The organism is Streptomyces sp. NPDC048584 (assembly GCF_043199595.1).
Taxonomy (GTDB): Bacteria; Actinomycetota; Actinomycetes; order Streptomycetales; family Streptomycetaceae; genus Streptomyces; species Streptomyces edwardsiae.
On sequence record NZ_JBICWF010000011.1, the window covers coordinates 1 to 109706 of the forward strand.

General features: G+C 72.5%; 113 protein-coding genes, 1 rRNA gene, 1 pseudogene and 2 riboswitches. Of the genes and pseudogenes, 66 read left to right on the forward strand and 49 right to left on the reverse strand.

Annotation, left to right across the window (positions count from 1 at the left end; translation table 11 throughout):
* From rrf to ACGFR9_RS23605, 11 genes are all read left to right on the forward strand, one after another.
* Positions 1 to 87 (forward strand): 5S ribosomal RNA (gene rrf / locus ACGFR9_RS23555); the annotation flags it as partial.
* 113 nt (positions 88 to 200) lie between these two features.
* Complete coding sequence (locus ACGFR9_RS23560) at positions 201 to 809, forward strand: CDP-alcohol phosphatidyltransferase family protein (protein ID WP_393211850.1); 609 nt, start codon at positions 201 to 203, stop codon at positions 807 to 809.
* A 115-nt stretch (positions 810 to 924) separates the two neighbouring features.
* Entirely contained in the window at positions 925 to 3420 is a 2496-nt protein-coding gene (locus ACGFR9_RS23565; RefSeq protein ID WP_393211852.1) for a sugar phosphate nucleotidyltransferase, read from the forward strand.
* 115 nt (positions 3421 to 3535) lie between these two features.
* A complete protein-coding gene (locus ACGFR9_RS23570; protein ID WP_393211854.1) occupies positions 3536 to 4441 on the forward strand; it encodes a DUF881 domain-containing protein in 906 nt (301 codons plus the stop codon).
* The gene (locus ACGFR9_RS23575) at positions 4438 to 4770 is read left to right on the forward strand and encodes a small basic family protein (RefSeq protein WP_003988855.1); all 333 of its coding nucleotides are present in this window, start codon (positions 4438 to 4440) and stop codon (positions 4768 to 4770) included. The genes ACGFR9_RS23570 and ACGFR9_RS23575 overlap by 4 nt, the downstream gene beginning before the upstream one ends.
* Before the next feature lie 5 nt (positions 4771 to 4775).
* Entirely contained in the window at positions 4776 to 5675 is a 900-nt protein-coding gene (locus ACGFR9_RS23580) for a DUF881 domain-containing protein (protein WP_393211856.1), read from the forward strand.
* 61 nt (positions 5676 to 5736) lie between these two features.
* Positions 5737 to 6675 carry an FHA domain-containing protein gene (locus tag ACGFR9_RS23585; protein ID WP_393211858.1) on the forward strand — a complete coding sequence of 313 codons (939 nt, stop codon included), beginning with the start codon at positions 5737 to 5739 and terminating at the stop codon, positions 6673 to 6675.
* A 38-nt stretch (positions 6676 to 6713) separates the two neighbouring features.
* Positions 6714 to 7457 carry a MerR family transcriptional regulator gene (locus ACGFR9_RS23590; RefSeq protein ID WP_393211860.1) on the forward strand — a complete coding sequence of 248 codons (744 nt, stop codon included), beginning with the start codon at positions 6714 to 6716 and terminating at the stop codon, positions 7455 to 7457.
* Positions 7458 to 7541: 84 nt separating this feature from the next.
* Positions 7542 to 8015 carry a bifunctional nuclease family protein gene (locus tag ACGFR9_RS23595; protein ID WP_004934251.1) on the forward strand — a complete coding sequence of 158 codons (474 nt, stop codon included), beginning with the start codon at positions 7542 to 7544 and terminating at the stop codon, positions 8013 to 8015.
* A gap of 190 nt (positions 8016 to 8205) precedes the next feature.
* A complete protein-coding gene (locus tag ACGFR9_RS23600; RefSeq protein ID WP_393211862.1) occupies positions 8206 to 8889 on the forward strand; it encodes a MerR family transcriptional regulator in 684 nt (227 codons plus the stop codon).
* 58 nt (positions 8890 to 8947) lie between these two features.
* Entirely contained in the window at positions 8948 to 10345 is a 1398-nt protein-coding gene (locus tag ACGFR9_RS23605) for a DNA polymerase IV (RefSeq protein ID WP_393211864.1), read from the forward strand.
* A gap of 10 nt (positions 10346 to 10355) precedes the next feature.
* On the opposite strand, the gene ACGFR9_RS23610 is transcribed toward ACGFR9_RS23605, so the two are convergent.
* Entirely contained in the window at positions 10356 to 10730 is a 375-nt protein-coding gene (locus tag ACGFR9_RS23610; protein ID WP_030213243.1) for a PRC-barrel domain-containing protein, read from the reverse strand.
* Between the two features lie 113 nt (positions 10731 to 10843).
* A riboswitch (glycine riboswitch) is annotated at positions 10844 to 10939 on the forward strand.
* Positions 10940 to 11113: 174 nt separating this feature from the next.
* Between ACGFR9_RS23610 and gcvP the strand changes: the two genes are divergently transcribed.
* Positions 11114 to 13999 (forward strand): aminomethyl-transferring glycine dehydrogenase, encoded by a 2886-nt coding sequence (gene gcvP, locus ACGFR9_RS23615; RefSeq protein ID WP_030213245.1) that lies wholly within the window; start codon positions 11114 to 11116, stop codon positions 13997 to 13999.
* 138 nt (positions 14000 to 14137) lie between these two features.
* Here the strand turns inward: gcvP and ACGFR9_RS23620 are convergent, their stop codons facing one another.
* From ACGFR9_RS23620 to ACGFR9_RS23635, 4 genes are all read right to left on the reverse strand, one after another.
* Positions 14138 to 14533: a molybdopterin-binding protein gene (locus ACGFR9_RS23620; protein ID WP_030213246.1), complete on the reverse strand. Its 396-nt coding sequence runs from the start codon at positions 14531 to 14533 to the stop codon at positions 14138 to 14140.
* 5 nt (positions 14534 to 14538) lie between these two features.
* The gene (locus tag ACGFR9_RS23625; protein WP_030213247.1) at positions 14539 to 15579 is read right to left on the reverse strand and encodes a substrate-binding domain-containing protein; all 1041 of its coding nucleotides are present in this window, start codon (positions 15577 to 15579) and stop codon (positions 14539 to 14541) included.
* 210 nt (positions 15580 to 15789) lie between these two features.
* Entirely contained in the window at positions 15790 to 15990 is a 201-nt protein-coding gene (locus tag ACGFR9_RS23630) for a DUF5999 family protein (protein ID WP_030213249.1), read from the reverse strand.
* A gap of 311 nt (positions 15991 to 16301) precedes the next feature.
* Positions 16302 to 16886, reverse strand: a complete 585-nt coding sequence (locus ACGFR9_RS23635; protein ID WP_030213253.1) for a hypothetical protein — start codon at positions 16884 to 16886, stop codon at positions 16302 to 16304.
* A gap of 560 nt (positions 16887 to 17446) precedes the next feature.
* Here ACGFR9_RS23635 and ACGFR9_RS23640 point away from each other — a divergent pair.
* Positions 17447 to 18964 carry a glutamate-cysteine ligase family protein gene (locus ACGFR9_RS23640; RefSeq protein WP_030213257.1) on the forward strand — a complete coding sequence of 506 codons (1518 nt, stop codon included), beginning with the start codon at positions 17447 to 17449 and terminating at the stop codon, positions 18962 to 18964.
* A 76-nt stretch (positions 18965 to 19040) separates the two neighbouring features.
* The gene (locus tag ACGFR9_RS23645; RefSeq protein WP_393211868.1) at positions 19041 to 19841 is read left to right on the forward strand and encodes a CPBP family intramembrane glutamic endopeptidase; all 801 of its coding nucleotides are present in this window, start codon (positions 19041 to 19043) and stop codon (positions 19839 to 19841) included.
* A gap of 56 nt (positions 19842 to 19897) precedes the next feature.
* Here ACGFR9_RS23645 and ACGFR9_RS23650 read toward each other — a convergent pair whose 3' ends face one another.
* Entirely contained in the window at positions 19898 to 20707 is an 810-nt protein-coding gene (locus ACGFR9_RS23650) for a PhzF family phenazine biosynthesis protein (RefSeq protein WP_393211870.1), read from the reverse strand.
* 151 nt (positions 20708 to 20858) lie between these two features.
* Between ACGFR9_RS23650 and ACGFR9_RS23655 the strand changes: the two genes are divergently transcribed.
* The 4 genes from ACGFR9_RS23655 (at position 20859) to ACGFR9_RS23670 (ending at position 24418) form a co-directional block, all read left to right on the forward strand.
* The gene (locus tag ACGFR9_RS23655; RefSeq protein WP_393211872.1) at positions 20859 to 21491 is read left to right on the forward strand and encodes a PadR family transcriptional regulator; all 633 of its coding nucleotides are present in this window, start codon (positions 20859 to 20861) and stop codon (positions 21489 to 21491) included.
* 180 nt (positions 21492 to 21671) lie between these two features.
* Positions 21672 to 22205: a Clp protease N-terminal domain-containing protein gene (locus tag ACGFR9_RS23660; protein WP_030213266.1), complete on the forward strand. Its 534-nt coding sequence runs from the start codon at positions 21672 to 21674 to the stop codon at positions 22203 to 22205.
* A gap of 46 nt (positions 22206 to 22251) precedes the next feature.
* Positions 22252 to 23253, forward strand: a complete 1002-nt coding sequence (locus ACGFR9_RS23665; protein WP_030213269.1) for a DMT family transporter — start codon at positions 22252 to 22254, stop codon at positions 23251 to 23253.
* 208 nt (positions 23254 to 23461) lie between these two features.
* Complete coding sequence (locus ACGFR9_RS23670) at positions 23462 to 24418, forward strand: DMT family transporter (RefSeq protein WP_393211875.1); 957 nt, start codon at positions 23462 to 23464, stop codon at positions 24416 to 24418.
* 269 nt (positions 24419 to 24687) lie between these two features.
* Here ACGFR9_RS23670 and ACGFR9_RS23675 read toward each other — a convergent pair whose 3' ends face one another.
* On the reverse strand, positions 24688 to 24891 hold the full coding sequence (locus ACGFR9_RS23675) for a hypothetical protein (RefSeq protein ID WP_393211877.1): 204 nt from the start codon (positions 24889 to 24891) through the stop codon (positions 24688 to 24690).
* Complete coding sequence (locus tag ACGFR9_RS23680; RefSeq protein ID WP_393211879.1) at positions 24891 to 25565, reverse strand: pyridoxamine 5'-phosphate oxidase family protein; 675 nt, start codon at positions 25563 to 25565, stop codon at positions 24891 to 24893. Before ACGFR9_RS23680 ends, ACGFR9_RS23675 begins: the two co-directional genes overlap by 1 nt.
* Before the next feature lie 35 nt (positions 25566 to 25600).
* Between ACGFR9_RS23680 and ACGFR9_RS23685 the strand changes: the two genes are divergently transcribed.
* Positions 25601 to 26938 carry an aminotransferase class I/II-fold pyridoxal phosphate-dependent enzyme gene (locus tag ACGFR9_RS23685; protein ID WP_393211881.1) on the forward strand — a complete coding sequence of 446 codons (1338 nt, stop codon included), beginning with the start codon at positions 25601 to 25603 and terminating at the stop codon, positions 26936 to 26938.
* A 205-nt stretch (positions 26939 to 27143) separates the two neighbouring features.
* Here the strand turns inward: ACGFR9_RS23685 and ACGFR9_RS23690 are convergent, their stop codons facing one another.
* Positions 27144 to 28085, reverse strand: a complete 942-nt coding sequence (locus ACGFR9_RS23690; protein ID WP_393211883.1) for a DMT family transporter — start codon at positions 28083 to 28085, stop codon at positions 27144 to 27146.
* A gap of 75 nt (positions 28086 to 28160) precedes the next feature.
* Between ACGFR9_RS23690 and ACGFR9_RS23695 the strand changes: the two genes are divergently transcribed.
* Positions 28161 to 29102: a LysR family transcriptional regulator gene (locus ACGFR9_RS23695; RefSeq protein WP_393211885.1), complete on the forward strand. Its 942-nt coding sequence runs from the start codon at positions 28161 to 28163 to the stop codon at positions 29100 to 29102.
* On the opposite strand, the gene ACGFR9_RS23700 is transcribed toward ACGFR9_RS23695, so the two are convergent.
* Together ACGFR9_RS23700 and ACGFR9_RS23705 are read right to left on the reverse strand one after the other, a co-directional pair.
* Positions 29077 to 29547, reverse strand: coding sequence for a pyridoxamine 5'-phosphate oxidase family protein (locus ACGFR9_RS23700; RefSeq protein WP_393211887.1), 471 nt, complete (start codon positions 29545 to 29547; stop codon positions 29077 to 29079). The genes ACGFR9_RS23695 and ACGFR9_RS23700 overlap by 26 nt on opposite strands.
* A 40-nt stretch (positions 29548 to 29587) precedes the next feature.
* Positions 29588 to 30082: a Rieske (2Fe-2S) protein gene (locus tag ACGFR9_RS23705; RefSeq protein WP_393211889.1), complete on the reverse strand. Its 495-nt coding sequence runs from the start codon at positions 30080 to 30082 to the stop codon at positions 29588 to 29590.
* Positions 30083 to 30272: 190 nt separating this feature from the next.
* Here ACGFR9_RS23705 and ACGFR9_RS23710 point away from each other — a divergent pair, with 190 nt between their 5' ends.
* Together ACGFR9_RS23710 and ACGFR9_RS23715 are read left to right on the forward strand one after the other, a co-directional pair.
* A complete protein-coding gene (locus ACGFR9_RS23710) occupies positions 30273 to 31037 on the forward strand; it encodes a HipA family kinase (protein WP_393211891.1) in 765 nt (254 codons plus the stop codon).
* Positions 31034 to 31417, forward strand: coding sequence for a DUF3037 domain-containing protein (locus ACGFR9_RS23715; RefSeq protein WP_393211893.1), 384 nt, complete (start codon positions 31034 to 31036; stop codon positions 31415 to 31417). Before ACGFR9_RS23710 ends, ACGFR9_RS23715 begins: the two co-directional genes overlap by 4 nt.
* 85 nt (positions 31418 to 31502) lie before the next feature.
* On the opposite strand, the gene ACGFR9_RS23720 is transcribed toward ACGFR9_RS23715, so the two are convergent.
* Positions 31503 to 32027, reverse strand: coding sequence for an excalibur calcium-binding protein (locus ACGFR9_RS23720; RefSeq protein WP_393211895.1), 525 nt, complete (start codon positions 32025 to 32027; stop codon positions 31503 to 31505).
* A 378-nt stretch (positions 32028 to 32405) separates the two neighbouring features.
* Here ACGFR9_RS23720 and fabG point away from each other — a divergent pair, with 378 nt between their 5' ends.
* The 5 genes from fabG to ACGFR9_RS23745 all read left to right on the forward strand — a co-directional run bounded on the left by fabG (position 32406) and on the right by ACGFR9_RS23745 (position 37131).
* Entirely contained in the window at positions 32406 to 33167 is a 762-nt protein-coding gene (gene fabG / locus ACGFR9_RS23725; protein WP_393211897.1) for a 3-oxoacyl-ACP reductase FabG, read from the forward strand.
* A 14-nt stretch (positions 33168 to 33181) separates the two neighbouring features.
* Positions 33182 to 33940, forward strand: a complete 759-nt coding sequence (locus ACGFR9_RS23730) for an SDR family oxidoreductase (RefSeq protein WP_393211899.1) — start codon at positions 33182 to 33184, stop codon at positions 33938 to 33940.
* A 232-nt stretch (positions 33941 to 34172) separates the two neighbouring features.
* On the forward strand, positions 34173 to 35759 hold the full coding sequence (locus ACGFR9_RS23735) for an ABC transporter substrate-binding protein (protein WP_393211901.1): 1587 nt from the start codon (positions 34173 to 34175) through the stop codon (positions 35757 to 35759).
* Between the two features lie 91 nt (positions 35760 to 35850).
* Positions 35851 to 36534 (forward strand): uracil-DNA glycosylase, encoded by a 684-nt coding sequence (gene ung, locus ACGFR9_RS23740; RefSeq protein WP_393211903.1) that lies wholly within the window; start codon positions 35851 to 35853, stop codon positions 36532 to 36534.
* A gap of 120 nt (positions 36535 to 36654) precedes the next feature.
* A complete protein-coding gene (locus tag ACGFR9_RS23745; RefSeq protein WP_393211905.1) occupies positions 36655 to 37131 on the forward strand; it encodes a hypothetical protein in 477 nt (158 codons plus the stop codon).
* Between the two features lie 43 nt (positions 37132 to 37174).
* Here ACGFR9_RS23745 and ACGFR9_RS23750 read toward each other — a convergent pair whose 3' ends face one another.
* Positions 37175 to 37495 carry a hypothetical protein gene (locus ACGFR9_RS23750; RefSeq protein ID WP_393211907.1) on the reverse strand — a complete coding sequence of 107 codons (321 nt, stop codon included), beginning with the start codon at positions 37493 to 37495 and terminating at the stop codon, positions 37175 to 37177.
* Positions 37496 to 37858: 363 nt separating this feature from the next.
* Here ACGFR9_RS23750 and ACGFR9_RS23755 point away from each other — a divergent pair, with 363 nt between their 5' ends.
* A complete protein-coding gene (locus tag ACGFR9_RS23755; protein WP_393212304.1) occupies positions 37859 to 38764 on the forward strand; it encodes a Gfo/Idh/MocA family protein in 906 nt (301 codons plus the stop codon).
* On the opposite strand, the gene lnt is transcribed toward ACGFR9_RS23755, so the two are convergent.
* Both lnt and ACGFR9_RS23765 read right to left on the reverse strand, forming a co-directional pair.
* Positions 38688 to 40253, reverse strand: coding sequence for an apolipoprotein N-acyltransferase (gene lnt / locus ACGFR9_RS23760; protein WP_393211909.1), 1566 nt, complete (start codon positions 40251 to 40253; stop codon positions 38688 to 38690). The genes ACGFR9_RS23755 and lnt overlap by 77 nt on opposite strands.
* A gap of 69 nt (positions 40254 to 40322) precedes the next feature.
* The gene (locus ACGFR9_RS23765) at positions 40323 to 40808 is read right to left on the reverse strand and encodes a nuclear transport factor 2 family protein (protein ID WP_393211911.1); all 486 of its coding nucleotides are present in this window, start codon (positions 40806 to 40808) and stop codon (positions 40323 to 40325) included.
* Positions 40809 to 40902: 94 nt separating this feature from the next.
* On the opposite strand from ACGFR9_RS23765, the gene ACGFR9_RS23770 reads away from it, so the two are divergent.
* Together ACGFR9_RS23770 and ACGFR9_RS23775 are read left to right on the forward strand one after the other, a co-directional pair.
* The gene (locus ACGFR9_RS23770) at positions 40903 to 41502 is read left to right on the forward strand and encodes a DUF4291 domain-containing protein (RefSeq protein ID WP_393211913.1); all 600 of its coding nucleotides are present in this window, start codon (positions 40903 to 40905) and stop codon (positions 41500 to 41502) included.
* Positions 41503 to 41539: 37 nt separating this feature from the next.
* Entirely contained in the window at positions 41540 to 42280 is a 741-nt protein-coding gene (locus ACGFR9_RS23775; RefSeq protein ID WP_393211915.1) for an SDR family NAD(P)-dependent oxidoreductase, read from the forward strand.
* 12 nt (positions 42281 to 42292) lie between these two features.
* On the opposite strand, the gene ACGFR9_RS23780 is transcribed toward ACGFR9_RS23775, so the two are convergent.
* The 4 genes from ACGFR9_RS23780 to ACGFR9_RS23795 form a co-directional block, all read right to left on the reverse strand.
* A complete protein-coding gene (locus tag ACGFR9_RS23780) occupies positions 42293 to 42472 on the reverse strand; it encodes a hypothetical protein (RefSeq protein WP_030213335.1) in 180 nt (59 codons plus the stop codon).
* Positions 42473 to 42583: 111 nt separating this feature from the next.
* The gene (locus ACGFR9_RS23785) at positions 42584 to 43459 is read right to left on the reverse strand and encodes an undecaprenyl-diphosphate phosphatase (RefSeq protein ID WP_311709192.1); all 876 of its coding nucleotides are present in this window, start codon (positions 43457 to 43459) and stop codon (positions 42584 to 42586) included.
* A gap of 166 nt (positions 43460 to 43625) precedes the next feature.
* Entirely contained in the window at positions 43626 to 44096 is a 471-nt protein-coding gene (locus tag ACGFR9_RS23790) for a helix-turn-helix domain-containing protein (protein ID WP_030214177.1), read from the reverse strand.
* A gap of 87 nt (positions 44097 to 44183) precedes the next feature.
* Complete coding sequence (locus ACGFR9_RS23795; RefSeq protein WP_030214181.1) at positions 44184 to 44957, reverse strand: TVP38/TMEM64 family protein; 774 nt, start codon at positions 44955 to 44957, stop codon at positions 44184 to 44186.
* A 49-nt stretch (positions 44958 to 45006) separates the two neighbouring features.
* Between ACGFR9_RS23795 and ACGFR9_RS23800 the strand changes: the two genes are divergently transcribed.
* The 3 genes from ACGFR9_RS23800 to ACGFR9_RS23810 all read left to right on the forward strand — a co-directional run bounded on the left by ACGFR9_RS23800 (position 45007) and on the right by ACGFR9_RS23810 (position 48106).
* On the forward strand, positions 45007 to 45729 hold the full coding sequence (locus ACGFR9_RS23800) for a DNA alkylation repair protein (protein ID WP_030214184.1): 723 nt from the start codon (positions 45007 to 45009) through the stop codon (positions 45727 to 45729).
* 287 nt (positions 45730 to 46016) lie between these two features.
* The gene (tuf, locus tag ACGFR9_RS23805) at positions 46017 to 47186 is read left to right on the forward strand and encodes an elongation factor Tu (protein WP_393211918.1); all 1170 of its coding nucleotides are present in this window, start codon (positions 46017 to 46019) and stop codon (positions 47184 to 47186) included.
* Positions 47187 to 47260: 74 nt separating this feature from the next.
* Positions 47261 to 48106, forward strand: coding sequence for a spermidine synthase (locus ACGFR9_RS23810; protein WP_393211920.1), 846 nt, complete (start codon positions 47261 to 47263; stop codon positions 48104 to 48106).
* Between the two features lie 39 nt (positions 48107 to 48145).
* Here the strand turns inward: ACGFR9_RS23810 and ACGFR9_RS23815 are convergent, their stop codons facing one another.
* The gene (locus ACGFR9_RS23815) at positions 48146 to 49429 is read right to left on the reverse strand and encodes an MFS transporter (RefSeq protein WP_393211922.1); all 1284 of its coding nucleotides are present in this window, start codon (positions 49427 to 49429) and stop codon (positions 48146 to 48148) included.
* A gap of 60 nt (positions 49430 to 49489) precedes the next feature.
* Entirely contained in the window at positions 49490 to 50500 is a 1011-nt protein-coding gene (locus ACGFR9_RS23820) for a hypothetical protein (RefSeq protein WP_393212306.1), read from the reverse strand.
* Between the two features lie 119 nt (positions 50501 to 50619).
* On the opposite strand from ACGFR9_RS23820, the gene ACGFR9_RS23825 reads away from it, so the two are divergent.
* On the forward strand, positions 50620 to 51072 hold the full coding sequence (locus ACGFR9_RS23825) for a DUF4442 domain-containing protein (protein WP_393211924.1): 453 nt from the start codon (positions 50620 to 50622) through the stop codon (positions 51070 to 51072).
* An 84-nt stretch (positions 51073 to 51156) separates the two neighbouring features.
* Positions 51157 to 51786, forward strand: a complete 630-nt coding sequence (locus ACGFR9_RS23830; RefSeq protein ID WP_393211926.1) for a DedA family protein — start codon at positions 51157 to 51159, stop codon at positions 51784 to 51786.
* A 94-nt stretch (positions 51787 to 51880) separates the two neighbouring features.
* On the opposite strand, the gene ACGFR9_RS23835 is transcribed toward ACGFR9_RS23830, so the two are convergent.
* Entirely contained in the window at positions 51881 to 52411 is a 531-nt protein-coding gene (locus tag ACGFR9_RS23835; protein ID WP_393211928.1) for a gamma carbonic anhydrase family protein, read from the reverse strand.
* A 114-nt stretch (positions 52412 to 52525) separates the two neighbouring features.
* Between ACGFR9_RS23835 and ACGFR9_RS23840 the strand changes: the two genes are divergently transcribed.
* The 3 genes from ACGFR9_RS23840 to ACGFR9_RS23850 all read left to right on the forward strand — a co-directional run bounded on the left by ACGFR9_RS23840 (position 52526) and on the right by ACGFR9_RS23850 (position 54587).
* The gene (locus ACGFR9_RS23840) at positions 52526 to 53323 is read left to right on the forward strand and encodes an acyltransferase (protein ID WP_393211930.1); all 798 of its coding nucleotides are present in this window, start codon (positions 52526 to 52528) and stop codon (positions 53321 to 53323) included.
* 90 nt (positions 53324 to 53413) lie between these two features.
* Positions 53414 to 53986: a helix-turn-helix domain-containing protein gene (locus ACGFR9_RS23845; RefSeq protein ID WP_393211932.1), complete on the forward strand. Its 573-nt coding sequence runs from the start codon at positions 53414 to 53416 to the stop codon at positions 53984 to 53986.
* A gap of 43 nt (positions 53987 to 54029) precedes the next feature.
* Positions 54030 to 54587: a YbaK/EbsC family protein gene (locus ACGFR9_RS23850; RefSeq protein WP_311709193.1), complete on the forward strand. Its 558-nt coding sequence runs from the start codon at positions 54030 to 54032 to the stop codon at positions 54585 to 54587.
* Between the two features lie 4 nt (positions 54588 to 54591).
* Here the strand turns inward: ACGFR9_RS23850 and ACGFR9_RS23855 are convergent, their stop codons facing one another.
* Positions 54592 to 55644: a cation diffusion facilitator family transporter gene (locus ACGFR9_RS23855; protein WP_393211934.1), complete on the reverse strand. Its 1053-nt coding sequence runs from the start codon at positions 55642 to 55644 to the stop codon at positions 54592 to 54594.
* Positions 55645 to 55705: 61 nt separating this feature from the next.
* Between ACGFR9_RS23855 and ACGFR9_RS23860 the strand changes: the two genes are divergently transcribed.
* Positions 55706 to 56065, forward strand: coding sequence for an ArsR/SmtB family transcription factor (locus ACGFR9_RS23860; RefSeq protein WP_393211936.1), 360 nt, complete (start codon positions 55706 to 55708; stop codon positions 56063 to 56065).
* Positions 56066 to 56075: 10 nt separating this feature from the next.
* Here ACGFR9_RS23860 and ACGFR9_RS23865 read toward each other — a convergent pair whose 3' ends face one another.
* Positions 56076 to 57299, reverse strand: a complete 1224-nt coding sequence (locus tag ACGFR9_RS23865) for a 4-hydroxybenzoate 3-monooxygenase (protein ID WP_393211938.1) — start codon at positions 57297 to 57299, stop codon at positions 56076 to 56078.
* Between the two features lie 38 nt (positions 57300 to 57337).
* A complete protein-coding gene (locus ACGFR9_RS23870; protein ID WP_311709196.1) occupies positions 57338 to 57745 on the reverse strand; it encodes a CoA-binding protein in 408 nt (135 codons plus the stop codon).
* 207 nt (positions 57746 to 57952) lie between these two features.
* Between ACGFR9_RS23870 and ACGFR9_RS23875 the strand changes: the two genes are divergently transcribed.
* From ACGFR9_RS23875 to ACGFR9_RS23905, 7 genes and pseudogenes are all read left to right on the forward strand, one after another.
* Positions 57953 to 58666 (forward strand): hypothetical protein, encoded by a 714-nt coding sequence (locus tag ACGFR9_RS23875; protein ID WP_311709197.1) that lies wholly within the window; start codon positions 57953 to 57955, stop codon positions 58664 to 58666.
* Positions 58663 to 59223, forward strand: coding sequence for a histidine phosphatase family protein (locus ACGFR9_RS23880; protein WP_030214251.1), 561 nt, complete (start codon positions 58663 to 58665; stop codon positions 59221 to 59223). The genes ACGFR9_RS23875 and ACGFR9_RS23880 overlap by 4 nt, the downstream gene beginning before the upstream one ends.
* 9 nt (positions 59224 to 59232) lie before the next feature.
* Positions 59233 to 59859, forward strand: a complete 627-nt coding sequence (locus ACGFR9_RS23885; protein ID WP_030214254.1) for a YigZ family protein — start codon at positions 59233 to 59235, stop codon at positions 59857 to 59859.
* A 117-nt stretch (positions 59860 to 59976) separates the two neighbouring features.
* On the forward strand, positions 59977 to 61140 hold the full coding sequence (locus ACGFR9_RS23890) for an exonuclease SbcCD subunit D (RefSeq protein ID WP_030214257.1): 1164 nt from the start codon (positions 59977 to 59979) through the stop codon (positions 61138 to 61140).
* Complete coding sequence (locus ACGFR9_RS23895) at positions 61137 to 64133, forward strand: AAA family ATPase (RefSeq protein ID WP_030214260.1); 2997 nt, start codon at positions 61137 to 61139, stop codon at positions 64131 to 64133. Before ACGFR9_RS23890 ends, ACGFR9_RS23895 begins: the two co-directional genes overlap by 4 nt.
* A 125-nt stretch (positions 64134 to 64258) precedes the next feature.
* Positions 64259 to 64771, forward strand: a complete 513-nt coding sequence (locus ACGFR9_RS23900) for an immunity 21 family protein (RefSeq protein WP_393211941.1) — start codon at positions 64259 to 64261, stop codon at positions 64769 to 64771.
* Between the two features lie 131 nt (positions 64772 to 64902).
* Positions 64903 to 65025, forward strand: a pseudogene (locus ACGFR9_RS23905) (3-ketoacyl-ACP reductase); the annotation flags it as partial.
* 18 nt (positions 65026 to 65043) lie between these two features.
* Here the strand turns inward: ACGFR9_RS23905 and ACGFR9_RS23910 are convergent.
* A complete protein-coding gene (locus ACGFR9_RS23910) occupies positions 65044 to 66732 on the reverse strand; it encodes a DUF885 domain-containing protein (protein ID WP_393211943.1) in 1689 nt (562 codons plus the stop codon).
* A gap of 32 nt (positions 66733 to 66764) precedes the next feature.
* Positions 66765 to 67256: an Lrp/AsnC family transcriptional regulator gene (locus ACGFR9_RS23915; protein ID WP_393211945.1), complete on the reverse strand. Its 492-nt coding sequence runs from the start codon at positions 67254 to 67256 to the stop codon at positions 66765 to 66767.
* A gap of 72 nt (positions 67257 to 67328) precedes the next feature.
* On the opposite strand from ACGFR9_RS23915, the gene ACGFR9_RS23920 reads away from it, so the two are divergent.
* On the forward strand, positions 67329 to 68504 hold the full coding sequence (locus ACGFR9_RS23920; protein ID WP_393211947.1) for a trans-sulfuration enzyme family protein: 1176 nt from the start codon (positions 67329 to 67331) through the stop codon (positions 68502 to 68504).
* Between the two features lie 90 nt (positions 68505 to 68594).
* Here ACGFR9_RS23920 and ACGFR9_RS23925 read toward each other — a convergent pair whose 3' ends face one another.
* Positions 68595 to 69833, reverse strand: a complete 1239-nt coding sequence (locus ACGFR9_RS23925; protein ID WP_393211949.1) for a GNAT family N-acetyltransferase — start codon at positions 69831 to 69833, stop codon at positions 68595 to 68597.
* Between the two features lie 225 nt (positions 69834 to 70058).
* On the reverse strand, positions 70059 to 70889 hold the full coding sequence (locus tag ACGFR9_RS23930; protein WP_393211951.1) for an alpha/beta fold hydrolase: 831 nt from the start codon (positions 70887 to 70889) through the stop codon (positions 70059 to 70061).
* 165 nt (positions 70890 to 71054) lie between these two features.
* On the opposite strand from ACGFR9_RS23930, the gene ACGFR9_RS23935 reads away from it, so the two are divergent.
* The 8 genes from ACGFR9_RS23935 (at position 71055) to mug (ending at position 79178) form a co-directional block, all read left to right on the forward strand.
* Positions 71055 to 71942, forward strand: coding sequence for an RNA polymerase sigma-70 factor (locus ACGFR9_RS23935; RefSeq protein ID WP_393211953.1), 888 nt, complete (start codon positions 71055 to 71057; stop codon positions 71940 to 71942).
* Between the two features lie 142 nt (positions 71943 to 72084).
* Positions 72085 to 72846 carry a GntR family transcriptional regulator gene (locus ACGFR9_RS23940; RefSeq protein WP_393211955.1) on the forward strand — a complete coding sequence of 254 codons (762 nt, stop codon included), beginning with the start codon at positions 72085 to 72087 and terminating at the stop codon, positions 72844 to 72846.
* A 470-nt stretch (positions 72847 to 73316) separates the two neighbouring features.
* Positions 73317 to 73742 carry a GNAT family N-acetyltransferase gene (locus ACGFR9_RS23945; RefSeq protein ID WP_393211957.1) on the forward strand — a complete coding sequence of 142 codons (426 nt, stop codon included), beginning with the start codon at positions 73317 to 73319 and terminating at the stop codon, positions 73740 to 73742.
* A gap of 159 nt (positions 73743 to 73901) precedes the next feature.
* Positions 73902 to 75269, forward strand: a complete 1368-nt coding sequence (locus tag ACGFR9_RS23950; protein WP_393211959.1) for a hemolysin family protein — start codon at positions 73902 to 73904, stop codon at positions 75267 to 75269.
* Entirely contained in the window at positions 75266 to 76279 is a 1014-nt protein-coding gene (locus ACGFR9_RS23955) for a hemolysin family protein (protein WP_393211961.1), read from the forward strand. Before ACGFR9_RS23950 ends, ACGFR9_RS23955 begins: the two co-directional genes overlap by 4 nt.
* 58 nt (positions 76280 to 76337) lie before the next feature.
* On the forward strand, positions 76338 to 77114 hold the full coding sequence (locus tag ACGFR9_RS23960; RefSeq protein WP_393211963.1) for an SGNH/GDSL hydrolase family protein: 777 nt from the start codon (positions 76338 to 76340) through the stop codon (positions 77112 to 77114).
* 76 nt (positions 77115 to 77190) lie between these two features.
* Complete coding sequence (gene purB, locus ACGFR9_RS23965; RefSeq protein WP_393211965.1) at positions 77191 to 78633, forward strand: adenylosuccinate lyase; 1443 nt, start codon at positions 77191 to 77193, stop codon at positions 78631 to 78633.
* The gene (gene mug, locus ACGFR9_RS23970) at positions 78630 to 79178 is read left to right on the forward strand and encodes a G/U mismatch-specific DNA glycosylase (protein WP_393212308.1); all 549 of its coding nucleotides are present in this window, start codon (positions 78630 to 78632) and stop codon (positions 79176 to 79178) included. Before purB ends, mug begins: the two co-directional genes overlap by 4 nt.
* Positions 79179 to 79188: 10 nt before the next feature.
* On the opposite strand, the gene ACGFR9_RS23975 is transcribed toward mug, so the two are convergent.
* The 3 genes from ACGFR9_RS23975 to ACGFR9_RS23985 are packed head-to-tail and all read right to left on the reverse strand — an operon-like array spanning position 79189 to position 81332.
* Positions 79189 to 79626: a hypothetical protein gene (locus tag ACGFR9_RS23975; protein ID WP_393211967.1), complete on the reverse strand. Its 438-nt coding sequence runs from the start codon at positions 79624 to 79626 to the stop codon at positions 79189 to 79191.
* Between the two features lie 56 nt (positions 79627 to 79682).
* Entirely contained in the window at positions 79683 to 80408 is a 726-nt protein-coding gene (locus ACGFR9_RS23980) for an ABC transporter permease (RefSeq protein ID WP_393211969.1), read from the reverse strand.
* Between the two features lie 3 nt (positions 80409 to 80411).
* A complete protein-coding gene (locus ACGFR9_RS23985) occupies positions 80412 to 81332 on the reverse strand; it encodes an ABC transporter ATP-binding protein (RefSeq protein WP_393211971.1) in 921 nt (306 codons plus the stop codon).
* A gap of 108 nt (positions 81333 to 81440) precedes the next feature.
* Between ACGFR9_RS23985 and ACGFR9_RS23990 the strand changes: the two genes are divergently transcribed.
* The 3 genes from ACGFR9_RS23990 (at position 81441) to ACGFR9_RS24000 (ending at position 84542) form a co-directional block, all read left to right on the forward strand.
* On the forward strand, positions 81441 to 82610 hold the full coding sequence (locus tag ACGFR9_RS23990) for a sensor histidine kinase (RefSeq protein WP_393211973.1): 1170 nt from the start codon (positions 81441 to 81443) through the stop codon (positions 82608 to 82610).
* Between the two features lie 14 nt (positions 82611 to 82624).
* Positions 82625 to 83287: a response regulator gene (locus tag ACGFR9_RS23995; RefSeq protein ID WP_393211975.1), complete on the forward strand. Its 663-nt coding sequence runs from the start codon at positions 82625 to 82627 to the stop codon at positions 83285 to 83287.
* A gap of 97 nt (positions 83288 to 83384) precedes the next feature.
* Positions 83385 to 84542, forward strand: a complete 1158-nt coding sequence (locus tag ACGFR9_RS24000; RefSeq protein ID WP_030214293.1) for an ROK family transcriptional regulator — start codon at positions 83385 to 83387, stop codon at positions 84540 to 84542.
* A gap of 459 nt (positions 84543 to 85001) precedes the next feature.
* Here ACGFR9_RS24000 and ACGFR9_RS24005 read toward each other — a convergent pair whose 3' ends face one another.
* Positions 85002 to 87566, reverse strand: coding sequence for an ABC transporter permease (locus tag ACGFR9_RS24005; RefSeq protein ID WP_393211977.1), 2565 nt, complete (start codon positions 87564 to 87566; stop codon positions 85002 to 85004).
* Positions 87567 to 87570: 4 nt separating this feature from the next.
* Positions 87571 to 88413, reverse strand: a complete 843-nt coding sequence (locus ACGFR9_RS24010) for an ABC transporter ATP-binding protein (RefSeq protein WP_393211979.1) — start codon at positions 88411 to 88413, stop codon at positions 87571 to 87573.
* A 198-nt stretch (positions 88414 to 88611) separates the two neighbouring features.
* Between ACGFR9_RS24010 and ACGFR9_RS24015 the strand changes: the two genes are divergently transcribed.
* Complete coding sequence (locus tag ACGFR9_RS24015) at positions 88612 to 88851, forward strand: toxin-antitoxin system HicB family antitoxin (RefSeq protein ID WP_393211981.1); 240 nt, start codon at positions 88612 to 88614, stop codon at positions 88849 to 88851.
* 4 nt (positions 88852 to 88855) lie between these two features.
* Positions 88856 to 89230: a fic family toxin-antitoxin system, toxin component gene (locus tag ACGFR9_RS24020; RefSeq protein ID WP_393211983.1), complete on the forward strand. Its 375-nt coding sequence runs from the start codon at positions 88856 to 88858 to the stop codon at positions 89228 to 89230.
* On the opposite strand, the gene ACGFR9_RS24025 is transcribed toward ACGFR9_RS24020, so the two are convergent.
* The 4 genes from ACGFR9_RS24025 to bioB form a co-directional block, all read right to left on the reverse strand.
* Entirely contained in the window at positions 89231 to 89932 is a 702-nt protein-coding gene (locus ACGFR9_RS24025; protein ID WP_393211985.1) for a class I SAM-dependent methyltransferase, read from the reverse strand.
* Positions 89933 to 90001: 69 nt separating this feature from the next.
* Positions 90002 to 90718, reverse strand: coding sequence for a dethiobiotin synthase (gene bioD, locus ACGFR9_RS24030; RefSeq protein WP_393211987.1), 717 nt, complete (start codon positions 90716 to 90718; stop codon positions 90002 to 90004).
* 1 nt (position 90719) lies between these two features.
* Positions 90720 to 92000 carry an adenosylmethionine--8-amino-7-oxononanoate transaminase gene (locus ACGFR9_RS24035; protein WP_393211989.1) on the reverse strand — a complete coding sequence of 427 codons (1281 nt, stop codon included), beginning with the start codon at positions 91998 to 92000 and terminating at the stop codon, positions 90720 to 90722.
* The gene (bioB, locus tag ACGFR9_RS24040; RefSeq protein WP_393211991.1) at positions 91993 to 93144 is read right to left on the reverse strand and encodes a biotin synthase BioB; all 1152 of its coding nucleotides are present in this window, start codon (positions 93142 to 93144) and stop codon (positions 91993 to 91995) included. The genes ACGFR9_RS24035 and bioB overlap by 8 nt, the downstream gene beginning before the upstream one ends.
* A 147-nt stretch (positions 93145 to 93291) precedes the next feature.
* Here bioB and ACGFR9_RS24045 point away from each other — a divergent pair, with 147 nt between their 5' ends.
* Positions 93292 to 94419, forward strand: coding sequence for an 8-amino-7-oxononanoate synthase (locus ACGFR9_RS24045; protein WP_393211993.1), 1128 nt, complete (start codon positions 93292 to 93294; stop codon positions 94417 to 94419).
* A 65-nt stretch (positions 94420 to 94484) separates the two neighbouring features.
* On the opposite strand, the gene ACGFR9_RS24050 is transcribed toward ACGFR9_RS24045, so the two are convergent.
* Together ACGFR9_RS24050 and ACGFR9_RS24055 are read right to left on the reverse strand one after the other, a co-directional pair.
* A complete protein-coding gene (locus ACGFR9_RS24050) occupies positions 94485 to 94709 on the reverse strand; it encodes a DUF397 domain-containing protein (protein ID WP_393211995.1) in 225 nt (74 codons plus the stop codon).
* A gap of 9 nt (positions 94710 to 94718) precedes the next feature.
* The gene (locus tag ACGFR9_RS24055) at positions 94719 to 95579 is read right to left on the reverse strand and encodes a helix-turn-helix transcriptional regulator (RefSeq protein WP_311640852.1); all 861 of its coding nucleotides are present in this window, start codon (positions 95577 to 95579) and stop codon (positions 94719 to 94721) included.
* A 212-nt stretch (positions 95580 to 95791) separates the two neighbouring features.
* Here ACGFR9_RS24055 and ACGFR9_RS24060 point away from each other — a divergent pair, with 212 nt between their 5' ends.
* Positions 95792 to 96256, forward strand: a complete 465-nt coding sequence (locus tag ACGFR9_RS24060) for an ATP-binding protein (protein ID WP_393211998.1) — start codon at positions 95792 to 95794, stop codon at positions 96254 to 96256.
* Between the two features lie 50 nt (positions 96257 to 96306).
* On the opposite strand, the gene ACGFR9_RS24065 is transcribed toward ACGFR9_RS24060, so the two are convergent.
* The 3 genes from ACGFR9_RS24065 to ACGFR9_RS24075 form a co-directional block, all read right to left on the reverse strand.
* Positions 96307 to 96780 carry a C40 family peptidase gene (locus tag ACGFR9_RS24065; protein ID WP_393212000.1) on the reverse strand — a complete coding sequence of 158 codons (474 nt, stop codon included), beginning with the start codon at positions 96778 to 96780 and terminating at the stop codon, positions 96307 to 96309.
* 3 nt (positions 96781 to 96783) lie between these two features.
* Positions 96784 to 96986, reverse strand: a riboswitch (cyclic di-AMP (ydaO/yuaA leader).
* A gap of 335 nt (positions 96987 to 97321) precedes the next feature.
* Positions 97322 to 97630, reverse strand: a complete 309-nt coding sequence (locus ACGFR9_RS24070; protein ID WP_393212002.1) for a hypothetical protein — start codon at positions 97628 to 97630, stop codon at positions 97322 to 97324.
* 7 nt (positions 97631 to 97637) lie between these two features.
* Positions 97638 to 98282, reverse strand: a complete 645-nt coding sequence (locus ACGFR9_RS24075) for an ATP-dependent Clp protease proteolytic subunit (protein WP_393212004.1) — start codon at positions 98280 to 98282, stop codon at positions 97638 to 97640.
* 68 nt (positions 98283 to 98350) lie between these two features.
* Between ACGFR9_RS24075 and ACGFR9_RS24080 the strand changes: the two genes are divergently transcribed.
* The gene (locus ACGFR9_RS24080; protein WP_393212006.1) at positions 98351 to 98638 is read left to right on the forward strand and encodes a type II toxin-antitoxin system Phd/YefM family antitoxin; all 288 of its coding nucleotides are present in this window, start codon (positions 98351 to 98353) and stop codon (positions 98636 to 98638) included.
* 165 nt (positions 98639 to 98803) lie between these two features.
* Here the strand turns inward: ACGFR9_RS24080 and ACGFR9_RS24085 are convergent, their stop codons facing one another.
* Positions 98804 to 99805, reverse strand: coding sequence for an ABC transporter permease (locus tag ACGFR9_RS24085; protein ID WP_393212008.1), 1002 nt, complete (start codon positions 99803 to 99805; stop codon positions 98804 to 98806).
* Positions 99806 to 99912: 107 nt separating this feature from the next.
* On the opposite strand from ACGFR9_RS24085, the gene ACGFR9_RS24090 reads away from it, so the two are divergent.
* On the forward strand, positions 99913 to 100545 hold the full coding sequence (locus ACGFR9_RS24090) for a TetR/AcrR family transcriptional regulator (protein WP_393212010.1): 633 nt from the start codon (positions 99913 to 99915) through the stop codon (positions 100543 to 100545).
* 264 nt (positions 100546 to 100809) lie between these two features.
* The gene (locus ACGFR9_RS24095; RefSeq protein ID WP_393212012.1) at positions 100810 to 102393 is read left to right on the forward strand and encodes an alpha/beta hydrolase; all 1584 of its coding nucleotides are present in this window, start codon (positions 100810 to 100812) and stop codon (positions 102391 to 102393) included.
* 52 nt (positions 102394 to 102445) lie between these two features.
* Here the strand turns inward: ACGFR9_RS24095 and ACGFR9_RS24100 are convergent, their stop codons facing one another.
* A complete protein-coding gene (locus ACGFR9_RS24100; protein ID WP_393212014.1) occupies positions 102446 to 103171 on the reverse strand; it encodes a lysophospholipid acyltransferase family protein in 726 nt (241 codons plus the stop codon).
* A gap of 165 nt (positions 103172 to 103336) precedes the next feature.
* On the opposite strand from ACGFR9_RS24100, the gene ACGFR9_RS24105 reads away from it, so the two are divergent.
* Positions 103337 to 103777, forward strand: a complete 441-nt coding sequence (locus ACGFR9_RS24105) for an RpiB/LacA/LacB family sugar-phosphate isomerase (protein WP_393212016.1) — start codon at positions 103337 to 103339, stop codon at positions 103775 to 103777.
* Here the strand turns inward: ACGFR9_RS24105 and ACGFR9_RS24110 are convergent, their stop codons facing one another.
* From ACGFR9_RS24110 to ddaH, 4 genes are all read right to left on the reverse strand, one after another.
* Entirely contained in the window at positions 103778 to 105007 is a 1230-nt protein-coding gene (locus tag ACGFR9_RS24110) for a PP2C family protein-serine/threonine phosphatase (protein ID WP_393212017.1), read from the reverse strand.
* A 9-nt stretch (positions 105008 to 105016) separates the two neighbouring features.
* Positions 105017 to 107467 (reverse strand): SpoIIE family protein phosphatase, encoded by a 2451-nt coding sequence (locus tag ACGFR9_RS24115; protein WP_393212019.1) that lies wholly within the window; start codon positions 107465 to 107467, stop codon positions 105017 to 105019.
* 135 nt (positions 107468 to 107602) lie between these two features.
* Complete coding sequence (rocD, locus tag ACGFR9_RS24120; RefSeq protein ID WP_393212021.1) at positions 107603 to 108829, reverse strand: ornithine--oxo-acid transaminase; 1227 nt, start codon at positions 108827 to 108829, stop codon at positions 107603 to 107605.
* Positions 108826 to 109638, reverse strand: coding sequence for a dimethylargininase (ddaH, locus tag ACGFR9_RS24125; RefSeq protein WP_393212023.1), 813 nt, complete (start codon positions 109636 to 109638; stop codon positions 108826 to 108828). Before ddaH ends, rocD begins: the two co-directional genes overlap by 4 nt.
* Positions 109639 to 109706 lie beyond the last annotated feature (68 nt).

Genomic DNA, 109706 nt, shown 5'->3' on the forward strand with positions numbered 1-109706 from the left:
GGTTACATTCCGAACCCGGAAGCTAAGCCTTACAGCGCCGATGGTACTGCAGGGGGGACCCTGTGGGAGAGTAGGACGCCGCCGAACAATTCTTAATAGAGCTCTGGCTCTTGGGCGTACAGCCCAAGAGCCAGAGCTTTTTTTGCGTTGAGGTAGGGTCGGAGGGCATCATCGACACGTTCACCACAGGAGGATCCCGGGTGGAGGTCCAGGAGACGCGGGTCCAGACAGACCGCGTCCTCACCATCCCGAACATGCTCAGCATGGCGCGGCTCGTCGGCGTACCGCTGTTCCTGTGGTTGATCCTCAGACCCGAGTTCGGTGGCCCGAAGAGTGACGGCTGGGCACTCCTGGTGCTGGCCTTCAGCGGCGTCAGCGACTACCTGGACGGCAAGCTCGCACGACGGTGGAACCAGGTCAGCAGCCTCGGCCGGCTGCTCGACCCCGCCGCCGACCGGCTCTACATCCTCTCCACCCTCGTCGGCCTCACCTGGCGCGAGATCCTGCCGCTCTGGCTGACGGCCGTACTGGTGGCCCGTGAACTGGTCCTGCTCGTGATGGTGGGCATCCTCAGGCGGCACGGCTATCCGCCGCCGCAGGTGAACTTCCTGGGGAAGGCCGCCACCTTCAACCTGATGTATGCCTTCCCACTGCTCCTGCTCAGTGACGGAACTGGCTGGATCTCGTCACTCGCTGCTATTTTCGGCTGGGCGTTCGCCGGATGGGGTACAACCCTGTATTGGTGGGCAGGAGTGCTCTACGTGGTCCAAGTCCGCCGCCTGGTTCGTGCGGACGCCATGGCCGAATGAACTCGCTGATTGGCTCGCGCATGGACGCGCGATGACCCGCGGTGGAAAAGTGCGGGACAACCCAGGCGGGTGAAGTCGGTCAGACCGTCGTCTCTTCGAGGAGGACGCTTCCGACATGAAGGCCGTCGTGATGGCCGGAGGCGAAGGCACCCGCCTTCGCCCCATGACCTCAAGCATGCCCAAGCCGCTCCTGCCGGTGGCCAACAGGCCGATCATGGAGCATGTGCTGCGGCTGCTCAAAAGGCATGGGCTCAACGAAACCGTTGTGACTGTCCAGTTCCTCGCATCGCTCGTCAAGAACTACTTCGGTGACGGCGAAGAGCTCGGAATGGAGCTCAGCTACGCCAATGAGGAGAAGCCACTCGGAACCGCCGGTAGCGTCAAGAACGCCGAGGAGGCGCTCAAGGACGATGCCTTTCTCGTCATCTCGGGCGATGCGCTCACCGACTTCGACCTCACCGAGCTGATCAATTTCCACAAGGAAAAGGGTGCCCTGGTCACCGTCTGTCTGACCCGCGTCCCCAATCCGCTGGAATTCGGCATCACCATCGTGGACGAGGAAGGCAAGGTCGAGCGCTTCCTCGAGAAGCCGACCTGGGGGCAGGTCTTCTCCGACACGGTGAACACCGGCATCTACGTCATGGAGCCCGAGGTCTTCGACTACGTCGACCCCGATGTGCCCGTCGACTGGTCCGGTGACGTCTTCCCGCAGCTGATGAAGGAAGGCAAGCCCGTCTACGGCTATGTCGCCGAAGGCTACTGGGAGGATGTCGGCACCCACGAGAGCTATGTGAAGGCGCAGGCCGACGTCCTGGAGGGCAAGGTCGACGTCGACATCGACGGCTTCGAGATCTCCCCGGGCGTATGGGTCGCCGAGGGAGCCGAGGTACATCCCGACGCCGTACTGCGCGGACCGCTCTACATCGGTGACTACGCCAAGGTCGAAGCCGGCGCGGAGATCCGTGAGCACTCGGTCGTGGGATCCAACGTCGTCGTGAAGAGCGGAGCCTTCCTCCACAAGGCCGTCGTCCACGACAACGTGTACGTCGGACCGCACAGCAATCTGCGCGGCTGCGTCGTCGGCAAGAACACCGACATCATGCGCGCCGCACGCATCGAGGACGGCGCCGTCATCGGAGACGAATGCCTGATCGGTGAAGAATCGATCGTCCAGGGCAATGTGCGGGTCTACCCGTTCAAGACGATCGAGGCCGGCGCGTTCGTCAACACCTCGGTGATCTGGGAGTCCCGGGGACAGGCGCACCTCTTCGGAGCCCGGGGCGTCTCCGGGATCCTGAACGTCGAGATCACGCCGGAACTCGCCGTACGGCTGGCCGGCGCGTACGCGACGACGCTGAAGAAGGGCTCGACCGTCACCACGGCGCGCGACCACTCCCGCGGCGCCCGTGCGCTGAAGCGGGCGGTCATCTCCGCGCTGCAGGCCAGCGCCATCGACGTACGGGACCTGGAGAACGTACCGCTGCCCGTGGCGCGGCAGCAGACCGCGCGGGGTAGCGCGGGCGGCATCATGATCCGGACCACGACCGGAGTGCCGGACTCCGTCGACATCATGTTCTTCGACGGACAGGGCGCCGACCTCTCGCAGGGCAGCCAGCGCAAGCTGGACCGGGTGTTCGCGCGGCAGGAGTACCGGCGGGCGTTCCCCGGCGAGATCGGGGATCTGCACTTCCCGGCCAGCGTCTACGACTCGTACACGGGCTCGCTGCTGCGCAATGTCGATACCACCGGTATCGCCGAGTCCGGGCTCAAGGTGGTCGTCGACGCGTCGAACGGCAGCGCCGGCCTGGTGCTGCCCAGCCTGCTCGGCAAACTGGGCGTCGACTCGCTGACCATCAACCCCGGCCTCGACGAGTCCAGGCCGACCGAGACGGCCGACATGCGGCGTTCGGGACTGGTGCGGCTCGGGGAGATCGTGGCGTCCTCCGGTGCCGCGTTCGGCGTGCGGTTCGACCCCGTCGGTGAGCGGCTGTCCCTGGTCGACGAGAAGGGGCGGATCGTCGAGGACGACCGGTCCCTGCTGGTGATGCTCGACCTCATCGCCTCCGAGCGGCGCAGCGGCCGGGTGGCGCTCCCGGTGACCACCACCAGGATCGCCGAGCAGGTCGCGGCGTACCACGGGACGCAGGTCGAGTGGACGACCACCTCGCCCGACGACCTCACCCGCGTGGGCGGTGAGGAAGGGACGATCTTCGGCGGCGACGGGAAGGGCGGCTTCATCGTCCCGGAGTTCAGCAGCGTCTACGACGGCACCGCGGCCTTCGTCCGGCTCATCGGGCTGGTGGCGCGGACGCAGCTCACGCTCAGCCAGATCGACGCGCGTATTCCGCGCGCGCATGTGCTCAAGCGGGACCTGGCGACCCCGTGGGCCGTCAAGGGCCTTGTCATGCGGCGGGTCGTGGAGGCGGCCGGAGACCGCTTCGTGGACACCACCGACGGTGTGCGGGTGGTGGAGACCGACGGCCGCTGGGTGATGGTGCTGCCCGACCCGGCCGAGGCGGTCACCCATCTGTGGGCCGAGGGGCCCGACGACGCCTCCGCGCAGGCGCTGCTCGACGAGTGGGCGGCGATCGTGGACAGCGCGGGACGGTGATCGGCCCGCGCGGGCGGTAGAAGGAGCGCTACCGGCGTGCCGGACAAGTGTCCCGACGGGGCCCGTCCGGCGCGCCGGTAGGTCCGTTCGGAGGTAGTGGCCGCGGCGTGCGACGATGTGCGGCATGCCGCAGCAACCCCCCGTTCGGAGCACACCCGCGCGGCCCGCACGCCCGGACGCCTCCATGTCGTTGATCACCAACGTCATGGACCACAGCCTCGACGAGGGATACGCGGAGGCCGCCGCGCGCAGGAAGGCCGTCGGCGAGAGCGGCCTGCCGAAGACGCTCCGGGCGAAGCTGGGGCTCGCCGTCGGTTTGGTGTGCGCCGCCCTGGTCGTGACCGTGGGCGCCGCACAGGCCCGGGTCGAGGCCCCCGTCGTCGCCAAGGAGCGCGAGGAACTGATCGACCGGATCGATCAGGAGACCGACGCCGCGGACGAGCTCGAGGACAGTGTCGACACACTGCGCGCCGACGTGGGCGCCCGGCAGCGCGAGGCGCTCCGGGACAGCGGAGGCGACCGTTCCGCGCTGGTGGGCATGCTGTCCGGTGCCGTCGCGGTGCACGGGCCCGGTGTGCGGCTGGTGGTCAACGACGCCAAGGACGCGAGTGGGGGCGGCGCGGGCGACGGCCCGCGTTCGACCTCCGGGTTCTCCGACACCGGGCGGGTCCGCGACCGTGACATGCAGCGGGTGGTCAACGGTCTGTGGGAGTCCGGCGCCGAGGCCGTCTCCGTCAACGGGCAGCGGCTGACCGCCCTGTCGGCGATCAGGGCCGCGGGAGACGCGATACTGGTCGACAACAAGCCGCTGGTGCCGCCGTACACGGTGCTCGCGGTGGGGGACGGCGGGGAGCTGAGCGACCGGTTCCAGAACAGCGCGGACGGGCTCTATCTGCACGCGCTGCAGGAGAACTACGGCATCCGGACGGCCATCTCCGTGGAGGACGACGTCCGGCTGCCCGCCGCGCCGAGCGTGATCGTACGTACCGCACAGCCGATAACCGAGAAGGGCACATCGTGATCGCCGTACTGGGCCTCGTCGTGGGAGTCGTGGCCGGACTGTTGGTCCGGCCCGAGGTTCCGGCGGTCGTCGAGCCTTACCTGCCGATCGCCGTCGTCGCGGCGCTCGACGCGGTCTTCGGAGGGCTGCGGGCCATGCTCGACGGCATCTTCGACGACAAGGTCTTCGTGGTGTCGTTCCTGTCGAACGTCGTCGTCGCCGCGCTGATCGTGTTCCTCGGCGACAAGCTCGGCGTGGGGGCCCAGCTGTCCACGGGTGTCGTGGTGGTCCTCGGTATCCGTATCTTCTCCAACGCCGCGGCGATCCGCCGGCATGTGTTCCGGGCGTGAGGCCGATGAATGAGCGTGAACCCGAGAAGACGACGCGCCCGGCGGTGTCCCCGCCCCGGTCCGCACCGGACGCCGCGTCCGTGACCGGACTGCGCAGGGCACTGCCCGCGGAGGTGCCCGCCGAAGTGCCCGTCAGGCCGCCCACACCGGCGGAGGAGGACGTTCCGGAGCCCCCGGCCGGGCTGACGGGCCGGCAGCGGCTGGTGAACGGGCTGTGGCCGCCACGGTTGACCCGGGCCCAACTCATCGTCGCCATCCTGCTCTTCGGACTCGGATTCGGTCTGGCCGTCCAGGTGGCGTCGAACAGCGACGGCGACAGCGCGCTGCGCGGGGCACGTCAGGAAGATCTTGTGCGCATCCTCGATGAACTCGACGACCGCACAGAGCGTCTTGAGGACGAGAAGCAGGGACTCGAGAAGCAGCGCGACGAGCTGGAGAACAGCTCCGACCAGGCCGAAGAGGCCCGCAAGCAGACGATCGAGAAGGAACGGCAACTCGGCGTGCTGGCGGGCACCGTGGCCGCGCAGGGTCCCGGCATCACGATGACCATCGAGGACACGAAGGGGACGGTCGAGGCGGACATGCTGCTCGACGCCATCCAGGAGCTGCGCGCGGCCGGTGCCGAGGCGATCCAGGTCAACGGTGTGCGGGTGGTGGCGGGCACCTATCTGACCGATTCCGGCGACGGGGTCGGCGTGGACGGGAACAAGATCACCGCGCCCTATCGTTTCAAGGTCATCGGCAAGCCGCAGGATCTCGAGCCGGCGCTCAACATCCCCGGAGGTGTGGTGCAGACTCTCGAAAAGGAACAGGCCACGGTTACCGTGGAGCGGTCGACCAAGATCGTCGTGGATGCCTTGCGGACGGTGAAGCGGCCTGACTACGCTCGGTCGTCCTCCCAGTGAACCGGGGGTGCATGCGGGGCGTCCGGCAAGGGCAAGAGGTTGCGGGGGGTCGGCGCACCGAATGGGTGGTGCGTGGTGGAAACTGTCTGGCGGAGGCGGACGTTGTGAAGATGTCCGGGTCGGCCAATGTGTTCAGTCAGGGTTCGTCCTGCCCCACGGGCGGGTCTGTTTCGGTCAAGGGGAATCGCCCGTGAAGTTGTTTGGGAAGTTGTTCGGCAAGAGCGCGCGGCGAGAGGGCAGCGACAACGCGACCGCTCGTCATCGCGCACAGCCCGACGCGGAAGGCCAGCGTCCGCTGTTTCGGGACCAGGTCGGCGGCGGCCAGGGCGGCGCGTCCGTTGACCCCGCGCAGTCGGGCGGCATAGGTTTCGGGCAACCGTCGACCTCAGGTGCGGGTGGAGGGTTCTCCGACCCGTACGCGTCCCACGCCCCTGGGGGGCAGCCGCGGCAGGAGGATCCGTCCATGTCGGCCCTGGTGTGTACGAGGTGCGGCAACCGCAACGCGGAGAACAGCCGCTTCTGTTCCAACTGCGGCGCGCCGCTCAAGCCGGGAGTCACCCCGGAGCGCCCCTCCGAGACGACGTCCACGATCTCGATCTCCGGTCTCGAGGCCTACGACGCCGAGGCCACCGGGCAGACGCAGATGCCGACGCTGTCTCCCGAGGCGCAGGCGGCCGTCGACGCGCTGCCGATGGGCTCCGCGCTCCTCGTCGTGCGCCGCGGGCCGAACTCGGGCAGCCGCTTCCTGCTGGACGGCGACCTGACCACGGCCGGGCGTCACCCGCAGAGCGACATCTTCCTGGACGACGTGACGGTCTCCCGGCGGCACGTGGAGTTCCGGCGCAGCCCGGACGGCTCCTTCACGGTGGCCGACGTGGGCAGCCTGAACGGCACATACGTCAACCGGGAGCGGATCGACCAGGTCGCCCTTGCCAACGGTGACGAGGTGCAGATCGGCAAGTACCGGCTGGTCTTCTACGCGAGCCAGCGGGGCTACTGACCTCCCCGGATCCGTCCGGGGGACCCCAGGGAAGGTTCATGGTTCAGACACCGAGCGGCGGTGCCGGCGACGGCGCCGCCGCCGCGGGCACCGGACTGATGAGCATCGGCGCGGTGCTGAACGTGCTGCGTGAGGAGTTCCCCGAGGTCACCATCTCCAAGATCCGCTTCCTGGAGTCGGAGGGGCTGATCGAGCCGCAGCGGACCCCGTCGGGGTACCGCAAGTTCAGCGCCGGGGACGTACAGCGCCTCGGCCATGTGCTGCGTATGCAGCGCGATCACTATCTGCCGCTCAAGGTGATCCGGGAGCACCTGGAGGCCTTGGAGCGCGGAGAGGCCCCCCAGCTGCCGGTGCTGGGCCGGCAGCGTGACGGCGAGGCCACCGGGCAGGAGCTCCCCACCGAGGCGCCCACGGCGGCGCGCATCGGGCGCGGCGGGCTGCTGGCGGCCGCTGGCGTGGACGAGCGGGTGCTCGCCGAATGGGAGTCGTACGGTCTGCTCGCCCCGGTCGGGGACGCCATGTACGACGCGGAGGCGGTCACCGTGGCCGGGCTCATCACCGAGCTGGGGCGGTTCGGGATCGAGCCGCGCCATCTGCGGGCGATGAAGGCCGCCGCCGACCGTGAGGCCGGCCTGGTGGACCAGGTGGTCGCCCCGCTGAAGCGTCACCGCAACCCGCAGACCCGGGCCCACGCGGAGGCCCGTACGAAGGAGCTCGCGGGGCTCACGGTGAAACTGCACGCGGCACTGGTGCATGCGGCCCTCGGGATACGGCTGCCCTGAGACGACGGAGGCCGGAAGGCCGGATCGGGCACCCGTTCCCTGCCCGACTACCCAAACGTCCCGGGCACGGCCTAGGGTTGCTGTGTGAACGAGCTCGATGTCGTAGGTGTCCGGGTCGAGATGCCCTCCAACCAACCGATCGTGCTGTTGCGTGAGGTGGGCGGCGACCGCTACCTCCCCATCTGGATCGGACCGGGGGAGGCGACGGCCATCGCGTTCGCCCAGCAGGGCATGGCACCCGCACGGCCGCTGACCCACGACCTGTTCAAGGACGTGCTGGAAGCCGTCGGCCAGGAGCTCACGGAAGTGCGCATCACCGATCTGCGCGAGGGCGTCTTCTACGCGGAGCTGGTGTTCGCCAGCGGTGTCGAGGTGAGTGCCCGCCCCTCGGACGCCATAGCGCTGGCCCTGCGGACCGGTACGCCGATCTACGGCAGCGACACGGTGCTCGACGATGCCGGGATCGCCATCCCGGACGAGCAGGAGGACGAGGTGGAGAAGTTCCGCGAGTTCCTCGACCAGATCTCGCCGGAGGACTTCGGAACCAGCAATCAGTGAGGGCGGCGGCCGCCGCGCGGGCACGGGGCCGAGGCCCGTGCCGAGGGCATTCGGCTAGCCTTTCCCGGACTGAGGGTACGGGAAACCACTCTTAGGGTGATTATCACTCGGCGTGCCGAGTGTGGCGATCGTTGACGCACCCTTGGTGACTGCCTACCTTCGAGGAGGCAGGTCAAGGACGGAGGTCGGCGTGAGAAGCAGCGGCGACGGTACGGCTGGGGGTGCCCCGGAACGCGGTCTCGGGGCGGGCGGGCCGTACCCTCCCCAGAGCTCCCGGCTCCGTCCGGGCGGGGCGTATCCCGCGCGCGGCGGCGCGATCGACCAGGCTCCACAGCGGCCGACGGCCGTGCCGAGCAGCGGAGGGGCGGCGTCCATGGCGTCCGAGCAGATCGGCTACCGGGGGCCCACGGCCTGCGCCGCGGCCGGTATCACCTACCGGCAGCTCGACTACTGGGCCCGTACCGGGCTGGTCGAGCCGAGCGTGCGGCCGGCCCATGGATCGGGCACGCAGCGGCTGTACAGCTTCCGCGACGTCGTCGTGCTGAAGATCGTCAAGCGGTTCCTCGACACGGGTGTGTCCCTGCAGAACATCCGCGCCGCGGTCCAGCACCTCGGTGAGCAGGGCTTCAGCGACCTGGAGCGCATGACGCTGATGAGCGACGGGGCCACGGTCTACGAGTGCACCTCGCCCGACGAGGTCCACGCCCTGCTCCAGGGCGGCCAGGGCGTCTTCGGCATCGCCGTCGGCGTGGTGTGGCGGGACGTGGAGAGTGCGCTGTCGCAGCTGCACGGGGAGCGCGTCGACACCGGGGAGACCCTGGTCGGGCACAACCCGATGGACGAGTTGGCGGCCCGGCGCAACAAGGCGGTCTGAGACCCTGCGAGCCGTCCGCGGACGGCCGTTGTCAGTGGCGTAGGGCAGCATCGGAGTCGTGAGAACCGCGCCCACGATCCTGCATCTCGACATGGATGCCTTCTTCGCCTCGGTGGAGCAGGCGTCCAAACCGAGCCTGCGCGGGAAGGCGGTCGTCGTGGGCGGGCTCGGTCCCCGTGGTGTGGTGGCCACCGCCTCGTACGAGGCCCGGGTCTTCGGCGTCCACTCCGCGATGCCCATGGCACAGGCCCGGCGGCTCGCGCCGAACGCCGCCTATCTGGTCCCGCGGTTCGCCCTCTACCGGTCGATCAGCGACCAGGTGATGCGGCTGCTGCGGGCCCTGTCACCGCTCGTGGAGCCGCTGAGCCTGGACGAGGCGTTCGTGGACCTGGAGGCCGGTGGCACGGCCTGGGACGAGCGGTCGGCGCGCCTGGCCGGGGCGAAGCTGCGCGCGGACATACGGGCGGGCACCGCGCTCACCGGGTCGGTGGGTCTGGCTGCCTCCAAGATGGTGGCGAAGATCGCCTCGGAGCAGGCGAAGCCGGACGGACTGGTGCTGATCGAGCCGGGCACGGAGCGGGCCCTCCTGGCCCCGCTGTCCGTGCGCACCCTGCCGGGTGTCGGCCCGGCCACCGGTGACCATCTGCGCCGGGCGGGGATCCACACGGTCGAGGAGATCGCGGAGGCGGGGGAGGACGAGCTCGTACGGCTGCTGGGCAAGGCACACGGGCACGCGCTGTTCGCGATGGCGCTGGCCCGGGACGAGCGGCCCGTGGTGGCCGAGCGGGAGACCAAGTCGGTGTCGGTCGAGGACACCTACGACGTGGACATCCACGACCGGGTGCGGGTCGGTACGGAGGTGCGGCGGCTGGCCGACCGGTGCGTGCACAGGCTGCGGGCGGCGGGGCTGTCGGGCCGGACCATCGTGCTGAAGGTGCGCCGGTACGACTTCTCGACCCTCACCCGCTCCGAGACCCTGCGCGGCCCCACGGACGATCCGGCCGTGGTGCGGGAGGCGGCCGCGCGGCTGCTGGACTCGGTCGACACGACCGGCGGGGTGCGGTTGCTCGGGGTCGGGGTCAGCGGGCTGGCGGACTACACGCAGGAGGACCTGTTCGCGCAGGCGGCGGGGGCGGTCGCCGAGGAGTCCCCGCAGGAGGAGACGGACGCCGCTCCCGCACCGGAGCCGGAGGCGCCCGCCGAGCGGCGCTGGCCGGCCGGACATGACGTACGGCATGCCGGGCACGGGCACGGTTGGGTCCAGGGCAGCGGTCTCGGCCGGGTCACCGTGCGCTTCGAGACGCCCGGCTCGGAGCCGGGCCGGGTGAAGACCTTCCGCGTCGACGACCCGGCCCTGGAGCCGGCGGACCCGCTTCCGCTGGTGCCCCGCGCGCCCGGGGAGGACGAGGACGTGGGCGCGGCGGCCGGCGGAGGGAAGAGGTCGCGGAACCGGTGAACGGTTCGGGTCAGGCCGGCTTGTCGTTGCCCGCGAGCTTGCCGAAGTCGTGGTCAGGGAGGGGGGCGGGAGCGGCGATGTCCAGACCGTAGTGGTGGTACAGCTGGAGTTCCTGCTCCGGGGAGAGATGGCGGCCCACACCGAAGTCTGGGGCCTCCTTGATGAGGGCGCGCTCGAAGGGCACGTGGAGGGCGCCGTCGACGAGATCGCTGGGTTCCAGGGGGACGAATGCGTCCCTGCTGAACAGTCCGGTGCGTATCGCCGCCCATTCCGGTACGCCCGTGGCGTCGTCGAGGTAGATCTCGTCGATCGTGCCGATCCGGGTTCCGTTGCGGTCGAACGCCTTGCGGCCGATCAGGTGGCGCGGATCGATGTCGGTCTGCACGGGCCCTCCACTGGTCGCAAACTCATCCGTAAGCACTACAGAACGGCACAATCGGCTGGACGGCCACTCGAAAGTTCTGATGGGGTGCGCGCTGGTACGCTGACAGCGGCTGCTGACCCCGTGCGGGAGAGCCCTCCGGACGTCACCGGAGGCGCCGAAGGAGCAAATCCTCCCCGGAATCTCTCAGGCACACGTACCGCACGGACGAGGTCACTCTGGAAAGCAGGGCGGGTGTCGACGGCTTCCGCTCTCACCGACGGTGAAAGCCGGGTGCCCTCGGGTGACCCGGTGAAGCTCTCAGGTTGAGATGACAGAGGGGGAGGCCGTCCGGGCACCCGTGCCGTGGTGCCCCTCGAAGGTCGTCGGACCAGGAGGCCTCCTCAATGACCGCCCCTCGCACTCCGCTCTCCGAGCTCGAACAGGGAATTCCCTTCGAGCAGCGCCACATCGGCCCCGACCACGAGGCCCGGGCCAAGATGCTCGCCCAGGTCGGTTACGGCTCGCTGGACGAGCTCACCGCCGCCGCGGTACCGGATGTGATCAAGAACGCCGACGCGCTGGACCTGCCGGGTGCCCGCAGCGAGGCGGAGGTGCTGGCCGAGCTGCGTGGGCTGGCCGACCGCAACGAGGTGCTCGGCTCCATGATCGGGCTCGGGTACTACGGGACCTTCACCCCGCCCGTGATCCTGCGCAACGTGATGGAGAACCCCGCCTGGTACACGGCCTACACGCCCTACCAGCCGGAGATCTCCCAGGGTCGGCTCGAGGCGCTGCTCAACTTCCAGACCGTGGTCGCCGACCTCACCGGCCTGCCGACCTCCGGTGCCTCGCTGCTCGACGAGGGCACCGCCGCCGCCGAGGCCATGGCCCTGTCGCGGCGCATGGGCAAGAACAAGAAGGGCCTGTTCCTCGTCGACGCGGACGCCCTGCCGCAGACCGTCGCCGTGATCGAGACCCGCGCCGAGCCGACCGGCGTCGAGGTCGTCGTGGCCGACCTGAGCGACGGCATCCCCGCCGGGCTCGCCGAGCGCGAGATCAACGGGGTGCTGATCCAGTACCCGGGCGCCTCCGGTGCCGTACGCGACATCAAGCCACTGATCGACCAGGCGCACGAGCGGGGCGCGCTCGTCACCGTCGCCGCCGACCTGCTCGCCCTCACGCTGCTGAAGTCGCCCGGTGAGCTGGGCGCGGACATCGCGGTCGGCACCACCCAGCGCTTCGGTGTCCCGATGGGCTTCGGCGGGCCGCACGCCGGCTACATGGCCGTACAGGAGAAGATGGCGCGCAGTCTGCCCGGACGGCTCGTCGGCGTCTCCGTCGACGCCGACGGACACAAGGCCTACCGCCTCGCCCTGCAGACCCGTGAGCAGCACATCCGCCGCGAGAAGGCCACCAGCAACATCTGCACCGCCCAGGTGCTGCTCGCCGTCATGGCCGGCATGTACGCCGTCTACCACGGCGCGGAGGGGTTGCGGCTGATCGCCCGGCGCACCCACCGCTACGCCACCGTCCTCGCCGAGGGCCTGCGGTCCGGCGGGGCCGAGATCGTGCACGGCTCGTACTTCGACACGCTGACCGTACGGGTCGCGGGCCGGGCCGCCGAGATCGTCGCCGCCGCCCGGGGCAACGGCGTCAACCTGCGCCTCGTCGACGCCGACCACGTCTCCATCGCCTGCGACGAGACCACCACCCGCGCGCAGCTGACCGCCGTGTGGAGCGCCTTCGGCGTCGACGGCGACGCGGAGGCCCTGGACGCGGCCGCGCGGGACACCCTGCCGGACGCCCTGGTGCGCAACGACGAGTACCTGACGCACCCCGTCTTCCAGCAGCACCGCTCCGAGACCGCGATGCTGCGCTATCTGCGCCGGCTCTCCGACCGGGACTACGCGCTGGACCGCGGCATGATCCCGCTGGGCTCCTGCACCATGAAGCTCAACGCGACCACCGAGATGGAGCCGGTCACCTGGCCCGAGTTCGGCCAGCTGCACCCCTTCGTGCCCGCCGAGCAGGCCCGGGGCTACCTCACGCTCATCCACGAGCTGGAGGACCGTCTCGCCGAGGTCACCGGCTACGACAAGGTGTCCCTCCAGCCCAACGCCGGATCCCAGGGCGAGCTGGCCGGACTGCTCGCCGTACGCGGCTACCACCGTGCCAACGGCGACGAGCAGCGCACCATCTGCCTCATCCCGTCCTCCGCGCACGGCACCAACGCCGCCAGCGCCGTGATGGCCGGCATGAAGGTCGTCGTCGTCAAGACGTCCGACGACGGCGAGATCGACGTCGCCGACCTGCGCGCGAAGATCGCGCGGCACCGCGACGAGCTCGCCGTGCTGATGATCACGTACCCCTCGACGCACGGCGTGTTCGAGGAGCACGTCGCCGACATCTGTGCCGAGGTGCACGAGGCCGGCGGCCAGGTGTACGTGGACGGCGCCAACCTCAACGCCCTGGTGGGTCTGGCCAAGCCGGGCCACTTCGGCGGTGACGTCTCGCACCTGAACCTGCACAAGACCTTCTGCATCCCGCACGGCGGCGGCGGCCCCGGCGTCGGCCCGGTCGGCGTTCGGGCGCACCTGGCGCCGTATCTGCCGAACCACCCGCTCCAGCCGGAGGCCGGCCCGGAGACCGGCGTCGGCCCGATCTCGGCAGCGCCGTGGGGCTCCGCGGGCATCCTGCCCATCTCCTGGGCGTACGTCCGGCTCATGGGCGGAGAGGGTCTCAAGCGCGCCACGCAGGTGGCCGTGCTGAGCGCCAACTACATCGCCAAGCGCCTGGAGCCGCACTACCCGGTGCTCTACACCGGCCCCGGCGGGCTGGTCGCGCACGAGTGCATCATCGACCTGCGCCCGCTGACCAAGGCGACCGGCGTCAGCGTGGACGACGTGGCCAAGCGGCTGATCGACTACGGCTTCCACGCGCCGACGATGTCGTTCCCGGTGGCCGGCACCCTGATGATCGAGCCCACCGAGTCCGAGGACCTGACCGAGCTCGACCGGTTCTGCGAGGCGATGATCGCGATCCGCGCGGAGATCGAGAAGGTCGGCTCCGGCGAGTGGCCGGCGGACGACAACCCGCTGCGCAACGCCCCGCACACCGCCGCCGCGCTCGGCGGGGACTGGGAGCACGCGTACACGCGCGAGGACGCCGTCTTCCCGGCCGGGGTGAGCGCCGCCGACAAGTACTGGCCGCCGGTGCGCCGTATCGACCAGGCCTTCGGCGACCGCAACCTGGTCTGCTCCTGCCCGCCGCTGGACGCGTACGAGGACTGACACCGGGCGAAGGGCCCCGCTCCGACACCGGAGCGGGGCCCTTCGCCGTCGCGGCGGACGGCGCTCTCCGGCCGGTGAGGCGCGTCCGCATCGATGCCGGAGCGCTTCCTCCGTCGGCCGGACCGGGCCGGCCTCCCGTCACGTGCGGTCGATGTGGACGTTCGTCGACTTCACGCGGGCCGTCGCTTCCACGCCGACCTCCAGGCCCAGTTCCTCGACGGCCTCGCGCGTGAGGAGGGAGACGAGGCGGTGCGGTCCGGCCTGGATCTCGACCTGGGCGGCGACGTCGCCGAGCTTGATCGCGGTGACGATGCCGGGGAAGGCGTTGCGGGCGGAGGTGTACGGGGTGTCCTCCCCGGCGGTTCCGGCGCGGGCGAGTTCGACGGAGAACGCCGCCAGGTCCCGTCCGTCGACGAGCCGCCGTCCGCCGTCGTCGCGGTGGGTGGTGATACGTCCCGCGTCCGCCCAGCGGCGGGCGGTGTCCGGGCTCACGCCGAGCAGTTTCGCTGCCTGGCCGATGGTGTAGGACTGCATGCCGGTCACGATAGGCGGTGCCCGGCGGGGGCGGCCGTGCTCGCCCGGACGACCAGGTCCGTCCCCAGCTCCACGCGCGGGGAGTCCGGCTCTTCGTCGCGGGTGAGCCGGAGCACCGTACGGACGGCGAGCTTGCCCATGTCGGCCAGCGGCTGGCGGACGGTGGTCAGCGGCGGCGCCGACCAGCGGACCTCCGGGAGGTCGTCGAAACCGACCACGCTCATGTCCTGGGGAACCCTGAGCCCCCGGCCGCGCAGTGCCTCGATCGCGCCCAGGGCCATCCGGTCGCCGGCCGCGAACACCGCGGTCGGCGGATCCGGCAGCTCCAGCAGGGTGGTGCAGCCGGCGAGGCCGGACTCCGGGTGGAAGTCGCCCGGGACGACGAGGGACTCGTCGAGGGAAATGCCGGAGCCTTCGAGGGCCGCCCGGTACCCGTCGAGGCGGGCGCGGGAGCAGAGCAGCCGGGCGGGACCGGTGATCATGCCGATCCTGCGGTGTCCCAGGGACAGCAGATGTCCGGTCGCCGCCATCCCGCCCGACCAGTTGGCGGCGCCGATGGCCGGCACGTCCAGGGCGGGGGAGCCCGCCGGGTCCACGACCACCAGCGGCACCCCGAGGATGCGCAACTCCTCGTGCAGCGTGGGTTCCAGTGCCGAGGTCACCAGGACGACGCCGTCGGAGGCGCGCGCCCGCAGGTTGCGCATCCACTCCCGGGCGTCGCCGGAGCGCCCGTGGATCGCCGAGACCACCGTGCCCACCCCGGCGCCGTGGGCGGCCTCCTCGACACCGCGGATGATCTCCACCGCCCAGGGGCTGTCGAGGTCGTCGAAGACGAGGTCGATCAGGGCCGCCCGGGAGGGCGAGGCGGCGGGGCGCTTGCGGTAGCCGTGGCGGCGCAGCAGTTCCTCGACCCGGGCACGGGTCCCCGGGGACACGTCGGAGCGGCCGTTGACCACGCGGGAGACGGTCGGCACGGAGACGCCGGCCTGCCGGGCGATCTCCGTGATCGTGACTCTGCCCCCGGCGCCGCCCCCGTGTGCTGTCACTCGCCCCACCTCCGTGACGGAATCCCGCGAAACTTCCAGGAGTCTTCCGGAAGGCGGGCGCCGCTGGGAAGGGGCGGCCGGCCGGTCACCGGTCCCGAGTGACGCACCACGGTGAGTGACCGACCACGGACGCGCGTCGGGGCCGGTGCGCGGAGGTTCCGCGTCCGGCCCCGGATGTGCCCGGGCGGGCCCCGTGCCGCCCGGTCCTCCTCAGGCGGTGGTCAGGCTGGCGCCCCGGGGACGCTGCGGGGCGATGATCCTGCCGTCGGGCAGGAGTTCACCGGTGTCCTCGAAGAACACGACACCGTTGCACAGCAGGCTCCAGCCCTGCTCCGGGTGGTGCGCCACGAGACGGGCGGATTCCCGGTCGGCGGAGTCGGCTGAGGGGCACGGTGGCTTGTGCTGGCACATGGGTGGGATCTCTCGCTCTGTGGTGACCTGTGAGTCGGCTGGTGTGTCAGTTCCGCGGCGTGAAGCTTCGTTCATGGCCGCCCCCCGTTGTGATAAGTCGGTCGGAAACCAGTGTTGTCCCGTGGACGAGGATCCGCAGGCATTTCGCGGCACCGCTCCTCACAGGTTGATGACGCGTCACCCGCGCGGGCGGTTCATCGCAACTGCACTGTCACTTCGGGTGGTTCACCGTGGCCGGATGGGGCTAGTCATTCCAGGACACGCGTGTGCCCCGCCGCTCTCCTCGGGCGGCGGGGCACACGGTGGAACCGTCAGGCGGGCGAGCCGAGCAGGCGGGTCGGTGCCACGCGGTGGGTCAGGACCGGGAGCAGGTCGCCGAACCGGTGCGGACGGTGGGCCGCGATGCCGGGCGGCGCCGGGGCGAGCGGGACGAGCAGATCGGTGGCCGCAGGGTGGCCGGTGGCGCCGTCCGCCGTGGGGTCGCCGTGCAGCCACAGCGTCAGCATGTAGAGGCTCGGCACCGACAGGAGCCGGGGCTGGTACGGCTGCGGCATGGCCTCGGCCTGGCGCAGCGCGAGCTCGGTGGAGGCGATGTAGGGGCCTTCGAAGAAACGGGAGAACGTCCAGCCGTCGGCGGTGAGCACGGTGTCCGCGGCGGCCACCGAGCGGTCGCCGGTGCGGATCAGGAAACGCCAGCCGGCCAGCCGGGTCGCCGTCCCGGCGTCGGGGGTGGTCCGGTCCAGCACGTGGACGGGAAGGGGCAGCTCGGGTGAGGCGGGTCCCTGGGCGACGAGCAGGGAGGGAGTTCGGGCCTCACTGACCGCGGTCGGGGAGGAGAGCGCGGTCAGGACGGAACGCAGTGCGGGCGCGGGAGCCGGGGGGACATGCAGGGGCATGGTGGGTCGCCTCTCATTCGAAGGCACAGTGCGAGGGCGGGGCGTGGCGGTGCGGACGGCGCTGTCAGCTCGCGAAGGCCAGAGAGGCGGGGGCCAGGGGGCTGAGCCCGGGGAACGGGGGCGAGGACTGCCGCACGCCGCCTCCCGGCTGGATCACTCGCACCGTGGGCGCCAACCTTCTGCCTTGTGCGCAAAGTTTATACGACACGCGTTCAGACTATGTTTCGGCTAGCCGTTTTCGACCGCCGGAACAAGGGTACTTCTGGCCGGTGAAAAGCGAGAATAATCCCGATTCCGGACCGGGTGCACGTCGGTGACCTCGCGAAATGGCCGCGAAGCGGTCGGCCCATTCTCGTCGGCGTTTTTCACGAGTAAACCAACGGCTCGTAAGTCGCCTTCTGTGCCATGCCCCGTGAATGTGCCTCTGGTCACATCGACCAGACTAGCGGCCGACGGTCGCCTCCGTGGCGTTATCGATCGCATCGACGGGGCATCCTCCCCTGTGGACCGGGACCCCGGCGGCCGATCTTCGGTACGCCCCTGCGAGGAAGGACCCTTCGATGGGGGAAAAGGTCGTGGCAGGCCAGTTCGACCTGTCCGATCGCCAGCGCTACCGCGAGAAGCTCCGCAGCTGTCTGACGGGCTTGGAGCGACTCCTGGCGGAGAAGCGGTTCGACCGCCCCAAGAACCTCATGGGGCTGGAGATCGAATTGAATCTCGCGGGCGCCGACGGGATGCCGAAAATGTTGAATGCGCAAGTCCTCGAACGGATCGCCAGCAGGGACTTCCAAACAGAACTCGCCATGTTCAATCTGGAAGTGAACATCGCACCCCATCGATTGGGCGGGCGGGTTTTCGACCGGCTCGACGAGGAACTGCGCACTTCACTCTCGTACGCAGACCGTAAAGCCGGTGAGGTGGACGCGGGGATCGTGATGATCGGCATCCTGCCGACGCTGGACCGGGACGACCTGGTCTCCTCGAACCTCTCCGACGTGGACCGCTACGCCTTGCTCAACGACCAGATCGTGGCCGCGCGCGGTGAGGACTTCACCCTCGACATCGACGGTGTGGAACGACTGAGCTGTACGTCGAAGTCCATCGCCCCCGAGGCCGCGTGCACCTCGGTGCAGCTGCACCTCCAGGTCACCCCGGAGCGCTTCGCCAGTGTGTGGAACGCGGCGCAGGCGGTCGCCGCCGCGCAGATCGCCGTGGGCGCCAACTCGCCGTTCCTGTTCGGCCGGGAGCTGTGGCGCGAGTCCAGGCCCCCGCTGTTCACGCAGTCCACCGACACCCGCCCGCCCGAGCTCCAGGCCCAGGGGGTGCGGCCGCGCACCTGGTTCGGGGAGCGCTGGGTGACCTCGGCGTTCGACCTGTTCGAGGAGAACCTGCGCTACTACCCGGCCCTGCTGCCGATCTGCGACGACGAGGACCCGCTCGAGGTGCTGGACCGGGGCGGCGTCCCCAGCCTCGCCGAACTCGTCCTGCACAACGGCACCGTCTACCGCTGGAACCGCCCCGTCTACGGCATCGCCGACGGCGTCCCGCACCTGCGCGTGGAGAACCGCGTGCTGCCCGCCGGCCCCACCGTCACCGACGTCATCGCCAACGCGGCCTTCTACTACGGTGTGGTGCGCGCCCTGGCCGAGGACAGCCGGCCGGTGTGGAGCAGGCTGCCCTTCGAGGCGGCCGCCGCCAATTTCGACGCCGCGTGCAGGTACGGCATCGACGCCCGCCTGACCTGGCCCCGGCGCGGCCGTCTCGGCGGACTGGGCGAGGTGGACGCGGTCACCCTCGTACGGGACGAACTGCTGCCGCTCGCCGAGGCAGGGCTGGACGCGTGGGGGATCGAGCCCGCCGACCGGGATCTGTACCTCGGGGTGATCGAGGAGCGGTGCCGGCGCAGGGTGAACGGCGCGACCTGGCAGGCCGCCACCTTCCACCGGGCGCTGGACCTCGGTCTGAGCCGGGAGGAGGCCCTGGCCGCCACCACCCGCCGCTACCGCGAGCTGACGCGGCAGGGCGATCCGGTGCACAGCTGGCCGGTGGGACTGCCGGAGCCGGTGCCGACGGGCTGACCCGGACCGGCCCCCGGACCGGGCGCACAGCCGCTGCCCTCATACTGATCGGACCGATCGGTGATGTGGAGGCAGTGTGCAGGCGGAGGCGGGCCCGGGGGCCGATTCCCATCCTGAGCTGAGGCCCTCGCGGACGACGCTGCGCGACGAGACGCTTCTGGTGCTCGCGCTGTCGCTCGGCGCGAGCGGGGTCTCGGCCCTGATCAGCTTTGTCGGCTCGGTCACGGAACCGGGCGGCCTGAAGGACCAGGCGGCCACTCTCAACGCCTCGGCGGCGCCGGGCCGCCCCTGGCTGGACCTCGCCTGGCAGCTCTTCGGGATCACCACGGCGCTCGTCCCGGTCGCGCTCGTCGCACACTTCCTGCTGCGCGAGGGCGCGGGGCTGCGCACCCTCGGCTTCGACCGCACCCGGCCCTGGGCCGACCTCGGCCGCGGCGCGGCGGTGGCGGCGGTCATCGGCAGCAGCGGCATCGCGTTCTACCTGGCCGTCCGCGGCCTCGGCTTCAACCTCACCGTGGTGCCGGAGGCGCTGCCCGAGGTGTGGTGGAAGTACCCCGTACTGATCCTCTCGGCGCTGCAGAACTCGATCCTCGAAGAGGTCGTCGTCGTCGGCTATCTGCTGCGCAGGCTGGACCAGTTGGGCTGGAGCCCGGGGGCGTCGCTGGCGGGCAGCGCGGTGCTGCGCGGCTCGTACCACCTCTACCAGGGCATCGGCGGCTTCATCGGCAACATGGTGATGGGCGTGGTGTTCGTGTACCTGTACCGGCGCTGGGGCCGCGTCGGCCCGCTGGTGGTCGCGCACACACTGCTCGACGTCGGCGCGTTCGTGGGATACGCGCTGCTGGCCGGCAAGGTGGACTGGCTGCCGACGGCGTAGGGCTTCGGCGAAGGGGGCGTACGGCATCGTCGTACGCCCCCTTCGCCGTACCGGCTTCAGACCAGCAGGTCGCCCTCGATGACCGTCACCGCGCGTCCGCTCAGCAGGGTGCGCCCGCCCCGCAGTTCCGTGCGGACGCGGCCGGAGCGCGGTGAGGCCTGCAGGCCGGTGAGAGCGGTGCGGCCGAGGCGCTCGGACCAGTAGGGGGCCAGGGCGGTGTGCGCGCTGCCGGTGACCGGGTCCTCGTCGATGCCGACGTTCGGGAAGAAGCAGCGGGAGACGAAGTCGTAGCCCAGGGCGGGGTTCTCGGCGCGGGCGGTGGCGATGACACCGCGCTCCGAGTAGGCGGTCAGGGCCTTGAGGTCGGGCCGCAGGGCGTGCACGGTCCGCTCGTCGGCGACCTCCACCAGCAGGTCCCCGATGTCCGGGCCGGTGTCGAACGCCGTGAGCGGCCGGGTGCCCAGCGCCTTCGCGACGCCCTCCGGGACGTCGACCGCGGTGAGCGGGGCGGTGGGGAAGTCCAGGACGACAGCGCCGTCCTCGCCGGGCGTGGCGACGAGGACCCCGCTGCGCGTGGCGAACCGCACCGGGCCCTCGTGGGCGCCGGTGGTGTGCAGGACGTGCGCCGCGGCCAGCGTCGCGTGGCCGCACATCGCGACCTCGGTGACGGGGGTGAACCAGCGCAGCGCCCAGTCGGCGTCGCCGCCCGCGGGGAGCGGGTGGGCGAAGGCCGTCTCGGCGTGATTGACCTCCAGGGCGACGTTCTGCAGCCAGGGGTCGCCCGGGAAGGCATCGAGCAGCAGTACCCCGGCGGGGTTGCCGGCGAAGGGCCGGTCGGTGAAGGCGTCGACGATTCGGATCCGCATGCCCCGACGGTAGGCCCTGCGCGAAGCCGCAGGCCAAGGCCAATGTGCGGGCCGTGGACCGGACGCGGCGGGCGAGGGGGTTGTCGGCCGAGCTGTTCCGATATATCGTTGAGGCATCGCGACAGATCAACGACAGGATGGAGTGGTGGCGATGCGTACCCATGGTTTCGAGCATGGACAAGGTCACGGCGGCCCGCGCGGCGGACGTGGGGACTTCGAGCGGCTGCGCGCCGCCTTCGGGCCCTTCGGTCCGGGGGGCCCGGGTGGTCCCGGGGGCCCCTTCGGGCCGGGCTTCGGGCACGGCGGCCCCTGGGGCGGACGGGGGCGCGGCGGACCGAGGGGAAGGGCGCGGCGCGGTGATGTACGGGCCTCGATCCTCGCCCTGCTGAAGGACCGTCCGATGCACGGCTACGAGATGATCCAGGAGATCGCCGAGCGCAGCGGCGGGGCGTGGAAGCCCAGCCCCGGCTCGGTCTATCCCACCCTTCAGCTGCTGGAGGACGAGGGGCTGATCGTCAGCGAGTCCGAGGGCGGCAAGAAGCTGTTCTCGCTCACCGACGCCGGCCGCACGGCGGCCGGGGAAGGCCCCGAGGCACCCTGGGAGGAGGCCTCGCGCGGGGTCGACTGGGAGGCGCTGAGCGAGATCCGGCAGGCCGGATTCGGCCTGATGGAAGCCTTCGGGCAGGTCTGGAAGACGGGCAGCAAGGAACAGCGCGACAAGGCCCTCGCCGTCATCAACGAGGCCCGCAAGAAGCTGTACCTGATCCTCGCCGACGAGGACTGACCCGGTTGGTGAGGGCCGTCGAGGGGCGTGACGCAAACCGGCGCGCGCCCCTCGGGCGTTTACGCCCTGATCTCCTCCGCAAGGAGGAGATCCCGGCCCCCCGGGTCCGCTTCCCGTGGGACGTCAAGATGCGTCCCGCCGGGGATGCCCCGGCCCTCCGGGACTGATGGGGTGGGGGATGTGCAACCCCGTATCCCCCGCCAGCAGGCCTCGGAGCTCCAGGAGCAGGGCCTCCACCGCGCGGAGAACGACGCCAGGCTCGGCGCCTCACTGGCGGCGGTGGTGACCGGTGCCCGGCGCCGGGCGGTCCGCGACGGGGACCGCCAGATCGACACCGCCCATCTGCTGCACTCACTCCTGGAATCCGACGCCGAGGTGAGAGCGGCCTTCGGCGAGGGTCCCCGGATCGCCCGGCTGCTGGGCTATCTGATCCAGCGCAGCATCGGCTACGGCCTGCGCTGGCAGGGCGCGGTCGAGGACTCGGGCGGCCTCCCCGCGGTGGCCGGGTCCGCCGGCCTCTCACCCCTGGCCGCCGGGTGCATGGAGTACGCCCATGAGCGCGCGGCCCGCCTCGGCGAAGGACCGGCGTGCGGGACCGATCTGCTCGCCGCGCTCGTCGTGGACCCCCGGGCGCGCGCCGTCGAGGTGCTCGAACGCGCCGGAATCGACCACCGTGACCTGTTCGCCCGGCTCGAGGCGCCGTCCAGCCGGTGAGACAGGTGTCATAAGGGGTGACGCTCCTGTCGGGGCCTGTCATCATGTGCCGGTGCCTACCTCTGTCAGTCTCCGGAACGACCACCGCAAAGGCGTCGGGCTCGGTCTCGCGCTGCTGTCCGCGCTGGCCTTCGGGGGTTCCGGTGTGGCGGCCAAGCCGCTGATCGAGGCGGGTCTCGACCCGCTCCACGTCGTCTGGCTGCGCGTGGCGGGCGCGGCGCTCGTGATGCTGCCGCTCGCCGTGCGCCACCGGGAACTCCTGCGCAGCAGGCCCGGACTGCTCGCCGGCTTCGGCCTGTTCGCCGTGGCAGGCGTCCAGGCCTGCTACTTCGCCGCGATCTCCCGCATCCCCGTCGGTGTCGCCCTGCTGGTCGAGTACCTGGCGCCCGCGCTCGTCCTCGGCTGGGTGCGGTTCGTGCAGCGGCGGCCCGTGACCCGTGCCGCCGCGGTCGGCGTGGTCCTGGCGGTGGGCGGGCTCGCCTGTGTCGTGGAGGTGTGGGCGGGCCTCGGCTTCGACGCCCTCGGCCTGCTGCTGGCGCTCGGCGCGGCCTGCTGCCAGGTCGGCTACTTCGTCCTCTCCGACCGGGGCGGGGACGACGAGGAGGTCCCCGATCCGCTGGGCGTGATCGCCTACGGACTGCTGGTCGGCGCCGCCGTCCTCACCGTCGTCGCCCGGCCCTGGTCCATGGACTGGACCGTACTCACCGGCAGCGCGGAGATGAACGGCACCCCGGTCGCCGCCGTCGCCCTGCTCGCCTGGATCGTCCTCGTCGCCACGGTCGTCGCCTATGTCACCGGCGTGGTCTCGGTGCGCCGGCTCTCGCCGCAGGTCGCGGGCGTCGTGGCCTGCCTCGAGGCGGTCATCGCCACCGTCCTCGCCTGGGTCCTGCTCGGCGAGCATCTGTCGGCGCCGCAGATCGTGGGCGGCGCGGTCGTCCTCGCGGGCGCCTTCATCGCCCAGTCCTCGGCCCCCGCGAAGGGCTCCGGGGAGCCGGTGGCGGGCAGCGGTCCGGAACGGGAGTTGTCCCGGCGGGGAACGAGCGCCTAAGGTGCGGATCATGCACGCACGCGCACTCGTTCTGCCGCCTCCGGCCGCCTGAGGCGGGCCCTCCGGTACATCCGCCCGGCACGCCGCCGGGCGCAACGGTGCTGCCCGCAGACGAAGTCCCCGGATCTCCTCGCCCCGAGCGGGGATCCCTTCCCGAACTTCCGCACCCGCGCCGACGCGCGTGTGCGTGCATCTGCGGAGAGAACACGTGTCGAACACCGTCTCCGGCCTGTCCGTCGGGCGAGGCCTCCTCTATCTGATCGTCGCCGGTGCCGCCTGGGGCACCGCCGGCGCCGCCGCCTCGCTGGTCTACCGGACCAGCGACATGGGGCCCGTCGCCCTGTCCTTCTGGCGCTGTGCGGCGGGCCTGGTGCTGCTGCTCACCGCCCGGCTCCTGACCCGGCGCGCCCGGACCGCCGCCCCCGAGCCGCTGCGCCGGCGTGCGCTGCGGGCCGGGGCCACCGGCATCGGGCTCGCCGTCTTCCAGACCGCCTACTTCGCGGCCGTCGCCGCCACCGGACTCGCCGTGGCGACCGTCGTCACCCTCGGCGCCGGACCCGTACTGATCGCGCTCGGCGCGCGCCTGACCCTGGGCGAGCGCCTGGGGCGCGGCGGGCTGGCCGCCGTCGTGGGCGCGCTCGCCGGACTCGTCGTCCTCGTCCTCGGCGGTGAGGGCGCGACCGTCGTTCCGTGGGGCGTGCTGCTCGCCCTGCTGTCCGCGGCCGGATACTCCGCGATGACGCTGCTCACCCGCTGGTGGGGGCGCGACGGCGGTACGGACTCCTCCGGTACGACCGTGGGTGCGTTCGCCGTCACCAGCCTGGTGCTGCTGCCGTTCGCGGCGTTCGAGGGCCTGGTGCCGCACACCGACGCCCCCGGCACCCTGCTGTGCCTGCTGCTGTACGTCGCCTCCGTGCCCACGGCGCTCGCCTACGGTCTCTACTTCGCCGGTGCGGCCGTCGTACGGTCCGCCACCGTGTCCGTGATCATGCTGCTGGAGCCGGTGAGCGCGGCGGTGCTCGCGGTCGCCCTGCTCGGCGAGCGGCTCACGACGGCCACCCTGGCCGGCACCCTGCTGATGCTGGGCTCGGTCGCGGGACTGGCGGTGGGCGAGGCGCGGGACGCGCGGACCCGCGGACAGGAGCCGGACGCGGTCCCGGCGTGACGGCGCAGGGCCCTCCCGCGCGGGAGGGCCCTGCGGTCGGGCCCGCAGGCGGCGCGGGAGGTGCGCGCGTGCAGGAGCGTCACGCGCGCCGTCCCGGTTCCGCCAGCCCGGCCGCGATGCGCTCCCGCACCGACGCCGTGCCGGAGTGCCGGGCTCGGCGGCGATGCGCTCCCGCACCGACGCCGTGCCGGAGTGCCGGGCTCGGCCTGTCAGGGGCCGGGGACGTAGCCGTATTCGTCGACCACGCTCGGTACGACGTCCAAGGTCGCCTAGACCGCGGGCCGGAGCGGATCGGGCCGCGCCGGACGGGTCACCGCCTCGCCGCGCTCGGGGGCGTAGGCGAAGTGCAGGGGCTGGACGAGGGGCGGCTCGCCCGGCGGACCGTCGACCACGCGCCGGCCGAAGTCGCGCACGGCCGGCCACCGCTGCCACTCGGCGTCGTCACGGGGCCCGTCCCAGCGGTGGACCGGCATCACAGCGCCGCGAGGTACCCGGGCAGCGCGGTGCCGGGGGCCAGTCCGGGGTCGGCGAGCGGGGCGTCGTAGCCCTTGCGCAGCGGGACGACGCCGGCCCAGTGGGGGAGATCCAGATCCTCGGGCTCGTCGTTGGCGCCGCCGGTGCGCAGCTTGGCGGAGACCTCGTTCAGGTCCAGCCGGATCACCGCGGTGGCGGCGAGCTCCTTCCTGTTCGCCGGGCGGGAGTCGGCGGCGCGGCCCGGTACGACATGGTCGACCAGGGCGTCGAGGGCCTGCCGCTTCTCCTCGGCGTCGGTCACGTCGTACGCCACGCCGTGCACCACCACGGAGCGGTAGTTGATCGAGTGGTGGAAGGCCGAGCGGGCCAGCACCAGGCCGTCGACGTGGGTGACGGTGAGGCAGACCGGGAGGCCGGGGTCGGCCAGGCCCGCCGCGCGCAGCGGGCGCGAGCCGGTCGAACCGTGCACGTAGAGACGCTCGCCGACCCGGCCGTACAGCGTGGGCAGCACCACCGGCGCGCCGTCCCGGACGAAGCCGAGATGGCAGACGTAGCCCTCGTCGAGTATCGCGTGCACCCGTTCCCTGTCGTACGCGGCGCGGTCGGGGGAGCGGGTGGGGACCGTGCGCTCGGTGGGCGGGTAGGCGGGCCGTCGTGGCTGGGTCCCCTGCATGGCTTTCTCCATTGCACTAGTGCATACTTGTCTTTGTGCTAGGAGAGTATCGGATCACTGGTCGGCGTGCGGCAGAGATTTCCGCGAGCATCGAGGGCGCGGTGGGGGACGGGACCCTGAAGCCGGGCGAACTGCTGCCCCCCATGCGGGAGTTGGCGGAGCGTCTCGGGGTGAACCCGAACACCGTCGCGGCCGCGTACCGGACCCTGCGCGAACGCGGGGTCATCGAGACCGCGGGCCGGCGGGGGAGCCGGGTGCGGCCCAAGCCGGCCACCACCGCGCGTGAGCTCATCCGGGTGGAAGTCCCGGCGGGCGTGCGGAACCTGTCCGAGGGCAACCCGGACCCCGCGCTGCTGCCCGCGCTGGCCGGGGCGTTCGCGGCGGCCGCGGAGGAGGGGGACCGGGAGCCCGTGCTGTACGGACACGCGCCCGTGGAGCCCGGGCTGGCGCGGCTGGCGCGGGCGGAGCTGGACGCCGACGGGGTTCCCGACGGGCCCGTCGCCGTCACCTCGGGTGCGCTGGACGCTCTGGAGCGGGTGCTCGTGGCGCATCTCCGGCCGGGGGACGCGGTCGCTGTGGAGGATCCGGGGTGGGGGAGTCTGCTGGATCTGGTTCCCGCGCTGGGGCTGAGGGTCGTGCCGGTGGGGGTCGATGACGAGGGGCCGTCGCCGGAGGACGTGCGCAGGGCGTTGGCGGGTGGGGCTCGGGCGCTGGTCGTCACGGACCGGGCGCAGAATCCGACCGGGGCGGCGGTGAGCGGTGCGCGGGCGCGGGTGCTGCGGGGGGTGCTCGCCGAGTATCCGGAGACGCTGCTGATCGAGGACGATCACGGGCATCACATCGTCGATCTGCCGTTGCACGCTTTGGCCGGTACGACGCGGTCGTGGGCGTTCGTGCGTTCGACGGCGAAGGCGTACGGGCCCGATCTGCGGCTCGCGGTGCTCACCGGGGACGCGGTCACCCTTGACCGGGTGCGGGGAAGGCAGCGGCTGGGGCCGGGGTGGGTCAGCCGGATCGTGCAGCGGGCGGTGGTGCGGTTGTGGAGTGAGGGGGCGGTGGACCCGGGGGTGGTGGCCGGGCGGTACGGGGGGCGTCGGGAGGGGGTGATCGGGGCGCTGGGGCGGCGGGGGATCGTGGCGTACGGGCGGAGCGGGATGAATGTGTGGGTGCCGGTTCCCGATGAGACCGGGGTGGTCGCGCGGTTGTTGCACGCGGGGTGGGCGGTGGCCCCCGGTGCGCGCTTTCGGATGAACGCGGCGCCGGGGATCCGGGTCACTGTTTCGACGCTCACGGAGGACGAGGTCGGGCCGTTGGCCGAGGCGATCGCTGCGGCGGTGGGGCCGGGTGGGGGGCCGTTGCGGACGTATGTCTGAGGCGGGTGGCCGTGTGGGGGCGGCGGCGTGGTTGCCCGCAGGTGGGGAGTGCCGGCCCGGCGTTGGGGCTGGGCGGGGGGTGTTGCGCGGCCCGGCGTTCGCTGGGTGCCTCCCCCACTCTCGGCTGCGCTCGAGCGGGGGGACCCCCATCGCCCACCCGTGCCGCCATAGCGGCACGATTGCCCGCAGCTGCGGCGGCTGGGGGTTATGCCGGGGGCTTGGGGCGGGCCTGGGTCAGGGCCGCTCCTGCCAGGACGATGGCTGCGCCTATGGGGGTCGACCAGGTCAGGGGTTCGTCGAGGAGGGTGATGCCTGCCGCCGCGGCGATCACCGGGACGAAGTAGGTGACCATCTGGCCTGTCGTCGGGCCGACTTCGGCCACCAGGCCGTACTGGACGAGTACGGCCAGGCCCGTGCCCAGCATGCCCAGCGCGGCGATCGCCAGGAGCGGGCCGACGGCGAGGGTGGTCGGCAGGGTCGTGAACAGCGGTGTGACGACGGCCAGTTGCACGGTGGCCAGCAGCAACTGGCCGCCGGTGAGGGACAGGTTCGAATGGCTGCTGCCCGCCAGGGTGCGGCGGACGTAGATCCAGCCGACGGGGTAGCTCAGCGAGGCCAGCAGGGCCAGCGCCGTGCCGCGTGCGTCCAGGCCCTCGAAGCCCTGCCACGCGCCCAGCACGGTCAGCACCCCGAGGAAGCCGAGGCCGAGCCCCGCCACCCGTACCCGGGTGGGCCGGTCCTCGGAGAGCGCCACCAGGGACAGTGCCATGCCCCACAGCGGCGACGTCGCGTTGCAGATGCCGGCCAGCGTCGACGGGATGGTCAGCTCCGCGAAGGCGAACAGCGAGAACGGCAGCGCGTTCAGCAGGAACCCGGCGACCGCGAGATGACCCCAGGTCCGGGCCCCGCGAGGCAGCCGCTCCCGCCGTACGGCCATGGCGACCGCCAGGACGGCCGTACCGAAGGCCAGCCGTCCGAAGGTGACCTGGAACGGGGCGTAGCCCTGGGTGCCGACCTTGATGAGGAGGAAGCTGAACCCCCAGATCAGCGAGAGTGCCCCGAAGCGCAGTCGCCAGTCCAGGCGGGGGCGGGCGGATGCCGGGGCGGTGCCGGCCGGGGCGGGGGTGGTCGCGGTGACGCTGCTCATGGAGGCAACGATGCGGGACGGTCATCGTGTAGCACAATCGAGATTTCGCACGCGATATCTCGTAGCATCGCTTACATGTTGAACCTGGAGCGCCTGCGCACCCTCGACGCCCTCGCCCGGCACGGCTCGGTCAGTGGCGCGGCCGAGGGGCTGCACATCACCACCTCCGCCGTCTCCCAGCAGATGTCCAAGCTGGAGCGCGAGGTCGGCCAGCAGCTGCTGGCCAAGAACGGGCGCGGGATCCGGCTCACGGACGCGGGCCGGCTGCTCGCCGAGCACGCCGCGCGCATCCTCTCCCAGGTCGAGCTGGCCCAGTCCGACCTGGAGGCACAGCGCGGACAGGTCGTCGGTGAACTGAGGATCTCGGCGTTCCCGACCGCCGCGCGGGGGCTGTTCCCGGTCGCGCTCGCGGATCTGCGCGAACGGCATCCCGGGCTGCGCGTGCGCTCCCGCGAGCAGGAGCCGGAGCACGGCATCCGGGAAGTGGTGCGCGGCGATCTCGATCTTTCGGTGGTGCTCGACTGGTACAACAAGCCGATGCCGCTGCCCGACGGTCTGGTCAAGGCGCCCCTGCTGGACGACCCGGCCGATGTGGCGCTCCCCGCCGGTCACCGGCTCGCCGGCCGCGCCGAGGTGGACCTCGCCGAGTTCACCGAGGACGAGTGGGTCACCTGGGGCGAGGGTGAGTTCTGCCATGAGTGGCTGATGTTCACCCTGCGCTCCAAGGGCGTCGAGCCGGTCGTCGCCCACCGCGCGGCCGAGACCCACACCCAGCTCGGCCTGGTCGCGGCGGGGCTCGGCGTCTGCATCGCACCGCTGCTGGGCCGCGACCCGCTCCCCTACGGGGTGGTGACGGTCCCGCTCAGGCAGCGCGTACGGCGGCACGTCTTCGTCGTCTGGCGCGCGGACGCCGACCGCCGCCCGTCGATCCGGGCGGCGGTGCGGGCGTTGCGGACGGCGGGGGAGCGCGTCTCGGCGATGAACGGGGGTTCTACGACGGTGCGGGCAGCTTCCTGAAGTCCCAGGAGACGATCTTCTCCGGCGTCAGCCGCAGCCAGGCGTGCCGGCCGTCGTGCGGCATCTCGTCCAGACCGAAGCTCTTCCGGGCGAACAGCGTCTCCGGAACGTCGAGTTCCGCGCGCAGTTCCCCCGTGCGCGGTATCTCGCCCACGAACTCCACCCGCCCGGACAGCTCCGCGCCGCGCAGTTCGTCGTACTCCTCGCCGGTGTCGACCACGATCGCCACCCGCGGGTCCCTGCGCAGATCGGCCCACCGCTTGCTGCGCACCACGGAGTACAGCCACAGCGAGCTCCCGTCCCAGACGAACCACAGCGTGCTGACGTGCGGTGCTCCGTCCGCGGACACGGTGGCGACCCGGCAGGTGCGCTGGACGGTGAGGAAGTCGTCCAGCTCGCCGGGCGTCATCATGATCTTCCGGCCCCGGCGCTGCGTGGCGGTCATACGGCCCTCTGTCCTTCGTGTCGTACCGAGTACCGGTGGTTCAGGCGAGGGTGATCGAGTCCCCGCTGACCGTGATCTCCACGGCGGGCAGCGGTTTGGTCGCCGGGCCGCTCTGCACACTTCCGTCGGCGATGGAGAAGTTGCTGTTGTGGCACGGGCAGTTGATGACCCCGTCCGCGACGCTCTTCACCGCGCACCCCTGGTGGGTGCAGGTCGCCGAGAACGCCTTGAACTCGCCCGCCGCCGGCTGGGTGACGACCACCTTACGGTCGGGGAACACCTTTCCGCCGCCCTCGGGGATGTCGGCGGTCGCGGCGAGGGCGGCGGCGCCCGCGCCGGCGTTCTCGCCACCGCCCGAACCCCCGCCGTCGGACGAACCGCCGGTCTTCGAGCCGGAGTCCGCGGAAGAGCTCGACGCGTCGTCGTCGGAGCCGCCGCACGCGGTCAGCGCGACGGCGAGGCCCGCCGCCCCGGCCGCCGCCACGACGGTTCGCCGGGCGGGTCCGGAGGTGCGGTGGAGCGATGCGCTGGTCATGCGTGTTCCTTCCGGGATGCGTGATCTGGGGAGAGGTACGGTCGGCGGGCCCACGCCGTTCATGCGCTGCCGAGCCTGGCGGGTCCACGGTCGGGCGGGCGTAAATCACGACTGTCGTTTCGCTGTCGGACCGCGGCCGCTTCGCCCGGGTCGCCTCCGACGTGCGGCGACGCGCCAGTAGCCTGGGGCGATGCTCAAGGAAGTCATCGCGACCCGCTTCATCGCGCCGCTGCGCGAGGGCGGCTCGCTGCCGGGACTGGTCGAGGCCGACGATCTCGGCACCTACGTGCTGAAGTTCACCGGCGCGGGGCAGGGCCGCAAGACGCTGGTCGCCGAGGTCGTCTGCGGGGAACTCGCCCGCAGGCTGGGACTGAGGGTGCCCCGCCTGGTCACCGTCGAACTCGACCCCGTGCTGGGGCTCGGTGAGCCGGAGCAGGAGGTGCAGCGGCTGCTGAAGTCCAGCGGCGGCACCAACCTCGGCATGGACTTCCTCTCCGGCGCCCTCGGCTTCGACCCCCTCGCCTTCGAGGTGAGCCCCGAGGAGGCCGGACGGATCGTCTGGTTCGACGCGCTCGTGAACAACGTCGACCGCTCCTGGCGCAACCCCAACCTGCTCCGCTGGCGCGGCGAACTGTGGCTCATCGACCACGGCGCGACCATGATCTGGCACCACAACTGGCCCCGCGCGGAAGCCTCCGCCGCCCGCCCCTACGATGCCTTCGACCACGCCCTGAAGACCTGCGCCCCGGACATCGCGTCCGCCGCGGCCGAACTCGCGCCACAGGTCACCGGGGAACTGCTCGCCGAGGTCACCGCGCAGATCCCCGACGCCTGGCTGGCCGGCGAGCCCGGCTTCGACACCCCGGACGCACTCCGGTCGGCCTATGCCCGGCCCCTGCTGGCCCGCGCGGCCACCGTCCACCAGCACATCCAGGGGCTCGAGGGGGACCAGTGAGCGACCGGCACGTCTTCGAGTACGCGCTGCTGCGGGTCGTACCGCGCGTCGAACGCGGTGAGTGCGTCAACGCGGGGGTGCTGGTGTACTGCCGCCCCAAGTCGTACGTCGCGGTCCGCACACATCTCGACGAGGCGCGGCTGCTGGCCCTCGATCCGAAGGCGGACCTGCCCGGCGTACGGGCGGCGCTGCGCGCGGTCGAGAAGGTCTGCGCGGGCGGGGACGCGGCGGGGCAGGCCGCGCGGGACGACGCGGGGCGGCGCTTCCGCTGGCTGATCGCACCCCGGTCCACGATCGTCCAGCCGGGGCCGGTTCATACGGGCCTCACGGCCGACCCGGCAGCGGAGACGGAACGTCTGCTGGAGTTGCTGGTGCGTTGACGGCTGCGGGCGGGCCATGGCTGCTCGCGCGGTTCCCCGCGGCCCCTCGTGCGCGGCTCGGCCGCGTGGGCGCGACCGGCCCCGGCTACCCGCGGCCGCCCACACCCCGTCGTCGCACGACAAACCCCGCCGTGGCGACCGCACCGGTCACGAACGTCGCCCCGATCATCAGATCCCAACCACTGGGCCCTGACCCCGACGAGCCGCCGAGCCCACCCTCGACACCGCGCGTCGGCACGGCGGAGACGGGAGTCGCGGACGCGGCCCCGGTCGTCGGCGCAGCGGTCGTGGGCCGCGGCGACGGCGGCCGGGTGGGTGCGGAGGAGACCGGCACCGGTGACCGCGCGGGCGCGGACGACACCGGCGCCGGACGGAACGTCGACGACGTGAGCCCCCGCCGCGGCAGCGCCTCGCAGGCCACCCCGTCGTCCGAGCCCGGATCCTCGTCCAGCCGGTGCGGATCGCTCCGGTCGGTCTCGAAGAATGCCTGCGCGTCCTCCTGATAGGTGAAGTCGCCGCAGTCCAGATCCTGGGCGTGAGCGATGTCGGCCAAGGGCACGATCGCGGCGAGCGCGATCAGCGTGCCCATGGCCCCGGTGCGACGGAGCATGGAGCGCCTCCTTTCCGGCCGAGGTCGGCCCCGCTTCGACGCTAGGGGCCACCCGCCGCCGGGGCGCGCAGCGCTGAGCCGATCGAGTGCTCCCCCCGCGGGCGGGTCACGGTGGGACGGCGTGGTTCCCGCCGGGCACCGGGGGCATCGGCATGACGAGTCGGCGGGCAGCCCCGGGGCGGGGCGGTGGTTCCGTCGAGGGGCGGGTGGCGCGAGGAGGGGCCGCGCTCGCGCGGGGAATGGATCACACACATGTGGTGTGCCGTTGACACCGCGTGCCAGTGCTTCTAGCGTCACGTCTGCTGAAGGTACTAAGCGGTCGCTCATCTGTCCGGTCCGGCCGCAGGAGCCGCATCCCAAGCGCGAGGAGAAGCAGCAATGTCCACCACTGAGCAGCGGGTCGCGGTCGTCACCGGCGCCGCGCGCGGCATCGGCGCCGCCACCGCCGTACGACTGGCCGCGGAGGGCCGCGCGGTCGCCGTGATCGACCTCGACGAGGCCGCCTGCAAGGACACCGTCGAGAAGATCACCGCCGCCGGCGGCAGGGCGATCGCGGTCGGCTGCGACGTCTCCGACGAGGCGCAGGTCGAGTCCGCCGTCGCGCGGATCGCCGAGGAGCTGGGCGCGCCGGTGATCCTCGTCAACAACGCGGGCGTACTGCGCGACAACCTGCTGTTCAAGATGAGCGTCTCCGACTGGGACACCGTCATGAACGTGCATCTGCGCGGTGCCTTCCTGATGTCCAAGGCCTGTCAGAAGCACATGGTGGACGCCGGTTTCGGCCGGATCGTCAACCTGTCCTCGTCGTCCGCCCTCGGCAACCGGGGCCAGGTCAACTACTCGGCGGCCAAGGCCGGTCTGCAGGGCTTCACCAAGACCCTGGCCAAGGAGCTCGGCAAGTTCGGCGTCACCGCCAACGCCGTCGCCCCCGGCTTCATCGCCACGGAGATGACCAAGGCCACCGCCGACCGTGTCGGCATGGGCTTCGACGACTTCAAGGCCGCCGCCGCCACCCAGATCCCGGTCGCCCGCGTCGGCGAGCCCGACGACATCGCCAACGCGATCGCCTTCTTCACCGGCGAGGCCGCCGGCTTCGTCTCCGGCCAGGTGCTGTACGTCGCCGGCGGACCGCTCGACTAGGAAAGACCGAGGACATGACTGCAGTGGAACTCTCGGGCAAGGTCGCCCTCGTCACCGGGGCCAGCCGCGGCATCGGCTACGGCGTCGCCGAGGCCCTGATCGCGCGCGGCGACCGGGTCTGCATCACCGGCCGGGGTGAGGACGCCCTCAAGGAGGCCGTCGAGAAGCTCGGCGCCGACCGCGCCGTGTACGTCGCGGGCAAGGCGCACGACGAGGCCCACCAGGCCGTCGCCGTGGAGCGCGCCATGGAGGCCTTTGGCCGGATCGACTACCTGGTCAACAACGCCGGAACGAACCCGGTCTTCGGGCCGATCGCCGACCTCGACCTGAACGTGGCGCGCAAGGTGTTCGAGACCAACGTGATCTCGGCGCTCGGCTTCGCGCAGAAGACCTGGCACGCCTGGCAGAAGGAGAACGGCGGCGCCATCGTCAACATCGCCTCCGTCGCGGGCATCGCGCCCTCGCCGTTCATCGCCGCCTACGGCGTCAGCAAGGCAGCGATGATCAACCTGACCCAGCAGCTGGCGCACGAGTTCGCGCCCGGGGTGCGGGTCAACGCCATCGCGCCGGCCGTGGTGAAGACCAGGTTCGCGCAGGCGCTGTACGAGGGCCGGGAGGAGGAGGCGGCCGCCGGCTACCCGCTGGGCCGGCTCGGCGTACCGTCCGACATCGGCGGCGCCGCCGCCTTCCTCACCTCGGACCAGTCGGACTGGGTCACCGGCCAGACCCTCGTCGTCGACGGCGGCATCTTCCTGAACGCGGGAGTCGGCTGAACCATGGTGTGAGAGGGGCGACTCCGCGCACCGCGCGGGGCCCCGTTCGACGATCCGGCACGGGCGTCCGTTGACGAAAACGGCGCCCGTGCCGGCGTTTCGGGTCGCAACGGTGCGTGACAACGTAGTCATCGGAGAGTTGATCTCCAGAGGCGTACAGAGAGGGGTCAACGGGGCGAACACTGCGGTATGGTCTGCCGACTCTTGGGACGGCAGAGCAAGGAGCGTGCGCGTGTTCAACCGGAACCGATGCCTGCGGCGGGTGGCGGCCATCGCGTCCATATCGTCCTTGGTGACCGGATGCGGCGTCCTGTCGTCCGACTCCCAGGACGACGGGGGACCCATCGTCGTCGGCACGACCAGCTCGCCCAGCACGCTGGATCCCGCGGCCTCCTGGGACAGTTCGTGGGAGCTGTTCCGCAACATCTACCAGACCCTGCTGAGTTACCCGATCGGCGCGACCACGCCTCAGCCGGACGCCGCCAAGAGCTGTGCGTTCTCCGACAGTTCCAACCAGGTGTTCCGCTGCGAGCTCCGCGAGGGGCTGACGTTCTCCGACGGGAGCACCCTCGACGCCGGTGCCGTCAAGTACTCCATCGACCGGATCCGGAAGATCAACGTCAACGGTGGTCCGGCCGGACTGCTGGGCAGCCTCGACCGGGTGCAGGCGCCCAGCGAGCGCGAGGTCGTCTTCTACCTCAACAAGCCCGACGCCACCTTCCCGTTCGTGCTAGCCACCCCGGCGATGTCCATCGTCGACCCCGACGCCTATCCGGCCGGCGCACTGCGTGAGGACGACGGCATCGTCGGCTCGGGGCCGTACACCCTGCGGTCGTACAAGGAGGGCGCCGCGGCCGAACTCGCCCGCAACGACCGCTACAAGGGCTTCGCCGAACGCCGGAACAGCGCGGTGACCATCCGCTACTTCCAGGACTCCGGCACCATGGTCAAGGCGTTGCGGGACGACCGCATCGACCTGACCTACCGCGGTCTGGCGGCCGGCGACATCATCGGCCTGCAGGGCAAGACCTCCAAGGAGGAGGAGCTCCAGCTGATCGACGGCACCGGGACGGACATCAACTACCTGGTGTTCAACCCGAAGGACCCGTGGGCCGGCAGGAAGGAGGTGCGCCAGGCCATCGCGCAGGTCGTCGACCGCGCGGCGATCGCGCACAAGGTCTACCGGGACACCGTCGACCCGCTGTACTCGATGGTTCCCAAGGGGCTGACCGGACACACCACCGGCTTCTTCGACGACTACGGCGAGCCCAGCGCCGCCAAGGCCCGGCGCATCCTCACCGACGCCGGGATCACCGAGCGCGTGCCGCTGACCCTCTGGTACACCACGGACCGCTACGGCTCCGAGACCGCGCTGGAGTTCAAGGAGCTGGAGCGGCAGCTGGAGGCGTCGAAGCTGTTCGACATCACGCTCAAGAGCCGCCCCTGGAAGACGTACGTCGAGGGCTACCAGAAGGGCGAGTACCCGGTGTTCGGGCGCGGCTGGTTCCCGGACTTCCCGGACGCGGACAACTTCATCGCCCCGTTCGTCGGCAAGCAGAACGCGCTCGGAACGCCCTACGAGGCGAACGAGATCACGGCCGAGCTGCTGCCCAGCTCCCGCCGGGAGAGCGACCGGGGGAACGTGGTGCGCCAGTTCGAGGAGGCCCAGCAGATCCTCGTCGACGACGCGCGACTGCTGCCGCTGTGGCAGGGCCGGCAGTATGTGGCGGTCAGCCGGGACATCTCCGGCGCGGAGCGGGCGCTGGACCCGTCGACGATCATGATGGTGTGGGAACTCTCCCGGAAGACCAGCTGGTAGCGGCCGGGCAGGGCCGTCCGCCGGGCCGGTTGTCAGTGGTCGCCTGTAGGTTCTGAGGCCTGGAAGCGACCGCACACGTAAGGACATTGACGTGACCGACATCGCCATGCTGCCCGAGTCCTGGCGCGGGGTTCTGGGCGACGAGCTGCAGCAGCCCTACTTCAAGGAGCTGACCGAGTTCGTCGAGGAGGAGCGGGCGAACGGAGCGGTCTACCCGCCCCGTGAGGAGGTCTTCGCGGCGCTGGCCGCCACGCCGTACGACAAGGTGAAGGTCCTGGTCCTCGGCCAGGACCCGTACCACGGCGAGGGCCAGGGGCACGGACTGTGCTTCTCCGTCCGCCCGGGCGTGAAGATCCCCCCGTCCCTGCGGAACATCTACAAGGAGATGCACGCGGAGCTGGACACGCCCGTCCCGGACAACGGCTATCTGATGCCGTGGGCCGAGCAGGGCGTGCTGCTGCTCAACGCGGTGCTCACGGTCCGCGCGGGGGAGGCCAACTCCCACAAGGGCCGGGGCTGGGAGCTGTTCACCGACGCGGTGATCCGCGCGGTGGCGAACCGCCCCGACCCGGCGGTCTTCGTGCTGTGGGGGAACTACGCGCAGAAGAAGCTGCCGCTGATCGACGAGACCCGGCACGTGGTGGTCAAGGGCGCGCACCCCTCGCCGCTGTCGGCGAAGAAGTTCTTCGGATCCCGTCCGTTCACGCAGATCAACGAGGCGGTGGCGGCGCAGGGCCACCAGGCGATCGACTGGACCATCCCCGACCTGGCCTGACATCGCCCGCCGGGTGCGGGACCCGTACGACGGGCTCCGCACCCGGAGCGGCTCGCCCGATCTGCCGTCCTCTGCGGCTAGCGTCGACGGCGACAGCCGGCGAGCGGTGCGGAGGACGCGGTGGCGGAGCGACAGGAGCAGGCGGCGCCCGACGCCGTACTGACACGGATCGGTCAGGTCGTGATGCTGCACCACGCGGGGGACCGCGAGGAGGCCCGGCACCGTCTCCTCGGTCTGTGGGCGGAGATCGGTGAGCAGGGGGACCCGCTGCACCGCTGCACGCTGGCCCACTACCTCGCCGACACCCAGGACGACCCCGAGGACGAACTCGCCTGGGACCTGCGGGCGCTGACGGCAGGGGAAGAGGCCGCCGCGGACGGGGGTTCCCTCGCCGCGCGTGCCCTTTACCCGTCGCTGCAGCTGAACCTCGCCGCCGACTACGCCCGCCTCGGCCGCCCCGACGCCGCCCGCACCCACCTCCACCGGGCCCGGGGCGCCGCCGCCACCCTGGCCGAGGACCGCTACGGCGAGGGCGTACGGGACGCCATCCGGCACCTGGAGATCCGACTGGACGAGGACGGTGGACACCGGCCGTAGAACCGGTGCGCGCGGCACCGGCGTCCGCGCGGCTCCGGCCCGATCAGCGGCCGTACGTCTCCTCGCAGATGGTCGCCTCCCGGCTGCCCGGGCGCCAGCCCCCGTACTGCCTGCCCAGCGCGCACAGATCCGCCCCGGCGGAGGCCTCGCCGCGCACCGTCGCCGCCGGGGCGGGCGGAGCCGGAGCGGGTCGCCGCGCCCCGGTGCCGCCGTTCGCCGCGGCCCGGCCCTTGCCGTCACCGGGCGGACTGCTCCGCTCCGGTGCGCCCGAGGGAGCGGCCCGGCGCGACGGTGACGCGGGCTTCTTCGAGGGCCGGCGGGACGGGCCGACCATCTCCAGGGCCTCGCGCGCCGGTGCCTGCACGACCTCTGGCTCGTTCCCTCCGACCGGACGTGGCTGTGATCCCTGGGACGGCGCCCCCACCGGTCCGGGGGCGAGGGGGCGCTGGACCGTCATACAGCCCGAGAGGGCCGAGACAGCCACGGTCACCAGAAGCGTTGCTGTGGTCGTCGTTCGATGCACCCGGTCAACTCTGCTGGCTGCGGCCGCCCGACGGAGCCCGGACAGGCACAGCATGCCCCGCACGGGTGATCTCCCACCCCGTACGGACGCTCCGAGGGCGCCCCGGGTGACGCCGGCCGCCGGTGCCGCACGCCGGAGGGGCCGGGAGCGGGAAGACCGTATGATCGCAGATCACGGCAGGTGACAGCTGGAGGGGAACACACGGTGAAGGTCGGCTGCATCGGACTCGGGGACATCGCACAGAAGGCCTACCTTCCGGTGCTCGCCCACCAGCCCGGGGTGGAACTGCATCTGCAGACCCGCACCCCCGCGACGCTCGACCGCGTCGCCGACGGCCTCCGCCTCCCGCCCGCACAGCGCCACGCGGACCTCGGCGCCCTGATCGCCCAGGACCTCGACGCGGCCTTCGTGCACGCGCCCACCGACGTCCACCCGGAGATCGTCACCCGGCTCCTCGAGGCGGGCGTGCCGACGTACGTCGACAAGCCGCTCGCCTACGAGATCGCCGACTCCGAGCGGCTGGTGACGCTCGCGGAGGAACGGGGCACGAGCCTCGCCGTCGGCTTCAACCGGCGCTTCGCGCCCGGCTACGCCCAGTGCGCCGACCACCCGCGCGAGCTGATCCTGATGCAGAAGAACCGCGTCGGACTGCCCGAGGAACCCCGCACGATGATCCTCGACGACTTCATCCACGTCGTCGACACCCTGCGCTTCCTGGTGCCCGGACAGGTCGACGACGTGACCGTGCGCGCCCGCACCGAGGGCGGACTGCTGCACCACGTGGTGCTCCAGCTCGCCGGGGAAGGCTTCACCGCGCTCGGTGTGATGAACAGGCTCAGCGGGTCGGCCGAGGAGATCCTCGAGGTGTCCGGGCAGGACAGCAAGCGTCAGGTGGTCAACCTCGCCGAGGTGATCGACCACAAGGGCCAGCCGACGCTGCGGCGGCGCGGCGACTGGGTCCCCGTGTCACGGCAGCGCGGCATCGAGCAGGCGGTGCTCGCCTTCCTGGACGCGGTCCGGGCCGGGCGGGTGCTCAGCGCCCGGGACGCGCTGGCCACTCATGAACTGTGCGAACGGGTGGTACGAGCGATCCACGAGCGCCCCGCCTGAGGCGCGCCACCTCGGTGACGCCCCAGACCACGAGGACCAGCAGCGCCGCGTACAGCGTCCAGTCGCCGAAGCGGACGTAGGGCGTGGTCCCGTGCGCCAGCGGGATCTCGTACACCTGCGCGGCGGCGCTGTCCGTGCCGAGCCGCGGGCCGGCCCGCTCCCCGTCGGGGCCGTACACGGCGGAGACGCCCGTCAGGGTGGCGTGCACCATCGGACGGCCGGTCTCGGCGGCGCGCAGCGCGGCGAGCGAGGCGTGCTGCCCGGGGGCCCAGCTCCGCTGGAACGTCGACGTGGAGGACTGGGCGAGCAGGACGTCCGCGCCGTCCTCGGCGAGATGCCGGCTCATGTCGGGGAACGCGGACTCGAAGCACACCAACGGGCCGATCCGCAGCCCGTTCCCCGCGTCCATCACCACCTGCTCCGTGCCCTGCCGGCGGTCCTCCCCGGCCGCCTTGCCGACGGAGGTCGCCCAGCCCAGCAGGGAGCGGGCCGGGATGTACTCACCGAAGGGGACCAGCCGCATCTTGTCGTACCGGTCGCCGGTCGGGCCGTCCGGGCCGATCAGCACCGAACTCTTGTAGATGCCGGGCTGGTCGGAGCGCCGGGCGTCCACGTTGACCAGGATCGGCGCGCCCGTCTCGCGGGACAGCGCGGTCAGCCGCCGTGCGAGGTCGGGGCGGTCCCCGAGGTCGAAACCGACGCTGCTCTCGCCCCAGACGATCAGGCCGGCGTCCTGCCCGGCGAGCTCGCGCGTGAGCTGCTCCTCGCGGTCGAAGCGCCGCTGCGGGCTGTCGGCTCCGGTGACGACACCCGGCTGCACGAGCGCGATCCGGACCCGGTCGTCGGTGGCGGGCCGGGGCGCGTACACCCAGGCCGCGGAGGTCACGGCCGCCGTGGCTACGAGCCCTGCCACGGCGGGCACCCGGGCCCGCCGGACCGCGACCAGCACGGCCACGCAGACGTTCAGCGCCACCACCAGGAAACTGAGCAGCCATACGCCGCCCACCGATGCCAGCCGCAGCCCGGCCCCCACCTGCCACTGGCTCGCACCGAGCACGCCCCAGGGGCCGCCGAGCCCCTGCCAGGAGCGGACCAGCTCGATCGCCAGCCAGCCCGACGGCACCACGACGAGCCCGGCCGCGACCCGCCCGTGCGACGGCGCCCCGCCCAGCATCCGCCGCACCAGCCACCCCCACGGCGCCCACAGGGCGCCCAGCAGGGCGGCGATGACGAACGTGAACACGTGCAGACTCGGCAGCAGCCAGTGGTGCATGGCCAGCATGAAGCCGAACCCGCCCCACCAGCCGTCGAAGGCGGCCCGTCGCCCCGTCGGAGCGGTACGGAGCAGCAGCATCCACGGCACCAGGGCGACGTAGGCGAACCACCACAGGGACGGGGCCGGAAAGGCCAGGACGGGCAGGGCGCCCACGACCGCGGCGACGGTCGAGCGGTGCCAGGGGGAGGCGAGCCAGTGGCCGAGCGTCTTCATAGGCGGCTCCCTACCCCGTGGTGCCTCCAGTGTGCGTCCCCGGAGTGATCCGGGACAGTGCGGTCCCGGTCAGTCGATCACAGGAGCCGCCCGCGCGTCGGGTGGGCACCGCCACTTCTCCCGTACGACCACCTCGCTCAGCCGCCAGCCGTCGTCCGTGCGCAGCATCGCGAACACGCACCGGCCGCCGCACACGAGGTCCGGTGCGGGGGACACCCCGTCCTGTCCGTCCCGGCCCAGCGGATTCACGTAGTCCGCCTGCACCCGGGCCGTGTCGCCGGTGTCCTGCTCCCAGATCCCGAACCGCACCCGCCGGTTGACGATCAGATGCTGCCGTACGGGGAAGCGCCCGAGGCTCTCCGCCAGCCAGCCGGCCACCGCCCCGGCGCTGCCCTCGATGCCGCCCGCCGAGCGGTAGTCCGCCCGCCCGCCCGGCGTGAACAGCCCCCGGTACGCCTCCCAGTCACCGTCGTCCACGGCCACCGCGTACTCGGTGACGAGCCCGTCCACGGCCAGTCGGTCCCTCACGGTCGCGAGCTCCACACGCTGCGTCATCGGCTCAGTGTTGGCCATGGGGCGTGCGCAGCCAAGAGGCCGGGCGAGGATATTCGGTGGCCTTCGCCCCGCCGTCCGGCCGAAGCTGTACGCCGTGAACGAAGAGCATCCGAGGTTCGGGATACGCGCCCGCCACACCGACTCCACCATCACCGTCTACCAGGCCTACGGCCCGAAGATCGGCCGCGCGGCGGCGCGACACGGCCGCTTCACGTCCTCGTGGAGCCGGACCCGTATGACATGGATCAAGCCCTCGTTCCTGTGGATGATGTACCGCTGCGGGTGGGGGACCAAGAGGGATCAGGAGACCGTGCTGGCCGTGGAGATCAGCCGGGAGGGGTTCGTGTGGGCGCTGCGGAACTCCTGTCTGTCGCACCATGTGCCGGTGCTGCACGGGGACGCGGAGACGTGGCGGAGCGCGTTGCGCCGGGCGCCGGCGCGGGTGCAGTGGGATCCGGAGCGGGATCTCCGGCTGAATCCGCTGCCCTACCGCTCGCTGCAGCTGGGGCTCGCGGGGGAGGCGGCGGAACGGTACGCGGACGAGTGGATCGTGGGGATCGAGGACGTGACGCCGCTCGCCACGGAGGTGCACGCCCTGGTGCGGGAGGGGGAACTCGGGCGGGCGGCGGCGCTGTTGCCCGAGGAGCGGGTGTACCCCCTGAACGACGACGTGCTCGGGCATCTGCGAGCCTGAGGATCTTCGTCACGCGTTCGTCGCCAGGAGGTACTCAGTGAAGCGTCTCGTCACGGTGGTCACCGGGGGCAGCCGGGGGATCGGCGCCGCGACCTGTCTGCGGCTCGCCGCGGAGGGGCACGACGTGGTCGTGAACTACGTCCGTGACGCCGCGGCCGCCGAGGAAGTGGCGGAAAGAGTGCGGGCGGCCGGGGCGCGGGCCATGAGCGTACGCGCGGACACGTCCGTCGAGGCCGATGCCGACCGCCTCTTCGACGTGGCCGAGCGCGAGCTCGGGCCGCTGACGGGGCTGGTGAACAACGCGGCGGTGACGGGGCCGCTGGGCCGGTTCGCCGACACCGGGACGGACGTCCTGCGGCGGGTCGTCGACGTCAACCTCATGGGGACGCTGCTGTGCTCGCGCCGCGCCGTGCGGCTCATGACGCCCCGGGGCGAGGGCGCGATCGTGAACATCTCCTCGGGGGCCGCCACGCTGGGCAGCCCCGGTGAGTACGTCCACTACGCGGCGACCAAGGCCGCCGTGGACGCCTTCACCCTCGGGCTGGCCAAGGAACTGGGCCCGGACGGCATCCGCGTCAACGCGGTCGCCCCGGGCCTGATCGACACGGAGATGCACGCCGCGATGGGAGCCCCGGACCGGGCCCGGGAGATGGCGGGAAACATCCCGCTGCGACGGGCGGGACAGGCCGAGGAGATCGCGGCGGCCGTGGCGTGGCTGATGTCGCCGGAGGCCTCGTACACCACGGGGGCGGTGCTGAGAGTGGCGGGCGGGCGCTGAGCCCCGCGAGCGTCAGGCCGCCGCGACGACCCCGCCCCGTATCGCCGCGGCCCACTCGACCACCAGCAGTTCGTACTGCTCGCGCTCCTGGGCGGACAGGGAACCGCCCGCGCGCAGCCACAGCGCGCGGATCTGTTCATTGACCTCGGCGGCGGACCGCGCGGAACCAGGGGTCACTAAATCGGGGGACATGCGGACAAGCCTAGGGCCAAGGACTGACAGTGCGCTACCGGACGGCTACCCGCACCGTATGTCCTCGGTCACGTGCCCGGGACACGTTCCCGGGCACATGCCACGCGGGCCCTAACCCGCCGACTCCGCCGCGTGCGGGCTGAGGGTGCCCATGGCGACCAGCACGATGATGACGATGCCGAGCGCGATGCGGTACCAGACGAACGGCATGAAGCTCTTGGTGGAGATGAACTTCATGAACCAGGCGATCACCGCGTATCCGACGGCGAAGGCGATCACCGTCGCGAAGAGCGTCGGGCCCCAGGAGACGTGCCCGCCTTCCGCGGCGTCCTTCAGTTCGAACGCCCCGGAGGCGAGCACCGCGGGGACGGCGAGCAGGAAGGAGTAGCGGGCCGCGGCCTCGCGCCGGTAGCCCATGAACAGACCGCCGCTGATGGTGGCGCCGGAGCGGGAGACGCCCGGGATGAGGGCCATGGCCTGGCAGATGCCGTAGATGAGACCGTCCCGGACGCTCAGGTCCTTGAGCTCCTTGCGCTGCTTGGCCACGCGGTGCCGGCCGCCGGCCTCGTCCCGCGCCGCGAGCCGGTCGGCGACGCCGAGCACGATGCCCATGCCGATCAGCATCGCCGCGGTGAGCCGCAGATCGCGGAAGGGCCCCTCGATCTGGTCCTTCAGCGTCACACCGAGCACGCCGATCGGAATCGAGCCGACGATGACGAGCCAGCCCATGCGCGCGTCGTGGTCGCGGCGCATCTCCTTGTTCGTCAGGGAACGGGTCCAGGCGGCCAGGATGCGCCCGATGTCCTTGCGGAAGTAGATCAGGACCGCGGTCTCCGTGCCGATCTGGGTGATCGCGGTGAAGGCCGCGCCCGGGTCCTCCCAGCCGGAGAAGGCCGCCGTCAGCCGCAGATGCGCGCTGGAGGAGACGGGCAGGAACTCGGTCAGCCCCTGGACGAGTCCGAGGATGAGTGATTCGAACCAAGACATGAGGTAGCGGAGTCCAAGTGCCGATCGTGGAACGGAGGACGGGCACACCACACCGCCGTGTGCGGTGATCGATGATCGGGTGCGCCGCGGGGGGAAGCGTAGCGCCCCAAGATGACGGGACCCACACAGGGGCTTCACGCCCCGCCCCGGCGGCGAAAGGGGCGTATCAGGCCGCCGTGGGACCGCCCACCGTCCACCCGGGAGCCTGCGGATGCGCGGCCAGGTGCTCGTGCCGCACCTCGTCGCCGCATGCCCGGCAGGTCACGACCGGCACGAACTCGTTGCCGCAGACGTGCTCGAGCACCATCGGCAGGTCGCCGTCCCGGTGCAGATGGCGGTCGCCCCACTCCTTGAGGGTCAGCAGGACGGGCTCCAGCTCGAGACCCGCCCGCGTGGGCCGGTACTCGAAACGCCGCGGGCGCTCGCTGTACGGGTGCTTGGCCAGGATCCCGGCGTCGACCAGCCGCCGCAGCCGGGTGGCCAGGATGTCGCGCGGAGCGCCGATGTTGCGCACCAGCTGGTCGAAGCGGCCGTTGCCGAGGCAGACCTCGCGCAGGACGAGCAGGGAGTACTTCTCGCCGACCAGCGCGAGCGTGTCGGCGATCGAGCAGGGGCGCGGGTCTTTGGAGGCGGCCATACGGCCGAGTCTAGGGGAGGGTTGGTTTTTCCAACCTACGTCGCCGGGGCAAGTCCGGATTCCCTGCTCACCGGAACGCACACGGTCTCACCGCCCGCGCAGCTGGTGCCGCTTGCGCCACGCCACCACCGCACCCACCAGACCCGGTACGGCGATGCAGGCCAGCGCGATCAGGAAGGCCGGGGACGTCGGCGTCGAGGCACGGGCGCCGGCCACGACGTAGGCGGCGGTGTTCGGGACCGACCCGAGGGCCGTCGCCAGCAGGAACGGCAGCAGCCGCATACGGGAGACGGCGGCGCAGTAGTTGGAGGCGGCGAACGGGATGCCCGGGAACAGCCGGGCCGCCAGCATCGAGCGGAAGCCGTGCCGGCTCAGCTGGTCGTCCGCCGCCTTGAGCCAGCGCCCGCGCAGCAGCGGACGCAGCGCCTCCTGACCGAGCGCACGCCCCAGACAGAAGGCCAGCCCGGCACCGAGGACCGTACCGCCGAGCGCCGCGCCCAGGCCGAGCTGCGAGCCGAACAGCGCCCCCGCGGCCAGGTTCAGCAGCGGGCGCGGTACGAACGCCACCGTGCACACCCCGTAGGCCACCGCGTAGGCCACGACCGCCGCCGCCCCGCCCAGCTGAGCCGGCCAGCCGTCGGTGAGCAGCCGCTGCGGCTCGAACGCGAGCATCAGCGACGCGGCGGTGAGGAGCAGCAGGACCAGCAGGGACAGCCGTGACCAGGGGGACAGCAGGAGTCTGGCGCAGCGGGCGGCGAATCCCGTGGCCGGAGCCGGCGGGAGCGGCGCGGTGAGTTCCGCGGCGGTGGCCCGGGGAGAGGCCGTGGCGGTGCCCCCAGAGCGGGTGGTGGCATCGAGCATTCGGTGACACTAACCGACGAATATGTGTGATCGCCGTAGTCTTCGTCTCATGCGCGTCACAGGAGCCGGGGCACCCTCCGTGCCGGACAGTCCGCTCGCCGACACGGTGCTGGAACGGCTCACCGCCGCCTACGGGCCCGCCGGCGACCCGGAGCGGGCCGTGGCCCAGCGGGCGTACATGAAGGACGTCGCCCCCTTCCTGGGCATGACCACCCCGGCCCGCCGCGCCCTGTCCCGCACCGTCCTGGCCGGACTGCCCCGCCCCGGCGAGGCCGACTGCGCGGCCGTCGCCCTGCGCTGCTGGGAGCTGCCCGAGCGCGAGTACCAGTACTTCGCCGTGGACTATCTGCGCCGTCATGTACGGCACTGCTCCTCCGGCTTCCTGCCCGTCGCCCGGCACCTCGTCACCACGGTCCCCTGGTGGGACACCGTCGACCTGCTCGCCGCCCATGTCGTCGGGGCGCTGGTCGGTGCCGACCGGGGACTGGCCGCCGACATGGACGAGTGGATCGGCGACGACGACATGTGGCTCGCCCGCACCGCTCTCCTCCACCAGTTGCGCTACCGGGAACACACCGACACCGCACGGCTCTTCGACCACTGCCTGCGCCAGTCCGGCCACCCGGACTTCTTCATCCGCAAGGCCATCGGCTGGTGTCTGCGCGAGTACGCCAAGACCGACCCCGACGCCGTACGGTCCTTCCTGGCGCGTGAGCAGGGACGGTTCGCGCCGCTGTCGGTGCGGGAGGCGCTGAAGAACATCGGCGCGTAGCGGCGCGGAAAACCATTCGACGCGGGGCGGGTTGTCGGCAAGTATCGACGACATGTTCCGGTACGCCTTCCACCTCGCAGCATCCGCGGTCGCGGATGCCCCGAAGGCTGCCGTCCCCGCTTTCCCCACCGCCGTCGACGGCGCCCGAAGCTGACCCTCCCCGGATCGACCGGCGGACCCCCCAGGGGGAGGGTCGGCCAGGTTCCCGGGGTCCCCGTCCCGGCCGCGCGCCGATCCGTTCGCGCCCGGGGCTTCACGCGTCACCATCGAGACTTCGAGGTACCGCCATGTCCAAGACGGCGTACGTCCGCACCAAACCGCATCTGAACATCGGCACGATGGGCCATGTCGACCACGGCAAGACCACCCTGACGGCCGCCATCACCAAGGTCCTCGCCGAGCGCGGCTCCGGCAGTTTCGTCCCGTTCGACCGCATCGACCGGGCGCCGGAGGAGGCCGCGCGCGGCATCACCATCAACATCGCGCACGTCGAGTACGAGACCGACACCCGGCACTACGCGCACGTCGACATGCCCGGCCACGCCGACTACGTCAAGAACATGGTCACCGGCGCGGCGCAGCTCGACGGGGCGATCCTCGTCGTCTCCGCGCTCGACGGGATCATGCCGCAGACCGCCGAACACGTGCTGCTCGCCCGCCAGGTGGGCGTCGACCACATCGTCGTGGCGATCAACAAGGCCGACGCGGGCGACGAGGAGCTCACCGACCTGGTCGAGCTGGAGGTCCGCGACCTGCTCTCCGCGCACGGCTACGGCGGCGACTCCGCGCCCGTCGTACGGGTCTCCGGGCTGAAGGCACTGGAGGGTGACCCGCGCTGGACGGCGTCGATCGACGCGCTGCTCGACGCGGTGGACACCTATGTGCCCATGCCCGAGCGGTATGTCGACGCGCCGTTCCTGCTGCCGGTGGAGAACGTGCTCACCATCACCGGCCGGGGCACCGTCGTCACCGGCGCCGTCGAGCGCGGCACCGTACGCGTGGGCGACCGGGTACAGGTGCTCGGCGCCGAGCTGGAGAGCGTCGTGACCGGTCTGGAGACCTTCGGCAAGCCCATGGAGGAGGCGCAGGCCGGGGACAACGTGGCGCTGCTGCTGCGCGGGGTGCCGCGTGACGCGGTGCGGCGCGGGCACGTGGTGGCCGCGCCGGGCAGTGTGGTGCCCAGCCGGCGCTTCACGGCGCGGGTGTATGTGCTGTCGGCCCGCGAGGGCGGACGTACGACACCGGTGTCGACGGGGTACCGGCCGCAGTTCTACATCCGTACGGCCGATGTCGTGGGCGACGTGGACCTCGGCGAGGCCGCGGTGGCGCGTCCGGGCGACACGGTCACGATGACCGTCGAGCTGGGCCGGGACGTGCCCCTGGAGGCCGGGCTCGGATTCGCCGTCCGTGAGGGCGGCCGCACGGTCGGCGCCGGCACGGTGACGACGGTCGGCTGAGCGCCGTACGGCCGCCCGCTCCCGCACACGGGGGCGGGCGGCCGTACGTCCGGACGACGGCGGACAATGGGGCGGTGAGTGAGCTGATCCCCGTGACCCGCGCCGTCGACCACGGCACCGCGAAGCTGATGCCCGACGTCGACCGCGAGCGGGCCTGGCTGCTGACCGTCGACGGGGCACCGCAGTCCTACGTCGACCTCGACGAGCCGACGCATCTGGAGTTCGAGTACGCACGGCGGCTCGGGCACGTCCTCGACACCGTGGGTGAGCCGGGGTGCCCTCTGGACGCCGTGCACCTCGGCGGCGGGGCGCTCACCCTGCCCCGCTATCTGGCCGCCACCCGCCCCGGTTCCCGGCAGCATGTCGTGGAGTTCGACCGGGGGCTCCTCGACCTGGTCGCCGAGCATCTGCCCCTCCCCGCCGGAGCCGACGTGACCCTGCACGCGGCGGACGCCCGCGCCTGGCTGGCGGCGGCCCCGGATGCCTGCGCCGACGTCCTGGTCTGCGACGTCTTCGGCGGCTCGCGGGTCCCGGCGCACCTGACCTCCGTCGGGTACGCGCACGAGGCCGCGCGTGTGCTGCGGCCGGGCGGGGTGTATCTCGCGAACCTGGCGGACGCGGCTCCCTTCGCGTTCCTGCGCTCGCAACTCGCCACGCTCGGCGCCCGGTTCGCGGAGCTGGCGCTCATCGCCGAGCCGGGGGTGCTGCGCGGCCGACGCTTCGGCAACGCCGTGCTGGCCGCCGCCCACCGGCCGTTGGACATCGCCGCCCTGGCCCGCGCCACCGCCGCCGACGCCTTCCCCGCGAGGGTCGAACACGGCACGGCGCTGCGGGACTTCACCCGCGGGGCACGTCCGGTGCGCGACGAGGACGCGGTGATGTCCCCGGAACCCCCGGAGGGGGCGTTCGGCATCGGCTGACGCGGTGGCCGTCGTGGGGGCCGTCGGGGGGAAGCCGAGTCAGCCGACGGGCCGTTCCGTGTCCGCGGACGCGGGGTCCGGGAACCTGCCGGTGATCTGGAGGGTACGACGCCGCAGATTGCGTACGTCCGGCACGCACAGGACCGCCGCGGTGACCACCACGACCAGCACCGCGCACCCCCACAGCGCCTCCGGGCGGCCGAACGCCGTCTCCGCCGGGCCCGCCAGCGCCATCGCCGCCGGCACCAGCGCGACCGAGCCGAACCAGTCGTACGCCGAGACCCGGGACAGCTTCTCCTCCGGTATCTCCTGGTGCAACGCGGTCATCCAGGAGACGCCGAACACCTCCAGGGACACCCCGGTCACGAACATCACCGCGCACAGCACGGTGACCGGAGCCGGCACGGCGAGCGCCGCCGACGGCAGCGCCAGTGGGAACACGCACAGCGTGCCGGTGAACAGCAGACGGCGCGGCTGCCAGCGCGTCATCAGCAGCGCGCCCACCACCGTGCCCCCGCCGAAGAAGGCCAGCGCCACACCCCAGGGCGCGGCGCCGCCCAAGTGGTCCCGGGCGACCAGCGGCCCGTAGACCGCGTCGGCCGCGCCGACGACCGCGTTGGCGACCGAGAACTGGACGACGATGCCCCACAGCCAGGGCCGGCCGATGAACTCCCGCCAGCCCTCCTTGAGATCGGCGAGCATGCCACCGCCCGGCGCGCGCGGCGGTATGTGCCTCACATCGAGGAACGCCCGCAGCGCCGCCGCGCACGCGAACGCCACCGCGTCCGCCGCCAGCACCCAGCCGGGCCCGATCGCGGCCACCATGGCCCCGCCGAGCGCGGCACCGCCGAGGGTCGCCCCGTGCATCGCCATCCGGAACACCGCGAACGCCCGGCCGGCCTGCTCGCCCCGCACCGACGACAGCAGCATGCCCTCGGCGGCCGGGTTGAAGAACGCCTGTCCCGTACCGCCGAGGGCGCTGAGCAGCATCATCTGCCACAGCCGCGGCTCGCCCGCCAGCACCAGCGCTGCGAACGCGGCCTGCGAGACACAGTTCAGGGCGTTGGCCGCGACCATCACCCGGTGCCTCGGCAGCCGGTCCGCGACGGCACCGCCGATCAGCAGGAACAGCACCAGCGGCAGGGTGCGGGCGGCGGCCACCAGACCGACGTCGCCGCCGTCGCCGCCGGCACCCAGCACGGCGAACGCGGCGGCGATCAGCGCGCCGTGGCTGCCCAGGTTGGTCACCACGGCGGCGGCGGTCAGCAGCGAGTAGTTGCGGCCTGCCCAGTCGGGGCGGCGGCGGAGGACGGTGGTCGGCACCCCGTGACTATCGCCGGGCTGGAGCCGACTTGCCAAATGCGTTGCCGGCCCCCCGACCTGCTACGACCCCGTCGGAGCCTCCTCCGTGAGACGCACCGTGCCGAGGATCTTCTGCACGGTCGCGTCCGGGATCTCGTCCTTGACGCCCTTCGCGCCGTACAGGTTCCAGGTGACGAAGTCCCCGGCGCCGTTCTTGAAGGCGAACGTGATCGCCTTGCCGTCGCTGTCGCACTTGCCCTTCTGCGGCGTGTTCTCCGAGTGCGCCGTGATCACGCTGCCCTTGATGCCGGACGCCGTGGTGTACGCCTTCGGCTTCCCGTACTTGATGCTCTTCTTGTCGGGCTGCGTGTACCCGCCGTAGATCCACCACGGCACCCGGGTCTCGGCGGCCATGTCCGTGTCCTTGGCACCGTTCTCACCGCGGGTTCCGGCGGTGGCGAGGGAGGTGTCGCTCTCGCGGCCGTCCTTGTCGTCGTCGCTCGAGCACCATTTGGACTTCAGATACGCGGGAGCGGTGACGCTGGTACGGCCCAGCTCACCGTCCTTCTCCTCCCACTCGAAGCCCACGCTGGTGTCGGGCGTCTCGATCTCCCAGTCGGCGGGGACGTCGAACTTCGTGCCGAAGCGCGTGTTGACGACCACCTGCCAGCCCGGAATCGTCGCCTTCTCCGCCTCACCGCCGCGCGGGTTGCCCTCCGAGGCGGAGACGCTCGGCTCGGCCGAGGTGTCCTTGGTCGCGGTGGAGGTCGGCTTGGCGTCCTTCTTGCCGTCCGCCTCGTCGTCCTTGTCACCGCCGAGCACCAGGAATCCCGTGACACCGGCGGCCACGACGACGGCCGTGGCAGCGATGATCGCCACCAGCTTCGTCCGGTTGCCGCCGCCCCCGCCCTGCGGAGACTGCGGGCCGCCCGCCACGGTCTGCGCACCCCAGCCGGGCTGCTGCGGATACGTGTTCGGCTGCTGATAGCCGGGCTGCTGATACGGATTCGGCTGTTGGTACCCCGGCTGCTGGTACGGATTGTTCGACTGCGGGTTCTGCTCGCCCCCGGGCGGCTGCTGTCCTGGCCACATGGGCAGCAACACTAACCGCGTCATGGACACGATTGGGTCACCGCCCTTTGACAGGGACGTAGCAACCCGGAGGCCGTACGGCATGGCGGCCTGAGGCTACTCGTGGGTAACCTTCGGGTATGAGCGCAGACCAGATGTCCATCGGCGAGATGCTCGCCGCCACGGTGCCCATGGCCCGGACCCTCGACCTCCAGTTCCTGGAGACCACCGCCGAGCGGGCCGTCGTCGCCCTGCCCGACCGGGCCGACTACCACAACCACGTGGGCGGCCCGCACGCCGGCGCGATGTTCACCCTCGGTGAGTCGGCGAGCGGAGCGATCGTGCTCGCCGCGTTCGGCGACCAGCTCGCGCGGGCCGTACCGCTGGCGGTCCGGGCCGAGATCGCCTACAAGAAGCTGGCGATGGGCCCCGTCACCGCCACCGCGACCCTCGGCCGCCCGGCCGCCGAGATCGTCGCCGAACTCGACGAGGGCGTGCGCCCCGAGTTCCCGGTCTCGGTCGCCATCCGCCGCGAGGACGGCGCCGTCACCGGCGAGATGACCGTCGTGTGGACCCTGCGCCCCAACGGCTGACCACGGGCACTCCGGCGGGGCCGGTAGGCTTCCCGTTCGTGCGCCGGTGGCGGCGCACGAACGGCGGACCGGGAGGACAGGGCGTTGCACGTGCAGGAGTGGCTCGAGACCGTACCCGCGGTCGCCGTGTACGCGCTGGTCGGGCTGGTCATCGGACTGGAGAGCCTGGGCATCCCGCTGCCGGGCGAGATCATCCTCGTCTCCTCCGCGCTGCTCGCCTCCCAGCACGGCGACATCGACCCGGTGATCCTCGGCGCCTGCGCCACGGCCGGCGCGATCATCGGCGACTCGATCGGCTACGCCATCGGACGCAAGGGCGGACGGCCGCTGCTGGCCTGGCTGGGCGCGAAGTTCCCCCGCCACTTCAGCGAGGGGCACATCGCGACCGCCGAACGCTCCTTCAAGAAGTGGGGCATGTGGGCGGTCTTCTTCGGCCGCTTCGTGGCCCTGCTGCGCATCTTCGCCGGCCCGCTCGCGGGCGTGCTGCGGATGCCGTACTGGAAGTTCCTGATCGCCAACGTCCTCGGCGGCATCGTGTGGGCGGGCGGCACCACGGCCGTCATCTACTACGTCGGCATCGTCGCGGAATCCTGGCTGAAGCGCTTCTCATGGCTGGGCCTGGTCCTGGCGGTACTGATCGGCGTGACCTCGATGCTGGTACTCAAGCGCAAGGCGAAGAAGGCGGTACCGGAACCCGTGACCGCCGGCGACTGAAGCGCTCCGAAAAGGGGCGCGGGGCCGTGTCGATATGCGGCTCAGCCGCGTGGGCGCGACCAGCCACACACGATCGGCGGACCGCGCGCGGCGCTCAGCCCCCGTGCTCTTCCCGGTGGGCCTGCGCCAACTCCGCGTACAGCGTCCCGTTGAGCGTCAACCCCTCCCGCTCCTCCGCACTCAGCTCCCGCCGCACCTTCGCCGGCACCCCCGCCACCAGCGACCCCGCCGGCACCACCATCCCCTGCGGCACCAACGCCTGCGCGGCGACAAGGGACCCCGCGCCGATGACGGCGCCATTGAGCACGGTCGCCCCCATCCCGATCAGACAGTCGTCGCCCACCGTCGCGCCGTGAACGACCGCGTTGTGCCCGATCGACACCCGCTCGCCCACGCTGACCGGAAACCCCGGATCGGCGTGCAGCGTGCAGTTGTCCTGCACGTTGCTGCTCGCGCCGACAAAGATCCGCTCCACGTCACCGCGAAGCACCGCCCCGTACCAGACGCTCGCGCCCGCGCCCAGCGTCACGTCCCCGATCACCGAGGCCGTGGGCGCCACGAACGCGTCCTCGTCGATCTTCGGCTCCCTGCCCCCGATACCCGTGATCAGCGCGCGGTGCGTCATCGCCCTCTCCTCCACCCGACGTCGTAGACTCCCGCACCGTACGCCAACCCGGTGGGGTGAAGATCACAGGGGCGCGGGCCCGACCGCGGGGAGCCCGCCGACTACGGTGAGCGGGTGCCCCACCGCAGGAACACGTTCTCGTCCTGGCCGCGCCGCCTCGCTCAGCGCGCGGTCCACGCGGGCTGGGCCTGGGCGCAGCGCACGGGTTCGGTGACCGCCGAACACCCCGGCCGCTTCCGCTTCGGGGCGATGGGAACAGGTACCAGGCTCGCCTTCCCGCTCGGCACGGTCTTCGGGGAGCCCTGGATCCGGATCGGCGCCCACTGCATCATCGGCGAGCAGGTCACGCTCACCGCCGGTCTGATGCCCGGCCTCGACCTCGGGCCCGAGCCGATCCTGCGCATCGGCGACGGGGTCGTGCTGGGCCGGGGCAGCCATGTCATCGCCGACACGACGGTCACCATCGGCAGCGACTGCTACTTCGGCCCGTACGTCTACGTCACCTCCACCAACCACTCCTACGACGATCCGCACGAGCCCATCGGCAAGCAGTGGCCGCGGATGGAGCCGGTGGAGATCGGCCCCGGCTGCTGGATCGGCACCGGCGCGGTGATCCTGCCGGGGGCGCGCGTCGGACGGAACGTGGTGGTGGCCGCGGGCGCGGTGGTCAGGGGCACGGTGCCCGACCACGCCGTGGTGGCGGGCGCCCCCGCCCGTGTCGTACGCCGCTGGACTCCCGCCGACGGCTGGCAGCCGCCGCTGCGTACCCCGGCGCCGGTACCGATCCCGGAGGGCATCACCCCGGAGCAGCTGAGGGCGCTGTCGGAACTGGACGAGGAGAGCACCGCGCGCCTCGCCGCACTGGACGAGCGGAGCGTGGCCCGGCTCGCCGAGCTGGAACCCGAAGGCTGAGCCGGCCAGTACAGTGCGGTGCACCATCGGGTTCACCGCACAGCAGTGGGGCGTGGCGAGCCCGGCCCTGTCGGACGGAACGGACGGAACGTGTCGGACCTCGACCTGCTGACCCAGTCCCTGGCGCGCAACGTCAAGCGCTGGCGCACCGAGCGCGGCTTCACCCTGGACGCGCTCGCCGCGCGGGCGGGGGTCAGCCGCGGCATGCTCATCCAGATCGAGCAGGCCCGCACCAACCCGAGCATCGGCACGGTCGTCAAGATCGGGGACGCGCTCGGAGTCGCCGTCACCACCCTGCTCGACTACGAGCAGGGCCCGAGGGTCCGGATCGTCCCGGCCGACCGGACCGTGCGGCTCTGGCACACCGAGGGCGGCAGCTACAGCCGGCTGCTCGCGGGCACCGAGGCGCCCGGCCCGCTGGAGATGTGGGACTGGCGGCTGATGCCGGGTGAGAGCAGCGACTCCGACCCGCACCCGGCCGGCACGGTCGAACTCCTCCACGTCACGTCCGGGGAACTGGCCCTCACCGTCGACGGGACCGAGCACCGGGTGCCGGCCGGGGCCAGCGCCTCCTTCGAGGCGAACGCGCCCCACACGTACGGCAATCGGGGTGACGTCCCGATGGAGATGATCATGACCGTGTCCGTGCCGCCCGTGCACTGAGACACCCCTCGGAGGGCCCGTCGGCGGCTGTTACGGTGCGGCCATGCGCGCACCCATCGGAGACTTCGACCACGCCACACCCGCCCCGGACTGTCTCGACGAGCTCACCGCCCCGGTCGCCGCCGCCGTCCGCGCCTGGAGCGGCGGCGTTCCCGCCGACCGGATCCTGCACGTCGACACCGACCCGCGCTGGGCGGACACCGCCGTCTTCGTCGAGCACTACGGCCGGGACCTCCTCGAACGGTCCGCGAACTGCGTGGTGGTGGCCGGCAAGCGCGGCGGCGGGACCACGCTCGCCGCCTGTGTGGTCCTGTCCACCACCCGGCTCGACGTCAACGGCGTCGTACGCCGTCACCTCGGCGCCCGCAAGGCATCCTTCGCCCCGATGGACACGGCCACGGGGGAGACCGGCATGGAGTACGGCGGCATCACCCCGATCGGGCTGCCCGGCGACTGGCCGGTGCTGGTGGACGCGGCCGTCGTGGACCTCCCGTACGTGCTCGTCGGCAGCGGTCGGCGGCGCGGCAAACTGCTCGTGCCGGGCAAGGCGTTCGCGGAGCTGCCGGGAGCGGTCGTACTGGAGGGGCTGGGCGTGGCCTGACCCGTCACCTCATCGCATGGTGGGCGAGCGCGAGGTGCGGATCCGCGGCACCGGGCGCCGGCTCCGGGTCGGCGTGGACCAGTGCCGCGGTCAGCCGGGGGATCGCGTGCAGCAGCGCGTGCTCGGCCTCCACGGCGACGTGGTGGGCCTCGCGCAGCGTCGCCTCGCCGTCCACCACGACCGCCACCTCGGCGCGCAGCCGGTGGCCGATCCAGCGCAGCCGCAGCTCGCCCACCCCGCGCACCCCCACAACCCCGGTCAGCGCCCGCTCGGCCCTGTCCACCAGAGCCGGGTCCACGGCGTCCAGCACCCGCCGGAACACCTCCCGCGCGGCATCCCGCAGCACCAGGACGATCGCCGCCGTGATCGCCAGCCCGACCACCGGGTCCGCGTACCGCCAGCCCAGCGCCGCGCCACCGGCACTCAGCAGCACCGCCAGCGAGGTGAATCCGTCGGTACGCGCGTGCAGCCCGTCGGCGACCAGCGCGGCCGAGCCGATGGCGCGCCCGACGCGGATGCGATAGCGGGCCACCCACTCGTTGCCCGCGAATCCGACGAGCGCCGCCACGGCGACCACCGGGACATGGTCCACGGGGCGCGGATCCAGCAGCCGTTCGAACGCCGTCCAGCCGGCGAAGACCGCGGACGCGGCGATCGTCAGCACGATCGCGAGGCCGGCCAGATCCTCCGCGCGCCCGTAGCCGTAGGTGAAGCGGCGGGTGGCGGCGCGCCGCCCCAGCACGAAGGCGATGCCCAGCGGTACGGCGGTCAGCGCGTCCGCCGTGTTGTGCACCGTGTCGCCGAGCAGCGCCACCGAACCCGACACGGCCACCACGACCGCCTGCGCCAGCGCCGTCACGCCCAGCACCGCGAGGGACACCCACAGGGCGCGCATGCCCCGGGCCGAGGACTCCAGCGCGGAGTCGAGCTTGTCGGCGGTCTCGTGGGAGTGCGGGGTGAGGAGACGGGAGAGGCGGTGCAGCGGTGACGCCCGATGGTGGTCGTGCCCGTGCCCATGGTCGTGCCCGTGCTCGTGCTCATGGTGGCGGTCGCTCACGATCGTCCCCTTCCGGTGCGCGAGGTGGACGCGACGGCGCCCACGGCGCCATTATGTGCGTATGAGCGCACGCATGCACCTATCACCTGCGCACGATGCGCACCCACACACACCTGGCGAGGAGCATTTCGCGCCCGCGGCGGAGCTGCTCGCCCTGCTCGGCGACCGCACCCGGCTGACCCTGCTGCACGCCCTGACCGGCGGCGAGGCCGACGTCACCACGCTCACCGGGGCCTGCGGCGCGGCACGCCCCGCGGTCAGCCAGCATCTGGCGCGGCTGCGGCTCGCGGGGCTCGTGGGCACCCGCAAGGAGGGCCGCCGGGTCATCTACTCCCTGCGCGACGGCCATCTGCGCCGGCTGGTGGACGAGGCGCTGAACGTGGCGGACCACCGGATCGGCGACCGCCCCCCGCACGACTGACGGGCCCGGCTCAGTACCGCGCGGCCGTGCCCAGGTACTGCTCCGCGAAGGCGGCAGCGGCGGCGGGGGAGGAGAACAGACGGCGCAGCCGCGCGAGTGTGGTGCCGGCGCGGAACGGGTCGCCCGCCGCGCCGCCGTGGTACAGCTCCGACAGCCACTGCGAGAACTCCTGGTAGTCCCACACGCGCCGCAGGCACTCCCGTGAGTAGCCGGCCAGTCCGCTGTCGTCGCCCCGGGTCAGCCGCGCGGCCAGCGCGTCGCCGAGCAGGAACGCGTCGTGCAGGGCGAGGTTCATGCCTTTGGCGGCGATCGGAGCGACCAGGTGTGCCGCGTCCCCGGCCAGGAACAGCCGCCCGGACGCCATCGGCTCGGTGACGTGGTCGTGCATGTCCAGCACGCGCTTCTCGATCAGGCGCCCCTCGGTGAGCGGCTCCGCCCCGGCCGCCCCGAGGCGGCGCCGCAGCTCCGCCCAGACCCGCTCGTGCGGCCAGTGGTCCGGGTCGTCGCCGGGCGGGCACTGGAGGTAGTAGCGGGTCACCCCGGGACTGCGGGGCATCTGACCGGCGAAACCGTCCGGATGACAGCCGAACAGCACACAGTCGCCGGACGGCGGCGCCTCGGCGAGCAGGGCCAGCCAGCCGATGCCGTAGTCGTGCCGCGCCACCCGGGCCCGCTCCGGGGCGAGGGACGCCCTGGTCACCCCGCGGGCACCGTCGCAGCCCGCGACGAAATCGCACGCGAGGGTCTCCGGCCGGCCGGTCTCCGCGCCGACGTACGACACCGAAGGACGGCCGCCGTCCAGGCCGTGCAGCCGTACGTCCCGCACGCCGAACCGGATCTCCCCGCCGCGCACGTCGGCGTACTCCCGCACCAGGTCCGTCACCAGCAACGGCTGCGGGTACACCCAGTGATGGCTGCCCGTCAGCTCCTGATACGAGAACCGGTACCGCTCCCCGTCGAACCGGAACTCGCACGCGGTGTGCCGCTCGGCCCGCTCCAGCAGGTTTCCCGCGAGCCCCCGCCGCTCCAGACCGCGTACCGCCCACTCCTCGATCACCCCGGCCCGGGGCCGCCGTTCGATGGACTCCCGCGTCCCGGTCTCCAGGACCAGACAGTCCACACCGGCCGCCCGCAGAATGTTGCCGACCGTGAGCCCGGCGGGTCCCGCACCCACGATCACGACCGGAAAGCGTTGCGGAGAAGGGGAGTTGAGGTGAGGGGAGGGCTGAATCACCGCGCCATTATGGCGGCGGCACGCCCTCCGCGCAGCGCCTAGCCGAGACGGGGTATCTCGATCGCCGGGCAGCGGTCCATCACCATCTCCAGGCCCGCCGCGCGGGTGCGCTCGTAGGCCGCCTCGTCGATGACGTCGAGCTGGAACCACACCGCCCGGGCGCCCTTGGCCACCGCCTCGTCCGCGACGGCCCCGGCGAGATCGCTGTTGACGAACACGTCCACGACGTCCACCTCGAAGGGGATGTCCGCGAGGGAGGCGTAGCCCTGCTCGCCGTGCACCGTCTCCGCCTTCGGGTGCACCGGCACCACCCGCTTGCCGAACCGCTGCAGCACCTGCGCGACGCCGTACGCCGCGCGCTGCCGGTTCGACGACAGGCCCACCACGGCCCAGGTGTCACCGAGTCCGGTGAGGATCTTGCGGACCGTCGCCTCGTCGCCGTACACCGTCGGCCTCCCGGAAGTCGTGAATCGGCTGTCGCATCGCACAACGAAGCGGGACGCACGGTGATTCCCGACGACGGCCCGTTCCCCCCTCGGCGAAACGGTGGACGATACCCGCGCCGGACCGTCCGGCGCCGGGAACCGCACCCCGTGACCCGAAAAGCGGCCCGGATACCTGCGTACGCCCGCTCACGCGCCTACGCTCGCCTCGTGCTGCGCATCACCGACGCCCGAACCGGCGACCTCGTGAACGCCGCCCCTGCACGCCGGGGCCTGACCCGGGTCGAGGCCCACACACAGGGGTTCGACCCGACGAACCTGCGTGTGCTACTCGTCGCCGACCTGCTCGTACGCGCCCTGGAGCTCGGCGGCACGCCGGTCTGGGCGCTGCTCACCGGCGAACGGGAGCAGGCGGAACTCCGCGCGGCCGGCGCGGCCCTCGGGGTGCGCCCCTTCGAGGACGCCGGGGACGTCGGCGTCGGCCTCGGCGAGGCGCAGGTGCTGCACGTGGTGAGCGAGGGCGGCGCGACACCCGGTGGAGTGCGGGTCGCCGTGGCGCCCGTGCACGGGGAGCCGGACGATGCCGACCCCGCCGCCCTGCGCCTGGCCCTGCTCGCACGGCCCAGGGGCGAGCCCGTGACGGCCGACGCGGCCGCCCTGGCAGAAGCGGCCGCCACCCTCGACGGCTGGCGCCGCGCGGTCGCCGGCTGGGCGCGACGGCCCTCCCGGCCGGTCCCCGACCCGGTCCGCGCCGATCTGCGCACCGCGTGGGAGGGTGATCTGGACACGGCCGGGGTGCTCGACGTGCTCCGCGCGGTGGCGGCCGACCCGGACCTGGCGGACGGGGCACGCTTCGAGACGTACGCCTACGCCGACCGGCTGCTCGGCCTCGACCTCACCCGCGACCTGGGAGCCCCGGCGTGATCGAGCGCGCCGGGCGGGGACCGCTGCGCCGGCTGGTCGTCCTGCGTCACGCCAAGTCCGCCCGGCCACAGGGCGTCGGCGACCACCGGCGTCCCCTCGCCCCGCGCGGGCTCCGGGACGCACCCGCCGCCGGGCGCGCGCTCGCCGAGGCGGACTGCCTGCCCGGCCTCGCGCTGTGCTCCACCGCCGTACGCGCCCGCCGCACCTGGGAGCTGGCCGCCGCGCAGTGGGGCACGCCCCCGCCGGTCCGGTTCGACCGGCGCCTCTACCTCGCCGGCGTACCCGGTCTGCTGGCGGTGGTCGGCGAGGTGTCCGCCGAGGTCGAGACGCTGCTGCTGGTCGGGCACAACCCGGGTCTGGAGGACCTCGTCCTCACCCTGGCGGGGGACGGCCTCGACGACAGCCTGGAGCGCGTCCGCACCAAGTTCCCCACCTCCGCGATCGCCGTCCTGTCCTGGCGCGGCACCGGATGGCGGAATCTCACCCCCGGCGCCGCCCTGCTGACGTCGCTGACGGTGCCCCGGGGCGGGACGGACCTCCCGCGCGGGGGCGCATAGGCTGGCCGGATGCAGGACGAGTACCGCACCGTCGCCCGCGCGGGTGTGCACGAGACCGAGGTCAACCGCTCCCGCTTCCTGTGCGCCCTCGCCCCGGCGGCCACCGAGCAGGAGGCGCAGGACTTCGTCGCCGCCGTCCGCAAGGAGCACGCCGACGCCACGCACAACTGCTGGGCGTACGTCATCGGCGCCGACGCCTCCGTCCAGAAGGCCAGTGACGACGGCGAGCCCGGCGGCACCGCGGGCGTCCCCATGCTCCAGATGCTGCTCCGCCGCGACATGCGGTACGCCGTCGCCGTCGTCACCCGCTACTACGGCGGCGTCAAGCTCGGCGCGGGCGGACTCATCCGCGCGTACGGCGGCGCCGTCGGCGAGGCGCTGGACGGCCTCGGCACGATCACCCGCCGCCGCTTCCGCCTGGCCACCGTGACGGTCGGCCACGATCGGGCCGGCAAGGTCGAGAACGACCTGCGCGCCACCGGACGCGAGATACGCGACGTGCGCTACGGCGAGCAGGTCGCGATCGAGATCGGCCTCCCGGACGCCGACGTACCCTCCTTCCGCGCGTGGCTCGCCGACGCGACCGCCGGCACCGCCGGGTTCGACCTGGGCGGAGAGGCGTACGGGGACGCGTGATCCGTCCGTATTGCCCGCCTGTGAGCGGATGATCCGCCCTTGCGGAACGGGTCATGACGGAGCGATACGGGAGTAACCGCCCGTGCTGTCGGACCCGGCGGTTACGCTGCGGGAATCATGAGACTGCTGCACACTTCCGACTGGCATCTCGGCCGGTCCTTCCACCGGGTCGGCATGCTCGGTGCCCAGGCCGAGTTCATCGGCCACCTCGTCCGCACCGTGCGCGAGCGCGACGTGGACGCGGTGGTCGTGTCGGGAGACGTGTACGACCGCGCGGTGCCGCCGCTCGCCGCGGTCGAGCTGTTCGACGACGCCCTGCACCGGCTCGCCGAGCTGGGCGTGCCGACGGTGATGATCTCCGGGAACCACGACTCGGCCCGGCGCCTCGGCGTCGGCGCCGGGCTCATGGGACGCGCCGGCATCCATCTGCGTACCGACGCCTCCGCGTGCGGTACACCGGTGGTGCTGGCCGACGGGCACGGGGACGTCGCCTTCTACGGGCTGCCCTACCTCGAACCCGCGCTGGTGAAGGACACCCTCGGAGTGGAGAAGGGCGGCCACGAGGCCGTGCTGGCCGCCGCCATGGACCGCGTCCGCGCGGATCTCGCCGCCCGCCCCCCGGGCACCCGCTCCGTCGTCCTCGCGCATGCCTTCGTCACCGGCGGCGAACCCAGCGACAGCGAGCGGGACATCACCGTCGGCGGGGTGGCCGCCGTGCCCGCCGGGGTCTTCGACGGCGTCGACTACGTGGCGCTGGGGCATCTGCACGGCTGCCAGACCCTCACCGGCCGCGTGCGCTACTCCGGCTCCCCGCTGCCGTACTCGTTCTCCGAGGCCGACCACCGCAAGAGCATGTGGCTCGTCGACCTGGCCGCCGACGGGACCGTCACCGCCGAGCGCGTGGACTGCCCGGTGCCGCGCGCCCTGGCCCGGATCCGCGGCACCCTGGAGGAGCTGCTCGCCGATCCCGCGCTGGCCCGGCACCAGGAGGCGTGGGTCGAGGCGACCCTCACCGACCCGGTCCGCCCCGCCGATCCCATGGCCCGGCTCGGCGAGCGTTTCCCGCACACCCTCAGCCTCGTCTTCGCCCCGGACCGGGCGGCGGACGACCCCGACGTCACCTACGCGCGCCGCCTCGCCGGCCGCGACGACCAGCAGATCGCCGAGGACTTCGTGACCCACGTGCGCGGCGCCGAACCGGACGCGCGCGAACGGACCGTCCTGCGGGACGCCTTCGACGCGGTCCGCGCGGACGACGCGGTGCGGGAGGTGGCCCGATGAGGCTGCACCGGCTGGACCTGACCGCCTTCGGGCCGTTCGGGAGCACCCAGAGCGTCGACTTCGCCGAACTGTCGGCAGCGGGGCTCTTCCTGCTGCACGGCCCCACCGGCGCCGGCAAGACCTCCGTCCTGGACGCCGTCTGCTACGCGCTGTACGGATCCGTCCCCGGTGCCCGCCAGAGCGGTCAGGGCATGACCCTGCGCAGCGACCACGCCGCTCCGGGCGTCCGCACCGAGGTCACGCTCGAACTCACCGTCGCCGGACGCCGGCTGGAGATCACCCGGCAGCCGCCCTGGGAGCGCCCCAAGAAGGGCCGCCGCGCGGGCACCACCGTGGACAAGGCCCAGACCTGGCTGCGCGAGTACGACGCCGTCCGGGGCGCCTGGAAGGACCTCAGCCGCTCGCACCAGGAGACGGGCGAGGAGATCACCCAGCTCCTCGGCATGAGCCGGGAGCAGTTCTGCCAGGTCGTGCTGCTGCCCCAGGGCGACTTCGCGCGCTTCCTGCGCGCCGACGCCGAAGCCCGCGGCAAGCTGCTGGGCCGGCTCTTCGACACCCGCCGCTTCGCCGACGTGGAGAAGCGCCTCGCCGAACGCCGACGGGCCGCCGAGACCCGCGTGCGCGAGGGCGACGCGGACCTGCTCGCCGACGCCCACCGCATGCAGCAGGCGGCGGGCGGCGCCATGGAACTGCCCGAACTCACGCCCGGCGAACCGGGACTGGCCGAGGCCGTGCTGGTCGCGGCCGCCGTCGCCCGCAGCACCGCACGGGAACGGCTCACCGCGGCCCGCTGCCGCCTCGCCACCGCCGAGTCCGCCCTCGCCGACGCCGACCGCGCTCTCGACGGCGTACGCGAACGGGACCGGCTGCAGCGGCGCTTCGCCGAGGCGCGCGAGCGGGCGGCGCGGCTCGAGGAGCGGTCCGGCGCCCACCGGGAGGCGCGGACCCGCATGGAGCGGGCCCGCAAGGCCGAGACGGTCGCCCCCGCCCTGGAGATACGGGACTCCGAAGACACCGCCCACCGACGGGCGTCCGGCGCCGAACGGCACGCGCGTGCGCTGCTCCCCGCGGCCTTCGAGGACGCGGGGGCGGCCGGACTCGCCGCCGCCGCACGCCGGGCCGCCGAGGAACTGGGCGGACTGGAGTCCGCCCGCCGCGCCGAGCGCCGGCTGACGGAACTCCTCGGTGAGCGCGCGGCCCTGGAGCGTCAGGAACGCGCCGACGAGGAGGCGCGGGAGGACGCCGAGACCTGGCTCGCGCAGTGGGACGGCACCCGCGCGGGACTGCGCGACGCCATCGAGTCCGCACAGCAGGCCGCGACCACCGCCCGGGAACTCGACGTACAGCGCGACCCCGCACGGCAGCGGCTGAACGCCGCACGGCTGCGCGACCGGCTCGCCCAGGAATGGGAAACGGCGGAAGAGCAGGCCCGGACCGCCCGGGAGGACGCGCTCGCGGCCCGGCAGCACTGGCTCGACCTCAAGGAACAGCGGCTGAACGGCATCGCCGCCGAACTCGCCGACGGCCTCACCGACGGCGACCCCTGCGCGGTCTGCGGCGCCACCGAACACCCCGCGCCCGCCCGCAAGGTCGACGGGCACGTCGACCGCGAGACGGAGGAGCGCGCCCTCGCCGTCCACCAGCGCGCCGACGAACGGCGCGCCGAGTCCGAGCAACGGCTCGGCGTCGTACGCGAGGCACTGGCCGCCGCGAGCGCGGAGGCCGGCGACACCCCCACCGAACAGCTCGCGCGGGAGTCGGACGAACTGGAGCGGCGCCACACGCGGGCACGCGAGGCGGCCTCCGTGCTGCACGACGCGCAGGAACGGCTGCGCCGCGCGGAGCACGAACACGGAATCCGGGTCGCCGCCCGGAGCGAGGCCGCCGTCCGGGCCGCCTCACGCGTGGGGCACCGCGAGCGGCTGGACCAGGAACGCGTCACGCTGGAGGAGGAGTTGGCGCGGGCGCGCGGGGAGGCGACCAGCGTGGCCGCGCGGGCCGCGCAGCTGGAGCGGAGCGCCGCACTGCTCACGGACGCGGCCGACGCGGTCCGCGCCGCCGAGGACGCCGCCCAGCGGCTCAAGGAGGCCGACGCCCGGCTCTCCGACGCGGCCTTCCGCGCGGGCTTCGACACCCCGCAGGCCGCCGCCGACGCCCTCCTCGACGACGCCGCCCACCGGGAACTCCAGCGGAGCCTGGACGCCTGGCAGGACGAGGAAGCCGCCGTGCGGGCCGTCCTCGCCGAACCGGAGACCGCGGCCGCCGCGCAGCGGCCGCCCGCCGACCTCGCGGCCGCGCAGCGGGCCGCGGAGGACGCGGACCGCAGGGTGCGCGACGCCGCCTCCGCGCGGGACGCCGCCGCCCGGCGCTGCACCGAACTCGACCGGCTCTCCGCGCGTGCGGCCGGCTCCGTACGCCGGCTGGGACCCCTGCGCGACGAGTACGACCGGGTGGCCCGTATGGCCGGGCTCGCCGCGGGCACCTCGGCCGACAACGAACGCAAGATGCGCCTGGAGTCGTACGTCCTCGCCGCCCGCCTGGAACAGGTGGCCGCCGCAGCGACCGTACGGCTGCGGCGCATGTCGTCCGGCCGCTACACCCTGGTGCACTCCGACGACCGCGCCGGCCGGGGACGCAGCGGTCTGGGGCTGCATGTCGTGGACGCCTGGACCGGACGCGAACGCGACACCGCGACCCTCTCCGGCGGCGAGACCTTCTTCGCCTCGCTCGCCCTCGCGCTCGGTCTCGCGGACGTCGTCACCGACGAGGCGGGCGGGGTCCGGCTGGACACGCTCTTCATCGACGAGGGATTCGGCAGCCTGGACGACCAGACCCTCGACGAGGTCCTGGACGTCCTGGACTCCCTGCGCGAACGCGACCGCAGCGTCGGCATCGTCAGTCACGTCGCCGATCTGCGGCGGCGGATCCACGCACAGCTGGAGGTCGTGAAGGGCCGTTCCGGCTCGGAGCTGAGGGTGCGCGGGACCCGCTGAGGCGGGTCGCCGCCCCGGCGCGCGGCGCGGCAGCGGCGACGAGATCGTGGAAGGGCTGGTAGTCGCCGACCGCGGATGCTGAACCCCCGGCTCCGGTAGGGGAGTCGACCCGGTAGGTTCTGCGCATGGTGCGATACGCGGATCCGGGCACGGTCGAGTGGGTGGAGTCGGGCGGCGGGCCGCTCATCGCGGTACCGGAGACGGTCCTGCCGTTCTGGAGCGGTGCCGACGGCGAGGAGACCGCCTCGGACTACGACCGGGCCTGCGAGGTGGACGGACTCGTCGGCCTCCTCCCGGTCGGTGACGCGACGGCCCTGGTCCTGGGCGACGAGCCCGCCGCGACCGCGTTCCTTCCCGAACACGGCACCCTCGTCCGCTGGATCGCCGGTGACTCCGAGGCGGACCTCCTGGCGAGCGTCCCGGCGGCGCTGCGCACCGCGTCGTGGGGACCCGAGGTGACGTGGAAGGTCCCCGGCACGGTCGTCCTGTTCGACGCCGCCTGGCCGGGCACCCGGTCGACGACGACCGACCACGTGAGCCTCACGCTCACCGCGGGCCACTACGGGGTCCGCACGGCCCAGGTCCAGCCGGGCCCGGAGACCTGGCTGGTCCTCGTCCGACTGCGGCCTCTGGTCTGACGGACGGCCCACCGCCACGGCACTCTCGGCCGGTCCGACGGACAGGCCGGTGCGACCGGGCCCGGCATCGGGGCTGCCGGGCCCGGGAGTCCCGGGTGTTTCTTGTCCAGCCGTGGGACCACCCCGGCCGAGCACACCGTCGTCCCGCCGGCCGCCGGGGCCTGCCCGACGACCCCGCCGCCTCATCGCGTGGCACGGACGAGGCGGACTGGATCACCGGCCAGGTAATCGACTCCGAGGGCGGCTTCCGGCGCCGACGGCGCCGGACCGGCTCACAGCGCCGCCAGCTCGTCCACCAGGTCGTCCAGGCCCAGCGAACCCTGGGACAGGGCGGCCATGTGCCACGCCTTGAGGTCGAAGGCGTCGCCGTGCCGCTCGCGGGCCTTCTCCCGGCCGAGGAGCCACGCCCGCTCACCCAGCTTGTAGCCGATCGCCTGACCCGGGATCGTCAGATAGCGGGTCAGCTCGCTCTCCACGAAGTCCGCCGGCCGGCTGCTGTGTGCCCCGAAGAACTCCTCGGCCAGCTCCGGCGTCCACCGCTCACCCGGGTGGAACGGCGAGTCCGCCGGGATCTCCAGCTCCAGATGCATGCCGATGTCGACGATGACCCGCGCCGCCCGCATCATCTGCGCGTCCAGGTACCCCAGCCGTTCCTCCGCGTCCGCGAGGAAACCGAGCTCGTCCATCAGCCGCTCCGCGTACAGCGCCCAGCCCTCGGCGTTGGCGCTCACGATGCCGACCGAGGCCTGGTAGCGGGAGAGGTCCTCGGCCACGTGCACCCACTGCGCGAGCTGCAGATGATGGCCGGGGACGCCCTCGTGGTACCAGGTGGAGACCAGGTCGTAGACCGGGAAGCGGGTCAGCCCCATCGTGGGCAGCCAGGTGCAGCCCGGCCGGGAGAAGTCCTCCGACGGGGGCGTGTAGTACGGCGCCGCCGCACTGCCCGCCGGCGCGATCCGCGACTCCACCTTCCGTACCCGCTCCGCCAGGTCGAAGTGGGTGCCGTCCAGCGCATCCATCGCCCGGTCCATCACGCCCTGCAGCCACTCGCGGACCTCGTCGACGCCCTCGATGTGCCGGCCGTGCTCGTCCAGGTGCGCCAGCGCCACCCACGGGGTCGCGGCCCCGGGCAGGATCTTCTCCGCCTCCAGCCTCATCTCGCCCAGCAGCCGGTGGTACTCGGACCAGCCGTACGCGTACGCCTCGTCCAGGTCCAGGTCGGTGCCGTTGAAGTAGCGGGACCAGCGGGCGTAGCGCTCCCGGCCCGCCGTGTTCGGCGCGCCCTCGATGGCCGGCGCGTACACGTCGCGCATCCAGTCCCGCAGCTCCACGACCGCCGCGGTCGCCGCGCGGGCGCTCTCGTCCAGCTCCGCGCGCAGCGTGTCCGGCCCCGCGGCGGCGAAGTCCTCGAACCAGCCGCGGCCTTCGCCCGTGTCCGCCCACTCGCCGAGCTGCCCGACGAACGTCTCCGTCGGCCGCGGAGCCGCGTACAGCTTGCGTTCCAGGCCCAGCGCGAGGGACTCCCGGTAGCCCGCCAGCGCGGACGGGACGGCGCGCAGCCGCTCGGCGATCGCCGCCCAGTCCTCCTCCGACTCCGCCGGCGTCACCGTGAACACCTCGCGCACCGAATGCGCGACCGTACCCAGGTTGCCGACCGCGCGCAGGCCCTCGTCCGCCTCGTGCACGGCGAGCTCGGCGGTGAGCCGCTCGCGGAGCAGACGGGCGCAGCGGCGCTCGATGCCGCTGTCCGCGCCGGGCTGCCGCTCGGCCTCGTCGAGCCGCGCCAGCGTGGCCCGCTGGAGCCCGGCGAGCGCCTCCTGCCCGGCGGGTGAGAGATCGGGCAGACGGGAGGAGCTCTCCTTCACTCCGAGGAACGTCCCGGCGACGGGGTCGAGGGCGATGAGCTCGTCGACGTAGGTGTCGGCGACCTGACGGGGAAGCGCGCTGTTGGTCTGAGACATGCCGACCATCCTGGTACGCGTCCAGTCGCGCGTCATCCCGTTTGAGCTGTGGGCGAAGGCGGCAGCATCGGCCCGCAGTCCCACTGCTGGAAGATCAGCCGGGTCTCCACGCGCGCCACCTCCCGTCGCGAGGTGAACTCGTCCAGCACCAGCCGCTGCAGATCGGCCATGTCCGCGACGGCGACATGCACCAGATAGTCGTCGGGGCCGGTCAGATGGAACACGGTCAGCGACTCCGTCAGCGCCCGGATGCGCTCCACGAACGGCCCCACCAGCTCCCGCCGGTGCGGCCTGACCTGCACCGACAGCAGCGCCTGGAGTCCACGCCCCAGCTTGGCGGGATCCAGCGTCAGCCGGTGTCCGAGGATCACCCCCGAACGGCGCAGCCGGGTCACCCGGTCCAGACACGTCGACGGCGCGACCCCGACCTGCGCGGCGAGATCCCGGTACGTCGTCCGGGCGTCGTTCTGCAACAGCCGCAGCAGATGAAGGTCCACCGGATCCAGTACGACAGATTCGGCCATCGGGCGAACGTAGCACGGTATCCGGCCGCCTGAACCCGTCCGGTGTTCACCCTTCCGTTCATGGACTTGGGCATGGACACGCGACACACCACCCGGGCACTCGCCACCGAGGCCGTGCACGCAGGCCGCGACGATCTCGCCGGACTGGGACTGCACGCCCCGCCGATCGACCTGTCGACCACCTACCCGTCGTACGACAGCCGGGGTGAGGCGGCCCGGATCGACGCCTTCGCCTCCACCGGCGCCGAACCGGAGGGCCCGCCCGTCTACGGGCGGCTCGGCAACCCGACCGTCGCCCGCTTCGAGACCGCCCTGGCCCGGCTCGAAGGCACCGAGTCGGCGGTCGCGTTCGCCAGCGGCATGGCCGCCCTCAGCGCGGTCCTGCTGGCCCGCGGCTCGATGGGACTACGGCACGTCGTCGCCGTACGTCCCCTGTACGGCTGCAGCGACCATCTGCTGACCGCCGGACTGCTCGGCTCCGAGGTGACCTGGACCGACCCGGCCGGGGTCGCCGACGCGCTGCGTCCGGACACCGGTCTGGTCCTCGTGGAGACCCCGGCCAACCCGACGCTCGCCGAGATCGATCTGCGGGCCGTCGCCCACGCGTGCGGCTCCGTGCCGCTGCTCGTCGACAACACCTTCGCCACCCCGGTCCTCCAGCGGCCGGCCGAGCACGGGGCGCGGCTGGTGCTGCACAGTGCCACCAAGTACCTCGGCGGGCACGGTGACGTACTGGCCGGTGTGGTGGCCTGCGACGAGGAGTTCGCCGGGCGGCTGCGCCAGGTGCGGTTCGCCACGGGCGGGGTGCTGCACCCGCTGGCCGGATATCTGCTGCTGCGCGGCCTGTCGACCCTTCCGGTCCGGGTGCGGGCGGCGTCCGCGAACGCCGCCGAACTCGCCCGCCGGCTCGCCGCCGACTCGCGCGTGCTCCGGGTGCACTACCCGCGTATCGGCGGGGCGATGGTCTCCTTCGAGGTGCACGGGGACCCGCACGAGGTGATCGCCGGCGTACGGCTGATCACCCCGGCCGTCAGCCTGGGCAGCGTGGACTCGCTCATCCAGCACCCCGCCTCCATCAGCCACCGCATCGTCGACGCCGACGACCGCAGGGACGCGGGTGTCGCCGACCGGCTGCTGCGGCTCTCGGTCGGCCTGGAGGACGTCGAGGACCTGTGGGCCGATCTGGACGCGGCCCTGGGGGAGCGGGCCGGCGCCCCCGGACGCCCTCAGGCACTGGCCCAGGGCTGAGACCGGACCCCCGGGGAACGGGCCGGTGGCGCACCCCCTCCCCGGGGGCCCGTACGACGGCCCCGGCCGTGTGTCCCCGTACGGCGCGGGCTACGGCCGGCCGATCCGCTCACCGTGCTCCCGCTCCCGCGGCCGCCGGTCCCGTACGGCGTCCAGGCGGGCCGTGACGACCAGCGTGCCCTCCTCCATCTGGTAGTCGAGGGGCAGCCCCAGTCCGCGCATCGCGGCGACCATGCCGGTGTTGGACGCCCGCGTCACGGCGTACACGTCGGAGCAGCCCGCCTCGGCGGCCATCCCCACCAGCCGGGTGAGGAGTTCGGCGCCGATGCCCCGGCGCTGCCACGCGTCCTCCACGAGCAGCGCCACCTCGGTCTCGTCGCCGTCCCACAGCAGATGGCCGAGGCCGACGATGCGGCCCGAGGCGGTCTGCGCGGCGAGCGTGCGGCCGAAGCGCGGGCTGAGCAGATGGTTCAGATAGCGGTCCGCGTCGCCGGCCGGCCCGTGGTACCGCATGCGGAGGGTCTCGGCGGAGCACCGCTCGTGCATCGCCCGCGCGGCGGCCAGGTCACCGGTGTCGGCGCGGCGCACGGAGATGTCGCTGCCCTCGGGCAGGGTGAGGACGTCACGGCCGCGCGGGACGCGCGGACCGAGCCGGGCGTCCAGTTCCACCAGGGCCCGCGCGCGGGCGAACTCGGTGGGGGTGAACGGCAGATACGGCCGCTCCAGGGTGAGCACCCCGCCCTCCGGGGCGCGCAGCCGGATCACCGTGTCGTCCAAGAGGCCCTCCTCGGGCACGTCTTCGGACACCGGCCGGCCGCCCACGGTCACGGCGGGCCGGGAGCGGATCGTGCACCGGCCCAGCAACTGACGAAGCGCGAGCGGCAGTTCGGCCGCGTCCTGGGCGGCACGGGCGGCCAGCCCGAGGACCCGGGTCGGGGCGTCCACCAGATCGTGGGCGTCGGCCCGCTCGGTCCACGTGTCCGTGCCCCCGGCGCGCGACACGGCCGCGACAAGGTCCGTCCCCTCCGGTGCCCGCAGCAGGAACTCGTCGACGGTGCCCCTGCCCAGCGGGTGTGTCTGCAGGCTGAGAATGTCGACCCGCAGCCCGGCCAGCGCCGTGCACAGCACGGCCAGCGCACCCGGTTCGTCCTTCACCGTCGTCCGCATCCGCCACAGCACGCTGCCCCCGGACCCGGCGGAGGGCGGCGGCATGCCGCCGGTATCGTGCGCCGGCGGCGCGCTGCCGTGACGTCGTGCCCGCCATGCGTGGAAGGCGGCCGCACACCGCGCGATGGGCCCGTCGTACCGGGTGTTCGTCACTTCAGACATGTCTCGACTCATACAGCCACTGTGAAGGAATCGTGTTTCGTGATCACGAACGTACTGTGACTGATGGGTAAAGCGCGCTTCTGTCCGCTTTGTTGGGTTGGTGATGTCGGTCACTGGCCGAAGCGACCGGCCGGTGTCACTGGCCGACCAGCCCCGGACGCAGCGTCCTCGTGAACAGCACCGTGCCGTCCTGCTCCCGCATCCGCGCGCGTGCGCGCCCCGGCCTCAGCCGCTGCCGTCGAGGATGACGCGGGCGACCAGCGCCGGGTCGTCGTTCATCGGGACGTGGCCGCAGCCGGGCAGCCGGACCAGCCGGGCCCGGGGAATGATCTGCTTGGCACGCACGCCCTGCCGGGGGACGAGCAGCCGGTCCTTGGCGCCCCAGGCCACGGTCACCGGGATGCCGGGCACATCGTCCGTGAACCGTACGGTTGCGCCCGCGCGGAGCGTCTCGGTGAACCCCGTCGCCCCGGCGAGGGCGAGCGTCTCGGCGACCACGGCCTCGGCGGGACGGCGCCCGGGACGGGCGTAGATGGTGCTGGTCAGTACCGCCCGGCCGGCCGCGGAGCGGGCGAGGCGCTGCACCAGCGGGAGCGGCATCCGCTCCGCGATCCGCCGCATGCCGGTCAGCACGGCGAAGGCGTACCGCCGCTCACCCTGGGTCCAGAAGCCCGCCGGGGACAGGGCGGTGACGGACCGTACAAGCCGGTGGCGGCCGAGCTCCAGGGCCAGCAGACCGCCGAGCGAGTTGCCCGCCACATGCGGCCGGCCGAGCTCCAGCTCCTCGCACAGGGCGCGCAGCGCGGCGCTCAGGGTGGGCAGGTCGTGGGCGAGGCCGCCGGGCAGCGCCGGGGAGGCGCCGAAGCCCGGCAGGTCCACGGCGATCACCTCGCGCTCCGTGGCGAGGATGTCCACCACCGGGTCCCACGCCTGACGGTGGTGGCCGATGCCGTGCAGCAGGAGCAGGGGCTCACCGCGGCCCACGCGCGCGTAGGACAGGGTCACGGGCTGCGGGCCGAGGGGAGAGGTGACCTCGAAGGACACGGTCGCGGACATGGGGCTGCTCCTCTTCTGGAACTCGGGACGCGCGGAAACGGACGCCGCCTGACGTCGTGGACAGCTTGTCAGCGATCACTACCGGCGGGTAGCCCCCGGTTCCGTGTGCACCGGGGCGGCCGGTGCCGCCTGGACACGGCCGCGCGGGTCCGCTGGGATGGTGCCGTGACCGCCGACCCCGCGACCGATGTCTTCGAAGCACACCGCCCCGTCCTCCTCGGGGTCGCCTACCGCATGCTGGGCCGGGTCGCCGACGCGGAGGACGTCGTGCAGGACGCGTGGCTGCGCTGGTCGGGCGGCGACCGGTCCGGCGTACGCGACCCGCGCGGCTACCTGGTGCGCGTCACCACCCGCCTCGCCATCGACCGGCTGCGCCAGATCAAGGCGCGCGGCGAGACGTACGTCGGCCCGTGGCTGCCGGAGCCGTACGTCACCGACTTCGGCGACGCGGTCCCGGACACCGCCGAACGGGCGGTGCTCGCCGACTCCGTCTCCCTCGCCGTCCTCGTCGTCCTGGAGTCCCTCTCCCCGCTGGAACGCGCGGTGTTCGTGCTGCGTGAGGCGTTCGGCTACCCGTACGCCGACATCGCGGTCATGCTCGACCGCGGCGAACCGGCCGTACGACAACTCGCCGGCCGCGCCCGCAGACACGTCGAGGAGGGCCGCCCGCGGTACGACGTCGACCCCGCCCAGCGCCGCGACCTCACCGAACGCTTCCTCGCCGCGGCCACCGAGGGCGACCTGGAGGGGCTGCTGGAACTGCTCGCCCCGGACGTGCGTCTGGTCGGCGACAGCGGCGGCAAGTCGCGTGCCCCGCTACGGGTCCTGGAGAGCGCCGACCATGTGGGCCGCTTCCTCTTCGGAACCGCCCGCAAGGGGCTGCCCGACGTCTCCTTCCGCTTCCTGGAGCTCAACGGCGGCGTGGCGGTGCTCGTCCTGTCCGGCGGCAAGCCCGACTCCGTCTTCCAGCTCGACGTCGCCGACGGACGCGTCCGGACGGTGTACGTCATCCGTAATCCCGACAAGCTGTATTCGCTCGCCGCTCTCCCGTAGGACCGCCTCCGGGTCCTTCGTCTCGGGTTGATTGGTATTGACCAAGGGTGTGGGCCGCCTTATGGTCGCAGACAAGTGAAACAACCTTTAATAAACAAGGGCGTTAAAACGCCCGCCGGACACGGCGATCGTGGAGGACAGGGTGGGGACCACGCAGCTGGAAACGGTGCCGGAACCGAAGTACTGGCACCTGAGGACCGTGCTCAGCGAGGCGCTGGATTCGGAGTTCTCGGTGGGCGAGATCCTGCCCAATGAGCGTGATCTCGCCGCCCGCTTCGGTGTCGCGCGTGCCACGCTCCGGCAGGCCCTGGAGCAGCTCGAACTCGAGGGCAGGCTGCAGCGCCGCCGGGGGGTGGGTACGACGGTCGCGCCGCCGCGTATGGGCGTGTCCGTCGGGACGGCACAGCACGCCTGGCCGGGCGGGGCGCAGGATGCCTGGCAGGCCCTGGACTGCGCGCTCGAGGTGCCGCCCGCCGGCGTCGCCGAGACGCTGGTGACCGGCAGCGCCGAGCCCGTGCACGTCGTGCGGCGCTCCCGGGTGTCCCACGGCCAGCCCGTCGCCGCCGAGCTGCTGTACATCCCGGGGGACTCGGTACCGGACCTGACCGGCATCGACGCGCCGGCCGGTCCGGCACGCGCGCGTGCGGTGCTGCGGGAGCTGCAGCGGCTGGAGCTGGAGCGGCAGGAGAACGCGGTGGAGCTCGGGTCCGCCCGCGCGGACGACGCGAGGGAGTTGGACCGACTGCCGGGCGCGCCCGTGCTGGTCGTCACGACCCGCTTCATCGCGCGCGGCCGTACGGCGGCCCTGTCCATGGCCACCTATCGCGCGGACACCTGCCGTTTGACCTTCGGCGACGCGGGCGGCGTGGAAATCCACCACGGCCCAACCCGCCACGCCTCCTGACCCCCCGGCAACTGCGGGCGGCCCTGCCGCGTAGCTGCGGGCAGTCGTGCCGCTGGGGCGATGGGGGTCCCCCCGCTCGAGCGAAGCCGAGAGTTGAGGGAGGGTGGGCGCAGCGGCACCCCCTCCAGCGGGGCGAGCACTCACCCACCCCCGTCCAGCAGCCACCCGGGGTGACGGCTGAGCGGGGGAGTTGCGCGGCCCGGCGCCGGCGGGGTGCCGTCGCGCCCACCCGTGCCGCCCTGCGGCACGCCTGCCCGCGGATCGGCGGCAGGCGCGCGGGAACGCGAGGGCGCGCGGGGGATGGGGACGCGGGGCGGCGCGGGGACGCGGGGCGGCGCGGGGACGCGGGGGCGCGCGCGGGAACGCGAGGGCGCGCGCGGGGGATGGGAACGCCAGGGACGCGGGGCGGCGCGGGGGTCCGGATGGTGGAATGGGCTGTGGGGTGGGGGCGGCCGTGGTGGGATCGGCTGGTGGACGAGTTGCGTGTGCGGGCCGCGACGGCCCAGGATCTGGACGCCGTGCTGGCCTTCTGGAAGGTCGCCGCCGAGGGAACGAGCATCAGTGACGACCGGCACGGTGTGGAGCGGCTGGTCGCCCGCGATCCCGAGGCGCTGATCCTCGCGGAGACCGGCGGCGAACTGGCCGGCACGTTGATCGCCGGCTTCGACGGCTGGCGGTGCCATCTGTACCGGCTGGCGGTGCACCCGGACCACCGTCGGCGCGGCATCGCCTCCGCGCTCCTGACCGCCGCCGAGGACCGTTTCGTACGGCTCGGCGGACGCCGCGCGGACGCGATGGTGCTCCAGGACAACGGCACCGCCCATCACGCGTGGACCGCATCCGGGTACGCGCCGGAGGAGCGGTGGCGGCGCTGGGTGAAGCCGCTCACCCCGTGATCCACAGTCCGGCAACACTCCTTTGCCGATCCTTTACCATGAGTGGGCAACTCGGTCCTCCATGAAAGGTTGTGTGCGTCCGCCCATGGGCGAGCCCCCCGGTCCACGACATCGCGCGTCCGTTCCCGTCCTGTCCGACCATGGGACAGAGGTGACCCGATGACCGAAGTGCTCCTCCTTCTCGCGGCGATCCTGCTCTCGCTCGCCTGCGGCGCCTTCGTCGCGGCCGAGTTCTCCCTCACCACGGTCGAGCGGGCCGAGCTGGAGCGGGCGGTCGAACGCGGCGAACGGGGCGCCGCCGGCGCGCTCAAGGCCGTACGGAATCTCACCTTCCAGCTCTCCGGGGCGCAGCTCGGCATCACGGTCACCAACCTGGTGGTCGGCATGCTGGCCGAGCCGTCGATCGCCGCGCTGATCGCGGGCCCGCTGGAGGACATGGGCGTCTCCGGCTCGGTGGCCCGCTCCCTCGCCCTGGTGATCGGCACCGCCCTGTCGACGGTGTTCCTGATGGTGGTCGGCGAGCTCGTGCCCAAGAACTGGGCGATCTCCTCGCCGCTGGCCGTCGCCAGGACGGTGGGCAACGCGCAACGCTGGTTCAGTGCCGCGTTCCGCCCGTTCATCACCCACCTGAACAACTCGGCCAACCGCATAGTGCGCCGTATCGGCGTGGAGCCGGCCGAGGAGCTGGCGTCCGCGCGGGGGCCGCAGGAGCTCGCGGCGCTCGCCCGGCACTCCGCGCGGGAGGGCGCTCTGGAGGCCGACACCGCCGAGCTCTTCGTCCGCACGCTGAACCTCGCCGACCTCAGCGCGGAGAACGTGATGACGCCGCGCGTGCAGGTTGTCGCGCTGGACGTCCAGGCGACCTGCGAGGACGTGGCGAACGTGACCCGGGCGACGGGCCTCTCCCGGTTCCCCGTCTACCGGGGCACCCTCGACGCGGTCGTCGGCACCGCGCACGTCAAGGACGTCCTGGCGCTGCCCGCCGAGCGCCGCGCCCACGTGCCCGTGTCGGAGCTGATGCGCGAACCGCTGCTGGTCCCCGGCTCACTCACCGTCGACCGGCTTCTCGACCGGCTCTCCGGCCGGCGCACCATGGCCGTGGTGATCGACGAGTACGGCGGCACGGCCGGCGTGGCCACGCTGGAGGACATCGTCGAGGAGGTCGTCGGCGAGGTCCGCGACGAGCACGACCCGCACGAGACCCCCGACCTGGCCCGGGCAGGCGCCGACGAGAGCGGCCGCACCCTGTTCTCGGCCGACGGCTCCGCGCGCGTGGACCAGCTCGCCCGGGTCGGCCTGCGCGCGCCGGAGGGGCCGTACGAGACCCTCGCCGGACTCGTGGCGGCCGAGCTGGGCCGGATTCCGGCCGTCGGCGACACCTTCGAGGTGGCGGGCTGGCGGCTCGACGTGGTGGACGCCACCGGCCGCCGCGCGGCACGCGTCCTGCTGCACGCGCCGCCCGGCGACCGGCAGCCGGCGAAACCGCGGACGGCCGGCACCACCGACGACGAGGAGGCACGGCGATGACCGTCGTACAGCTGCTGATCGGTCTGGCGACGCTGGTCGTCAACGCCTTCTTCGTCGGCGCCGAGTTCGCGCTGATCTCGGTGCGCCGCAGCCAGATCGAACCGCACGCGGAGGCGGGCGACCGGCGCGCGAAGAGCGTGCTGTGGGGTCTGGAGCACGTGTCCGCGCTGATGGCGGCCGCACAGCTCGGCATCACGCTGTGCACGCTGGTCCTCGGCGTGGTCGCCGAGCCTGCCATCGCACATCTGCTGGAACCGGTGTTCCACGCGGTGGGCGTCTCGAAGGGCGCGGGGCACGCGGTGTCGTTCGTGATCGCGCTGGCGCTCGCCACGTATCTGCACATGCTGCTCGGCGAGATGGTGCCGAAGAACATCGCGCTGGCCGAACCGGTGCGCAGCGCCCTGATGCTGGGTCCGCCGCTGGTGGCGCTCTCCCGCGCGCTGCGGCCGGTGATCTTCACGATCAACGCGTTCGCCAACACGCTGCTGAAGCTGATGCGGGTCGAGACCCGCGACGAGGTCGCCGCGTCGTTCTCGGACGCCGAGCTGGCCCAGATCGTGAAGGACTCCGGCGAGGCGGGCCTCATCGACGACCGCGCGCGGGAGCGGCTGAACGACGCCCTGGAGCTGGGCCGGCGGCCCGTGCGGGACGTGGTGATGCCACTGGCGGACGTGGTCTACGCGAGCGTGGGCGTCACCCCCGAGGGACTGGAGCGGCTGTCGGCGGAGACCGGGTTCTCCCGCTTCCCGGTGGTGGACGGGCAGCGGCGCATCGTCGGCTATCTGCATGTGAAGGACGCCCTCGACACCTCGCCGCGCGACCTGCCGTTCCAGCTCGGTCAGATGCGGTCCATCGCGCGGGTGCGGGAGAGCACGCCGATGGACGACGTCCTCACCGCCATGCGGGGCAGCCGTACGCATCTGGCGGCCGTCCTCGGGACCGACGGGCGGCTGGCCGGGCTGGTGACCATGGAGGACGTGCTGCAGGAGCTGTTCGGGCAGCGGGCCTGAGCACGAGCGAGGGCGACCGACCGCCGGGTATGTGCCTCGGGTTACCATCTGTGTCGCCATGCAGACGAACCCCACCTACAGCAGCCTCGTCGCCCTCGGCGACTCCTTCACCGAGGGCATGTCGGACCTCCTGCCCGACGGCACCTACCGCGGCTGGGCCGACCTCCTCGCCGCGCGGATGGCCGCCGCCTCCCCCGGTTTCCGGTACGCCAACCTGGCGGTGCGCGGCAAGCTGATCCAGCAGATCGTCGACGAGCAGGTCGAGACCGCCGCCGCCATGCGGGCGGACGTCGTCACCCTGGTCGGCGGGCTGAACGACACCCTGCGGCCCAAGTGCGACATGGTGCGGGTGCGGGAGCTGCTGACCGAGGCCGTGGAGCGGCTCGCCCCGCACTGCGGGCAGCTGGTGCTGATGCGCAGCCCGGGCCGCCAGGGGCCGGTCCTGGAGCGGTTCCGCCCGCGGATGGAGGCGCTGTTCGAGTGCGTCGACGAGCTCGCCGAGCGGCACGGCGCACTGGTCGTCGATCTGTACGGGGCACCGTCGCTCGCCGATCCCCGGCTGTGGGACGTGGACCGACTGCATCTGACGGCGGACGGTCACCGCAGGGTCGCCGAGGCCGTCTGGCAGACGCTGGGACACACCCCGGATGATCCGGACTGGCAGCTGCCGCCGGAGGCGACGCTGCCGCCGCGCTGGACGGCGCGCCGCGCCGCGGACGCGCGGTTCGCCCGGCAGTACCTGCTGCCGTGGATCGGCCGCCGTCTCACCGGCCGTTCCTCGGGCGACGGTCTGCCGCCCAAGCGCCCCGAGCTGCTGCCGTACGAGGCCCGCTGACCACGGGGCCCTTGTAGCTTCCGCCGAACGACCCCGCGGCGCCGGCCTGCAGGAATCGCCAGTAGACTCCCGATACGTGACTGCTGCGCCCGCCAAGCCCCGTATCCCGAACGTCCTCGCCGGACGCTACGCCTCCGCCGAGCTCGCCACGCTCTGGTCGCCCGAGCAGAAGGTGAGGCTGGAGCGGCAGCTCTGGCTCGCCGTGCTGCGGGCCCAGAAGGACCTCGGCATCGAGGTGCCCGACGCGGCGATCGCCGACTACGAGCGTGTCCTCGACACCGTCGACCTGGCCTCGATCGCCGAGCGCGAGAAGGTCACCCGGCACGACGTGAAGGCGCGGATCGAGGAGTTCAACGACCTCGCCGGGCACGAGCACGTGCACAAGGGCATGACCTCCCGCGACCTCACCGAGAACGTCGAGCAGTTGCAGATCCGGCTCTCGCTGGAGCTGATGCGCGACCGTACGGTGGCCGTCCTGGCCCGCCTCGGCAGACTGGCCGGTGAGTACGGCGAGCTGGTCATGGCCGGCCGCTCGCACAACGTGGCCGCGCAGGCCACCACCCTGGGCAAGCGGTTCGCCACCGCCGCCGACGAGCTGCTCGTCGCCCACGGCCGGGTGGAGGAGCTGCTGGGCCGCTACCCGCTGCGCGGCGTCAAGGGCCCGGTCGGTACCGCGCAGGACATGCTGGACCTGCTCGGCGGCGACGCGAGCGGGCTCGCGGAGCTGGAGCGGCGGATCGCCGGGCATCTGGGCTTCTCGCAGGCGTTCACCAGCGTCGGCCAGGTCTACCCGCGCTCGCTCGACTACGAGGTCGTCACCGCGCTGGTGCAGCTGGCCGCCGCGCCGTCGTCACTGGCGAAGACGATCCGGCTGATGGCCGGGCACGAGCTGGTCACCGAGGGCTTCAAGCCCGGCCAGGTCGGCTCCTCCGCGATGCCGCACAAGATGAACACCCGCTCCTGCGAGCGCGTCAACGGCCTGATGGTGATCCTGCGCGGCTACGCCTCGATGACCGGCGAACTGGCCGGCGACCAGTGGAACGAGGGCGACGTGTCCTGCTCGGTGGTGCGCCGGGTCGCGCTGCCGGACGCGTTCTTCGCGCTCGACGGTCTGCTGGAGACGTTCCTGACGGTGCTGGACGAGTTCGGCGCGTTCCCGGCGGTCGTCGCCCGGGAGCTGGACCGCTACCTGCCGTTCCTCGCGACCACCAAGGTACTGATGGGCGCGGTGCGCGCGGGTGTGGGCCGCGAGGTCGCGCACGAGGCGATCAAGGAGAACGCCGTCGCGACCGCCCTCGCCATGCGCGAGCGGGGCGCCGAACGCAACGACCTCCTCGACAAGCTCGCCGCCGACGAGCGGCTGCCGCTCGGCCGGGCCGAGCTGGAGGCGCTGATGGCGGACAAGCTGTCCTTCACCGGCGCGGCGAGCGACCAGGTCACGGCCGTCGTCGGCCGGATCGACGAGATCCTCGAGCGGCACCCGGAGGCCGCCGGGTACACCCCCGGGGCGATCCTCTGACGCGCTTCACCCAGGAGGAACTGGAGGCCGCCCGCGACCGACTCGTACCGGACGTGGCCGCGGACGGCCTGCGGGTGCTGTTCTGCGGTATCAACCCGGGTCTGATGACGGCCGCGACGGGCCACCACTTCGCCCGCCCCGGCAACCGCTTCTGGCCGGCGCTGCACCGCTCCGGTTTCACGCCCCGGCTGCTGCTGCCGTCCGAGCAGGGGGAACTGCTGTCGTACGGGCTCGGCATCACCAATGTGGTGGCGCGGGCGACCGCGCGGGCCGACGAGCTGAGCGCCGAGGAGTACCGGGAGGGCGGGCGGCTCCTCGCGCTGAAGGTGGCGCGGCTGCGGCCCGGGTGGCTGGCCGTGGTGGGGGTGACCGCGTATCGCGCGGCGTTCGACGAACGAAAAGCACAGGTGGGACCGCAGGCGCGGCTCATCGGTGACTCCCGGGTGTGGGTGCTGCCCAATCCCAGCGGGCTCAACGCGTACTGGACGCCGGTGACGCTGGCGGAGGAGTTCGGACGGCTGCGGGAGGCCGCGGTCGGGCCGTGAAGGCCCGCGGTCAGGGCGGTGCCGTCTCCGTGACCACCGCCAGCAACCGGACCGCGTCTCCGGGGTCGCGGTGGGCGACCGCGACGACAACCCAGCGGCCGGTGCCCTGTACCTCCCACAGCCAGGCCACATCGGCCAGTGCGCTGAGCCGGGCCCACGGCTCGGGTATCTCCTCCCGCTCCGTGCGCAGCAGGACCGTCCGCAGGTTCCAGGGGGCGACGTCCCCCCAGCGGGAGGCCAGCACCTCGTACACGGCGTCGCGGCCCTTCTCGAACTGGTCCACCGTGACCGCCCACCGCGCGGGGTCGGCGTCCGGCCCGTCGCCGGTCTCCAGTACGGCGACATGGTGGCCCGGTCCGCCGAAGCCGACGTCCGACGGGCCGTGCTCCGCCGGAAACGGACGGAAGCACAGCTCGTCGATGAGGGCGATGTGCCGGGCGATGTTCATGGGTTCAGTAAACCCGCCGCCACTGACAGTTGGCGGGGTGTCAGCCGGTCTCCCGGTCAGGCGTCCCGGCGGCGCAGGCTCCAGGCCCCGGCCAGGAGGGCGGCGGCCGTCCACAGCGCGGTCACCGCAAGTCCGGTCCAGGGGCCGGGGGTCTGGTCGTGGTGCTGATACAGGACCACCTGTCCGGCGCGGTCGGGCAGATAGCCGACGACGCTGCCGGCCGTGTCGCCGATCACGAAGGAGACGACCAGGATGAACGGGATCAGCAGCGACAGCGTGGCCACCCCGCTGCGCAGCACGGTCGCCAGGCCGGCGGCGAGCAGGGCCATCAGCGTGAGGTAGACGCCGCAGCCCACGACACCCCGGACCTGTTCGGCCGCGGTGAGGCCGCTCGCCGCCGGGCCGAGCCCCGCGCGGGCCGCGAGGAGGGCGGCGAGGGCGGTCAGCAGGCTCACGAGCAGCGTGGGTACGGCGATGGCCGTGACCTTGGCCGCGAACCAGCGGCAGCGTCGCGGGGTCGCCGCCAGGGAGAGGCGCAGGGCTCCGTCGTGGTACTCCGCCGCCACGGCCATGGCGCCGAAGGAGATGGCGGCGATCTGACCGGGGGTGACACCGGACAGGGCCGTGAAGAGGGGGTCGAACCCGGGGTCCGACGTGTCCGAGAGGCCGGCGAGCGCGGAGAACGCGGTGGTCGCCGCGAACAGCGCGAACAGCGCTCCCGGGAGCGAGCGGACGGTGCGGATCTTCAGCCACTCGGCGTGGAGCGCGGCTGCGAACGGCATGGGTCAGGCCTCCTGGGGCTGTGCGGCGAACTCGGTCTCGGCGGCGGTCAGATCCAGATAGGCCTGTTCCAGGGTGCCCTCGGCCGCCGTGAGTTCGAGAAGCGGCACCTGTGCGGCGGAGGCGAGGCGTCCGATGTCGTCCACGCGCGCGTCCGGCACCGTCCAGTGGCCGTCCGGGTGTTCCGCGACGTCGTGACCGTGCCGGGCGAGGGCACTCCTGAGGGCGGTGGGGTCGGAGGTGCGGACACGGACGGCGGGACGCACGCGGGCGTCGATGAACTCCCGCATCGGGGTGTCGGCGAGGAGCCGGCCGCGGCCGAGGACGACGAGATGGTCGGCGAAGGAGGCGGTCTCGTTCATCAGATGACTGGAGACCAGGACCGTCCGCCCCTCGTCCGCGAGCCGGCGCAGCAGGGTGCGGATCCACACGATGCCTTCCGGGTCCAGGCCGTTGGAGGGCTCGTCGAGCATGATCACCTCCGGGTCGCCGAGGAGTGCGGCGGCGATGCCCAGCCGCTGGCGCATGCCCAGGGAGTAGGTCCGCACCCGGCGCCGTCCCGCCGGGCCCAGGCCGGTCTCCTCCAGTACCCCGTCGACCCGTCGGTCCGGGATGCGGTGGCTCGCCGCCAGGACGCGCAGATGGTCGCGGCCGGTGCGGGAGCCGTGGGCGGCCCGCGCGTCGAGCAGGGCGCCCACGTGGCGCAGGGGTTCGTCGAGGGCGGCGTAGGGGCGGCCGCCGAGGGTGGCGGAGCCGGACGTGGGGTGGTCGAGGCCGAGCACCAGGCGCATGGTGGTGGACTTGCCCGCGCCGTTGGGGCCGAGGAAGCCGGTGACGCGGCCGGGCAGGACGCGGAAGGTGAGGTGGTCGACGGCTCGCCGGGTGCCGTACTCCTTGGTGAGGTCCTGGACGTCGATGCTGGTCATGTGCCTCAGCGTGGCGCCTCGTACGGGGGCGGTGCCTCCCCCGCCGGTGGAGATCGTCTCCCCCGCGCGGGGGAGGCCCGTTGCCGGTGCGGCTGGGACGATGACGCGATGCCCCGCTTGCTGCGCCCGTTCGGCCGGACAGTGACGTACACACGCCTGCTGCATCTGTTCATCGCGATCGTGTGGCCGTCGCTGTGGCTGTTCCTGGAGGAGGCGTGGTGGACCTGGGCGCTGGCGGCCGTGGCACTGCTGCCGGCGGGACTGGTGCCCGCGATGCGCACGGTGGAGGGGTTGCAGGCCAGGCTGCTGCTGACGGGGCAGCGGCACGACAGCGACAGTGCCGGCATCGTCGTCGCGCCGTCCGTCTCCTGGAGCGACCGGGGCCGGGTCGTCGTCTGGCTGCAGGTGCGGCTGCTGATCGGCTGCGCGACCTCCGTGTTCGTCGCGAACCTGCTCATCGCCGTGGTGGACCTGGCGGCGGCGGGGTTCGGCGGGGACACGGCGTCGGGCGAGCTGTTCCTGCTCGACGGCCACAGGTGGTGGCATGTCCTGCTGCTGCCCGTGGTGCTGGTGATCCTGGCGGCGACCGTGGTCGCGCCGGGCCGGCTGATCACGGCGCTGGCGCGGCGTCTGCTCGGCCCCTCCCCGGCCGAGCGGCTGGCCGCCCTGGAGGAACGCACCGAGCAGCTCCTGGAGCGCACGCGTATCGCCCGCGAGCTCCACGACTCCATCGGCCACGCGCTGACCGTGGCCGTCGTGCAGGCGGGCGCCGCCCGCGCGGCCGGCGATCCCGCGTTCACCGAGCGGGCGCTGGCCGCCATCGAGGAGACCGGCCGGGCGGCGCTGGAGGACCTGGAGCGGGTCCTCGGCGTCCTGCGCGAGTCCGGGAGACCGGCCAACGGCCGGCCGGCCCTCACGGACGCCGGCCGGCTGCTGGAGTCGGCGCGGGCCTCCGGCGCCACGGTCGACGCCGACCTGACCGGCCCCCTCGACACCGTACCCGGGCCGGTGTCCCGCGAGGGGTACCGCATTCTCCAGGAGGCCCTGACCAACGTGCTGCGGCACGCGGGTGCCGTCCCCGTGCGGGTCCGTGTCACGGTCGGGGACGGCACGCTGGGCCTGGAGGTCCGCAATCCGTTCACCGGGGCGGCACCGGCGCCCGGCAGGGGCAGCGGACTGCGCGGCATACGCGAGCGCGCGTCCCTGCTGGGCGGCAAGGCGCACACCGGCCCCGACCGGGGTGACTGGCGGGTGCGGGTGGAACTGCCGTTGGGCTGATCTACGCTGACCGGATGCCGGTCACCGTTCTGCTCGTCGACGACGAGCCCCTGGTACGCGCGGGTCTGCGGGCCGTGTTGGAGGCGCAGGCGGACATCGAGGTCGTCGGGGAGGCGGCCGACGGGGCGGCGGTCATTCCGCTGGTACGGCGGTTGCGGCCGGACGTGGTGGCCATGGACGTACGCATGCCGCTGCTGGACGGGATCGAGGCCACGCGCGCGTTGCTGCGGTCGGTCGGCGCGCCGCCGAAGATCCTCGTCGTGACGACGTTCGAGAACGACGAGTACGTGTACGGGGCGCTGCGTGCGGGAGCCGACGGGTTTCTGCTGAAGCGGGCGCGGCCGGCGGAGATCGTGCACGCGGTGCGGCTGGTCGCCGAGGGTGAGTCGCTGCTGTTCCCCGCCTCGGTACGGCGGCTCGCGGCACAGTACGCCGACGGCGACGGCAACCGCGAGGCGCGCGACCGGCTGGCGCGGGCGCGGCTGACCGAGCGCGAGGGGGAGGTGCTGCGGCTGATGGCTCGGGGCCTGACGAACGCGGAGATCGCCGCGAAGCTGGTGGTGGGGACGGAGACCGTCAAGTCCCATGTGAGCGCCGTGCTGGCCAAGCTGGGGGCGCGGGACCGGACCCAGGCGGTGATCGCGGCCTACGAGTCGGGGTTCGTGGCGCCGGGCTGAACCGTGCCCCGTCGGGGCGTCCCAGCCCGGAGGTCGCCGGGGTCGTCGGCGCCGAGTACGATCCGCCCAACACGCGCACGAGCAGGGAGGACGGACGGTGGGTCGGCTGACCGGCGGGGACCCCTCGCTGCTGCGACGGATCAACTCCGCGGTGGTGCTGCACGCGCTGCGCGCCACGGACTGCGCGACGCTGACCGAGGTGACCCGGGTGACGGGGCTGTCACGGCCGACCGTCGAGGGCGTGGTGGAAGGGCTCATCGAGGCGGGCCTCGTCGTGGAGACGGTGGCCGAGGAGGGCGCCGCGCGGCGGCAGGGGCGGCCCGCGCGGCGGTTCCGTTTCCGGGCGGAGGCCGGGCATCTGCTGGGCCTGGAGATCGGCGTGCACCGGGTGGCCGCGCTGCTGGCCGATCTGGACGGGCGGGTGATCGGGGCCCAGGCGCGGGACGTCGACGAGACGGTCGACGCCGACGAGCGGCTGGAGCGGATCGACGCGGCCGTCGCCGAGCTGCTGCGCCGGGCCGGTGTCCCGCGCGGCTCGCTGCGCGCCGTGGGCGTGGGCACACCGGGGATCGTGGAGGCGGACGGAACCGTGCGGCTGGGCACGGCGCTGCCCGGCTGGACAGGGCTCGGCCTCGGTGAGCGGCTGAGCCGGTCCTTCAAGTGTCCGGTGCTGGTGGAGAACGACGCGAACGCCGCCGTCGTCGCCGAGCACTGGAAGGGGGCCGCGCGGGAGACCGACGACGTGGTGTTCGTGCTGGCCGGGCTGAGTCCCGGGGCCGGTTCGCTGATCGGGGGGCGGCTGCACCGGGGGTACGGCGGGGCGGCCGGCGAGATCGGGGCGCTGCATCTGCTGGGGCGGGAGGCCACGCCGGAGACCTTGCTGTCCACGACGGACGAGCCGCTGCATCCGCTGGACGAGCAGGCGGTCGCCGAGGTGTTCGCGCAGGCGCGGGAGGGTGATCAGCGGGCGCTGGCGGCGATGGACCGGTTCATCCGGCGGCTGGTGCACGATGTGGCGGCGCTGGTGCTGGCGCTCGATCCGGAGCTGGTGGTGATCGGGGGGTGGGCGGCGGGCCTGGACGGTGTCCTTGAGCCGCTGCGCCGCGAACTGGCCCGGTACTGTCTGCGGCCGCCGCGGGTCACGCTGTCGCATCTCGGGGAGGCGGCGGTCGCCACGGGGGCGGTCCGCCTGGCCCTCGACCACGTCGAGGAACAACTCTTCGCGGTAGAGGGCACGGTGACGGCCCGCCGCTAGCACCCCACGTCCGGGGTGTGCGGGGGTACACCGCAGCACACCACACCCTCGCGCTTCCGCGCCCTCGCGCTCCCTCGCTTCCGCGTTCCCGCACCCGCACCCGTCCGTGCACTCGCGGATCCCGCGTTCCCGCACCCGCACGCTTCCGTGCACTCGCGGATCCCGCGTTCCCGCCCGTCCGCGGGCAGGCGTGCCGCAGGGCGGCACGGGTGGGCGCGACGGCACCCCGCCGGCGCCGGGCCGCGCTCCGTCCCCCCGCTCAGCCGTCACCCCGGGTCGCTGCTGGACGGGGGTGGGTGTGCGCTCGCCCCGCTGAAGGGGGTGCCGCTGCGCCCACCCTCCCCCCACTCTCGGGTCCCCCCGCTCGAGCGGGGGGACCCCCATCGCCCCAGCGGCACGACTGCCCGCAGCTACGGCGGTATGGCCGCCCGCAGCGGCGCGGGCTGCGGCGGTGCGGAGCTACTCGTGGGCGATGGCCTCCAGGACGTTCATCCGGGACGCCCGCAGCGCCGGGAGGAGTGCCGCCGCGATGCCCACCACCGCCGAGCCGATGACGACCGCCGCGATGGTCCCCCACGGGATCGCGAGCGCCGTCATGCCCTGAAGGGCGAGGACCTGCTGGACGCACAGCCCCCACACCAGGCCCAGCCCGACCCCCAGCACCGCACCGAACACCGCGATCACCACCGACTCCAGCCGGATCATCCGCCGCAGCTGCCGCCGCCCCAGCCCGATCGCCCGCAGCAGACCGATCTCGCGCGTACGCTCCACCACCGACAGCGCGAGCGTGTTGACCACGCCCAGCACCGCGATGACGATCGCCAGCCCCAGCAGGGCGTAGACGAGGTACAGCAGCACCGCGATCTGGTCGTGCACCAGCTCCTTGTAGTCGGCCTGATCACGGGCCTGCACCTGCGGATACGGCTCCAGCGTCGTCTCCAGCCGCTCGCGCAACCGGTCCACGCTCGTCCCGGCGGCCGCGTTGACGTACAGCGCGGAGTCCTGTCCGCCCGGCACGTACTCCTCGACCGTGGCGATGCCGAAGACCAGCCCGCCCGCCATCCCGAAGCCCGAGCCACCGTCCATGTCGGTGAGTGCGGCCACCGTCAGCTCGGTGCTCCGGCCGCCGGGGAACTCGACCGGGACGGTGTCGCCCATACGGACGTCGTGCTCCCCGGCGAAGTCCACGTCCATGGCGACGTTGCCGTCAGCGAGCGCGGCCGCCGTGTCACCGGACGCGTACGTCACGCGTGCGACCTCGTCCGCCCCGTCGTCGTACCCGGCGGCGGTGGTCTCGATCCGCTCCCCGTCCGGCAGCGTCACCGCCACCGGCGCGAACCGCTGCCGTACGACCACTCCCACGCCCTCCGTGTCCCGCACCCGGTCGGTGACCTCCTGGGGGAACGGCGTGAAGTTGGCGTTCTGCAGCACGAAGTCGGCGCCGAGCGTCCTGTCGATCTGCTCGTCGAAGGAGCGCGACATCGAGGCGCTGGCCACCGACATCCCGCCCACCAGCGCGAGCCCCACCATCAGCGCGGCCGCGGTCGCGCCGGTACGGCGAGGATTGCGCAGGGCGTTGCGCTGGCTCATCCGGCCGACGGAGCCGAACAGCGCCGGGAACGCCCCGCCCAGCACCCGGATCACCGGCCGTACCAGCAACGGACCGGCGATCACCATGGCGACCAGAGTGAAAACGACGCCGAGCCCCAGCAGCGAGGCCGCCGACGACGTCCCGCCCGCCAGGACGCAGCCCACCAGCGCGGCCGCGCCGACCGCGCCCACCACGGAACCCACCACCGCGCGGGTGCGCAGCGGCCGTCCCGTCCCGGCGATCTCCGCGTCCGCCAGCGCGGCCATCGGCGACACGCCCGCCGCGCGGCGGGCCGGAAGATACGCCGCGACGAAGGTGACGCCCACGCCGACGACGTACGCGGTGACGGGGGTGGCCCAGCCGACGACCATCTCCGTGGTCTTCAGGTTCATACCGATCGAGCTCATCAGCCGGATCAGCCCGAGGGCCAGCCCGATGCCGGCCGCCAGTCCCACCGTCGAACCGACCAGACCGAGCAGCACCGCCTCGGTGAGCACCGACCGGCGCACCTGCCTGCGGTCGGCGCCCAGCGCCCGCAGCAGGCCGAGTTCACGGGTCCGCTGGGCGATCAGCATCGAGAAGGTGTTGACGATCAGGAAGACGCCCACGAGGACCGCGATCCCGGCGAAGCCGAGCATCACGTACTTGATCACGTCGAGGAATCCGCCGAGTTCGTCGGCGGCGGTCTCGGCGGTCTCGTCCGCCGTCTGCACCTTGTACGCGTCTCCGAGCCGCTCGGTGACCCGGCGCTTCAGCTCCGCGTCCGTGACGCCCGGGGCCGCGTCGAGGGAGACACTCGTGGCCAGGTCCGCCGAGCCCAGCAGCCTGGCACCCGCCACCGCGGGGTCGAGGAAGACCAGCGCCGCGCCCGGGTTCGTGGTCTTGAACGTGGCGATGCCGACGATCTCCACCCGGAAGGAGCCCGGCTGCGCCTGCACGGACAGTGTGTCCCCGATCCCGACGTCCTTGGCGTCGGCGGTGTCCGCGTCCAGGACCGCCTCGCCGTCGCCGCTCGGGGTGCGGCCGGAGGTCAGCTCCACCACACTGCGCTCGCTGACGTACCAGTCCACGGCGATCGTCGGCGCGCCCGTGGTCGGCCCCACCGACTCGTTGTGGCCGTCGACGACCGTGATGTTCTCGACGCTGATGTCGGGGCGGGCCGACTCGACGCCGTCGACTCCGGTCAGTTCCCGCACGAGCGAGGCCGGAAGCGTCTGGACGGCGCCGGTGGGCACCGACGACTCCAGGTCGTCCCGCGGTTCCACCGTCACATCGGCGGAGGTGGAAGCGAACAGCCGGTCGAAGGTACGGGTGACCGTGTCGGAGAAGATCAGGCTGCCCGCCACGAACGCCACGGACAGCACGATGGCCAGCGCGGACAGCAGCAGCCGTCCCTTGTGCGCGAGAAAGCTCCGCAGCGTCGCCTTCAGCACGGCGTCAGTCCTCCCCGGAGGTCGGCTCGTCGCCGGCCGGGGCGGCCCCCGTGACGGTGTCGTCCGCGGTCGCGCGGATCACGTCGAAGCGCTTCATCCGCTCCAGCACCGACTCCGCCGTGGGCCGGCGCATCTCGTCCACGATCCGGCCGTCCGCGAGGAAGAGCACCAGGTCGGAGTGGGCGGCGGCACCCGGGTCGTGCGTGACCATCACGACGGTCTGGTGGAGCGAGTCCACGGCCTCGCGGAGGAAGCCGAGTACCTCGAGACCCGCGCGGGAGTCGAGGTTGCCGGTCGGCTCGTCGGCGAAGATCAGCTCGGGCCGCGAGGCCAGCGCCCGCGCACAGGCCACCCGCTGCTGCTGTCCGCCGGACAGCTGCGCGGGGCGGTGCCTGAGGCGGTCCCGCAGGCCGAGCGTGTCGATGACCTGGTCCAGCCACTTCTCGTCGGGCCTGTGTCCCGCGATGTCCATGGGCAGGGTGATGTTCTCCCGCGCGTTCAGCGTCGGGATGAGATTGAAGGACTGGAACATGAACCCGATACGGTCCCGCCGCAGCCGGGTCAGCTCACGGTCCCTCAGACCGGTTATCTCGGTGTCTCCCAGCCACACCTGTCCGGCGGAAACGGTGTCGAGTCCCGCCAGGCAGTGCATGAGCGTGGACTTCCCGGACCCCGACGGGCCCATCACCGCGGTGAACCGGCCGCGCGCGATGTCCACGTCCACCGAGTCCAGGGCCAGCACGGTCGTCTCGCCCGAGCCGTACGCCTTGGTCAGACCGCGGGCACGGGCCGCGATCCCGTCGGCCGACGCGAGGCCGGGGGCGTGCTCCGCAGCAGGTGTGGACAAGGCCGCCTCCTCCGAGTGGACGTCAGGTCGTGCTCGTCGCGCCGAGGGTAGTGTGATACGGCCCACACCCGGTATCCCCCGTGAGGGCGGGCCCGTCTCCACCTTCAGGCCCGGTCCCCGAGGTCGGTGTAAGGGGCACGTGCTCCGGTTTGGTGGCCGCACTTGCCGCTACTAGCGTTCCGGCGCTAGCTTCGGGGTATGGCGAAGACCCAGCTGAACGTGCGCGTCGACGAGGTCACCGCCCGCGCGGCGCGCGAACGTGCCCTCGCGCGGGGGATGAGCGTGAACCGCTACATCGAGGAACTGGTCCGGCAGGACACCGGCGAGGCGGGCCGCGCGTTCGTCGAGGCCGCCGCCGACTTCATGAAGCAGTACGAGGGCGTCTTCGCCGAGGAGTTCGGCAAGGACCGCGAAGGCACGCGCGAAGGTCGCCGCTGAACCGTTGAACGACCTGCGCATCGACCTCGCGTGGCTGCTCATGCTCGCCGAGCGGCAGACCCCCGGCGACCCTCAGGTCACCGACTGGGGCGCCCTCGTCGCCGCCGTCGCACGCCATGAGGCCGAGATCTTCGACGTCCCCGTCTACGACGGCCCGTACTCCCGCGCCGCCGCCCTGCTCCAGCTGCTGATCCACGTCCCCGCGCTGGAGCGCTCGAACGCCCTCTTCGCTTCCGCCGTCGCGTACGCCTATCTGGTCGCGAGCGGTCTGAAGGTCGTCACCTCGCCGGAACAGGTGCGCGACCTGGCCCGGCTGGTCAAGGACGGAGAGGCGACCGTGGACGACATAGCGGCCGAACTGCGCCGCTGGACCGGGTGATCAGCTCCCGCCGGCCGCCGCGTCGCCCCGCGGGCGCCACGCGGCGCCCATGACGCAGAACGAGGTGGGCAGCGCCGGCCCCTTCTCCGGCATCAGCATCCGCCGGTAGGGACCGAGCTCGAACCCCGCCTCCCGCAGCGCGCCGACCGGATCGCGCGCCATGTGACAGCCGCCGGCCAGCGGCGGCCACACCGTCCGGTCCAGCGCCCGCTGGGTCAGACGCATGATCCGTCCGCCGCCCCGGCCGTGCTCGAAGAACCGCACCTCGCCGCCCGGCCGCAGTACCCGCCGCAGCTCCGCGAGCGCCCTCGGCACGTCCCGGACACTGCACAGCACCAGTGAGAGCACCACCGCGTCGAACGCCTCGCTCTTGACCGGCAGCGCCTCCGCCGCGCCCGGCACCACGTCCACCGGCACCTGGGCGCGCAGGGCCGCCTCCACGGCCAGCGCGCGCAGCGCACGCTCCGGCTCGATGGCGACGATCTCCGAGACGGTGCCCGGGTAGTGCGCGAAGTTCAGACCGTTGCCCGCGCCTATCTCGATCACCCGGCCGGACAGGCCGCCGAGCAGTCTGCGCCGTACCCGGGCCATCCCCGCGCGGGTCTCGGCGGCGACGCTGACCCGCGCGTAGGAGCGGGCGAACAGCGGATGGTGCACGGTGTCCCGATCCACCTTGGTGGACCGGCCGGACCGCAACTGCATGAGGACCTCCCCCGGAACGGGTCTACGGCGATTCTCCCCCGAAAGGGCGCTCCGCACCCCCGCGTGTCGTCACGGGGCCTCGCGCGTCCGGAACGACTCCGCGTCCCAGGTCCCCTCGAGGCGGGGCGCGAGCCAGCGCGGGGCCGAACCCCGGAATCGCGCGGGGGCCAGGGCGCCCGCCCCGGCCGGTACGGCGCCCAGCAGCGGTGCACCGGTCACGTCCGGCAGGTCCAGCAGATTGCACCGCGAGGCCAGATCGGGCCCGTCCGGCCAGCTGCCGATCACCACACCCGCCGGATCCAGCCCCCGCCCGCGCAGTTCACGGACCGTCAGCTCCGTGACGTTCAGGGTGCCCAGCCCCGCCGACGCCACCACCAGTACCGGCGCGGCCAGCAGCGCCGCCGCGTCCGCCAGCGTCCCGCCGGCCGCGTCGAACCGTACGAGCAGCCCGCCCGCGCCCTCCACCAGCACCAGATCGTGCTCGGTGGCCAGCTTGGCGGCCCGCTCCGCCACCTCGTGCGGACGCACGGGCGCCCGTCCGGCCCGGCGGGCCGCCGTGGCCGGCGCCAGCGGATCCGGGTAGCGGGCGAGTTCGTCCGTCGTCACCGCACCGGCCAGCCGCGCGACCTCCGCGGCGTCCCCGGGCTCGTCCGGCCGTACACCCGTCTGCGCCGCCTTGAGCACGGCCACCGAACGGCCCGCCGCCAGCGCCGTCGCGGCGAGGGCGGCCGTCACCACCGTCTTGCCGACCTCGGTGCCCGTGCCCGTGATCACCATCACCGGCATGTCAGCCCTCCTTCGCCGCCGCGCACACCGCGCGGGCGATCCTTGCCAGATCCGCGTCATCGGTGACGTACGGCGGCATGGTGTAGATCAGATCGCGGAACGGCCGCAGCCACACGCCCTCGCGCACGGCCGCCTCGGTGGCCGCCCGCATGTCGACGGCGTGATCGAGCTGGACCACCCCGATGGCGCCCAGCACCCGCACGTCCCGCACCCCGGGCAGCCCGGCCGCCGGGGCGAGTCCCTCCCGCAGGCCCGCCTCGATCCGCTTCACCTCCGCGCGCCAGTCCTGACCGAGCAGTAGTTCGACGGAGGCGCAGGCCACGGCCGCCGCCAGCGGATTGCCCATGAACGTCGGCCCGTGCGCCAGCACCGGTACCTCCCCGCGCGAGATGCCCTCGGCCACCCGCGCGGTGCACAGCGTCGCCGCCATCGTCAGATAGCCGCCGGTCAGCGCCTTGCCCACGCACATCACGTCCGGCGTCACCGCCGCGTGCTCCGCCGCGAACAGCGCGCCCGTGCGCCCGAACCCGGTCGCGATCTCGTCGAACACCAGCAGCACGCCGTGCGCGTCGCACGCCTCGCGCAGCACCCGCAGATACGCGGGGGAGTGGAACCGCATCCCGCCCGCGCCCTGCACCACCGGCTCCACGATCACCGCGGCCAGTTCACCGGCGTGCCGCTCGATCACCGACCGCAGATGCTGGGCGTACGCCTCCTCGTACCCGGCAGGGGGAGCGTCCGCGAACACCTGGCGCGGCAGCACCCCGGACCACAGCTCGTGCATGCCGCCCTCGGGGTCGCACACCGACATCGGCTGCCAGGTGTCCCCGTGGTAGCCGCCCCGCCAGGTCAGCAGCCGCCGCTTCTCCGGCCGGCCCAGCGAACGCCAGTACTGCAGACACATCTTGACGGCCACCTCGACCGACACCGACCCGGAGTCGGCGAGGAACACATGCTCGAGCCCCTCCGGAGACATGTCGACCAGGAGCTTCGCCAGCCGTACCGCGGGCTCGTGGGTGAGCCCGCCGAACATCACATGGCTCATCCGCCCCAGCTGCCCGCGCGCGGCCTCGTTCAGCACCGGGTGGTTGTAGCCGTGGATCGCCGACCACCAGGACGACATCCCGTCGACCAGCTCGGCCGAGCCGTCCGCGAGCCTCAGCCGCACCCCGCTCGCCGACTCCACGACGAGCGGTTCCTGACGGCCCGGCATGGGCCCGTACGGATGCCAGACATGCCGCCGGTCGAGCTCCAGCAGCTCGGCGACGGACCGCTCAGGCATTGGGCGCGAGATCCGTTCCGGCGCCCCGGCGGCGGACGGCGACCAGGTCCGTACGAGGCTCGTCGGGCGCACTCGCGCAGGAGTCGGTGACCGCCGGACCGCACGCCCCGCCGCCCTCGTGGGAACCGCAGCCGCCCTTCGCGCGGTGCTCGGGCAGCGTCACCTCGCCGGCCCCCTCCACCTCGAACCCGGCGTCCGCGATCATCTCCAGATCCGCCTTGCCGGCCTGGCCCTCGCTGGTGAGGTAGTCACCGAGGAAGATCGAGTTGGCCAGGTGCAGCGCGAGCGGCTGCATCGTCCGCAGATGCACCTCACGGCCGCCGGCGATCCGCACCTCGACGTCCGGGCAGACGAACCGGGTCATCGCCAGGATGCGCAGACACCGCTGCGGGGTGAGGTTCCACTCCTTGGCGAGCGGCGTCCCCTCGAACGGGATCAGGAAGTTCACCGGCACCGAGTCCGGGTCCAGTCCGCGCAGCGCGAAGACCACGTCGACCAGGTCCTCGTCGCTCTCGCCCATACCGGCGATCAGCCCCGAACAGGCCGACAGACCGGCGGAGTGCGCCCTGCGCACCGTGTCCACCCGGTCGGCGTACGTGTGCGTGGTCGTGATGTCCCCGTACGTCGACTCGGAGGTGTTGAGGTTGTGGTTGTAGGCGTCCGCGCCCGCCTCGCGCAGCCGCTCCGCCTGGCCGTCGGAGAGCAGCCCCAGACAGGCGCACACCTCGACGTCCTCGTATCGGTCCTTGATGGCCTTGATGGTGTCCGAGACCCGGTCCACGTCACGGTCGGTCGGCCCCCGGCCGCTGGCCACCAGGCACACCCGCTTGGCGCCGCCCGCGAGACCGGCGGCGGCCGCCTGCGAGGCCTGGTCCGGCTTCAGCCAGGTGTACTTGAGGATGTCCGCCTTGGAGCCGAGCCGCTGGGAACAGTAGGAGCAGTCCTCCGGGCACAGACCGGACTTGAGGTTGACGAGATAGTTGAGTTTCACCCGCCGGCCGAACCAGTGCCTGCGCACCTTCCCGGCCGCCGCCACCACATCGAGCAGATCGTCGTCGGACGTCGCGAGGACGGCCAGTGCTTCCGCGCGGGTCGGCGTCTCGCGCCGAAGCCCCTTGTCCACCAGCGTGTTCAGCAGGTCCATGGGAGCCGATCCTGTCCTACCCGAGCCGCCCGGGCCAAGGAGAGTTCGTACAACAGAGGCCATTCGAGGTGTGGGTATCGCCACACAGTGGTCCGTCCGGGCTGCCGCTAGTGTCTGTGGACTGCCTACAAAATCCCCGGAGGAGCCATGGCGTTCGGCTGGATCGACGAACAGGCGGAACTGCGCCGCCGGGCCGGACTCGTACGCACCCTGCGCCCCCGGGCCGCCGGCACGCCCCCGCTCGATCTGGCGAGCAACGACTATCTGGGACTGGCCCGGCATCCGGAGGTCACCGAGGGCGCGGCCCGGGCGGCGCGGACCTGGGGCGGCGGCTCGACCGGCTCCCGGCTCGTCACCGGCACCACCGAACTGCACACCGAGCTGGAGCGCGAACTGGCCGGGTTCTGCGGCTTCGAGGCGGCCCTCGTCCTCTCCTCCGGCTACGCCGCCAACCTCGCCGCCGTCACCGCGCTGGCCCCGCACGGCACCAGGATCGTCTCCGACGCGGGCAACCACGCCTCGCTGATCGACGGCTGCCGACTGGCCCGCGGTACGGCCCACGTGGCGGCGCACGCCGACCCCGACGCCGTACGCAAGGCGCTGGACGGGCACGACGGACCCGCGGTGGCGGTGTCCGACACGGTGTTCTCGGTGGACGGCGACGCCGCCCCGCTCGCCGGGCTCGCCGAGGTGTGCCGGGAGTACGGCGCGGGACTGGTGCTCGACGACGCGCACGGTCTGGGCGTGCTCGGCGACGGCGGGCGCGGAGCCCCGCACGCGGCCGGACTCGCGGGCGCCGACGACGTCGTCGTGACGGTGACCCTGTCGAAGTCGCTCGGCAGCCAGGGCGGAGCGGTGCTCGGCCCGGCCCGGGTGATCGAACACCTGGTCAACACGGCCCGTACGTTCATCTTCGACACGGGACTCGCCCCCGCCGCCGTCGGCGCGGCGCTGGCGGCACTGCGGCTGCTGCGCCGGGAACCTGGGCGCGCGGCGCGGGCGGGCGAGGTGGCGCGGGAGCTGCACTCCCGGCTGACGGCCGCGGGTCTGGAGGCGGTACGTCCGGACGCCGCGGTCGTCTCCGTGCGGGCTCCCTCCCCGGAGCAGGCCGTGCGATGGGCGGCCGACTGCCGGGCGGCCGGTCTGACCGTGGGCTGCTTCCGCCCTCCTTCCGTGCCCGACGGCGTCTCACGGCTCAGACTGACCGCCCGCGCGGACCTGTCCGGGGCGGAGATCGAACGCGCTGTACATGTGATCGGCGAGACGCGGCCATGAGTCGGCGGGGCACGGCCGTGCGTCGTCCGATGCCGGATCGGTCGGGTGGGTGATCCGGGCCTGCCTCAGCGGACCGCGGTCAGGAACCGCGCCCAACAGTGGGGCGGGACGATCAGCGCGGGACCGTCCGGGGCCTTGGAGTCGCGCACGGCGAGCAGTCCGGCCAGGGCTCCGGTGGCCGGCCGGGCCGTCTCGACGCAGTTGTTCGCACCTGTGCTGTAGCTGCTGCGCAGCCATGTCACATCATGCAGTGCGAGGCTGGAAGGGATGGTCCGAGGGGGTGCGGTCATCGTGCCTCCTTACGCGCCGGCGGCCGCGCCGGCGATGAAATCCAACGAGTCCTCGGGGGAAAGGGCGTGGACCGAAAGGGCGTTGAAGGCCTCCGAGAAGGCCCGGAGGTCTTCTTTCCGCTCCAGATGGAGGCTACTCGTCAAGTGGTCGAGAACAACCACGTCCAGATCAGAAGTGCGCGAAAATGAGAAGATTACGAAAGGACCGGTTACGCCGATGTGTGCGCCCGCCGTGAACGGCAATACTTGCAGGCGTACTTGGGGGAGCCGGGCCGCCTCGACCAGCCGTTCCAGCTGACGGGCCATCACTCCGGGCCCTCCGACCTCCCGGCGCAGCACCGCCTCGTCGAGGACCGCGCTCAGCTCGAGTGGGGGTGATGCCCGGAGTACGTCCTGCCGGGCCAGCCGTACCTCCACCAGCGTGTCCAGCCGCTCCTCCGACGCGTCCTCCAGGGCCGCCTCGGTCACCGCACGCGCGTACTCCGGTGTCTGCAGCAGACCGGGGATCACCGTGGTCTCCAGGGTGCGCATCGCGCTCGCCTGCGACTCCAGGCTGATGAAGTCCCGGTAGGTCGGCGGCAGTACACCACGATAGGCGTGCCACCAGTGGTGCCGTCCGGCTTCGTCACCGGACCCCGACAGCACCAGCAGCAACTCCCGCAACTGCCGATCGGTCACACCGTAGACGTCGAGCAGCAAGCGCACATCGGCCGGTTTCACCCCGCTCGTGCCCGTCTCGATCCGGCTCACCTTCGACTGGTGCCAGCCCGCGAGGCGCGCCGCCTCACCGCTGGTGAGTCCGGCCGAGGTGCGCAGGGCACGCAATTCGGCGCCCAGTTTCCGGCGGCGCACCGCGGGACCGTGCTGCATGCGCTTCTCCTTACTCCTTCCGGGCCGCCCGGATACGGTCTCCCGTCGCAGAGTTCACCGCTTTGAGCGACAGATATATGCATATCTTGGTGGATCGCCGCCCTACGCCGTGCGGTGATGGCAGTCTGGCGACGAAGCACCAGTGCGGGACCGTACTCGAACCATCCGCTCCGTGCCGGACTGCGGTCCCGGGGGAAAGGGACGACGTCGCCATGGCAGACCATCTGGAAGCATCCGTCACTCTGCCGAGCGAGCCCGCCTCGGTCGCGGCCGCCCGCGCCCATGTGGTGGGCGCGCTGGAGGAATGGGGGATGCCGGCGGACGCGGAACTGTGCGACACGGTCCGGCTGATCGTCTCCGAGCTCGCCACCAACGCGGTGCAGCACACGCTCGGGCAGTCGCCCACGTTCACCGTGGACGTCGTCCTGGTCCGTGACGAGCGCGTGCACATCGGGGTCACGGACAGCCATCCGCGGTTCCCCAAGCGGCTGCCCGCGGCGGTCCAGCAGGACAACGGCCGCGGGCTGGTCATCATCCGCTGGCTGACCGTGGAATGCGGCGGCCGGCTCAGGGTCCGCCCCACGCGCGAGGGCGGCAAGACCGTCTCGGTCGACCTCCCGTGGACCGTGCCGACGGCCGCCGAAGCGGTCACGGCGGCGGTGCGGCGCAAGCGGTAGGCGTCACAGAGCCGGGCGGCGGCACTGCCGGGGCGCCGCCGCCCCCGCGGTCACCGCACCCGGCCGTACGAGACGCTGCGGGTCCAGATCTTCTGCAGCCGCACCACGTCCCCGGTCTTCGGCGCGTGCCAGAGCTTGCCCTTACCCGCGTAGATGCCCACGTGGTAGACGTAGCCGCCGGAATGGAAGAACACCAGGTCTCCCGCCTTGCGGCTGCCCGCGGAGATGTGACGCGTGGTGTTGTACTGCTGCGCGGCGGTGCGCGGCAGCTTCTTGCCGGCCTTCTTGAAGGAGTACAGCGTCAGGCCCGAGCAGTCGAACCTGTGCGGTCCTATGGCGCCCCACTGGTAGGGGGAGCCCTTCTTGGAGGCGGCGATGCGCAGTGCCTTGGTGGCCGTGGTCGCGGCCGCCGCCTCCGAGGCGGCTCCGGGGACGGCGATGGTGGCACCCACGGCGGCCAGAGTGAGGGCCGAGGCCGTGCCGGCCCGGGCCATGAGAGACGGGACACGATTGAGCGCAGTCATGCGCAACCCTTCGTCAGCCGCCTGTGAAGGATGACCTGTCGGATTCGGGCTGGCGAAGTGGCCCGGCCGCACGAGTGCGGCTTCACCCCAAGGACTGCTCGGAACTGACGTCCCGGCGGCCCGTCGTGCCTGGGTCCTCCACTCCTGCCGATCCACTCCTGTCGACCGGTCATCCGGGCGGCGGCAGGACTCGGCGTCCGCCCGGATCGCCCCGCCGCGGCGGCGGGGTCTTGTCGTCAGTCAGGGATCTTGGCTCATGGCGCGATCGAAAACCCAACGGAACGGGGGGTTTGTGTTGTTACTCACCACTCACCTGTTCGGGTGGACACCTCTGGGGCCGGGGCGCCGTCCCGTGCGCGGAGGAGCCGCGGACCAGCGGCGGAACGACCCGTTCCGCCATCCGGGTACGTGCGTTGCGCAACTTCGACGCCCTGAAAACTGCAGGTTCGTCTACGCCGGATGGGGGTAAGCCGTTCGGTCCGTTTCGGCCCCGCGCCGGGGCGCACCACCGGCCGGGGCCGTGACACCGGATGCGAGGCCGTCAACTGCCGGTGTCCGGCGGCAGCGTGACCCTGGCCGTACGGCGTTCGCCGTCCAGCACCCGCAGGGCGCGGGCCAGTGTGCCGGAGTGCAGTTCGCTCTCGCCGCGCCGGTGCATCAGGGTCAGCGCCTCGCGCAGCGCGACGGCCTTGCCGACCAGCGCCTGGGCGGCCCGCAGGCCCCGATAGGTGTCACCGCCCAGCGCCGGGTTGATCCGGCCGAGCAGGTCGGCGGACTCGAGGTAGCGGTCGATCAAATCGGCCTCCGCGCGGGTCAGTGCGGGCAGCGGCGGCGGTTCCGGTGGCAGCATCCGCGGCTCACCTCGCGCCGGAGCGGCCGGAGGCGGGACAGGCGTCCCTGCGACGGGGCACGATCCGGTCCGCCAGGCCGTACTCCAGCGCCTCCCGGGCGTCCAGCACCTTGTCCCGCTCGATGTCCGCGCGGACCTGCTCCGCGGTGCGGCCGGTGTGCCGGACCAGGATCTCCTCCATCCGCTCCCGGACGCGGGTCAACTCCTCGGCCTGGATCGCCAGATCGCTCGTCTGCCCTTCGACCGGCTCACGGAGGGAGGGCTGACGGAGCACCAGCCGGGAGCCCGGCAGCAGGTACCGCTTGCCCGGAGTGCCGGCGGCCAGCAGCAGCGCGGCGGCACCCTCGGCCCGGCCCAGACAGATCGTCTCCACGTCGCAGGTGACGAAACGCAGCGTGTCGTAGATCGCCGACATGGCGTGGAAGGAGCCGCCCGGAGAGTTCACATAGAGCGAGATGTCCCGGTCGGGGCTGTGGTGCTCCAGGTACATGAACTGCGCCATCACATCATTGGCGGAGGTCTCGTCGATCGGTGTCCCGAGGATGACGATCCGCTCCTCGAGCAGCTTGGAGTAGGGGTCCACGGTCCGGTTCCCGGACGTCGTGCGTTCCGTGAACTCGGGCAGGACGTGGCGGGCGGACGGTCGGGTCATGAGGGCCCCTCCTGTCGGATCGTCTCTGTAAAAAATGTACAGGACGTACGTGACGTTATGATGGGTTCATGGCCTACGAGATTCCGGTTACCCAAGCCAGGGCTGAGCTCGCCGACCTCATCAACCGGGTGGTGTACGGCGGTGAGCGCGTCGTCGTGACCCGGCACGGAAAACCCCTCGTCGCCCTAGTGTCCGCCGATGACCTGCGACGACTCGAAGAACTCCGGGAGTCCGCGGAGCCCGCCCAGGACCAGGTGATCAGCACGGTGGCCGGTGTCCGGGAGGCCGCTTCCGCTCCTCGCGAACGGCAGCGGTTCGGCATCGCGGCCGAGCACCGGGGGGCGGAACCCTCCTGAAGCCCGTCCGGCGGGTCATGCCGGAGGCCCGGGGGACGGCACGCGTATCCGCGGCGTTGTCGTCGGTTCCCCCCGGCTTGGTCCGCCGGACGGTTCTTGCCGTACGACGGGACCGCGCACCCCCGTCCGCCGCGGCGGGGGTGCGCGGTCGTTCCGGGCGCGGGGTCAGGCGAGGGAGACCGGTTCCCGCTCGGGTGCCGGCCGCGGGTCCGTCCCGCGCTCCTTCAGCGCGCCGCCGGCCACCACGGCGCCCAGGCCCAGCACCGCCCACCAGGTCAGCGTGAGGGCGGGGCCCACCGCCGCCGCGCCGTCGAAGAACGACACCGAGCGCAGCAGTGTCGCGCCCGCGCCCGGCGGCAGCCACTGGCCGATCGCCCCGGCCGGTACGGGCAGCATCTCGGGGGCGGAGGACGCCCCCGAGAAGGGGTTGCCGAGCAGCATGATCACCACGCTGCCGAGCGCGATGCCGGCCCGTCCGGCGAGCGCCGCCAGTCCGGCGACCGCCGCGCTCATCGCCAGCGCGGCCAGTGCGAACGCACCCGCCACGGTCCACCAGTTCCCCGGGACCGCCTCCAGCCAGCTGTGCGCCAGCGCCGTCGCCACCACGCCGACCAGGGCGGCGGATCCAACCAGCGCGGCCACCGCGCGGGCGCCGCGCAGGCCGAGGAGCGTCACCGCGACGCCGGCGCCGATGCCGGCCATGGCCAGCGGGAGCACGCTGGTGTTCAGGACGGCGCCGCGCGGATCCTTGTCGGCCGCGGGCACGACGTCCACGGTGGCCACCCCGCTGTCCGGGGCGGACGCCCGGTCGGTCACCGCCTGCCGCAGCAACTGGGCCACGACCGGGCTCGCGGCGGACGCGGTGAGCAGCTTCGGGCCCTGCTCCGTGGCGACGATCGCGCCGTAGACCTCGCGGTCCTCGATCGCCTCCCGGGCGGCGGTCTCGTCGGCGTAGTGGTGGAGATCGAAGGCGCCCTCCCGGTGCTCCAGCGCTCGCTCCACGGGAGCGGTCGCGGCGGCGGGGCCGGCCAGGCCGAGCGGCAGGTCGTGCGGTGCCGTGCGGGACGCCGGCCAGGCGAAGGCCCAGAGTGCCAGGGCGACGACGGCGGGGATCAGCACGATGACGGCGATCACGCGGCGGTGCGGCGGCAGTGAGGTGGGGGACATGAGGGCTCCGGCAGGTAAAAAGAAGGATCGTTCGTTTTAAGTTCGTCGCCACCGTCCCGCTCTTCCGGTCCCTTGTCAAGAAGGAATGTTCGTTTTAGGTTGCGGACATGGCTCGCGTATCCCAGGAACACCTCGACGCCCGCCGCCGCCAGATCCTCGACGGTGCCGCGTCCTGCTTCGCCCGCAACGGCTTCCACGCCACCTCGATGCAGGACGTCCTGAAGGAGGCGGACCTCTCCGCGGGGGCCGTCTACCGGTACTTCCGGGGGAAGGACGAGCTGATCGCCGCGATCGTGACCGATGTGCTCGACACGGTGCGGGGGATTCTCGAAGGGGCCGTGCGGGAGAGTCCGCCGCCGCTGCCGGACGTGCTCATTCCGCGCGCGCTGGCGCGGATGCGCGAGGAGCGGCCGGCCGTGCTGGACGACGGGTCGTGGATGTTTCCGCGGCTGATGATCCAGGTGTGGACGGAGACGACGCGCAGTCCTGAGCTGGCGGTGGTGCTGGGGGAGGGCTACGCGAACGTGCGGGGGGTGTGGGCTCGGGTGGTGGAGGGGTATCAGGAGGCGGGGCTGATGTCCGCGTCGGCGGACGCGGACGTGGTGGCTCGGGCGATGATCGCGTTGGTGCAGGGGTATGCGGCGCAGATGGCGCTTTTCGGTGGGCTGCCCGAGGGGACGTTGGGGGAAGGGGTGCGGGCGTTGATGGGGATGGGGGCCGCGGGCGGCGGGGGTGCCTGACGGGCTTTTTGCCACCCCCTCCTCCCGTTTCCGTACCCCGGCCCCGGGGGCGCGGCCCCCTGCCCCCCTTCGGCCTAACGGCCCTGGCCTCAAACGCCGGACGGGCCGGATGCGCCGGACTGGCTGGATTGCCTGTCCGGTTGGCGGAACCGGTTTTACCGGTTATCGGATTGGCAAAGAAGCGTCTCCGGGGGCTGTTCCCTGTGACCTCGTTGCGGCGAGGATCCCCCGTGGTCATGGCAACCACGGAGGGGGAGGCCCCAGTTGAGGGACAGCGGAGCGAAGAGGCGGGCGGCGTTGCTCGTCGCGGTGGCGCTCATAGCCGGCGCCGTCGCGGCACCCACGGCGAGCGCGACGGCGGACAGCCATCATGGCAAGGACCGTGAGGCCAGGGGCGTGGCGATCGCCGCCGCCCGGGCCGCGAAGGCCGGCCTCGACTGGCGGGACTGCCCCGCCGACTGGAACCTGGCCGCGCCGATCCAGTGCGGCTGGGTCTCGGTGCCGATGGACTACGCCAAGCCGTACGGCAAGCAGATCAGGCTCGCCGTCGACCGCATCGGCAACACCGGGACCAAGAGCGAGCGCCAGGGCGCGCTGCTGTACAACCCGGGTGGCCCCGGCGGCTCCGGTCTGCGCTTCCCTGCCCGGGTCACCGCCAAGAACCCGGTCTGGGCCAACACCGCGAAGGCGTACGACTTCGTGGGCTTCGACCCGCGCGGCGTCGGCAAGTCCGCGCCCATCTCCTGTGTCGACCCGCAGGAGTTCGTCAAGGCGCCCAAGGCGGACCCGGTGCCCCGCTCCGAGGCCGACAAGCGCGCCCAGCGCAAACTCGCGCGCGAGTACGCCGAGGGCTGCCAGGAGCGCAGCGGCGAGATGCTGCCGCACATGACCACGCCCAACAGCGCGCGCGACCTCGACGTCATCCGCGCCGCCCTCGGCGAGAAGAAGCTCAACTTCCTCGGCGTCTCCTACGGCACCTACCTCGGCGCCGTCTACGCCACCCTCTTCCCGGACCACGTCCGCCGCATGGTCGTCGACAGCGTCGTCAACCCCTCCCGCGAGAAAATCTGGTACCAGGCCAACCTGGACCAGGACGTCGCCTTCGAGGGCCGCTGGAAGGACTGGCAGGACTGGGTCGCGAAGAACGACGCAGCCTTCCATCTCGGCACCACCCGCGGCGCCGTCCAGGCCCAGTGGCTGAAGCTGCGCGCCACCGCCGAGAAGGAGCCGATCGGCGGGGTCGTCGGACCGGCCGAGCTGATCGGCTTCTTCCAGAGCGCCCCGTACTACGACTCCGCGTGGGTCCCCGTCGCGACCGTCTTCAGTCAGTACGTCGCCGGCGACCCCCAGGCGCTCGTCGACGCCGCCGCCCCCGACCTGTCCGACACCGCGGGCAACGCGGCCTCGGAGAACGGCAACGCCGTCTACACGGCCGTGGAGTGCACCGACGCCCAGTGGCCCACCAGTTGGCGCACCTGGGACCGCGACAACACCCGGCTGCACCGCGACCACCCGTTCATGACCTGGGCCAACGCCTGGATGAACCTGCCCTGCGCCACCTGGCCGGCCAAGCAGCAGACCCCCTTGAACGTCAAGTCCGGCAAGGGTCTGCCGCCGGTGCTGATCGTCCAGTCCGAGCGTGACGCGGCCACCCCCTACGCGGGCGCCGTCGAACTGCACCAGAGGCTCAAGGGCTCCCGCCTCGTCACCGAGCAGAACGCCGGATCCCACGGCGTCACCGGCCTGGTCAACTCCTGCGTCAACAACCGGGTGGACACCTACCTGCTCACCGGCGCCCTCGACCGCACCGACGTGACCTGCGCACCGCACGCCACTCCGAAGCCGTGACACGCGTGAGGGGCGGCCGGAGCTCTCCGGCCGCCCCTCACCCGTATGCGGATCAGGTCAGCGGCATGCGCGGGAAGCGGCGCTTGTCCTCCGCGCCGCGTTCGGCCTCCTGGGCCTTGGCGACGGCCGCGTACTGATCGACGTACTCCTGCTCGGACAGGGTGAGGATGGCGTACATGATCTCGTCGGTGGCGGCGCGCAGCACCGCCTTCTCGCTCTCCAGCCCGGCGTAGCGCGAGAAGTCCAGCGGCTTGCCGAAACGGATCACCACCGGGTGGATCCGGGGGATCTTCCTGCCGGGCGGCTGCGCCTCGAACGTGCCGATCATCGCGCACGGAATCACCGGCACACCCGCCTTGAGCGCCATCACCGCGACACCGACCTTGCCCTTGTAGAGGCGGCCGTCGTGCGAGCGCGTGCCCTCCGGGTAGATGCCGAGCAGTTCCCCTTTGCCCAGCACGCCCAGACCCTCCCGGATGGCGGCCTGCCCGGCGTCCTTCCCGCTGCGGTCGACCGGGATCTGGCCGGCGCTGTGGAAGAAGAACGCCGTCAGCCGGCCCTTGAGGCCGGGGCCCGTGAAGTACTCGGCCTTGGCGAGGAAGGTGATGCGCCGCTTGAGCACGGCCGGCATCAGGAAGTGGTCCGAGAACGACAGATGGTTGCCGGCCACGATGGCGGCGCCGGACGACGGCACATGCTCGAGGCCCTCTATTCGCGGCCGGAAGACCAGTCGCAGCAGCGGGCCCAGCAGCACGTACTTCAGCAGGTTGTAGAACAAGGGCATGCTCCTCGACTCCGGCGGACGGGCGGTGCCGCCGCGTCCCGGCTGGCCATCCGGCACGTCGTGGGATGTCAGTCTAGGCGCGGACGGCAGGGCCGGGCATCAGGTTCGACGCGACCGGAGGGCACCGCTCCGCACGGCCGTCCGCGTAGGCTCCGGTCCATGCGGATCTCCGTCTCCTCCGACATGGACGAACCCGTGGCCCGAGCCCTCCTCGCCGAGCTCCGCGACCGCGGCCACGAGGTACGGGCGCACGGCGCCCTCAGCCTCGGCGACGACCCGCAGTGGGCCGTCTGCTCCGAGGCGGCCGCCCGGGAGGTCGCCGACGGGAGCGCCGACCAGGCGGTGGTGTGCTGCTGGACCGGCACCGGTGCCTCGATCGCCGCGAACAAGGTGCCCGGCGTCCGCGCCGCCCTGTGCGCGGACGCCTACACGGCGGACGGCGCCCGCCGCTGGAACGACGCCAACGTGCTGGCCCTCAGCCTGCGGCTGACCTCCGTGCCGCTGCTGACGGAGATCCTCGACGCCTGGTTCGCCGGCGCCCCCAGCGACGACCCGGAGGACCGGCGCAACGTGGCACACCTCGACCGCGCCGGTTCCTGATCACAGCCGTACGACGACCAGCGCCGTGTCGTCGGTGGCGCCGCCCGGGGCCAGCAGTTCCAGCAGCACGACGTCCGCGAGCGTCTCGGGGTCCTCCGTCCGGTGCCGGCGCAGGGACTCGGCGAGCCGCAGCAGCCCCCTGTCGATGTCCTCCCTGCGCCGTTCGACGAGACCGTCCGTGTAGAGCACCAGAGTCGCGCCCGGCTCGAACCCGGTCTCGGCCTCCGGCCGTGCCGTCGGCTCGGGCTGGGCGTCGAGCGGCGGGTCGGTGGCCCGGTCCAGGAACTCCACGCGTCCGTCGCGGTGCAGCAGCACCGGCGGCGGATGGCCGGCACTGCTGTACCTGATGGTGTGCCGGTCGAAGTCGACGAAGGTGGTCACCGCGGTCGCGGACTCGGCGCCGTCCACCACATGGGCGTAGCGGCCCACCACGTCCAGCGCCTGCGCGGGCCCCTCCGCCACCCGGGAGGCCGCGGTCAGCGCGCTGCGCAGCTGGCCCATCACCCCGGCCGCCGCCAGACCGTGCCCGACCACGTCCCCCACCGATACACCGATCCGGTTGCCGCCCACCAGGTCGACCAGGTCGTACCAGTCCCCGCAGACGTTGAGCGCGCCCAGCGCCGGCCGGTAGCGCACCGCGGCCCGGCGATGGCCGACCTGCCGGCGGCCGGGCAGCATCGCCTCCTGCAGCGCCAGCGCCACCTCCCGCTCCCGCGCGTGCGCCTCGCGCAGCCGGTTGTTGAGCTCCTGCAGCTCACGGCCGCGCGCGTACAGCTCGGCCTCCAGCACCCGGCCCCGGCCGTCACCCGCGCCGCCCCGGAATCGGATCAGCTCCGTGACCTCCTCGACCCGGTGCACGATCAGCACCACCCGCCCGTCGGGGCCGGGCACCGGCGTGTTCACCGGACTCCAGTAGCGCTCCTCCCACCTGCCGGAGTGCTCCGGTGTCTCGACGTCGTAGCGCTGTACGGCCATGGTGTCGCGCTCACCGGTCGACAGGACCCGCCGCAGCGAGGTGTGCAGCAACTGCGCGCCCACGGCCTCCGGGTCGTCCGGGTTCTCGGGGAAGACGTCGAACAGATAGCGGCCCACGATCGACTCGCGGGAGCGTCCGGTGCCGCGGACGAAGGCCGCGTTGACATCCGCGTACACCAGGTCCGGGGTCAGCAGCGCGACCATGCCGGGCAGGGCCCGGTAGACCGCCTCGTAGTCGATCGACGCCTCCGTCATGACCCCGCCTCACTCCGGTGGCGCGGTCAGCGACTGCTCCGCCCAGATGATCTTCCCGCCGGGTACGAAGCGGGTGCCCCACCGCTCCGCGAGCTGGGAGACCAGCAGCAGCCCGCGTCCGCCCTCGTCCATCGCGCGGGGATGCCGCAGATGGGGTGCCGTGGCACCGCCGTCCACCACCTCGCACACCAGCGTGCGCTCATGGATCAGCCGCAGCCGGACGGGTCCCGAGGCGTAGCGGATGGCGTTGGTGACCAGCTCGCTGACGACCAGCTCCGTGGTGAAGATCAGCTCGTCCAGGCCCCAGCGGGCCAGCTGCCCGGTCGCCGTTCTGCGGGCCTCGGCCACGACGGCGGGATCCGCGGACAGGTCCCATGCCGCCACATGGCCGGGGTCGAGCCGTTTGGTGCGGGCCATGAGCAGGGCCACGTCGTCGTACGGACGGGTCGGCACCAGCGCGTCCACCACGGCCCGGCAGCTCAGCTCCAGTGTGGGTTTCGCGGCGCTCTCCAGCGCCCGCCGCAGCCGGTCCCGGTTCGTGTCGTAGGCCCCGTCCCGGTCGGGGGGCAGCAGCAGACCGTCGGTGTGCAGGGCGAGCGTGGAGCCCTCGGGCAGGGTCAGCTCCACCGACTCGAACGGGGGGCCGCCGACGCCCAGCGCGGGCCCCTCCGGCAGCTCCACGAAGGAGACGGTGCCGTCCGGCGCGATCACGGCCGGTGCGGGATGGCCCGCCGCGGCCATCGTGCACTTCCCGTCCACGGGGTCGTAGACCACGTACACGCAGCCGGTCCCCACCGGATGGCCGTAGGTCCCCTCCGGCCCGGCGCCCTCGTCCCCGGCCGACCGGTCCACCAGGTCGTCCAGGTGGGCGAGCACCTCCTCGGGCGGCAGGTCCAGCGCGGCCAGGGTCCGTACGGCGGTCCGCAGGCCGCCCATGGCCGCGGCGGCGTCGATGCCGTATCCGGGGGCCTCGCCGACGATGAGGGCGACCCGGGCGCCGGACAGCGGGATGAGGTCGTACCAGTCGCCGCCGAGACCTGTCAGTTCGTCGGCCGGGCGGTAGCAGGCGGACACCTCCACGGCGGCCTGATCGGGCAGATGGAGGGGCAGCAGGCTGCTCTGCAGCACCAGCGCCGCGTTCCGCTCACGCGTGTAGCGCCGGGCGTTGTCCACGCAGACGGCGGCGCGGGAGACCAGGTCCTCGGCCAGATGGAGGTCGTCCTCGTCGAAGGGATCGTGCCGGCGGCGGAAGAACGCGGTCATGCCCAGGGTGACACCCCGGGCGCGCACCGGGACGATCATCGCGCTCCGCAGGCCGAGCTCCAGGAAGGTCGACTCCCGGCCGCCCGGCGGCATGGCCCACGCCGGGTGGAGCGGATCGAGCCGCTCCTGAAGCCAGGACCGGCCCGTGGCCAGACAGCGCACCGGCGGAGAATCCGACGGGTACGACAGCACCGTCCCGGTCTCCACGGCTGCCCGCGGCAGGTCGTTGTGCAGTGACCGCTGGCCCGCCCGGCGCAGCGGTACCCGGCCCGAGGCGGTGGACGGGCCCGGTTGGACGTCGGCACCGCGCAGCACCGTCTCCAACAGGTCCACGGCGACATAGTCCGCGAGCTCCGGCACGGCGACGTCCGCGAGTTCCTGCGCGGTCCGCTCGATGTCCAGGGTGCGGCCGATATGCGCACCGGCGCGGTCGAGGAGGGCGAGGCGCTGGCGGGCGCGGTGCCGCTCGGTGACGTCCACGACGGTGTAGTACACGCCCATCGGGCGGCCCTGTTCGTCGTCCAGACGGGTGAACGACAGCACGTGCGCGGTCTCGCGCATCGGCGCCGAGCGGACCCGGCCGACATGCTGGTAGCCGACCACCTGCTCGCCGGTGTCCAGCACGTGCCGCATCCGCTCCTCGACGGCCTCGGCGTCCAGCCCCGGCTGCACGTCGGCGAACCGCAGCCCCAGCCGCTGTCCGGCCGTTCCGCCCCCGAACTGCTCCAGCGCGGTGTTGGACCACACATAGCGCAGATCCGTGTCGACGATCGCGATACCGATCGACGCACCGGTGACCATCTGTTCCAGCACCGGGCGGCTCATGTCCCAGCCCGTGGCGCCGTCCACCTCCGACAGCAGGACCAGCAGCGGCGAACGGCCCCGCGGCCGCACCGTCGCCGTGATCCGCACCATCACCGCGACCGGCCGGCCGCCTCGGTGCCGGGTGGTCAGCAGCCCCGCCCAGTCGCCCTCCGAGCGGCACCGCTCGACCAGGTCCGGCATCCGCTCGGCGTCGTCGGGCATCAGCAGTTCGGCGAACGCGCGGCCCACGGCCTCGGTGGGGCGATAGCCCAGCAGCCGTTCCGCCCCGCCGGTCCAGCTCGACACCGTGCCGTGCGGATCCAGCAGCAGGGGAACGGCGTCGGCCACATCGAACGCCTGCCGGGCAACGTCCTGCTCCTTGTGTCCGCCCACGGGCGACCTCTCTGTCGCGGAGAGTGGTCCGAGAGTGGTGCTGCCACCTCTTGTCCCATCATCACCCTGGGAGCGGGACGGCGGCTCCCCGAACTGCGCCGTCCCCCGGAGGAAGCACCGGGGGACGGCGGCGGTTCAGACCTGCCGGGCCAGGACCCTCCCCACCGTGTGCAGGGCGTCCTGGAGTTCTTCCGCCGTGACGGTCAGGGGCGGCGCCAGCCGGATGGTGGAGCCGTGCGTGTCCTTGACCAGGATGCCCTCCCACATCAGCCGTTCACTGACCTCGCGGCCGGTACCGAGTGCCGGGTCGACGTCCACGCCCGCCCACAGACCGCGCGCGCGGAACCCGACGACGCCCTTGCCGACCAGCGATTCCAGGCCCGCGCGCAGCACCTCGCCCAGTTCCGCCGCCCGCCGCTGGAACTCGCCGGTCTCCAGCAGCTCCACCACGGCCGTGCCGACCGCCGCGGCCAGCGGATTGCCGCCGAAGGTCGACCCGTGCTCACCCGGGCGGAGCACCCCCAGCACCTCGCGCCGGGCCACCACCGCCGACACCGGCACGATGCCGCCGCCCAGCGCCTTGCCCAGCAGGACCATGTCCGGGACGACCGACTCGTGCTCCACGGCGAGCGTACGGCCCGTACGGCCGAGCCCGGACTGGATCTCGTCGGCGATGAACAGACACCCCGCGCGGCGCGTCAGCTCGCGCACCCCGGTCAGATAGCCGTCGTCCGGGACGATCACACCGGCCTCGCCCTGGACGGGCTCGATCAGCACCGCCGCCGTCGTGTCGTCGACCGCGGCCTCCAGCGCCGCCTGATCGTTGTACGGCACCACCCGGAAGCCCGGAGTGAACGGACCGAACCCGCCGCGGGCGACCTCGTCCGTGGAGAAGCTCACGATCGTCGTCGTACGGCCGTGGAAGTTGCCGGCCGCCACCACGATCGTCGCCCGGTCCGCCGGGACGCCCTTCACGTCGTAGGCCCACTTGCGGGCCACCTTGATCGCGCTCTCCACCGCCTCCGCGCCGGTGTTCATGGGCAGCACCATGTCGAGACCGGTCAGCGCGGCCAGCCGCCCCGCGAACTCGGCGAGCCGGTCGTTGTGGAACGCGCGCGAGGTCAGCGTGAGCCGGTCCAGCTGGCGGTGCGCCGCCTCGATCAGCGCCGGATGCCGGTGTCCGAAGTTGAGCGCCGAGTAGCCGGCCAGCATGTCGAGGTACCGTCGGCCCTCCACGTCCTCCACCCAGGCGCCCTCCGCGCGGGCGACGACCACGGGCAGCGGATGGTAGTTGTGCGCGAGGACCGGCTCCTCCGCACCGATCAGCTCGGCGGACGTACGCGCGGAAACGACAGTGGTCATGAGCGGATCTCCTGTGTGCAGCACTTGATGCCCCCGCCCGCCTTGTGGAACTCGGACAGGTCGACGGGAACGGGAACGTAGCCACGCTCGGCGAGCCGGGCGGCGAGGGCGATGGCCCCGGGGGAGATGAACACATGGCGTCCGTCGGAGACCGAGTTCAGCCCGAACGCCATGGCGTCCTCACGGGTCGCGAGCACCGCGTCCGGATACAGCCGGGCGAGCACCTCGCGGCTGCCCGGCGAGAACGCCTCCGGGTAGTACGCGATGTTCTCCGCGTCCAGCACGAACAGCGCCGTGTCCAGGTGGTAGAAGTACGGGTCCACCAGCGTCAGACCGATCACCGGCACCCCGAAGTACTCCTGTGCCTCGCGGTGCGCCTCCGGGGTGGTGCGGAACCCGGTGCCGGCGAGCATCCAGCGCCCGGCCGGCACCAGGTCCCCCTCGCCCTCGCACACCGACTCGGGATGCTGCACCTCGTACCCCTCGGCCTTGAACCAGGCCTCGTACGGCACGGACTCCGGGCGCCGCTCGGGCGCCAGGAACAGGGAACCGAAGACGCGGCCCTCGACGACGACCGCCGCGTTCGCGGCGAACACCATGTCGGGCAGGGCGGGCTCCGGCGTCACGCTCTCCACGGTATGACCGTGCGCGCGGTAGGTGTCGACGAGCGTCCGCCACTGGCGCTGCGCCAGCAGGACGTCGACGGGGCGGTCGGGACACATCCAGGGATTGATCGCGTACCGGACGGCGAAGTGTCTGGGGTCGCAGACGAGATAGCGCCGCCGGGACGCCACACGGGAGTCGGGCACAGAGGGGTTCCTCCGCTTCCACGCGGTGACGACAGGGGTGAGACCACGGTAGGAAGCGAGTGATACGG

What these genes read in the sequence shown, in the direction of transcription:
- ACGFR9_RS23780 (WP_030213335.1), bottom strand. Translation starts at nt 42,472, where the DNA reads ATGTCCCCCGATTTAGTGACCCCTGGTTCCGCGCGGTCCGCCGCCGAG.
- ACGFR9_RS24070 (WP_393212002.1), bottom strand. Translation starts at nt 97,630, where the DNA reads ATGCTGCCACCGGAACCGCCGCCGCTGCCCGCACTGACCCGCGCGGAG.
- ACGFR9_RS23565 (WP_393211852.1), top strand. Translation starts at nt 925, where the DNA reads ATGAAGGCCGTCGTGATGGCCGGAGGCGAAGGCACCCGCCTTCGCCCC.
- ACGFR9_RS23930 (WP_393211951.1), bottom strand. Translation starts at nt 70,889, where the DNA reads ATGTCCGCGACCGTGTCCTTCGAGGTCACCTCTCCCCTCGGCCCGCAG.
- ACGFR9_RS23690 (WP_393211883.1), bottom strand. Translation starts at nt 28,085, where the DNA reads ATGAGCAGCGTCACCGCGACCACCCCCGCCCCGGCCGGCACCGCCCCG.
- ACGFR9_RS23850 (WP_311709193.1), top strand. Translation starts at nt 54,030, where the DNA reads ATGCGCGCACCCATCGGAGACTTCGACCACGCCACACCCGCCCCGGAC.
- ACGFR9_RS23655 (WP_393211872.1), top strand. Translation starts at nt 20,859, where the DNA reads ATGCGTACCCATGGTTTCGAGCATGGACAAGGTCACGGCGGCCCGCGC.
- ACGFR9_RS23790 (WP_030214177.1), bottom strand. Translation starts at nt 44,096, where the DNA reads ATGGCCGCCTCCAAAGACCCGCGCCCCTGCTCGATCGCCGACACGCTC.
- ACGFR9_RS23785 (WP_311709192.1), bottom strand. Translation starts at nt 43,459, where the DNA reads ATGTCTTGGTTCGAATCACTCATCCTCGGACTCGTCCAGGGGCTGACC.
- ACGFR9_RS24050 (WP_393211995.1), bottom strand. Translation starts at nt 94,709, where the DNA reads ATGACCGCACCCCCTCGGACCATCCCTTCCAGCCTCGCACTGCATGAT.
- ACGFR9_RS23955 (WP_393211961.1), top strand. Translation starts at nt 75,266, where the DNA reads ATGACCGTCGTACAGCTGCTGATCGGTCTGGCGACGCTGGTCGTCAAC.
- ACGFR9_RS24045 (WP_393211993.1), top strand. Translation starts at nt 93,292, where the DNA reads ATGGCGTTCGGCTGGATCGACGAACAGGCGGAACTGCGCCGCCGGGCC.
- ACGFR9_RS23795 (WP_030214181.1), bottom strand. Translation starts at nt 44,957, where the DNA reads ATGCTCGATGCCACCACCCGCTCTGGGGGCACCGCCACGGCCTCTCCC.
- ACGFR9_RS23635 (WP_030213253.1), bottom strand. Translation starts at nt 16,886, where the DNA reads ATGCCCCTGCATGTCCCCCCGGCTCCCGCGCCCGCACTGCGTTCCGTC.
- ACGFR9_RS23680 (WP_393211879.1), bottom strand. Translation starts at nt 25,565, where the DNA reads ATGCAGGGGACCCAGCCACGACGGCCCGCCTACCCGCCCACCGAGCGC.
- ACGFR9_RS24015 (WP_393211981.1), top strand. Translation starts at nt 88,612, where the DNA reads ATGGCGAAGACCCAGCTGAACGTGCGCGTCGACGAGGTCACCGCCCGC.
- ACGFR9_RS23765 (WP_393211911.1), bottom strand. Translation starts at nt 40,808, where the DNA reads ATGACGCAGCGTGTGGAGCTCGCGACCGTGAGGGACCGACTGGCCGTG.
- ACGFR9_RS23720 (WP_393211895.1), bottom strand. Translation starts at nt 32,027, where the DNA reads ATGCTCCGTCGCACCGGGGCCATGGGCACGCTGATCGCGCTCGCCGCG.
- bioD (WP_393211987.1), bottom strand. Translation starts at nt 90,718, where the DNA reads ATGCCGGTGATGGTGATCACGGGCACGGGCACCGAGGTCGGCAAGACG.
- ACGFR9_RS23950 (WP_393211959.1), top strand. Translation starts at nt 73,902, where the DNA reads ATGACCGAAGTGCTCCTCCTTCTCGCGGCGATCCTGCTCTCGCTCGCC.
- ACGFR9_RS24085 (WP_393212008.1), bottom strand. Translation starts at nt 99,805, where the DNA reads ATGTCCCCCACCTCACTGCCGCCGCACCGCCGCGTGATCGCCGTCATC.
- ACGFR9_RS23835 (WP_393211928.1), bottom strand. Translation starts at nt 52,411, where the DNA reads ATGACGCACCGCGCGCTGATCACGGGTATCGGGGGCAGGGAGCCGAAG.
- ACGFR9_RS23975 (WP_393211967.1), bottom strand. Translation starts at nt 79,626, where the DNA reads ATGAACATCGCCCGGCACATCGCCCTCATCGACGAGCTGTGCTTCCGT.
- ACGFR9_RS23990 (WP_393211973.1), top strand. Translation starts at nt 81,441, where the DNA reads ATGCCCCGCTTGCTGCGCCCGTTCGGCCGGACAGTGACGTACACACGC.
- ACGFR9_RS24025 (WP_393211985.1), bottom strand. Translation starts at nt 89,932, where the DNA reads ATGCAGTTGCGGTCCGGCCGGTCCACCAAGGTGGATCGGGACACCGTG.
- ACGFR9_RS23675 (WP_393211877.1), bottom strand. Translation starts at nt 24,891, where the DNA reads ATGCCGGTCCACCGCTGGGACGGGCCCCGTGACGACGCCGAGTGGCAG.
- tuf (WP_393211918.1), top strand. Translation starts at nt 46,017, where the DNA reads ATGTCCAAGACGGCGTACGTCCGCACCAAACCGCATCTGAACATCGGC.
- ACGFR9_RS23705 (WP_393211889.1), bottom strand. Translation starts at nt 30,082, where the DNA reads ATGACCAGCGCATCGCTCCACCGCACCTCCGGACCCGCCCGGCGAACC.
- ACGFR9_RS23925 (WP_393211949.1), bottom strand. Translation starts at nt 69,833, where the DNA reads ATGTCTGAAGTGACGAACACCCGGTACGACGGGCCCATCGCGCGGTGT.
- ACGFR9_RS23915 (WP_393211945.1), bottom strand. Translation starts at nt 67,256, where the DNA reads ATGGCCGAATCTGTCGTACTGGATCCGGTGGACCTTCATCTGCTGCGG.
- ACGFR9_RS23640 (WP_030213257.1), top strand. Translation starts at nt 17,447, where the DNA reads ATGGGGGAAAAGGTCGTGGCAGGCCAGTTCGACCTGTCCGATCGCCAG.
- ACGFR9_RS23910 (WP_393211943.1), bottom strand. Translation starts at nt 66,732, where the DNA reads ATGTCTCAGACCAACAGCGCGCTTCCCCGTCAGGTCGCCGACACCTAC.
- ACGFR9_RS23860 (WP_393211936.1), top strand. Translation starts at nt 55,706, where the DNA reads ATGAGCGCACGCATGCACCTATCACCTGCGCACGATGCGCACCCACAC.
- ACGFR9_RS23995 (WP_393211975.1), top strand. Translation starts at nt 82,625, where the DNA reads ATGCCGGTCACCGTTCTGCTCGTCGACGACGAGCCCCTGGTACGCGCG.
- ACGFR9_RS23885 (WP_030214254.1), top strand. Translation starts at nt 59,233, where the DNA reads ATGCAGGACGAGTACCGCACCGTCGCCCGCGCGGGTGTGCACGAGACC.
- fabG (WP_393211897.1), top strand. Translation starts at nt 32,406, where the DNA reads ATGTCCACCACTGAGCAGCGGGTCGCGGTCGTCACCGGCGCCGCGCGC.
- ACGFR9_RS23730 (WP_393211899.1), top strand. Translation starts at nt 33,182, where the DNA reads ATGACTGCAGTGGAACTCTCGGGCAAGGTCGCCCTCGTCACCGGGGCC.
- ACGFR9_RS23900 (WP_393211941.1), top strand. Translation starts at nt 64,259, where the DNA reads ATGGTGCGATACGCGGATCCGGGCACGGTCGAGTGGGTGGAGTCGGGC.
- ACGFR9_RS23890 (WP_030214257.1), top strand. Translation starts at nt 59,977, where the DNA reads ATGAGACTGCTGCACACTTCCGACTGGCATCTCGGCCGGTCCTTCCAC.
- ACGFR9_RS23980 (WP_393211969.1), bottom strand. Translation starts at nt 80,408, where the DNA reads ATGCCGTTCGCAGCCGCGCTCCACGCCGAGTGGCTGAAGATCCGCACC.
- ACGFR9_RS24075 (WP_393212004.1), bottom strand. Translation starts at nt 98,282, where the DNA reads ATGACCCGACCGTCCGCCCGCCACGTCCTGCCCGAGTTCACGGAACGC.
- ACGFR9_RS23985 (WP_393211971.1), bottom strand. Translation starts at nt 81,332, where the DNA reads ATGACCAGCATCGACGTCCAGGACCTCACCAAGGAGTACGGCACCCGG.
- ACGFR9_RS24065 (WP_393212000.1), bottom strand. Translation starts at nt 96,780, where the DNA reads ATGACTGCGCTCAATCGTGTCCCGTCTCTCATGGCCCGGGCCGGCACG.
- lnt (WP_393211909.1), bottom strand. Translation starts at nt 40,253, where the DNA reads ATGAAGACGCTCGGCCACTGGCTCGCCTCCCCCTGGCACCGCTCGACC.
- bioB (WP_393211991.1), bottom strand. Translation starts at nt 93,144, where the DNA reads ATGGACCTGCTGAACACGCTGGTGGACAAGGGGCTTCGGCGCGAGACG.
- ACGFR9_RS24035 (WP_393211989.1), bottom strand. Translation starts at nt 92,000, where the DNA reads ATGCCTGAGCGGTCCGTCGCCGAGCTGCTGGAGCTCGACCGGCGGCAT.
- ACGFR9_RS23570 (WP_393211854.1), top strand. Translation starts at nt 3,536, where the DNA reads ATGTGCGGCATGCCGCAGCAACCCCCCGTTCGGAGCACACCCGCGCGG.
- ACGFR9_RS23650 (WP_393211870.1), bottom strand. Translation starts at nt 20,707, where the DNA reads ATGCGGATCCGAATCGTCGACGCCTTCACCGACCGGCCCTTCGCCGGC.
- ACGFR9_RS23920 (WP_393211947.1), top strand. Translation starts at nt 67,329, where the DNA reads ATGGACACGCGACACACCACCCGGGCACTCGCCACCGAGGCCGTGCAC.
- ACGFR9_RS23630 (WP_030213249.1), bottom strand. Translation starts at nt 15,990, where the DNA reads ATGTGCCAGCACAAGCCACCGTGCCCCTCAGCCGACTCCGCCGACCGG.
- ACGFR9_RS24105 (WP_393212016.1), top strand. Translation starts at nt 103,337, where the DNA reads ATGCGGATCTCCGTCTCCTCCGACATGGACGAACCCGTGGCCCGAGCC.
- ACGFR9_RS24060 (WP_393211998.1), top strand. Translation starts at nt 95,792, where the DNA reads ATGGCAGACCATCTGGAAGCATCCGTCACTCTGCCGAGCGAGCCCGCC.
- ACGFR9_RS24090 (WP_393212010.1), top strand. Translation starts at nt 99,913, where the DNA reads ATGGCTCGCGTATCCCAGGAACACCTCGACGCCCGCCGCCGCCAGATC.
- ACGFR9_RS23585 (WP_393211858.1), top strand. Translation starts at nt 5,737, where the DNA reads ATGGGTGGTGCGTGGTGGAAACTGTCTGGCGGAGGCGGACGTTGTGAA.
- ACGFR9_RS23590 (WP_393211860.1), top strand. Translation starts at nt 6,714, where the DNA reads ATGGTTCAGACACCGAGCGGCGGTGCCGGCGACGGCGCCGCCGCCGCG.
- ACGFR9_RS24080 (WP_393212006.1), top strand. Translation starts at nt 98,351, where the DNA reads ATGGCCTACGAGATTCCGGTTACCCAAGCCAGGGCTGAGCTCGCCGAC.
- ACGFR9_RS23580 (WP_393211856.1), top strand. Translation starts at nt 4,776, where the DNA reads ATGAATGAGCGTGAACCCGAGAAGACGACGCGCCCGGCGGTGTCCCCG.
- ACGFR9_RS23695 (WP_393211885.1), top strand. Translation starts at nt 28,161, where the DNA reads ATGTTGAACCTGGAGCGCCTGCGCACCCTCGACGCCCTCGCCCGGCAC.
- ACGFR9_RS24055 (WP_311640852.1), bottom strand. Translation starts at nt 95,579, where the DNA reads ATGCAGCACGGTCCCGCGGTGCGCCGCCGGAAACTGGGCGCCGAATTG.
- ACGFR9_RS24110 (WP_393212017.1), bottom strand. Translation starts at nt 105,007, where the DNA reads ATGACGGAGGCGTCGATCGACTACGAGGCGGTCTACCGGGCCCTGCCC.
- rocD (WP_393212021.1), bottom strand. Translation starts at nt 108,829, where the DNA reads ATGACCACTGTCGTTTCCGCGCGTACGTCCGCCGAGCTGATCGGTGCG.
- ACGFR9_RS23710 (WP_393211891.1), top strand. Translation starts at nt 30,273, where the DNA reads ATGCTCAAGGAAGTCATCGCGACCCGCTTCATCGCGCCGCTGCGCGAG.
- ACGFR9_RS23825 (WP_393211924.1), top strand. Translation starts at nt 50,620, where the DNA reads ATGAGCGCAGACCAGATGTCCATCGGCGAGATGCTCGCCGCCACGGTG.
- ACGFR9_RS23700 (WP_393211887.1), bottom strand. Translation starts at nt 29,547, where the DNA reads ATGACCGCCACGCAGCGCCGGGGCCGGAAGATCATGATGACGCCCGGC.
- ACGFR9_RS23620 (WP_030213246.1), bottom strand. Translation starts at nt 14,533, where the DNA reads ATGCAGTCCTACACCATCGGCCAGGCAGCGAAACTGCTCGGCGTGAGC.
- ACGFR9_RS23960 (WP_393211963.1), top strand. Translation starts at nt 76,338, where the DNA reads ATGCAGACGAACCCCACCTACAGCAGCCTCGTCGCCCTCGGCGACTCC.
- gcvP (WP_030213245.1), top strand. Translation starts at nt 11,114, where the DNA reads ATGACCGCCCCTCGCACTCCGCTCTCCGAGCTCGAACAGGGAATTCCC.
- ACGFR9_RS23895 (WP_030214260.1), top strand. Translation starts at nt 61,137, where the DNA reads ATGAGGCTGCACCGGCTGGACCTGACCGCCTTCGGGCCGTTCGGGAGC.
- ACGFR9_RS23800 (WP_030214184.1), top strand. Translation starts at nt 45,007, where the DNA reads ATGCGCGTCACAGGAGCCGGGGCACCCTCCGTGCCGGACAGTCCGCTC.
- ACGFR9_RS23820 (WP_393212306.1), bottom strand. Translation starts at nt 50,500, where the DNA reads ATGTGGCCAGGACAGCAGCCGCCCGGGGGCGAGCAGAACCCGCAGTCG.